The sequence below is a fragment of the Serpens gallinarum genome (assembly GCF_014836765.1).
Taxonomy (GTDB): domain Bacteria; phylum Pseudomonadota; class Gammaproteobacteria; order Pseudomonadales; family Pseudomonadaceae; genus Serpens; species Serpens gallinarum.
This window is the reverse complement of sequence record NZ_JACSQG010000002.1, coordinates 113,994-226,602: the sequence shown is the minus strand read 5'-3', so window position 1 is coordinate 226,602 and position 112,609 is coordinate 113,994. Positions and strand designations below refer to the sequence as shown.

102 protein-coding genes, 1 tRNA gene and 2 pseudogenes (2 of these 105 only partly in view) are annotated in these 112,609 nt (G+C 62.6%); 53 read left to right on the top strand and 52 right to left on the bottom strand.

The window, feature by feature from the left end; translation table 11 throughout:
* Positions 1–972 carry the 5' portion of an Arm DNA-binding domain-containing protein gene (locus H9642_RS06315; protein ID WP_251835575.1) on the bottom strand. 189 nt of this gene lie to the left of the window's left edge, so only the first 972 of its 1,161 coding nucleotides appear in the window; the start codon lies at positions 970–972; its stop codon lies off the left edge, out of view.
* Positions 965–1,201, bottom strand: coding sequence for a hypothetical protein (locus H9642_RS06310; protein ID WP_251835574.1), 237 nt, complete (start codon positions 1,199–1,201; stop codon positions 965–967). The genes H9642_RS06315 and H9642_RS06310 overlap by 8 nt, the downstream gene beginning before the upstream one ends.
* Before the next feature lie 145 nt (positions 1,202–1,346).
* Between H9642_RS06310 and H9642_RS06305 the strand changes: the two genes are divergently transcribed.
* Positions 1,347–1,577 (top strand): helix-turn-helix domain-containing protein, encoded by a 231-nt coding sequence (locus H9642_RS06305; RefSeq protein ID WP_251835573.1) that lies wholly within the window; start codon positions 1,347–1,349, stop codon positions 1,575–1,577.
* A gap of 181 nt (positions 1,578–1,758) precedes the next feature.
* On the opposite strand, the gene H9642_RS06300 is transcribed toward H9642_RS06305, so the two are convergent.
* A tRNA-Arg gene (locus tag H9642_RS06300) sits at positions 1,759–1,835 on the bottom strand.
* Between the two features lie 118 nt (positions 1,836–1,953).
* Between H9642_RS06300 and H9642_RS06295 the strand changes: the two genes are divergently transcribed.
* Positions 1,954–2,649: a cytochrome b/b6 domain-containing protein gene (locus tag H9642_RS06295; protein ID WP_251835572.1), complete on the top strand. Its 696-nt coding sequence runs from the start codon at positions 1,954–1,956 to the stop codon at positions 2,647–2,649.
* 34 nt (positions 2,650–2,683) lie between these two features.
* On the opposite strand, the gene H9642_RS06290 is transcribed toward H9642_RS06295, so the two are convergent.
* The 4 genes from H9642_RS06290 to pcaD all read right to left on the bottom strand — a co-directional run bounded on the left by H9642_RS06290 (position 2,684) and on the right by pcaD (position 5,449).
* Complete coding sequence (locus H9642_RS06290; protein ID WP_251835820.1) at positions 2,684–3,136, bottom strand: c-type cytochrome; 453 nt, start codon at positions 3,134–3,136, stop codon at positions 2,684–2,686.
* A gap of 130 nt (positions 3,137–3,266) precedes the next feature.
* On the bottom strand, positions 3,267–3,920 hold the full coding sequence (locus H9642_RS06285; protein WP_251835571.1) for a 3-oxoacid CoA-transferase subunit B: 654 nt from the start codon (positions 3,918–3,920) through the stop codon (positions 3,267–3,269).
* Positions 3,921–3,936: 16 nt separating this feature from the next.
* Positions 3,937–4,596: a 3-oxoacid CoA-transferase subunit A gene (locus H9642_RS06280; RefSeq protein ID WP_251835570.1), complete on the bottom strand. Its 660-nt coding sequence runs from the start codon at positions 4,594–4,596 to the stop codon at positions 3,937–3,939.
* 103 nt (positions 4,597–4,699) lie between these two features.
* On the bottom strand, positions 4,700–5,449 hold the full coding sequence (gene pcaD, locus H9642_RS06275; RefSeq protein ID WP_251835569.1) for a 3-oxoadipate enol-lactonase: 750 nt from the start codon (positions 5,447–5,449) through the stop codon (positions 4,700–4,702).
* Between the two features lie 119 nt (positions 5,450–5,568).
* Between pcaD and H9642_RS06270 the strand changes: the two genes are divergently transcribed.
* Positions 5,569–6,444 (top strand): LysR family transcriptional regulator, encoded by an 876-nt coding sequence (locus H9642_RS06270; RefSeq protein ID WP_251835568.1) that lies wholly within the window; start codon positions 5,569–5,571, stop codon positions 6,442–6,444.
* A gap of 38 nt (positions 6,445–6,482) precedes the next feature.
* On the opposite strand, the gene catC is transcribed toward H9642_RS06270, so the two are convergent.
* Genes catC through H9642_RS06255 form a run of 3 tightly spaced genes read right to left on the bottom strand, consistent with a single transcriptional unit; the run spans position 6,483 to position 9,308 of the window.
* On the bottom strand, positions 6,483–6,761 hold the full coding sequence (gene catC, locus H9642_RS06265; protein ID WP_251835567.1) for a muconolactone Delta-isomerase: 279 nt from the start codon (positions 6,759–6,761) through the stop codon (positions 6,483–6,485).
* Positions 6,762–6,779: 18 nt separating this feature from the next.
* Positions 6,780–7,988 carry an acetyl-CoA C-acetyltransferase gene (locus tag H9642_RS06260; RefSeq protein WP_251835566.1) on the bottom strand — a complete coding sequence of 403 codons (1,209 nt, stop codon included), beginning with the start codon at positions 7,986–7,988 and terminating at the stop codon, positions 6,780–6,782.
* A 15-nt stretch (positions 7,989–8,003) separates the two neighbouring features.
* A complete protein-coding gene (locus tag H9642_RS06255; protein ID WP_251835565.1) occupies positions 8,004–9,308 on the bottom strand; it encodes an MFS transporter in 1,305 nt (434 codons plus the stop codon).
* Between the two features lie 442 nt (positions 9,309–9,750).
* Here H9642_RS06255 and gabD point away from each other — a divergent pair, with 442 nt between their 5' ends.
* Positions 9,751–11,199 (top strand): NADP-dependent succinate-semialdehyde dehydrogenase, encoded by a 1,449-nt coding sequence (gene gabD / locus H9642_RS06250; protein ID WP_251835564.1) that lies wholly within the window; start codon positions 9,751–9,753, stop codon positions 11,197–11,199.
* A gap of 100 nt (positions 11,200–11,299) precedes the next feature.
* Positions 11,300–12,580, top strand: coding sequence for a 4-aminobutyrate--2-oxoglutarate transaminase (gene gabT, locus H9642_RS06245; protein ID WP_251835563.1), 1,281 nt, complete (start codon positions 11,300–11,302; stop codon positions 12,578–12,580).
* 227 nt (positions 12,581–12,807) lie between these two features.
* Here gabT and H9642_RS06240 read toward each other — a convergent pair whose 3' ends face one another.
* Together H9642_RS06240 and H9642_RS06235 are read right to left on the bottom strand one after the other, a co-directional pair.
* A complete protein-coding gene (locus H9642_RS06240; RefSeq protein ID WP_251835562.1) occupies positions 12,808–13,122 on the bottom strand; it encodes an I78 family peptidase inhibitor in 315 nt (104 codons plus the stop codon).
* Between the two features lie 50 nt (positions 13,123–13,172).
* The gene (locus tag H9642_RS06235) at positions 13,173–13,394 is read right to left on the bottom strand and encodes a hypothetical protein (RefSeq protein WP_251835561.1); all 222 of its coding nucleotides are present in this window, start codon (positions 13,392–13,394) and stop codon (positions 13,173–13,175) included.
* Positions 13,395–13,440: 46 nt separating this feature from the next.
* Between H9642_RS06235 and H9642_RS06230 the strand changes: the two genes are divergently transcribed.
* Complete coding sequence (locus tag H9642_RS06230) at positions 13,441–13,665, top strand: DUF2798 domain-containing protein (RefSeq protein ID WP_251835560.1); 225 nt, start codon at positions 13,441–13,443, stop codon at positions 13,663–13,665.
* 16 nt (positions 13,666–13,681) lie between these two features.
* Here H9642_RS06230 and H9642_RS06225 read toward each other — a convergent pair whose 3' ends face one another.
* On the bottom strand, positions 13,682–14,329 hold the full coding sequence (locus H9642_RS06225) for an HAD family hydrolase (protein ID WP_251835559.1): 648 nt from the start codon (positions 14,327–14,329) through the stop codon (positions 13,682–13,684).
* Positions 14,329–14,871, bottom strand: coding sequence for a gamma carbonic anhydrase family protein (locus H9642_RS06220; RefSeq protein WP_251835558.1), 543 nt, complete (start codon positions 14,869–14,871; stop codon positions 14,329–14,331). Before H9642_RS06220 ends, H9642_RS06225 begins: the two co-directional genes overlap by 1 nt.
* 106 nt (positions 14,872–14,977) lie before the next feature.
* Here H9642_RS06220 and prlC point away from each other — a divergent pair, with 106 nt between their 5' ends.
* From prlC to H9642_RS06205, 3 genes are read left to right on the top strand one after another with little or no spacing between them, the layout of a single operon-like run.
* The gene (gene prlC, locus H9642_RS06215) at positions 14,978–17,026 is read left to right on the top strand and encodes an oligopeptidase A (RefSeq protein WP_251835557.1); all 2,049 of its coding nucleotides are present in this window, start codon (positions 14,978–14,980) and stop codon (positions 17,024–17,026) included.
* On the top strand, positions 17,023–17,286 hold the full coding sequence (locus H9642_RS06210) for a YheV family putative zinc ribbon protein (protein ID WP_251835556.1): 264 nt from the start codon (positions 17,023–17,025) through the stop codon (positions 17,284–17,286). Before prlC ends, H9642_RS06210 begins: the two co-directional genes overlap by 4 nt.
* A gap of 22 nt (positions 17,287–17,308) precedes the next feature.
* A complete protein-coding gene (locus H9642_RS06205; protein ID WP_251835555.1) occupies positions 17,309–18,082 on the top strand; it encodes a DUF3658 domain-containing protein in 774 nt (257 codons plus the stop codon).
* Positions 18,083–18,090: 8 nt separating this feature from the next.
* On the opposite strand, the gene H9642_RS06200 is transcribed toward H9642_RS06205, so the two are convergent.
* Positions 18,091–18,885, bottom strand: a complete 795-nt coding sequence (locus H9642_RS06200) for an AraC family transcriptional regulator (protein WP_251835554.1) — start codon at positions 18,883–18,885, stop codon at positions 18,091–18,093.
* 81 nt (positions 18,886–18,966) lie between these two features.
* On the opposite strand from H9642_RS06200, the gene H9642_RS06195 reads away from it, so the two are divergent.
* The 3 genes from H9642_RS06195 (at position 18,967) to H9642_RS06185 (ending at position 23,245) form a co-directional block, all read left to right on the top strand.
* Positions 18,967–19,959, top strand: a complete 993-nt coding sequence (locus H9642_RS06195; RefSeq protein ID WP_251835553.1) for a bile acid:sodium symporter family protein — start codon at positions 18,967–18,969, stop codon at positions 19,957–19,959.
* A 438-nt stretch (positions 19,960–20,397) separates the two neighbouring features.
* Positions 20,398–22,134 carry a cation:proton antiporter gene (locus tag H9642_RS06190; protein WP_251835552.1) on the top strand — a complete coding sequence of 579 codons (1,737 nt, stop codon included), beginning with the start codon at positions 20,398–20,400 and terminating at the stop codon, positions 22,132–22,134.
* A 217-nt stretch (positions 22,135–22,351) separates the two neighbouring features.
* Positions 22,352–23,245 carry an autotransporter outer membrane beta-barrel domain-containing protein gene (locus tag H9642_RS06185; protein ID WP_251835551.1) on the top strand — a complete coding sequence of 298 codons (894 nt, stop codon included), beginning with the start codon at positions 22,352–22,354 and terminating at the stop codon, positions 23,243–23,245.
* Positions 23,246–23,342: 97 nt separating this feature from the next.
* Here H9642_RS06185 and H9642_RS06180 read toward each other — a convergent pair whose 3' ends face one another.
* Positions 23,343–24,239, bottom strand: a complete 897-nt coding sequence (locus tag H9642_RS06180; protein WP_251835550.1) for a LysR family transcriptional regulator — start codon at positions 24,237–24,239, stop codon at positions 23,343–23,345.
* Between the two features lie 101 nt (positions 24,240–24,340).
* On the opposite strand from H9642_RS06180, the pseudogene H9642_RS06175 reads away from it, so the two are divergent.
* Positions 24,341–24,491, top strand: a pseudogene (locus H9642_RS06175) (MFS transporter); the annotation flags it as partial.
* Positions 24,492–24,703: 212 nt separating this feature from the next.
* On the opposite strand, the gene trpA reads toward H9642_RS06175, so the two are convergent.
* Both trpA and trpB read right to left on the bottom strand, forming a co-directional pair.
* On the bottom strand, positions 24,704–25,513 hold the full coding sequence (trpA, locus tag H9642_RS06170; protein WP_251835549.1) for a tryptophan synthase subunit alpha: 810 nt from the start codon (positions 25,511–25,513) through the stop codon (positions 24,704–24,706).
* On the bottom strand, positions 25,510–26,736 hold the full coding sequence (gene trpB, locus H9642_RS06165; RefSeq protein ID WP_251835548.1) for a tryptophan synthase subunit beta: 1,227 nt from the start codon (positions 26,734–26,736) through the stop codon (positions 25,510–25,512). The genes trpA and trpB overlap by 4 nt, the downstream gene beginning before the upstream one ends.
* A gap of 107 nt (positions 26,737–26,843) precedes the next feature.
* On the opposite strand from trpB, the gene H9642_RS06160 reads away from it, so the two are divergent.
* Positions 26,844–27,728 (top strand): LysR family transcriptional regulator, encoded by an 885-nt coding sequence (locus tag H9642_RS06160; RefSeq protein WP_251835547.1) that lies wholly within the window; start codon positions 26,844–26,846, stop codon positions 27,726–27,728.
* 6 nt (positions 27,729–27,734) lie between these two features.
* Here H9642_RS06160 and galE read toward each other — a convergent pair whose 3' ends face one another.
* Positions 27,735–28,880 carry a UDP-glucose 4-epimerase GalE gene (galE, locus tag H9642_RS06155; RefSeq protein WP_251835546.1) on the bottom strand — a complete coding sequence of 382 codons (1,146 nt, stop codon included), beginning with the start codon at positions 28,878–28,880 and terminating at the stop codon, positions 27,735–27,737.
* A 329-nt stretch (positions 28,881–29,209) separates the two neighbouring features.
* Between galE and H9642_RS06150 the strand changes: the two genes are divergently transcribed.
* The 7 genes and pseudogenes from H9642_RS06150 (at position 29,210) to H9642_RS06120 (ending at position 36,821) form a co-directional block, all read left to right on the top strand.
* A complete protein-coding gene (locus tag H9642_RS06150; protein WP_251835545.1) occupies positions 29,210–30,391 on the top strand; it encodes a glycosyltransferase family 1 protein in 1,182 nt (393 codons plus the stop codon).
* Positions 30,379–31,599 (top strand): UDP-galactopyranose mutase, encoded by a 1,221-nt coding sequence (glf, locus tag H9642_RS06145; protein ID WP_251835544.1) that lies wholly within the window; start codon positions 30,379–30,381, stop codon positions 31,597–31,599. The genes H9642_RS06150 and glf overlap by 13 nt, the downstream gene beginning before the upstream one ends.
* An 11-nt stretch (positions 31,600–31,610) precedes the next feature.
* On the top strand, positions 31,611–32,759 hold the full coding sequence (locus H9642_RS06140) for a family 1 glycosylhydrolase (RefSeq protein WP_251835543.1): 1,149 nt from the start codon (positions 31,611–31,613) through the stop codon (positions 32,757–32,759).
* Entirely contained in the window at positions 32,756–34,549 is a 1,794-nt protein-coding gene (locus H9642_RS06135) for an ABC transporter ATP-binding protein (protein WP_251835542.1), read from the top strand. The genes H9642_RS06140 and H9642_RS06135 overlap by 4 nt, the downstream gene beginning before the upstream one ends.
* 160 nt (positions 34,550–34,709) lie before the next feature.
* Positions 34,710–34,925, top strand: a complete 216-nt coding sequence (locus tag H9642_RS06130; protein ID WP_251835541.1) for a dodecin — start codon at positions 34,710–34,712, stop codon at positions 34,923–34,925.
* Positions 34,926–34,955: 30 nt separating this feature from the next.
* Positions 34,956–35,180, top strand: a pseudogene (locus H9642_RS06125) (DUF1161 domain-containing protein); the annotation flags it as partial.
* Positions 35,181–35,528: 348 nt separating this feature from the next.
* Entirely contained in the window at positions 35,529–36,821 is a 1,293-nt protein-coding gene (locus H9642_RS06120) for an acyltransferase family protein (RefSeq protein WP_251835540.1), read from the top strand.
* Positions 36,822–36,861: 40 nt separating this feature from the next.
* On the opposite strand, the gene H9642_RS06115 is transcribed toward H9642_RS06120, so the two are convergent.
* The 3 genes from H9642_RS06115 to H9642_RS06105 all read right to left on the bottom strand — a co-directional run bounded on the left by H9642_RS06115 (position 36,862) and on the right by H9642_RS06105 (position 38,848).
* Complete coding sequence (locus tag H9642_RS06115; RefSeq protein ID WP_251835539.1) at positions 36,862–37,857, bottom strand: LLM class flavin-dependent oxidoreductase; 996 nt, start codon at positions 37,855–37,857, stop codon at positions 36,862–36,864.
* A gap of 127 nt (positions 37,858–37,984) precedes the next feature.
* The gene (locus H9642_RS06110; protein ID WP_251835538.1) at positions 37,985–38,395 is read right to left on the bottom strand and encodes a PA0061/PA0062 family lipoprotein; all 411 of its coding nucleotides are present in this window, start codon (positions 38,393–38,395) and stop codon (positions 37,985–37,987) included.
* Between the two features lie 33 nt (positions 38,396–38,428).
* Positions 38,429–38,848: a PA0061/PA0062 family lipoprotein gene (locus H9642_RS06105; RefSeq protein WP_251835537.1), complete on the bottom strand. Its 420-nt coding sequence runs from the start codon at positions 38,846–38,848 to the stop codon at positions 38,429–38,431.
* Between the two features lie 67 nt (positions 38,849–38,915).
* Here H9642_RS06105 and H9642_RS06100 point away from each other — a divergent pair, with 67 nt between their 5' ends.
* Positions 38,916–39,992, top strand: coding sequence for an aminopeptidase (locus H9642_RS06100; RefSeq protein ID WP_251835536.1), 1,077 nt, complete (start codon positions 38,916–38,918; stop codon positions 39,990–39,992).
* 285 nt (positions 39,993–40,277) lie between these two features.
* Here the strand turns inward: H9642_RS06100 and recD are convergent, their stop codons facing one another.
* The 7 genes from recD to purE all read right to left on the bottom strand — a co-directional run bounded on the left by recD (position 40,278) and on the right by purE (position 52,225).
* Positions 40,278–42,353 (bottom strand): exodeoxyribonuclease V subunit alpha, encoded by a 2,076-nt coding sequence (gene recD / locus H9642_RS06095; RefSeq protein ID WP_251835535.1) that lies wholly within the window; start codon positions 42,351–42,353, stop codon positions 40,278–40,280.
* On the bottom strand, positions 42,350–45,982 hold the full coding sequence (gene recB / locus H9642_RS06090; RefSeq protein WP_251835534.1) for an exodeoxyribonuclease V subunit beta: 3,633 nt from the start codon (positions 45,980–45,982) through the stop codon (positions 42,350–42,352). The genes recD and recB overlap by 4 nt, the downstream gene beginning before the upstream one ends.
* Positions 45,979–49,440 (bottom strand): exodeoxyribonuclease V subunit gamma, encoded by a 3,462-nt coding sequence (gene recC / locus H9642_RS06085; protein ID WP_251835533.1) that lies wholly within the window; start codon positions 49,438–49,440, stop codon positions 45,979–45,981. The genes recB and recC overlap by 4 nt, the downstream gene beginning before the upstream one ends.
* Positions 49,441–49,580: 140 nt before the next feature.
* Complete coding sequence (locus tag H9642_RS06080; RefSeq protein WP_251835532.1) at positions 49,581–50,111, bottom strand: DUF3299 domain-containing protein; 531 nt, start codon at positions 50,109–50,111, stop codon at positions 49,581–49,583.
* A gap of 90 nt (positions 50,112–50,201) precedes the next feature.
* Positions 50,202–50,450: a GlsB/YeaQ/YmgE family stress response membrane protein gene (locus H9642_RS06075; protein ID WP_251835531.1), complete on the bottom strand. Its 249-nt coding sequence runs from the start codon at positions 50,448–50,450 to the stop codon at positions 50,202–50,204.
* A gap of 165 nt (positions 50,451–50,615) precedes the next feature.
* Positions 50,616–51,701 carry a 5-(carboxyamino)imidazole ribonucleotide synthase gene (locus H9642_RS06070; RefSeq protein ID WP_251835530.1) on the bottom strand — a complete coding sequence of 362 codons (1,086 nt, stop codon included), beginning with the start codon at positions 51,699–51,701 and terminating at the stop codon, positions 50,616–50,618.
* A 32-nt stretch (positions 51,702–51,733) separates the two neighbouring features.
* The gene (purE, locus tag H9642_RS06065; RefSeq protein ID WP_251835529.1) at positions 51,734–52,225 is read right to left on the bottom strand and encodes a 5-(carboxyamino)imidazole ribonucleotide mutase; all 492 of its coding nucleotides are present in this window, start codon (positions 52,223–52,225) and stop codon (positions 51,734–51,736) included.
* Between the two features lie 545 nt (positions 52,226–52,770).
* Between purE and H9642_RS06060 the strand changes: the two genes are divergently transcribed.
* The 6 genes from H9642_RS06060 (at position 52,771) to aauR (ending at position 59,189) form a co-directional block, all read left to right on the top strand.
* On the top strand, positions 52,771–53,679 hold the full coding sequence (locus H9642_RS06060) for a glutamate/aspartate ABC transporter substrate-binding protein (protein WP_251835528.1): 909 nt from the start codon (positions 52,771–52,773) through the stop codon (positions 53,677–53,679).
* Between the two features lie 103 nt (positions 53,680–53,782).
* A complete protein-coding gene (locus H9642_RS06055; protein ID WP_251835527.1) occupies positions 53,783–54,529 on the top strand; it encodes an amino acid ABC transporter permease in 747 nt (248 codons plus the stop codon).
* The gene (locus H9642_RS06050) at positions 54,529–55,194 is read left to right on the top strand and encodes an amino acid ABC transporter permease (protein WP_251835526.1); all 666 of its coding nucleotides are present in this window, start codon (positions 54,529–54,531) and stop codon (positions 55,192–55,194) included. Before H9642_RS06055 ends, H9642_RS06050 begins: the two co-directional genes overlap by 1 nt.
* The gene (locus H9642_RS06045; protein WP_251835525.1) at positions 55,191–55,925 is read left to right on the top strand and encodes an amino acid ABC transporter ATP-binding protein; all 735 of its coding nucleotides are present in this window, start codon (positions 55,191–55,193) and stop codon (positions 55,923–55,925) included. Before H9642_RS06050 ends, H9642_RS06045 begins: the two co-directional genes overlap by 4 nt.
* Entirely contained in the window at positions 55,925–57,874 is a 1,950-nt protein-coding gene (locus tag H9642_RS06040; protein WP_251835524.1) for a sensor histidine kinase, read from the top strand. Before H9642_RS06045 ends, H9642_RS06040 begins: the two co-directional genes overlap by 1 nt.
* Positions 57,867–59,189, top strand: a complete 1,323-nt coding sequence (gene aauR, locus H9642_RS06035) for a two-component response regulator AauR (protein WP_286010237.1) — start codon at positions 57,867–57,869, stop codon at positions 59,187–59,189. The genes H9642_RS06040 and aauR overlap by 8 nt, the downstream gene beginning before the upstream one ends.
* Positions 59,190–59,279: 90 nt before the next feature.
* Here the strand turns inward: aauR and H9642_RS06030 are convergent, their stop codons facing one another.
* A complete protein-coding gene (locus H9642_RS06030; protein ID WP_251835523.1) occupies positions 59,280–60,182 on the bottom strand; it encodes a LysR substrate-binding domain-containing protein in 903 nt (300 codons plus the stop codon).
* Between the two features lie 194 nt (positions 60,183–60,376).
* On the opposite strand from H9642_RS06030, the gene H9642_RS06025 reads away from it, so the two are divergent.
* The 4 genes from H9642_RS06025 to H9642_RS06010 all read left to right on the top strand — a co-directional run bounded on the left by H9642_RS06025 (position 60,377) and on the right by H9642_RS06010 (position 63,624).
* Positions 60,377–61,798 carry an aspartate ammonia-lyase gene (locus tag H9642_RS06025; RefSeq protein ID WP_251835522.1) on the top strand — a complete coding sequence of 474 codons (1,422 nt, stop codon included), beginning with the start codon at positions 60,377–60,379 and terminating at the stop codon, positions 61,796–61,798.
* Positions 61,799–61,815: 17 nt separating this feature from the next.
* The gene (locus H9642_RS06020; protein WP_251835521.1) at positions 61,816–61,956 is read left to right on the top strand and encodes a hypothetical protein; all 141 of its coding nucleotides are present in this window, start codon (positions 61,816–61,818) and stop codon (positions 61,954–61,956) included.
* A 115-nt stretch (positions 61,957–62,071) separates the two neighbouring features.
* Positions 62,072–63,067 (top strand): asparaginase, encoded by a 996-nt coding sequence (locus tag H9642_RS06015; RefSeq protein ID WP_251835520.1) that lies wholly within the window; start codon positions 62,072–62,074, stop codon positions 63,065–63,067.
* 101 nt (positions 63,068–63,168) lie between these two features.
* The gene (locus H9642_RS06010; RefSeq protein WP_251835519.1) at positions 63,169–63,624 is read left to right on the top strand and encodes a GNAT family N-acetyltransferase; all 456 of its coding nucleotides are present in this window, start codon (positions 63,169–63,171) and stop codon (positions 63,622–63,624) included.
* Positions 63,625–63,738: 114 nt separating this feature from the next.
* Here H9642_RS06010 and oadA read toward each other — a convergent pair whose 3' ends face one another.
* Together oadA and H9642_RS06000 are read right to left on the bottom strand one after the other, a co-directional pair.
* Positions 63,739–65,547, bottom strand: a complete 1,809-nt coding sequence (gene oadA, locus H9642_RS06005; protein ID WP_251835518.1) for a sodium-extruding oxaloacetate decarboxylase subunit alpha — start codon at positions 65,545–65,547, stop codon at positions 63,739–63,741.
* A 10-nt stretch (positions 65,548–65,557) separates the two neighbouring features.
* On the bottom strand, positions 65,558–66,973 hold the full coding sequence (locus H9642_RS06000; RefSeq protein WP_251835517.1) for an acetyl-CoA carboxylase biotin carboxylase subunit: 1,416 nt from the start codon (positions 66,971–66,973) through the stop codon (positions 65,558–65,560).
* Between the two features lie 216 nt (positions 66,974–67,189).
* On the opposite strand from H9642_RS06000, the gene H9642_RS05995 reads away from it, so the two are divergent.
* Positions 67,190–68,146 (top strand): LysR family transcriptional regulator, encoded by a 957-nt coding sequence (locus tag H9642_RS05995; protein WP_286010235.1) that lies wholly within the window; start codon positions 67,190–67,192, stop codon positions 68,144–68,146.
* On the opposite strand, the gene H9642_RS05990 is transcribed toward H9642_RS05995, so the two are convergent.
* Both H9642_RS05990 and hexR read right to left on the bottom strand, forming a co-directional pair.
* On the bottom strand, positions 68,143–68,304 hold the full coding sequence (locus H9642_RS05990) for a PA3496 family putative envelope integrity protein (protein WP_251835832.1): 162 nt from the start codon (positions 68,302–68,304) through the stop codon (positions 68,143–68,145). The two genes, H9642_RS05995 and H9642_RS05990, sit on opposite strands and share 4 nt — an antisense overlap.
* A 91-nt stretch (positions 68,305–68,395) precedes the next feature.
* On the bottom strand, positions 68,396–69,262 hold the full coding sequence (hexR, locus tag H9642_RS05985; RefSeq protein WP_251835516.1) for a transcriptional regulator HexR: 867 nt from the start codon (positions 69,260–69,262) through the stop codon (positions 68,396–68,398).
* A gap of 122 nt (positions 69,263–69,384) precedes the next feature.
* On the opposite strand from hexR, the gene zwf reads away from it, so the two are divergent.
* From zwf to trhP, 3 genes are all read left to right on the top strand, one after another.
* A complete protein-coding gene (gene zwf / locus H9642_RS05980) occupies positions 69,385–70,806 on the top strand; it encodes a glucose-6-phosphate dehydrogenase (RefSeq protein WP_251835817.1) in 1,422 nt (473 codons plus the stop codon).
* Between the two features lie 310 nt (positions 70,807–71,116).
* Complete coding sequence (locus H9642_RS05975) at positions 71,117–72,595, top strand: carbon starvation CstA family protein (protein ID WP_251835515.1); 1,479 nt, start codon at positions 71,117–71,119, stop codon at positions 72,593–72,595.
* Positions 72,596–73,025: 430 nt separating this feature from the next.
* Positions 73,026–74,384, top strand: a complete 1,359-nt coding sequence (trhP, locus tag H9642_RS05970; protein ID WP_251835514.1) for a prephenate-dependent tRNA uridine(34) hydroxylase TrhP — start codon at positions 73,026–73,028, stop codon at positions 74,382–74,384.
* Between the two features lie 16 nt (positions 74,385–74,400).
* On the opposite strand, the gene H9642_RS05965 is transcribed toward trhP, so the two are convergent.
* Both H9642_RS05965 and H9642_RS05960 read right to left on the bottom strand, forming a co-directional pair.
* Positions 74,401–75,102, bottom strand: coding sequence for a hypothetical protein (locus tag H9642_RS05965; RefSeq protein ID WP_251835513.1), 702 nt, complete (start codon positions 75,100–75,102; stop codon positions 74,401–74,403).
* 93 nt (positions 75,103–75,195) lie between these two features.
* Positions 75,196–78,081 (bottom strand): putative bifunctional diguanylate cyclase/phosphodiesterase, encoded by a 2,886-nt coding sequence (locus H9642_RS05960; RefSeq protein ID WP_251835512.1) that lies wholly within the window; start codon positions 78,079–78,081, stop codon positions 75,196–75,198.
* Between the two features lie 201 nt (positions 78,082–78,282).
* Between H9642_RS05960 and uvrD the strand changes: the two genes are divergently transcribed.
* From uvrD to H9642_RS05935, 5 genes are all read left to right on the top strand, one after another.
* The gene (gene uvrD / locus H9642_RS05955) at positions 78,283–80,478 is read left to right on the top strand and encodes a DNA helicase II (protein WP_251835511.1); all 2,196 of its coding nucleotides are present in this window, start codon (positions 78,283–78,285) and stop codon (positions 80,476–80,478) included.
* A gap of 109 nt (positions 80,479–80,587) precedes the next feature.
* Complete coding sequence (locus tag H9642_RS05950) at positions 80,588–81,685, top strand: TRAP transporter substrate-binding protein (protein WP_251835510.1); 1,098 nt, start codon at positions 80,588–80,590, stop codon at positions 81,683–81,685.
* 130 nt (positions 81,686–81,815) lie between these two features.
* A complete protein-coding gene (locus tag H9642_RS05945) occupies positions 81,816–82,385 on the top strand; it encodes a TetR/AcrR family transcriptional regulator (RefSeq protein ID WP_251835509.1) in 570 nt (189 codons plus the stop codon).
* 111 nt (positions 82,386–82,496) lie between these two features.
* A complete protein-coding gene (locus tag H9642_RS05940; RefSeq protein WP_251835508.1) occupies positions 82,497–83,375 on the top strand; it encodes a Tim44 domain-containing protein in 879 nt (292 codons plus the stop codon).
* 108 nt (positions 83,376–83,483) lie between these two features.
* Positions 83,484–83,891: an SMI1/KNR4 family protein gene (locus tag H9642_RS05935; RefSeq protein WP_251835507.1), complete on the top strand. Its 408-nt coding sequence runs from the start codon at positions 83,484–83,486 to the stop codon at positions 83,889–83,891.
* A gap of 21 nt (positions 83,892–83,912) precedes the next feature.
* Here the strand turns inward: H9642_RS05935 and H9642_RS05930 are convergent, their stop codons facing one another.
* Positions 83,913–84,611, bottom strand: coding sequence for an RES family NAD+ phosphorylase (locus tag H9642_RS05930; protein WP_251835506.1), 699 nt, complete (start codon positions 84,609–84,611; stop codon positions 83,913–83,915).
* Complete coding sequence (locus tag H9642_RS05925; protein WP_251835505.1) at positions 84,611–85,027, bottom strand: antitoxin Xre/MbcA/ParS toxin-binding domain-containing protein; 417 nt, start codon at positions 85,025–85,027, stop codon at positions 84,611–84,613. Before H9642_RS05925 ends, H9642_RS05930 begins: the two co-directional genes overlap by 1 nt.
* 170 nt (positions 85,028–85,197) lie before the next feature.
* Here H9642_RS05925 and H9642_RS05920 point away from each other — a divergent pair, with 170 nt between their 5' ends.
* A complete protein-coding gene (locus tag H9642_RS05920; protein ID WP_251835504.1) occupies positions 85,198–85,683 on the top strand; it encodes an acyl-CoA thioesterase in 486 nt (161 codons plus the stop codon).
* A gap of 31 nt (positions 85,684–85,714) precedes the next feature.
* On the opposite strand, the gene H9642_RS05915 is transcribed toward H9642_RS05920, so the two are convergent.
* The 4 genes from H9642_RS05915 to H9642_RS05900 all read right to left on the bottom strand — a co-directional run bounded on the left by H9642_RS05915 (position 85,715) and on the right by H9642_RS05900 (position 89,708).
* A complete protein-coding gene (locus H9642_RS05915) occupies positions 85,715–87,385 on the bottom strand; it encodes a GGDEF domain-containing protein (protein ID WP_251835503.1) in 1,671 nt (556 codons plus the stop codon).
* A complete protein-coding gene (locus tag H9642_RS05910; protein WP_251835502.1) occupies positions 87,382–88,251 on the bottom strand; it encodes an endonuclease/exonuclease/phosphatase family protein in 870 nt (289 codons plus the stop codon). Before H9642_RS05910 ends, H9642_RS05915 begins: the two co-directional genes overlap by 4 nt.
* Before the next feature lie 52 nt (positions 88,252–88,303).
* Positions 88,304–88,933, bottom strand: a complete 630-nt coding sequence (locus tag H9642_RS05905) for a thiol:disulfide interchange protein DsbA/DsbL (protein ID WP_251835501.1) — start codon at positions 88,931–88,933, stop codon at positions 88,304–88,306.
* Between the two features lie 142 nt (positions 88,934–89,075).
* Complete coding sequence (locus H9642_RS05900) at positions 89,076–89,708, bottom strand: c-type cytochrome (protein WP_251835500.1); 633 nt, start codon at positions 89,706–89,708, stop codon at positions 89,076–89,078.
* Positions 89,709–90,124: 416 nt separating this feature from the next.
* On the opposite strand from H9642_RS05900, the gene yihA reads away from it, so the two are divergent.
* Positions 90,125–90,781, top strand: a complete 657-nt coding sequence (yihA, locus tag H9642_RS05890) for a ribosome biogenesis GTP-binding protein YihA/YsxC (protein ID WP_251835499.1) — start codon at positions 90,125–90,127, stop codon at positions 90,779–90,781.
* A 304-nt stretch (positions 90,782–91,085) separates the two neighbouring features.
* Here yihA and polA read toward each other — a convergent pair whose 3' ends face one another.
* The gene (polA, locus tag H9642_RS05885; RefSeq protein WP_251835498.1) at positions 91,086–93,869 is read right to left on the bottom strand and encodes a DNA polymerase I; all 2,784 of its coding nucleotides are present in this window, start codon (positions 93,867–93,869) and stop codon (positions 91,086–91,088) included.
* Between the two features lie 78 nt (positions 93,870–93,947).
* On the opposite strand from polA, the gene H9642_RS05880 reads away from it, so the two are divergent.
* The 3 genes from H9642_RS05880 (at position 93,948) to H9642_RS05870 (ending at position 96,244) form a co-directional block, all read left to right on the top strand.
* Entirely contained in the window at positions 93,948–94,229 is a 282-nt protein-coding gene (locus H9642_RS05880; protein WP_251835497.1) for a DUF2782 domain-containing protein, read from the top strand.
* Positions 94,230–94,236: 7 nt separating this feature from the next.
* The gene (locus H9642_RS05875; protein ID WP_251835496.1) at positions 94,237–95,187 is read left to right on the top strand and encodes a homoserine kinase; all 951 of its coding nucleotides are present in this window, start codon (positions 94,237–94,239) and stop codon (positions 95,185–95,187) included.
* A 127-nt stretch (positions 95,188–95,314) separates the two neighbouring features.
* On the top strand, positions 95,315–96,244 hold the full coding sequence (locus H9642_RS05870) for a ZIP family metal transporter (protein ID WP_251835495.1): 930 nt from the start codon (positions 95,315–95,317) through the stop codon (positions 96,242–96,244).
* Between the two features lie 9 nt (positions 96,245–96,253).
* Here H9642_RS05870 and H9642_RS05865 read toward each other — a convergent pair whose 3' ends face one another.
* Both H9642_RS05865 and rep read right to left on the bottom strand, forming a co-directional pair.
* Positions 96,254–96,877, bottom strand: a complete 624-nt coding sequence (locus tag H9642_RS05865) for a class I SAM-dependent methyltransferase (RefSeq protein ID WP_251835494.1) — start codon at positions 96,875–96,877, stop codon at positions 96,254–96,256.
* Positions 96,874–98,883: a DNA helicase Rep gene (rep, locus tag H9642_RS05860; RefSeq protein ID WP_251835493.1), complete on the bottom strand. Its 2,010-nt coding sequence runs from the start codon at positions 98,881–98,883 to the stop codon at positions 96,874–96,876. The genes H9642_RS05865 and rep overlap by 4 nt, the downstream gene beginning before the upstream one ends.
* 169 nt (positions 98,884–99,052) lie before the next feature.
* Between rep and H9642_RS05855 the strand changes: the two genes are divergently transcribed.
* Positions 99,053–99,415: a PilZ domain-containing protein gene (locus tag H9642_RS05855; RefSeq protein WP_251835492.1), complete on the top strand. Its 363-nt coding sequence runs from the start codon at positions 99,053–99,055 to the stop codon at positions 99,413–99,415.
* 51 nt (positions 99,416–99,466) lie between these two features.
* On the opposite strand, the gene H9642_RS05850 is transcribed toward H9642_RS05855, so the two are convergent.
* Genes H9642_RS05850 through H9642_RS05820 form a run of 7 tightly spaced genes read right to left on the bottom strand, consistent with a single transcriptional unit; the run spans position 99,467 to position 105,748 of the window.
* The gene (locus H9642_RS05850) at positions 99,467–101,563 is read right to left on the bottom strand and encodes a flagellar biosynthesis protein FlhA (RefSeq protein WP_251835491.1); all 2,097 of its coding nucleotides are present in this window, start codon (positions 101,561–101,563) and stop codon (positions 99,467–99,469) included.
* Positions 101,560–102,699: a flagellar biosynthesis protein FlhB gene (gene flhB / locus H9642_RS05845; protein ID WP_251835490.1), complete on the bottom strand. Its 1,140-nt coding sequence runs from the start codon at positions 102,697–102,699 to the stop codon at positions 101,560–101,562. The genes H9642_RS05850 and flhB overlap by 4 nt, the downstream gene beginning before the upstream one ends.
* A complete protein-coding gene (fliR, locus tag H9642_RS05840; RefSeq protein WP_251835489.1) occupies positions 102,692–103,492 on the bottom strand; it encodes a flagellar biosynthetic protein FliR in 801 nt (266 codons plus the stop codon). Before fliR ends, flhB begins: the two co-directional genes overlap by 8 nt.
* A gap of 4 nt (positions 103,493–103,496) precedes the next feature.
* A complete protein-coding gene (locus tag H9642_RS05835) occupies positions 103,497–103,769 on the bottom strand; it encodes a flagellar biosynthetic protein FliQ (protein WP_433962674.1) in 273 nt (90 codons plus the stop codon).
* A gap of 10 nt (positions 103,770–103,779) precedes the next feature.
* Positions 103,780–104,535, bottom strand: coding sequence for a flagellar type III secretion system pore protein FliP (gene fliP, locus H9642_RS05830; RefSeq protein ID WP_251835488.1), 756 nt, complete (start codon positions 104,533–104,535; stop codon positions 103,780–103,782).
* Complete coding sequence (locus tag H9642_RS05825) at positions 104,532–104,912, bottom strand: flagellar motor switch protein FliN (RefSeq protein ID WP_251835487.1); 381 nt, start codon at positions 104,910–104,912, stop codon at positions 104,532–104,534. The genes fliP and H9642_RS05825 overlap by 4 nt, the downstream gene beginning before the upstream one ends.
* A complete protein-coding gene (locus H9642_RS05820; protein ID WP_251835486.1) occupies positions 104,909–105,748 on the bottom strand; it encodes a FliM/FliN family flagellar motor switch protein in 840 nt (279 codons plus the stop codon). Before H9642_RS05820 ends, H9642_RS05825 begins: the two co-directional genes overlap by 4 nt.
* Positions 105,749–106,215: 467 nt before the next feature.
* On the opposite strand from H9642_RS05820, the gene H9642_RS05815 reads away from it, so the two are divergent.
* The 6 genes in view from H9642_RS05815 to fliI are tightly spaced (at most 19 nt apart) and all read left to right on the top strand, a layout consistent with a single transcriptional unit that may run on beyond the window.
* Complete coding sequence (locus H9642_RS05815; protein WP_251835485.1) at positions 106,216–107,598, top strand: sigma-54 interaction domain-containing protein; 1,383 nt, start codon at positions 106,216–106,218, stop codon at positions 107,596–107,598.
* 17 nt (positions 107,599–107,615) lie between these two features.
* Positions 107,616–107,948, top strand: coding sequence for a flagellar hook-basal body complex protein FliE (gene fliE / locus H9642_RS05810; RefSeq protein WP_251835484.1), 333 nt, complete (start codon positions 107,616–107,618; stop codon positions 107,946–107,948).
* A gap of 19 nt (positions 107,949–107,967) precedes the next feature.
* Positions 107,968–109,620, top strand: coding sequence for a flagellar basal-body MS-ring/collar protein FliF (fliF, locus tag H9642_RS05805; RefSeq protein WP_251835483.1), 1,653 nt, complete (start codon positions 107,968–107,970; stop codon positions 109,618–109,620).
* The gene (locus H9642_RS05800; protein WP_251835482.1) at positions 109,617–110,660 is read left to right on the top strand and encodes a FliG C-terminal domain-containing protein; all 1,044 of its coding nucleotides are present in this window, start codon (positions 109,617–109,619) and stop codon (positions 110,658–110,660) included. The genes fliF and H9642_RS05800 overlap by 4 nt, the downstream gene beginning before the upstream one ends.
* An 8-nt stretch (positions 110,661–110,668) precedes the next feature.
* Positions 110,669–111,373 (top strand): flagellar assembly protein FliH, encoded by a 705-nt coding sequence (fliH, locus tag H9642_RS05795; RefSeq protein WP_251835481.1) that lies wholly within the window; start codon positions 110,669–110,671, stop codon positions 111,371–111,373.
* A 7-nt stretch (positions 111,374–111,380) separates the two neighbouring features.
* Positions 111,381–112,609, top strand: the 5' portion of a protein-coding gene (gene fliI, locus H9642_RS05790; RefSeq protein WP_251835480.1) for a flagellar protein export ATPase FliI. Its footprint extends 103 nt past the window's final position; the window shows 1,229 of its 1,332 coding nt (coding positions 1–1,229); it begins with the start codon at positions 111,381–111,383; the stop codon falls past the right edge of the window.

The window sequence follows — 112,609 nt, the reverse complement described above, 5'->3', positions numbered from 1 at the left end:
GGGGCGACGCTTGCGCAGGCCAAGATTTCTGAGCAGTGGGTACCACACGCGATTGTTGATGTTTCGATACTCGTGGGGAGTGCCTTCACGGGTACAGAACACGAACTGCTCATTGCCAGTCCGTTTCTGTTGCTCTCGAAGAGCCTCATAAACGGGGCCGGACATATCGATCTCACGCTGAGAACCGTCGGTTTTGGTGTAGTCGAGCTTGCCACCCACCCAGGTTTCTCGGATGAGAATCTGGCGGCGCTCAAAATCGACATACTTCCACTGCAGGCCGTCAATTTCGGCTGTTCGCATCCCACTGAAGAAGCGGACTGTGAAGTAAGGACGAAAGTCTTCCCTGACAGCGTTCACGATCTGCAACACCTCTTGCAGGGTGAAGGGTTCAACATCCGTCTTGGGGACCTTCAGGGATTTGATACCGAGAAAGGGTGACGTAAACTCGAAGCGGTCAGCCGCCTCATTAAGGATCATGCGCAATGGCGTCATGATGTGGTTGATTCGCGTCGCTGACAGACTCTGATTTTTCTGCCCGGGGACTTTGCCGAGTGCCGAGCGAAAAGCCAGGATGTCTGCCTTAGTGATGGCGCTGACCCCCTGCTTACCGAAATTTGGCAGCAGGTATTTTTCAAGCGTTAGCCGTACCGTCTTGGTATGGCTCTGTCGCCACTCCATCTTTTTCTCGTCAAACCAGAGTTCTGCGAAGTCTCTGAAGATCGGTACTTTCGAATCCGCGCGCCCAGCCTGGAGCCTACTGATTTCCTGGACACGAGCGCTGGACGGGAAGTACTCGCTGTAATCAAAAGTGCCGAGGGTGATCTCCGCTTCGATTCGCTCGAGGTACTTTTCCAATTTTCTTCGATTAGCTGGGGTATCAGAAAGCGTGGTTTGCTCGCGGCAACGCTTGCCCAGGTAGCGAAAATCAAAGAATAAATTGCCGGTCTCTTTTCGGGCGACGATCTTACCCATGGCAAACACCACCATTGGCCATTGGGATGCCGAAGCCATTTCCGCGTGAAAACTTCAGCATGTCGCGTTCAACAGCTTCCCAGATGAAGAGAATTTTCCGGCCTCCGAAAGGCCGGAAGTAGTGAATACCCTCCAGCAGGACGGAATCCTTCAATCGGTTACGGATAGTCCGGGCGTCGTATTTGATGCGCTGAGACAGCTCATCGGTCGTCAAATAGATTTCACTCACTTCTCTCTCCAGCGTCAAATGAATCATTTATGAGGCATTTAGCTCTCAACTGATAATAACGAGTCATTTGAGACTTTCAAGCTGTTTTTGACTCAAATTTGAGTCGGATGCAAAATGAATGACCTACTTAATAAGGCCGAGCACCATGATTCGCGTGATGTTCAAACAGCAGCTGGACGAAAAGTCCTTCAGAGAAAAGCGGCGAATCACCCTGCAAGACGTGAGTGATGCAACTGGCATTTCAAGGGCCACTCTGTCACGCATAGCCAATACGCCTGGCTACAACACCTCTACCGATCACATTGATATGCTCTGTGATTACCTGGGATGTGAGCTGGAGGATCTGCTCAAGCGTGTGGCTGATAAGCCAGAGTGATCGGGCGGAATGCCCATTGAACCGGGCCACTGAATGAGCCCAAAGCCGGAGCTTCAAGGCTAGTGGTCACGTTTGGAGTGGTGCCATTCGCATACTGCACAAGCTGGGCACAGAATGGACACATTTTGGACACAGGGGAAATAAAAAGGCCCCAGGATTTCTCCTGAGGCCTTGTCGCATCTGGCGCACCAGGCGGGATTCGAACCCACGACCCCTGCCTTCGGAGGGCAGTACTCTATCCAGCTGAGCTACTGGTGCGTTGCGGGGCGCCATGATACGCATCTCGCCCATGGGCGTCCACGGGGGAATGCTTTTCAGGCGGCGCTCCTATTGTGGCGTCAGGATCACTTTTAAGTTGTTTGAGGGAAACTAATTGATGTCGAGCAGTATCAAGGTCTGGGATGCACCGTTGCGCGTGTTTCACTGGTTGTTCGCATTGAGTGTCAGCGGGGCGATTGCCACCGGCTGGCTGGGTGGCAACCTGATGATCTGGCACGGTCGCCTGGGATTGCTGGTGTTCGGCCTGCTGGTGTTTCGCCTGCTGTGGGGGGTATGCGGTTCCACCTATGCGCGCTGGTCGCGGATTGTCAGTGCGCCGCTACGGCTGCCCGCCTACCTGCGCGGGCAATGGCGCCACGCGGGGCACAGCCCGCTGGGTTCGCTGTCGGTACTTGCCCTGCTTGGGCTGGTGGGCTTTCAGGTGGTCAGCGGGCTGGTCGCCAACGATGACATCGCCTTCCAGGGACCGCTCTATCGCTTGGCGGACAGTGACACCAGCGCCTGGCTGACCGGGCTGCACCGCGAGGCCAAGTGGTGGCTGCTCGGCCTGATCGGCCTGCACGTGCTGGCCATCGCCTACTACAGCCTGATTCGCAAACGGCCGCTGGTGCGCGCGATGATTTCTGGTCGCAGCCAACGAACCTCTGCCGAGCAGCAGGAAGCACAAGGCGGCGCGCCCTGGCTGGCAGCCGTTACGCTGGTCTGCGCTGTGATGGTGGTCTGGGCCGTTGATTCGGCCGCCGGCTGGCTGGCCCCGCCGCCAAAAACCGCACCGGTGATGCTCGACTGGTAACGACACGGCCGGCGTAAGCCGGCCGCCGCTGCGCTTACTTGGCGCGGAACTGGTCGTGGCAAGCCTTGCAGCTCTGCCCGACTTTGCCGAACGCGGCCTTGATGCTCGCCTGGTTGTCGCCTTGCGCAACGCTGGCCAGTTGATTAGCGGCTTCAGCGAAGTTTTTGCCCACCTTGCCCGCTTCTTCCAAGTTCTCGAAGAAGGCAGCTTTCAAGCGCGTCTGCTCGCCGAATTGCTCACGGGTGGTCTGCGGGCTGTACAGGGCACCCATGCCGGAGTTGGCAATGGCGGCGATGGTCTGCGCGGCAGCCGAAACTTGAGCCTGGTTGTACGGCACGCTGCCATCGATGACCTGCGCCTTGATCTTCCCCATGTTCCAGGACATGAACTGGTAACCGGCCTGGCGGATTTCCACCTGTTCCTCAGGCTTGAGCTGCGCCTGGCTGGCCAGACTGGTCAACAGCAGCGCGGCGCTCAGGCCACCCATCAACAATGCTTTCACGGTATCTCCTTTCAGATGTTATCCACAGCCCGGGGCGCAGCAGGCGCCGCCGGAAGCGAGGGATAATAAGGTTTGCCGGTCGAAAGCGTCTATTCGCTACTGTCTAGCCAACGGCTCAGCCCGCAAGGCCGCTGGTAAAACGCAACGGTACGGCCGTGATGTTCTGCAGGTCCGAGGCCGTCATGCCATCGACCAGTTCGATGACCTCGACACCCTGGCTGTCGATCTCGAACGTCGCGTATTCGGTGTAGACGCGGCTCACGCAGCCCAGGCCGGTCAGTGGATAACTGCAGGTCGGCAGCAGCTTGCTCTGGCCGTTTCGATCCAGATGCTCCATGACCACGAAGACCCGCTTGGCGCCGATGGCCAGGTCCATCGCGCCGCCAACGCCGGGAATCGCATCGGGCTTGCCGGTGTGCCAGTTGGCCAGATCGCCGCGCTCAGACACCTGAAAGGCACCCAGCACGCAGATGTCGATGTGCCCGCCGCGCATCATGCCGAAGGAGTCGGCGTGATGGAAAAACACCGTGCCGGGCTGGATCTGAATAGCTTCTTTGCCGGCGTTGATCATGTCCCAATCCTCTTCGCCGGCCGGCGCGGCCTGCCAGCGGCCCAGCACACCGTTTTCGCTGTGCAGAAAAATGTCCTTGTCACGCGGCAAATGGTTGGCGATCAGCGTCGGCAGGCCGATGCCGAGGTTTACATAGGCGCCTTCGGGAATGTCGCGTGCGACCCGTGCGGCGATCTGGTTGCGAATGTCGATGCTCACGATAAAGACTCCAGGGTTAGCGGCAGACCAGGCTCTTGACGAAGATACCGGGGGTGACCACGGCTTCCGGGTCCAGCTCGCCCAGCTCGCACACCCGGCCCACCGAAGCGATGGTGTGACGGGCAGCCATGGCCATCACAGGACCAAAGTTGCGGGCGGTCTTGCGATACACCAGGTTGCCCCAGCGGTCGCCGACTTCAGCCTTGATCACGGCGTAGTCCACATGGATCGGGTATTCGAGCACGTACTGGCGGCCGTTGATCTCCCGGGTTTCCTTGCCCTCGGCGAGCAAGGTGCCGTAGCCGGTGGGCGTATAGAAGGCGCCGATGCCGGTGCCGGCGGCACGCAGGCGCTCGGCAAGGTTGCCCTGGGGCACCAGCTCAAGCTCGATCTTGCCGGCGCGATAGAGTTCTTCGAATACGTAGGAATGGCTCATGCGCGGAAACGAGCAGAGGATCTTCCTCACCCGGCCAGCCTTGAGCAGCGCGGCAATGCCGACATCGCCGTTGCCCGCGTTGTTGCTGACCAGCGTCAGTTCGCGGGCACCGTGCTCGATCAGCGCATCAATCAAAACTTCGGGCTGTCCGGCCCCACCAAAACCGCCAATGGCGATGGTTGCACCGTCCTCGATGCAGGCCACCGCATCGGCGGCACTGCCCAGCAGTTTGTCGATCATGGATAAAAACCGTCACCAAGTTAGAAATGACTCACAAAGGCGCAAACCCAGGCCACAGGCTTCTGGAGTCCACGTCTTCGCAAGATGACCGCGTTTCAGGACTTCAGACAAAGGCCTGGATGGCAGCAAGGAACTCGCCCGGCTTCTCGACGTTGCCGATATGCGCAGCGCCCTGAACCGCGATGAGGCGAGCATTGGGAATGCCATTGGCGAGTTCTTGCATGACCGCCACCGGGGTGGACAGGTCTTCCGTGCCTGCGATGGCCAGCGTCGGGCAGTTGATGCGGCCCAGGTCGGCGCGGGCATCGAAACGGGAAACCGTCTCGCAGACAGCGGCATAGCCTTCGGCATCAAGGGTGAGCATTTCATCCAGCAGCGTGCGGGCGAACGGGCTGGTTTCCATGAAGCCCGGCGTGTACCAGCGCCCCTTGGTCGGCTCGAGCAGCCAGGCCATGCCTTCGTTGCGTACCTTGGCGGCGCGGTCCAGCCAGACCTGGGCATCACCGAATTTGGCCGCGGTACAGCACAGCACCAGCTTTTCCACCCGTTGCGGGTAATCAATGGCCAATTGCTGCCCGATGGCGCCGCCCAGGGAAAGCCCAACGTAGCTGAACGTCTGGATATCAAGATGATCGAGGATTTCGATCACGTCGGCGGCCAGCTGCTTGACCTCCAGACCCGCACTGGACAGGTGTTGCGACTGGCCATGACCACGGGTATCGAAAGTAATGACCTGATACTGTTCAGCCAGGGCGCCGACGATGTTGTCCCACATCGCCGACGAGGTTCCCAGTGAACTGCCCATGACCAAGGTCTTTTGCTTATTTTTGCCGTGAACGGTGTAGTGCAGCATGATTAACCCCTTTTTATTCTGTGAATGGGCTGAATGAGCGTGGCATTGATTGTTGAGGCACACTTCTTTTCGTTCAAATACTTTTTCGATATGCAATTCATAGCGGGAGAATGTCAGTAATGGAATTCCGACTGCTTAGATCATTTCTTGTCGTCGCCGAAGAATTGAATATCGGCAAGGCGGCCAAACGCCTGCATATCGCCCAACCGCCCTTATCCAAACAAATCCAGCAATTGGAAGCCGAACTGGATGTCCAGTTATTCGATCGATTACCCAAAGGGGTAAAATTGACACCCGCCGGTGAACAATTGGTTCGCGAGGGAAAGAAAATTCGCCTGGCTGTCGAACAGGCTGTCGCTGTGGTTAACAAGGCGGCCAATGGCAGCCACGGTTTATTGTTTTGCGGCTTCTCCGGCGCACTGCCCACCAGCGTACTGCCGGGCATGATTCGTTCGATTCACCGTTTCTATCCGGGTATCGACATGCGCATCACCCGGCGCGCCAACTCGTCGCAGGTGCTGGAAAGCGTGCTCAGCGGCGAGATCGATGCGGGTCTGGTGCTGTTACCCATCAACTGCGTGGGGCTCAGCACGCAAATCATCAGCAGTCACCGGCTGGTCGCAGTATTGCCGGCCGAGCATGCTCTGGCTGGACAACAAAGCATCGCCCTCAAGGATTTGCAGAACGAGGCGTTCATCAGCAACAAGCCTTATGAGGGTTCGGTCATCCGCGAAGTGTTCATGGCGGCCTGCGTCGAAGCCGGCTTCAACCCGAAGATCGTGCAGGAGGCAGAAGACACCTATTCCATTCTGATGATGGTGGCGGCAGGCCTCGGCGTGGCGGTGTCGCTGGAAGGGGTCGACGTCATCAACAGCCGGGAGGTTGTCTACGTTCCCCTCAACGACGTGCCTCGCTCGGTGGAGATGGCGGTGGTCTGGCGCGAAGAAAACCCCTCGCAATTACTGCACAACGCCGTTAACTCGTTGAATTTCTGATAAGCAGAGGGGGAATATAAATTCCCCCTCTTTAATTATCAGTTCAATGCAGATGGATGTTTCGCCAGCGCAGTAACTTCCATTTCCATATAAGGGAAGAGCGGGAAGTTGGAAAGAATCTGATGCAGCTCATCCGTCGATTCAACGTCGAAGATGCTGACATTGGAGAATTTGCCTACTACTCGCCAGATATGCGGGAACTTGCCGTTCTTCATGAATTTCTGGCCGTATTCACGTTCGCGCGCAATGATGTCCGCCCATACAGCCGGATCAATATCGTGGGGTTTCTTGACCGTCATCTGAACCATGAACAGCATACTAATTACCTCTTTTTGTTAGTTGTTTACGTTTTTAATGATGGCGGCCAGGCCTTGCCCGCCGCCGATGCATAGAGTGGCCAAACCGTAGCGGGCCCCGCTGCGCACCAGCTCAGCCGTCAAACTGCTGACCAGGCGCGCGCCGGTGGCGCCGATCGGGTGGCCGAGGGAAATCCCCGAACCGTTGACATTGAGTCGAGCGGCGTCGTCCGGGCCCAGCTCCAGCAGGCGTGTGCACGCCAAGACCTGGGCGGCGAAGGCCTCATTGAGCTCGATCAGGTCCATGTCATGCAGACGCAAGCCCGTGCGCGCCAGCACCTTGCGGGTCGCCGGTACCGGGCCGATACCCATGGTGTCGCTGGGTACGCCTGCCACCGCCCAGTCGAGCAGCTCCGCCCGTGGCTTGAGATTGAGCCGCTCGACCATGCGGGCGCTGGCGAGTACACAAAAGCAGGCGGCATCGTTCTGCCCCGACGAGTTGCCGGCGGTAACCGTGGCCTGCGGATCTTCGGCTGAGAGGATCGGCCTGAGGCTGGCCAGTTTCTCCAGCGTGCTGTCGGCACGCGGATGTTCGTCTTCGGTGATCAGCCTGTCCTTGACGCGGATCGGCACGATCTCGTCGGCGAACTTGCCGGCCGCTGCGGCCTGGGTGGCACGCAAATGGCTTTGCAGGGCCAGTTCATCCTGCTCCTGGCGGCTGATGGCGAATTCCCGGCGCAGGTTTTCCGCCGTCTGAATCATGCCACCGGGCAGTGGACGACGCTGGCCACCGGCATACATGCGTCCGTACTTGAGCGAGTCGCGCAGGGTAATTTCGCCGTGGCTGCCCCAGCGCGCGCTGGTGGTATAGAACGGTGCCTGACTCATCGATTCAGTGCCGCCGGCAATGACCAGGTCGGCCTGGCCGCTCTGGATCAACATGTAGCCTTCGATGATCGCCTGCAAGCCAGAGCCGCAGCGGCGGTCGACCTGGTAGCCACAGACGCTGTCCGGCAGGCCGGCATCGAGGATCAGAGCGCGGGCGATGTTGGGTGCTTCGGAGGTTCCGTAGCCCTGACCGACGATCACTTCGTCGATCAGCTCACCGGGAATGCCCGACTTGTCCACTAGATGAGTCAGCGTGCGGATACCCAGCTCCAGGGCACTGAGGTTCTTGAACACCCCGCCGAAGCGCCCGATGGGCGTCCTGGCGGAGTCGCAGATGAAGACGGGTTGAGCGGTTCTCATGGCTGCAGATCTCGCTTAAACGCTGGGCTGAACGGCCGGCTTGGCGGCACGGTCGCTGTAAAAACCCGCCAGGACTACGCACAGGCCGACAAGGGTGATAGCGGCAACGTAGTAGCCGGGAGATACATTGCTGCCGGTCTGGGCGACCAGGGTGGTGGCGATGTAGGGCGCAGTGCCGCCAAGCAGGGCGTAGGCCAGGTTGTAGGACAGCGCGCTGGCGGTGTAGCGGATGCGCACCGGGAACAACTCCACCATCAACAGCGGTGTGAGCGTGGAAATAATTCCGATGGAGAAACCGTACAGGCTCAGCCCGATGATCGCGGTGCTCAACTCGCCGGTGCTCAGCATGTTGAAGGCCGGCATCACCAGCGCCGCCATCAACAGTGCGGAGCCAATGGCAATCTTCTGAATGCCGAAGCGGTCGATGGCCCATCCGGCGACCAGGCAGGCGACACAGAACACGCTCAAAGCGACGATGAACGCGGTCAGTGCCTCGGCGCGGGCCATGCCAGCGTTATTGATCATGAAGGTGATCATGTAGCCGGTCAGCAGGTAGAAGCCGATGGCGTTCACCGCCGCCCAACCGAACATGATCATCATCTTCTTCTTGGCGTGCTTCACCGCCTCGACCAGCGGGGCATGCTGAACGGGTTTGCTCTGCTTCTGCATCTGCTGGAATTCAGGCGACTCTTCCACCCGGTTGCGCAGGTACAAGCCGACCAGACCCAGCGGTCCGGCAATGATGAACGGCACGCGCCAGCCCCAGTCATGCACCTGCTCGGGCGACAGCGCATAGGTCATCAGCAGACCGACACTGGCACCGCCAATGATGCCCAGCGCCGTGGCGATCGGGTTTACGCTGCCGAACAGCGCGCGCTTGCCCTTGGGCGCGTATTCGATAACGAAGGTGCTGGAACCAGAGTACTCGCCCCCCGCGGACAGCCCCTGGAACAGGCGCCAGATGATCAACAGGATCGGCGCCGCCAGCCCAATCGTGGAATACGCCGGGGTCAGCCCGATGGCCAGGGTCGCCAGGCTCATCATCAATACCGCAGCGCCCAAGGCCTTCTTGCGACCGCGTTTGTCGCCGTAGTGACCAAAGAGCACGCCGCCGATCGGGCGAGCAAAGAAGCCCAGTGCGAACACCGCGAAGGTGGCCAGCAGGCCTGTGGTGGGATTGTCCGAAGGGAAGAAATGCAGGGCAATGATTGAAGCGAATTGAGCGTAAAGAACGAAGTCGAACCATTCGACGAAGTTGCCGATTCCGGCGGCGGTGACCGCTTTACGACGGGCGACAGCCAGTTCGTTGTTAGTCTTCATGTGCTTCTCCGCGACGAAAAACAGTGGTGTTCTTCGTCATCCCAGTTTTTTTGGATTTATGTGGGTTTTCAGTCGTGTCCTGCTCGCGTTGCGAACACGCTTGGATTTACATTCTGGGAAAATGACCGGCGAGTCTAATACTGATTCGGTATCCATCCGATACTGGCGGGGTATCGCCTGCAGCCAGGCGTGGGCCTTCACGCCGACATGGGTTTGAGCCGAAGGGCATTCACTGAGGAAAAGTCTGGACAGTGATGTTTATTTTCTCGAACAGACCATTGCCCTTCACCCCACAAGCTCCTAGGATTTGTTCAGTATTTCAAACAGACCGTTTTGAGCGAACGAGCGATAGCGAATGTGGGCGGCAGCCCCACAGACCGACCAGAAAGCGCGTTCCCTCATTCAATCCTGCCGGCGCCGGGCTTTGGCACAGGAGGTTTCAATGCAGCTCAACGATCCCACTTTGTTTCGTCAGCAGGCCTATATCGATGGCGCCTGGCAGGATGCCGACAGCGGCCAGGCGCTTCAGGTGACCAACCCCGCCACCAACGAGGTATTGGGTTCGGTGCCAAAAATGGGCGCGGCCGAGACGCGCCGCGCCATCGACGCCGCCAATCGGGCATTGCCTGCCTGGCGCGCCCTGACCGCCAAGGAGCGCGCGCAGAAGCTGCGCCGCTGGCATGAACTGTTACTGGAAAACCAGGACGATCTGGGCCGGCTGATGACCCTGGAGCAGGGCAAGCCGCTGGCCGAGGCCAAGGGCGAGATCGCCTATGCCGCGTCGTTCCTGGAATGGTTTGCCGAGGAAGCCAAGCGCATCTATGGCGATACCATTCCCGGTCACCAAGCAGACAAGCGCATCATCGTCATCAAGCAGCCGATCGGCGTCACCGCGGCGATCACCCCCTGGAACTTCCCGGCGGCGATGATCACCCGCAAGGTTGGTCCGGCGCTGGCCGCCGGCTGCACCATGGTGCTCAAACCCGCCTCGCAAACGCCTTTCTCGGCACTGGCCCTGGCCGAACTGGCCGAGCGTGCCGGGATTCCCAAGGGCGTGTTCAGCGTGGTCACCGGCTCAGCGGGCGAGATCGGCGGTGAGCTGACCAGCAACCCCATCGTGCGCAAGCTGAGCTTCACCGGCTCGACCGAGATCGGCCGCCAGTTGATGGCCGAGTGCGCCCAGGACATCAAGAAGCTGTCCCTAGAGCTGGGCGGCAACGCGCCCTTCATCGTCTTCGACGATGCCGACCTGGACAAGGCAGTGGAAGGCGCCATGGCTTCGAAATACCGCAACGCCGGACAGACCTGCGTGTGCGCCAACCGCCTGTACATCCAGGACGGGGTGTATGACGCCTTTGTGGAAAAGCTCAAGGCCGCCGTGGCCACGCTGAAGATCGGCAACGGCCTCGACGAAGGCGTGACCACCGGCCCGCTGATCGATGACAAGGCGGTGGCCAAGGTCGAGGAACACATCGCCGATGCGCTGGGCCAGGGCGCCGAGATTGTCACCGGCGGCAAACCCCATGCGTTGGGCGGCAGCTTCTTCGAGCCGACCATCCTGGTGAACGTCCCGAAAAGCGCGAAGATTTCCCGCGAGGAAACCTTTGGGCCGCTGGCGCCGCTGTTCCGCTTCAAGGACGAGGACGAGGTGATCGCCATGGCCAACGACACTGAATTCGGCCTGGCCTCGTATTTCTATGCGCGCGACCTGTCGCGGGTGTTCCGCGTCGCCGAGGCGCTGGAGTACGGCATGGTCGGCATCAACACCGGGCTGATCTCCAACGAAGTGGCGCCGTTCGGCGGCATCAAGGCCTCGGGCCTGGGCCGCGAAGGCTCCAAGTACGGCATCGAGGATTACCTGGAAATCAAGTACCTGTGCCTAGGGCTGTAAAACCTTCCGGGGTGGGTGCCCGCAACGACATCCACCCTGCAACCGAACCGCGTTAACGTCTCTTGCCACCGAACCGCACTGAGCGCCGATAGAGGACACCATGAGCAAAACCAACCAATCGCTGATGCAACGCCGCATGGCCGCCGTCCCGCGCGGTGTGGGCCAGATTCACCCGATCTTCGCCGAGCGCGCGGAAAACGCCACGGTGTGGGACGTCGAAGGCCGCGAATACATCGATTTCGCCGGCGGCATCGCGGTGCTCAACACCGGTCATCTGCACCCCAAAGTGGTCGCTGCCGTACAGGAACAACTGACCAAGCTGAGCCACACCTGCTTCCAGGTGCTGGCCTACGAACCCTATGTCGAACTCTGCGAGAAGATCGCCGCGCGCGTACCGGGCGAGTTCGCCAAGAAGACCCTGCTGGTTACCAGCGGCTCGGAAGCCGTGGAGAACGCCGTAAAAATCGCCCGCGCCGCCACCGGCCGCGCCGGGGTGATTGCCTTCACCAGCGCCTACCATGGGCGCACGATGATGACCCTGTCGCTGACCGGCAAGCAGGTGCCCTATGCCGCCGGCATGGGCCTGATGCCCGGTGGCGTGTTTCGCGCCCAGTACCCCAACGCGCTGCACGGCGTCAGCGTGGATGACGCCATGGCCAGCATCGAGCGCATCTTCAAGAACGACGCCGAACCCCGCGATATCGCGGCGATCATCATCGAACCGGTGCAGGGCGAGGGCGGTTTCTACGCCGCACCCAAGGATTTCATGCAGCGCCTGCGCGCGCTGTGCGATCAGCACGGCATTTTGCTGATTGCCGATGAAGTGCAGACCGGCGCCGGGCGCACCGGTTCTTTCTTCGCCATGGAGCAGATGGGCGTGGTGGCCGACCTGACCACCTTCGCCAAGTCCATCGCCGGCGGTTTCCCGCTGTCCGGGGTGTGCGGCAAGGCCGAGTACATGGACGCCATCGCCCCCGGCGGCCTGGGCGGCACCTACGCGGGCAGCCCGATCGCCTGCGCCGCGGCCCTCGCCGTGATGGAGGTATTCGAGGAGGAAAACCTGCTGGCCCGCAGCCAGGCGGTGGGCGAAACCATCAAGGCCGCTCTGCGCGAGGTGCAGAACAAGCATCCGGTGATCGGTGAAGTGCGCGGCCTGGGTGCCATGGTCGCCATCGAGCTGTTCAAGGACGGCGATCCGCATCAGCCCAATGCCGAGCTGGTTAGCCAGGTTGTCGTCCGCGCTCGCGAGAAGGGGTTGATCCTGTTGTCCTGCGGCTCCTACTACAACGTAATCCGCGTGCTGGTGCCGCTGACCGTACCGGACGCGCAACTCAAGCGCGGCCTGGAGATTATCGCCGAGTGCTTTGACGAGTTGGCCTGATAACTCACGCCAAACAGCCGCGTGCAGCGAGCGTTAGCCGCACCACGTAGGGCGGCCTCGCCCGTGACGCGGTGTTGGGATAAAAATGCGGTTCACCCGGGCAGCCCGCCGTATGCACGGTATACCCGCCGGCGGGGTGCTCGCTCACCTTCCAGCCTCCAGCCAACCTGCCTGCAGCGAGCGACGCCGCCCTACAAAGGCCCAAGCCACCGCAAAGTGGCGCGTCGTTAGCCGCAATTAACCTGCTGAACCACCGCCTGGTCGTCCACGTGCAGATTCAGCCGTTGATGATTGAATTCCAGGGTCACGATGCTGCCCGGCCGCAGGAGGCGCATCCGCTCGGCACCGGAGCGACGGCGGGCGTCTTCCTGCAGTTCAGGGCTGGCTGTCTTGCCGATTACATCCTGTACATTTTCGGCAGCGCAGCTGGTGTCGGTGCTGTCCGCCAGTCCAGGCTCAGCCACGGGACGGGCGCTGGAAGCACAACCCGCCAGCAAGGCGACGCTTAACAAAGCCGGTACGCTGGGAAACCACGTAGACATAACCCTCTCCACTTAATGAGCCAGCCGCGGTAGGCGACAAGCGATTCGATTCACGACTCTGCCGCATCAACCAAACGGCTTAACTCGCGGCGCACCATATTGGCATAGGCCGGTGGGCTCAGGCGGTACAGTTCGCTGGCCACCCAGGCCAGCCAGCGACCCTGCCACTGTTCGCGCGCCGCCAGCAGGCGTTGTGCTTCGGCTTCGGCGCGGGCCTGGTGCTCGCGATGGAAGTCGGCGCGGCCACTGCCGCCCTGATCCTGTTTCGCCATCAGTGATTTACCCCTCTACAATGGCCGGTCCCTTCAGGAGGCCATTATGCTTTTGCCCGCTCGTTTCGCCCCCGTGCTGTTCGGCGCTCTGCTGTCGGCGATCATGACCTGCATAGTCTCTGCTGTTGTGCTGGTACTCAATCAAGGCTGGAGCATCGATGTCCTGCGCGCCTGGCCCAAATCGGCACTCACCACTTGGCTGGTTGCGTTCCCCACCGTTCTGCTGGTCGCTCCACTGGTGCGCCGCCTGGTGATGAAAGTCACTAAATAAGCGCCGTTTGCTGGTTTTAACGCTCGAACGCCCGGTGCAGCTCAGACAGGGTCGGGTAATGCCAGTTCGGCGTTTCGGCCGCCAGCTCTTGCCCACTACCAAAGCCATAGCCCACCGCCACGCAATCCAGGCCGTTGCGCTTGGCGCCGATCAGGTCGTGCTTGCGGTCGCCGATCATCAGCGCCTGGCTCGGATCGAGTTGTTCGCGGTCGATCAGGTGGGCGATCAGCTCGACCTTGTCGGTGCGCGTGCCGTCCAGTTCGCTGCCATAGATCACCTTGAAATGGCGGGCGAAGCCGAAGTGCCGGGCAATCTCGGTGGCAAACACCGTCGGCTTGCTGGTGGCGATGTACAGCGTGCGGCCTTGATCGCGGAGCATGCCGAGCAAGGCCTCGATGCCGTCGAACGGGCGGTTTTCATACAGCCCGGTGACCTTGAAACGCTCGCGGTAATGGTTGACCGCCTGCCAGGCGGTGGCCTCGTCCAGGCCATAACTGCTCATGAAGCATTGCAGCAGCGGCGGGCCGATGAAGTGCTCCAGCGCGGTTAGATCCGGCTCGTGGATATTCAGCTGGGCGAGGGCGTATTGCACCGAACGGGTGATCCCTTCACGCGGGTCGGTGAGGGTGCCGTCGAGGTCAAAAAGAATCGTTTCGTGATGCATCAGCGGTCGTAGCCTTCGCCCAGGTGTTGATCCTTGAGCTTCACGTAGTTGCCCGCGGTGTAGCTGAAATAGGCCTTTTCCTGCTCGGTCAGTGCCCGCACCTGCTTCACCGGGCTGCCGACATACAGATGGCCACGCTCCAGGCGCTTGCCCGGCGGCACCAGGCTGCCGGCGCCGATCATCACCTCGTCTTCCACCACGGCGCCGTCCATGATGATGCTGCCCATGCCAACCAGGATGCGGTTACCCAGCGTGCAGCCATGCAGGCAGACCTTGTGGCCGACGGTCACTTCGTCGCCGACGATCAGCGGAAAGCCCTCGGGGTTGTACGGGCCTGGGTGGGTGATGTGCAGCACGCAGCCGTCCTGAATGCTGGTGCGCGCGCCAATGCGGATACGGTGCATGTCGGCGCGGATTACCGCCTGGGCCCACACCGAGCTGTCGGCACCCAACTGGATATCGCCGATCAGCACGGCGGTGTTATCCACAAACACGCGCTCGCCGAGCTGCGGGGTGATGTTCTGGTAGGTACGAATCGCCACGATAGAGTCCTCTTGGGCTGCGGTCGGCGCGGATTGTAATTAAGATGGAGGGCATATGGACAATGCCTACCAAGGTCCCACGTCCTTTTTGCATAGGTGATGCCCCGTGACCGCAAACAATCCCCTTCTTCAAGAATTCGACCTGCCGCCCTATTCGCTGATTCGCCCCGAACACGTCGAACCGGCCATCGACCAGATTCTCGCCGACAGCCGTGCGGCGGTGGCCGAGCTGCTCAAGACCCAGCAGCAGGCACCGAGCTGGGACGGCCTGGTGCTGGCCCTTGACGAACTGGGCGCGCGCCTGGGCCGGGCCTGGAGCCCGGTCAGCCACCTCAACGCCGTGTGCAACAGTCCCGAACTGCGCGCCGCCTATGAGGCCTGCCTGCCCAAGCTGTCCGAGTATTCCACCGAGCTGGGACAGAACCCGGAGCTGTTTGCCGCTTATCAGGCACTGGCCGCAAGTCCCGCGGCGGCAGGGTTCGATGTGGCGCAAAAGACCATCCTCGAGCACAGCCTGCGGGACTTCCGCCTGTCCGGCATCGACCTGCCGCCGGCCGAGCAGCAGCGCTACGGCGAAATCCAGATGCGCCTATCCGAGCTGACCAGCCGCTTTTCCAATCAGCTGCTGGATGCCACCCAGGCCTGGACCAAGCACTTGGTCGACGACGCGCAACTGGCCGGCCTGCCCGACTCGGCCAAAGCGCAAATGGCCCAGGCCGCCCAGGCGAAGAACCTCGACGGCTGGCTGATCAGCCTGGAATTCCCCAGCTACTACGCCGTAATGACCTACGCCGACGACCGTAAACTGCGCGAAGAGGTCTACACCGCCTACGCAACCCGCGCCTCCGACCAGGGCCCGAATGCCGGCCAGCACGACAACGGCCCGCTGATGGCCGAGATTCTCGACCTGCGTCAGGAGCTGGCGAAACTGCTCGGTTTCGCCAACTTCGCCGACCTGTCGCTGGCCACCAAGATGGCCGACACCAGCGAACAGGTGCTGAGCTTCCTGCGTGACCTGGCGGTGCGCAGCAAGCCGTTTGCTCAACGTGACCTTGAGCAACTCAAGGCCTTCGCCGCCGAACAGGGCGTAAGCGACCTACAGAGCTGGGACGCCGGCTACTTCGCCGAAAAACTGCGCCAGGCACGCTACGACCTGTCCCAAGAAGCGGTACGCGCCTGGTTCCCGATCGACAAGGTGCTGTCCGGGCTGTTCGCCATCGTGCAACAGCTGTACGGCATCGAGATTCGGGAATTGACCGAATTCGACCGCTGGCACCCCGATGTGCGCCTGTTCGAGATTCGCGAGAACGGCGAGCACGTCGGGCGCTTCTTCTTCGACCTCTATGCCCGCGCCAACAAGCGCGGCGGTGCCTGGATGGATGGCGCCCGTGACAAGCGCCGCAGCGCCGACGGCACGCTGATCAGCCCGGTGGCCAACCTGGTGTGCAACTTTACGCCGGCCGAAGCCGGCAAGCCGGCGCTGCTCACCCACGACGAAGTGACCACGCTGTTCCACGAATTCGGCCATGGCCTGCACCACCTGCTGACCCGTGTCGAGCATGCCGGCGCCTCCGGCATCAACGGCGTGGCCTGGGACGCCGTCGAGCTGCCCAGCCAGTTCATGGAGAACTGGTGCTGGGAGCCGGACGGCCTGGCGCTGATTTCCGGCCACTACCAGACCGGCGAGCCGCTGCCTCAGGAGCTGCTCGACAAGATGCTGGCGGCGAAGAATTTCCAGTCCGGCATGATGATGGTGCGTCAGCTGGAGTTCTCGATCTTCGACTTCGAACTGCACGCCACCCACGGCGACGGCCGCAGCGTGCTCGACGTGCTTAACGCCGTGCGCGACGAGGTCTCGGTGATGCGCCCGCCGGTGTGGAACCGCTTCGCCAACAGCTTCGCGCATATCTTCGCCGGCGGTTACGCGGCCGGTTACTACAGCTACAAGTGGGCCGAAGTGCTGTCCGCCGATGCCTTCTCGCTGTTCGAGGAGCGGGGCGTGCTCAACCCCGAGACCGGCCGCGCGTTCCGCGAGGCGATTCTGGCCCAGGGCGGCGCCCAGGAACCGATGGACCTGTTCGTTGCTTTCCGCGGCCGCGAGCCGAGCATTGACGCGCTGTTGCGTCACAGCGGTCTGACCGAGGAAATCGCATGAACGATGTGAAGAAACGCTTCATTGCTGGCGCGGTATGCCCGGCCTGCGAAGCCCAGGACACCATCAAGATGTGGGACGTCGAGGGCGTCCCGCACCGCGAATGCGTGGCCTGCGGTTTTGCCGATACGCTCAACGCCCAGGGCATTTCCGTGCCCAAAGAGCTCGGCACGAGGGTGACCCCGCATGCTCCTAAACCGGCGGCGGCCAAGAGCCACACGGTGCAGTTCTTCCCCAACCCGAAGCTGAAGAAGCCTGACTGACCCGGGTTTAGACAGGCCTGTCATGTGGCATCTGGTATGCGAAGATCTGGCGGTCGAGGGCGTGACCCACGCGCTCGGCGCGGACATCGCGGCGCAGTCGCTACGGGTGCTGCACGATGATCTCGCCGTCGGGCCGCTGAGCGATATCGACCAACCGCCCTGTGCCCAGCGGATTGCCTACTGGCAGGCGCTCTGGCCGGTATCGCTCCAACCGATGCCGGATTTTGCCGGTGAGCTGGTCTGCGAAGCGCACTGGCTAAGCGGGTTGGCGCACGGCAGCCGAGCCGTGACGGTCTGGCACGGTGACAGCTGCTCCGAGCAGTTGCTGCTGGCGCGGCTGGCCCAGGCCCTGGCGGGTTCGCCGGTCGAATTGTGGGAGGTGGCCTGTGGCAATCCACAGTTGCCGCCGCGTCGGACGGTCTCCCTGCGCCGCCCGGACCAACTGGTCGACCTCTATCAACACCACCACCGGCTCGACGCGTCCCGCCGCCAGCAATTGGCCGCGCAGTGGCAAGTCCTCGTGAACGACAACGCACCGATCCGCCTGTGGCGCGCCGGGCGTTTTCAATCGGTTGCCCCTGCCTATATCGACGAGCCGCTGCTGGCCGCCTGTTCCGCTGAGTGGCAGCCGTTGGCGCGCGCCATGGCCGAGGTCATGGCCCGCTGCGACGGCTTTTTTCCTACTGATGTGTTTCTTTACTGGCGTGCCCGGGCACTGGCAGCCCAGGGTCGGCTGATGCTGGACGGCAGCGATCAGGACGGTTATGCCGAGCGGCTGGTGCGTTTGCCTCACTGACGGTAGGCTCAGGTTTCGCGAAAAAACTCCCCTGGCGTGCAGTCGAACAGCTGGCGAAACGCGGCGATGAATGCCGAGGTTGAGTCGTAACCGCAGGCCAGTGCCACGTCGGTGACCCGTTCACCGCGTTCCAGCGGCGCCAACGCACCGAGCAAGCGCAGACGCTGGCGCCAGGCGCGAAAACTCAGCCCGGTCTCGCGCAAGAACAGACGGCTCAGGGTCTTTTCCGACACCCCTAGCTGCAGGCCCCAGTCGCCCAGGGTGGTCTGCTGCTCCGGGTGGGCCTGCAGGTTGCGACAGATCTGTCGCAAACGTTTGTCCTGGGGCAGCGGCAGAGCCAGATCGACTTCTGCGGCGCTAGCCAATTGGTCGAGCAGCACCTGCGCCAGCCGTCCCGCTGCACCCTCTTCGTCATAATCCTCCGGCAGCAGACTGAAGGTACGAATCAGTTCCCGCAGTAGCGGGCTGACCTCTAGCACCCGGCAGCTCGGCGGTGCCCATGTGGTCACATTGCATTCCAGATACAGGCTGCGCATTTCCGTTTGCGGCGTGCTGAACACCCGGTGCGGCATGCCCGCGGGTACCCATACCGCCCGCTGCGGCGGCGCGATGAAGCGCCCGGCGCGGGTCTGCACTTCCAGCACCCCCTGGGTGGCATAGGAGAGTTGCACCCACGGATGGCTGTGCTGGTAGGTAAGCGCCCGATTGGGCAGCGATTCGACCTGTCCGTACAGTGGGCGCGGCAAACGTTTCAGCTCGAAAAGACTGCTGCGCACGGCGTAGTCTTGTCCTTTAGTCGACATTAGTGGGCTCATTGGCGTTAGTCGGCAAGAGGCGAACAGGGTAGTGTGCGCCGTCACTCGCCCGCAACTACGAGAACAATCATGGCGCTGTCCCGTTTCATTCCCGATGCCTACACCCAGATTCTGATTGGCGTGGTGCTACTCGCTACCTTCCTGCCCGCCAGCGGCCAGGGCGCCGTGGCCTTCGAGTGGATCACCAACCTGGCCATTGCCCTGCTGTTTTTCCTGCACGGTGCGAAGCTATCGCGAGAGGCGATCATTTCCGGCGCCACCCACTGGCGCCTGCACCTGCTGATCTTTGGGTGCACCTTCATACTGTTCCCCATGCTGGGCCTGGCGCTCAAACCGCTGCTGTTCCCGCTGCTGGGCAACGAGCTGTATCTGGGCATGCTGTATCTGTGCGCACTGCCGGCTACCGTGCAGTCGGCCATTGCCTTCACGTCGCTGGCACGGGGCAATATTCCCGCAGCAATCTGCAGCGCCGCAGCATCCAGCCTGCTGGGCATCTTCCTCACGCCCTTGCTGGTCATGCTGCTGATGGACGTGGAAGGTCAGGGCGGCTCAACGCTGGATGCCATTGGCAAGATCGTCTTGCAACTGCTGGTGCCGTTCATCGCCGGGCAGCTGATGCGTCCGTTGATTGGCAACTGGGTGGCGCGCAACATCAGATGGCTGCGCTGGGTCGACCAGGGCTCAATCCTGCTGGTGGTCTACACGGCGTTCAGCGCGGCGGTGATCGGCGGCATCTGGGACTTGATCCCGATGCCCCGCCTGCTGATTCTCTGTGTGGTCTGCACGCTGTTCCTGGCGCTGGTGCTGGTGATCGTCGAATTCATCGGCCGGCGCATGGGCCTGAATCAGGAGGACCGCATCACCTTGTTGTTCGGCGCCTCGAAAAAGAGCATGGCCACCGGCGTACCCATGGCCCAGGTGCTGTTTGCCGGCGGCGCCATTGGTACGCTGATCCTGCCGCTGATGATCTTTCACCAGATTCAGCTGATGGTGTGCGCAGTACTTGCCCAGCGCTATGCCAAACGCCCGGATACCGAGGCCGAAACGGCCGAGGCGATCTGAAAGAAACCCTGGTTTCCTTGGCGGCGCTGCCCTCAACGGGGCGCCGCCGCTGACGATACATTCGATCCACTCAGCGCAACGATCCCCGCCGACAAACATGCCTTGCGCTCCATAGTTGGGCGCCACATGGCGCTCGCAGATTGTCTAAAAGCGCCACAAAATTTCGCCTTTACGACACTTATCCCCCGAAATATCCTAGGCAGCCGTTACTGGAAGGCTCTATTTCCAGTGACCCGTCCCTGCATTTTTTTGTCCAATGAGCTGACCCTGTCGTAGGTCCTTTCCTTCGCGCCTGGGCTACTGCCTGGGACATCGGGTGTGCGGCCTGGCTGTTGCGCCTCGAATGCTCCGGCCTATTCGGCGTCTTTTAATTTTTTTAGTTAGTCACGCCATGTTGACCGGCTTTCGGCCGCCCGTGGCCCTCACACAGGAACCTTGATGGAACATAACATCTCGCTTATCACCACCCTGGCCGGGGGCTTCGGCCTGGCCCTGATCTTCGGCTTCATCGCCGAGAAGCTGAAGCTCCCGGCACTGATTGGTTACCTGTTCGCCGGTATTTTGCTCGGTCCGTCCACGCCGGGTTTTGTCGCTGACATCGAGCTGGCCTCACAGCTTTCCGAAATAGGCGTCATGCTGCTGATGTTCGGCGTCGGCCTGCATTTCTCCCTCGATGACTTGCTGGCGGTGAAGAAAATCGCCTTGCCTGGCGCGGTGGTGCAGATGAGTCTGGCCACGCTGCTTGGCATGGCTGTCGCCCACTGGTGGGGCTGGAGTATCGGTGCCGGACTGATCTTCGGCCTGTCGCTGTCGTGCGCCAGTACCGTGGTGCTGCTCAAGGCACTGGAGTCACGCGGCATTCTCGACTCGATGAACGGGCGAATTGCCGTGGGCTGGCTAGTGGTCGAGGATCTGGCTACCGTTCTGGTGTTGGTCATGCTGCCTCCCCTGGCCGGCGTGCTGGGCGGTACCGTGGTGGACAATGGCGGTGAATCGATCTGGTACAGCCTGGGCAAAACCCTGCTGCTGGTGTCCGGCTTTGTCGCCGTGATGCTGATTGCCGGTCGGCGCATCCTGCCGTGGATGCTGCTGCAAGTCGCCAAGACCGGCTCGCGCGAACTGTTCACCCTGGCGGTGATTGCCGCTGCTATCGGCATCGCCTATGGCGCCGCCGCGCTGTTTTCGGTGTCCTTCGCCCTTGGCGCCTTCTTTGCCGGCATGGTGATGCGCGAGTCTGACCTCAGCCACCGTGCTGCCAGCGAATCCCTGCCGCTGCGCGATGCCTTCGCCGTACTGTTCTTCGTCTCGGTCGGCATGCTCTTCGATCCTCAGGTGCTGCTCGACGAACCGCTGCATGTACTGGCCGTGGTCGCCATTATTGTCTTCGGCAAGACCCTGGCAGCCGCCGCGCTGGTGCTGGCTTTCCGTTATCCGCTCAATACGGCGCTGACCGTCGCCGCCAGCCTGGCGCAAATTGGCGAGTTCTCCTTCATTCTGGCCGGTCTCGGCCTGTCGCTGGGCCTGATGCCAGCAGAAGGCGTGAGCCTGGTACTGGCCGGAGCACTGATTTCCATTGCCCTGAACCCGGTGATGTTCGGCCTGGTCAAGCCGCTCAAGGCCTGGGCGCTGCGTCGTTCGTCCTTCGCCCGCAAGCTGGAACACCGCGAAGACCCACTGGCAGTGTTGCCGATGAGTACCGAGCGCAAATACCTGGAAGGTCAGGTGGTCGTCGTCGGCCACGGCCGCGTCGGCCGGCGCATCTGTGGCTCTTTGGCGCGCCGGCATATCCCCTTCGTGGTGGTCGAGCAGAACCGCGAATACGTGGAGAAAATCCGCAGCGAAGGCGTGCCTGCGGTGAGCGGCGACTCCACGGACCCGGCCACCCTGATCCAGGCCCATATCAGCACAGCGGCGATGCTGGTGATCGCCACTCCGGACCCGATGAATGTGCAACGCATGGTGGAAATCGCCCGCACGCTCAACCCAGACATCGAGGTGGTGATCCGCACCCACAGCCCGGACGCGGCGGAGATCTTCCGCAAGGACAACCTGGGCACGGTGTTCTTCGACGAGGAGGAGCTGGCGCGCAGCATGAAGGCGCACATCCTGTCCAAATTCGCGCCAGAGGAAGAAACAGCACCGGTCACCCATGGGCATGGGTCGACTGCGGCCTGACGGACTACTGCGCAATTAAACCCCGGCCCTCCGGGGGTTTTGTGTTTCAGTGTCCGGTCTGAACATCAGATTGGCGTATCCATTTGTCCCTTGCCGTGATTTTCATTAGGCTTCCCAGACTGCAAATATGGCGCATAGCCATTATTGAGCCTGACTTGGTCGCCAGGGCACTCAACGTTGGCCACAAGAAGGTTTATTCGCCCAAGGGAATCAAGGGATGTCTGCTTTCAACTGTTTTCGCACGAACTTGCTGGTCCTCACCGCAATCGGCGCAACCTTTTCGGCCCAGGCGTTTGGCGCTACGGCCACGTCTGGCAATGCACCCGTTTGGGTTCAGATGCTGTACAGCGATGCCAGTCAGAAGCAGCGCACCGGCCTGCAAGGTTATGACGCCAGCACACGGGGTGTGGGCGTGGGATTCGACACTGCTCTGAGCAACCAATGGAAACTGGGACTCACCTATCGCCGCCTGACAACCGACGTGAATCTCGCTGACAACGAAACTGACATCGAAAGCCAGTTCGTTACGTTGCAAAGCAGCTTCGAGCAAGAGAGTTTCTTTGTCGTGGGCGGCATCTCCTACGGCCGAAGCGACCATGAATCGAAGCGGCGGATTGCCTATAACCTAAGCAAAGCCGCATACGACAGCGCTCAGTTGGGCCTGAACGCAACTGCAGGATATCGCTATGCTTTGCAAGGCTCCGTGATAATCGAGCCGCGGCTGGCGGCGCGCTATGCGCGTATCGATACGGACGAGATTCGGGGCACCGGCTATGCAGCGGGCGAACGGCGTCATGAAGTGGGTGAGCTGGGCGCCGGGCTGCGTTGGGTCGGCAGCTTCGATCTTGGCCCGGGCAGTATGGTGCAGCAGATCAGGCTGATGGGGTACCGTGATTTGGTTGCCGATCAGTCTGGGACAACGGCCTTGCTGCTGCTTGGCAACACGCCATTGGTCACCACGGGTAATAAACCGAAGCGCAATAGCTATGAAGTGGGTCTGGGCGCGGATTACCGCCTGGGTGCATTGAGCCTGGGGCTGAGCTGGGACTACGTCGGCAAGTCTGCTTACAGCTCCGACACGTTCATCGCGAAAGCTCGTTATGACTTCTGATGGCGGTGCAGAACGTCGGCGGGCGCCTTCAGCCTAAAGACCTCCGTCAGTTCTTTTCTAACCGAAACGGCAGTCACGCCTGCAATAAAACCCTCCCCTACGCCATTTCACGCGGCAGGTGCTCGCTGAGGTAATCCAGGAAGCAGGTGATGCGCGAGGCCAGCGCGGTGTTGCGGTAATACACCGCATGCACGGGCTGGCTGGCCGGTACCGTTTGCTCGGTCAGCACCTGGACCAGCCGACCTTCTGCACGGTCGATGCTGCTCATGAAATCCGACAGACACACCAGGCCTTCGCCCGCTAGTGCCAATTGGCGCAGCGTCTCGCCGCTGGAGGCGCGCACGCTGGGGGTAACCGGCCAGTCCTCGCCGAGGGTATGGCGCAAAGGCCAGCGGTTCAACGCCTCAGGCTGGGTGAAGCCGAGCAGGCTGTGGTCGGCCAGGTCGGCCACCGTGTGCGGCGTGCCGCGCCTGTTCAGATAGTCCGGGCTGGTCAGCACGCGTAGACGGCTGCTGCACAGGGGGCGGGCATGCAAGGTGGAATCGGTCAGCGCACCAATCCGAATGGCCACATCGGTACGCTCCTCAAGAAGGTCGATGAATTGCTCGCTGCTGTGCAACTCCAGCGTTATTTCTGGGTAGCGCTGGCGAAAACCGGCCACCAGCGGCACCACCATATGCAGCATGAAGGGCGAAGCAGTGTTGACGCGCAGGCGTCCGGACGGTTTCTGCCGCCGCAACGCCATCTGCTCCTCGGCCTCTTCGACACTGGCGAGAATGCGTCGGGCCTGGGCCAAAAAGGCTTCGCCTTCCTCGGTGAGTTCCAGGCGCCGGGTGGTCCGGCGCAGAAGCGTCACGGCAAGTTTTTCTTCCAGCCGGGTCAGGGCGCGGCTGACACCCGACGGGGTTTGTCCCAATCGCTCGGCCGCTGCGCTGATGGAGCCGCTGTCAACCACTTGGGTCAGCGCCAGCATTTCATCCAAGGTGATCTTCATTGTTGACTCGAAGGCAAATATCAAAGGCCCTATGGTAGCTTTTCCGCATGAGTTCAGCCCGGATAATGCGCGCCATGCAATCCTATCCCGGAGCATTTTGAATGCCTCTTGCGCTTCTCGCGCTGACCCTCAGCGCATTCGCCATCGGCACGACCGAGTTCGTCATCGTCGGCCTGCTACCCACTGCCAGTGATCTGGCCGTCGACCTGCCCTCGGCGGGCCTGCTGATCAGTCTCTACGCATTTGAGGTGCTCGCCGCTGTGCTGCTGATGCTGAGCGTCACGGCCAGCAATCCCTGGCTGACGCTGCTCACCGTTTTGCTGTGGGGCGCGGTGGCGTTAAGCAACGTGTCCGGCCTGCAGCTCTATGTTGCCGATCCCTCGTGAAGGCAGTCGTATGACGCGGCATAAAAAAGCCGCTGCCTCATAACGGCAGCGGCTTTCTTCATGGCGGTGGGCTAACCGTCAGCCGCGCGCGTTATGCACGCCGTCGGCGATTTCGCGGCACAGCGCCAGCACGTCGTTGACGGCCTGTTCCTTCGACTCCGCCTTGGCAATGCGATCGACCAGTGCCGAGCCCACCACCGCGCCGTCGGCGCGCTTGGCCACTTCGGCGGCGTGCTCGGGGGTGCGGATGCCGAAGCCGATGCACACCGGCAGGTCGGTGTGGCGGCGCAGGCGGGTGACAGCTTCTTCCACCTGATCCATGCTCGCCGAACCGGCGCCGGTGACGCCGGCCACCGAGACGTAGTAGACAAAGCCCGAACTGTTCTCGAGCACCACCGGCAGGCGCGCATCGTCGGTGGTCGGGGTGGTCAGGCGGATGAAGTCGATGCCGGCGGCCTGGGCCGGGTCGCACAGGTCGGCGTTGTGCTCCGGTGGCAGGTCGACCACGATCAGGCCGTCCACGCCGGCCTCTTTGGCATCAGCCACGAAGCGCGCTACGCCATAGTGGTGGATCGGGTTGAAATAACCCATCAGCACGACCGGCGTGGTCTGGTTGCCTTCGCGAAATTCCCGAACCATTTGCAGGGTCCTGGCCAGGTTCTGGCCGTTGCCCAGGGCGCGGATGTTGGCCAGCTGAATCGCCGGGCCGTCGGCCATCGGGTCGGTGAACGGCATGCCCAGTTCGATCACGTCCACACCGGCCTCGGGCAGGCCCTTGAGGATCTGCAGGGCGGTGGCGTAGTCCGGGTCGCCGGCGGTGAGGAAGGTCACCAGCGCGGCGCGGTTCTGTTGCTTGAGTTCGGCGAAGCGGGTCTGCAGGCGGCTCATGGGCGAGTCTCCTCGGCGGCTTGTTCATCCAGATTGAGATAGTGCATGACGGTCTGCATGTCCTTGTCGCCGCGTCCGGAGAGGTTGACCACCATCAGGTGGTCCTTGGGCAGCTGCGGCGCGCGCTTGAACATTTCCGCCAGGGCGTGGGACGACTCCAGGGCGGGGATGATGCCTTCCAGGCGGCAGCACTGGTGGAATGCGCTCAGGGCTTCGTCGTCGCTGATCGGCACGTACTCGACGCGGCCGATGTCATGCAACCAGGCGTGCTCGGGGCCGACGCCGGGATAGTCGAGGCCGGCGGAGATCGAGTGGGCGTCGACGATCTGGCCATCGGCATCCTGCAGCAGGAAGGTGCGGTTGCCGTGCAGCACGCCGGGAGTGCCGCCGTTCATGCTGGCGGCGTGCTTGCCGGTGTCGATGCCGTGGCCGGAGGCCTCGACGCCAATGATCTGCACGCTTTCATCATCGAGGAACGGGTGGAACAGGCCAATGGCGTTGGAGCCACCGCCGATGCAGGCGATCAGGCTGTCGGGCAGGCGGCCTTCCTTCTCCTGCAGCTGTTCGCGGGTTTCCTTGCCGATCACGGCCTGGAAGTCGCGCACCATGGCCGGGTAGGGGTGCGGGCCGGCGGCAGTGCCGATCAGGTAGAACGTGTCATGGACGTTGGTCACCCAGTCGCGCAGGGCTTCGTTCATGGCGTCCTTGAGGGTGCCGGTGCCGGCGGTGACCGGAATCACCTCGGCGCCCAGCAGGCGCATGCGAAACACGTTGGCCTGCTGGCGGTCGATGTCGGTGGTACCCATGTACACCACGCACTTCAGGCCGAAGCGCGCCGCCACGGTGGCGGTGGCCACGCCGTGCATGCCGGCGCCGGTCTCGGCGATGATGCGCTGCTTGCCCATGCGCTTGGCCAGCAGGATCTGGCCGATGCAGTTGTTGATCTTGTGCGCGCCGGTGTGGTTCAGCTCTTCACGCTTGAGGAAGATCTTTGCGCCGCCGCAGAACTCGGTCAGCCGCTCGGCGAAGTACAGCGGGCTCGGACGGCCGATGTAGTCGCGCTGAAAATAGGCCAGCTCTTCGATGAAAGCCGGATCGTTCTTGGCCTTTTCATATTCGGCGGCCAGGTCGTGAATCAACGGCATCAGGGTTTCGGCGACGTACTGGCCGCCGAACTGGCCAAACAGCCCCTTAGCGTCGGGACCGCTGCGGTATGAAGTCATGGTGGGCTCCTGCTGGGCAGAGTGATTTCTGAATGGCCAAACCTTAACCAATCCGCGGTGGTTAAAAAAGCGATAAGATCGCTGCAACCTGTTAGGAAAACTCACCAATGAACACCGAACTTCCACCACTCAATGCGCTGCGAGCATTTGAGGTTGCCGCGCGCCACGGCAGTATTCGCCAAGCTGCTGAGGAGCTTAATGTCACCCATGGCGCGGTCAGTCGGCAGATCCGGGTTTTGGAAGAGCATCTGGGCGTGGCGGTGTTCCACAAGGATGGGCGCGGCGTAAAACTCACGGATGCCGGCAGTCGCCTGAGCGAGGTGGCCAGTGACGCCTTCGCACGCGTAGGGGCTGTGTGCGCGGAACTGCAACGGCAGAACGCCGAGGCGCCGTTTGTGCTGGGGTGTCCCGGCAGCCTGCTGGCGCGTTGGTTCATTCCGCGTCTGGATCGCTTGCAACGCGAGCTGCCCGACCTGCATTTGCAAGTGTCCGCCAGCGAAGGCGAGCTTGACCCGAACAAGCCGGGCCTGGACGCCACCCTGTGGTACCACGAACCACCGTGGCCGGCGGATATGCAGGTGTACGAGCTGAGTGCCGAACGCATCGGGCCGGTGTTCAGTCCGCACTTGCCCCACGCCGAGCGCCTACTCCGTGCCCCGGCCAGCGCGCTGCTCGACGAGACGCTACTGCACACCGTCTCGCGTCCTCAGGCGTGGCCCAGCTGGGCGGGAAACATGGCGCTGCCGGTCCAGGCGCTCCGTCTGGGGCAGGGTTTTGAGCACCTGTACTTCCTGCTGGAAGCGGCCTTGGCCGGTCTGGGCGTGGCCATTGCCCCGCAGCAACTGGTGGCTGACGATCTCGCCGCCGGGCGTTTACTGGCCCCCTGGGGCTTTGTGAAAACCACGGCCAAGCTGGCACTGTGGGTGCCTCGGCGGCGCCTGGATCGGCGCGCCGAACGACTGGCGGAGTGGTTGCAGCACGAGCTGGCTTAGGCGGCACTAGGGCCTAGAGTGCGTGGCTGCGCTGGAAAAGCTTCGACCCGAGGGCGAGCCTCCCACAGAAGGCATGCCGGGCACGGTTTTCACCGGCAACTGCGCACCCATGGCTGCGACCAGGGCCGGCTTTATTGGAGCCACCCCATAGCCCTGCGGGTTGCAGCGCTGCCAGCGCCAGGCATCGGTGAGCATGCAGCGCAAGTCACGGGTGGCCTGCCAGCCCAGCTCTTGCGCGGCCTTGCCTGGATCGGCCCAGCATTGCGCAATATCACCCGCCCGGCGCGGCAAGATCGCGTAGGGCAGCGCGATTTCACTGACTTGCTCGAAGGCCTCGAGCATTTCCAGCACTGAATACCCCCGACCGGTGCCCAGGTTCCAGATATGCGTGCCTTTGCGTTCGGTCAGAGCCTGCAAGGCCTTGAGGTGACCGTCCACCAGATCCAGTACATGGATGTAATCACGCACGCCCGTGCCATCCGGGGTCGGATAGTCGTTGCCATAGATATTCAGGCGCTCGAGCCGGCCAACCGCCACCTGCAGCATGTAAGGCAGCAGGTTGTTGGGTACGCCATGGGGATCTTCGCCAATCAGCGCCGACTCATGGGCGCCGATGGGATTGAAATAGCGTAGCAAGCCGATCGACCAGCGTGGGTCTGACTGGGCCAGCCCCTTCAGCACGTTTTCCGTCATCAGCTTGGATTGGCCGTAGGGATTAGTGGGCGTGCCGGTGGGGCATTGCTCGCTGATTGGCAAGCGGTCCGGCTCACCGTACACCGTGGCGGAGGAGCTGAAGATCAGACGAAAGACCTCCGCCTTGGCCATCGCCTGGCACAAGGCAATGCTGCCGCCAACGTTGGTCTCGAAGTAGCGCAACGGTTCGCGCACGCTTTCGCCGACCGCCTTGAGCCCGGCGAAATGCATCACGGCCTGGATCGGGTAGGACTTGAACAGCTTGTCGAGCAGGTTGCGGTTGCGAACATCGCCGCGAACGAAGCGTGGCGCGCGCCCGGCCAGTCGCGCGACGCGCTGCAGGGCCACGGGTGAGCTGTTGCACAGATTGTCCAGTACCAATACGTCGTGCCCGGCCTGCAGCAACTGCAGCACCGCATGGGACCCGATGTAACCCACTCCACCCGTTACCAGAATCATCGCCAGCCTCCTTTTTGTGATCACACGAATGGCTCGCCAGGCATGCCGAAGCACGCCAGCGTTACAAACAGGTCAACCGAAAAAGGGCTACATGACTGCTGCCGACGTCCCTGAAGGGATGCTCGGCCAACGAGCCGCTTCAACAATTCCGACGGTAGGGCAAGCGTTCAAGTTCCGTTACCGGGATAAACGCTCCGGCTCGACATCGGATCGGTGGCGGGGAACCCCGAAGTGCAAAGCTCATTCATAACTTTACTGGGCATTTTGCAAGGCCTTCACAAGCCACCTTCCACTGCTCTCGCTCGCACACTCCTAGGAGGCTTTCCATTATGAGTTGGGCCGGACCTTCGCAACCCCACATTCAGCCATCCACGGCGATTTCTCAGTACAGCGTTGAAGCCTGTGAGACACGAAAACCGACCCTGTTATGCCTCTCTCATTTGCGCTGGGGATTTGTCTATCAACGCCCCCAGCACCTTATGTCGCGTTTCGCCCAGGACTATCGCCTGCTGTTCTGGGAGGAGCCGGTTCCCTGCGAAGAAGCCGAGCCCTGGCTCGAAGAACACCCCGGCAACGTGACGGTGCTGGTGCCTCGCCTGCCTCACCGCTTTCAAGGCAATACGCCCATGACGGTTGAAGCGCAGCGGGGCTTGCTGGATGACTACTTGGCCCGGCACGAAGCGAGAGACCTGCTGCTCTGGTACTACACCCCCATGAGCCTGGCGTTCTCCGCTCACCTTCCGGCACGACTGGTGGTCTACGACTGCATGGACGAGCTGTCCGCCTTTCGCGGTGCGCCACCCGAGCTGCTGATATGCGAGCGGGCGCTGCTCAAGCGTGCCGATGTGGTGTTCACCGGCGGCTACAGCATCTGGGAGGCCAAGCGGCGCCTGCATGACAACGCGCACCCGATGCCCAGCAGCGTGGACATCGCTCACTTCGCCGCCGCCCGACAGCCGCTGCAGCAGCCTGCCGATCAAGCGCAGCTACCCAGCCCACGGCTAGGTTTTTTTGGCGTGATTGACGAGCGTTTCGACCTCGAGCTGATCGATCAGGTCGCGGTAATGCGCCCCCATTGGCAGATCGTGCTGATTGGGCCCGTGGTAAAAATCGACCCGGCCAGCCTGCCCCGGCGGGACAACCTCCATTATTTGGGTGGCAAGCGCTACGACGAGCTGCCCGCCTATCTGGCCGGCTGGGACGTTGCCCTGATGCCTTTCGCGTTGAACGAGGCGACGCGCTTCATCAGTCCGACCAAGACCCCTGAATACCTGGCCGGCGGCTGCCCTGTGGTGTCGACGTCGATCACCGATGTGGTGCGCCATTACGGCAACAGTGAGCTGGTGCTGATCGCCGATGGCGCCGCCGCCTTTGTTGAAGCCATCGAAGAAGCCCTGCTGCTGAGTGCCGACCGGCCCGCCCTGCAGGCCGCCGCCGATCGCATTCTGGGCGATATGTCGTGGGACAAGACCTGGTCTGCCATGCGGGAGAAAATCCAATGCGCGATGTGAAGGTGGACAGCTCGCCGGACACAGGTCGCAACGCAGGCGGAGGTAGTACCAGAAAACAACGGGACGGCTTCGACTACCTGATCGTCGGTGCCGGTTTTGCCGGCAGCGTACTCGCCGAACGCTTGGCAGCGGGGCTGAACAAGCGCGTGCTGGTCGTCGACCGGCGCGCGCATATCGGTGGCAATGCCTACGATGAATACAACGAGGCCGGTGTGTTGATCCACCGTTATGGGCCGCACATTTTCCACACCAATGCGCAACGCATCGTCGATTACCTGTCGCGCTTCACGCAATGGCGCCCCTACGAGCACCGGGTGCTTGGCCAGGTCGATGGCGCACTGGTGCCGATCCCGATCAACCGCACCACGTTAAACATGCTGTATCACCTGAATCTGGCCACCGATGACGAGGCCGCCGAATTGCTGGCCCGGCGCGCCGAACCCGTGGCGGATATCCGCACCAGCGAGGATGTGGTGATCAATCAGATCGGCCGCGAACTCTATGAAAAGTTCTTTCGCGGCTACACCCGCAAGCAATGGGGGCTCGATCCCTCGCAGCTGGACCGCTCGGTGACCGCGCGGGTGCCGACGCGCACCAATACCGATGACCGGTATTTCACCGACACCTTCCAGATGATGCCCCTGCACGGCTACACACGCATGTTCGAGAAAATGCTCGCGCACCCGAACATCCACCTTCTGCTCAATACCCCGTACCGGGAAATCCATGACGAGGTGCGCTACGACCACCTGATCTTCTGCGGCCCCATCGATGAGTATTTCGACTATCGCTACGGCAAGCTGCCCTACCGCTCGTTGAAGTTCGTCCACGAAACCCTGGACCGTGAATGGTTGCAGCCGGTGGCAGTGGTCAATTACCCGGACGAGAAGGTCCCCTACACGCGAATCACCGAATACAAGCACCTCACCGGGCAGCAACACGCCAAAACCAGCATCACGTATGAATACCCCAGCGCCGAGGGCGATCCGTACTACCCGATTCCCCGTGCGGAAAACGCCGAGTTGTACAAGCGCTATCAGGCATTGGCTGACGCCACGCCGGGGGTGACCTTTCTCGGTCGGCTGGGCACCTACAAGTACTACAACATGGATCAGGTCATCGGCCAGGCCTTGGCGCTGTACAAACGCATCGAAGAGGCCACCCCCACGCCACTCTCAACCGAACAGCGCCTGGCGAGGGCGCCTTGAGCGGAGTTTCGATGTACGTACCGTGTCTGTTCAAAAGTTTTTTCATGGGCGGTTTCGAATGCTCGACCCATCGGCGCGACGACGGCCGGCGCCTTGATCTGCTGCAGTCCACCGGCCATGACCGCTGGGCCGCGGAGGACTACGCCACGTTGCGCCGTCTGGGCCTGCAAACGGTACGCGACGGCGTGCGCTGGCACCTGGTCGAACAGCAGGCCGGCCACTATGACTGGAGCAGCTTTCTGCCCATGCTGCGCGCCGCCCAGCAACAAGACGTGCAGGTCATCTGGGACCTGGGGCATTACGGTTGGCCGGACGATATCGATATTTGGCAACCCGCCTTCGTCGAGCGTTTCGCCCGCTTTGCCGCCGCAGTGGCCCAACAGGTGCGCGACGAGAGTGATCAGGTGCCTTTTTATGTGCCGATCAACGAGATTTCCTTCTGGTCGTGGGCCGGTGGCGAGGTGGGGTATTTCAATCCCTGCGCGCTGGATCGCAGCCTCGAACTCAAGCATCAACTGGTGCGGGCCAGCATCGCTGCCATCGAGGCGATCCGCGCGATCGATGCGCGGGCGCGCTTTGTGCTGGTGGACCCGCTCATTCATGTCGTTCCCCGGGATAAACGCGCGGCCAGTCAGGCGGATGCCGAGGCGTATCGACTTTCCCAGTTCCAGGCCTGGGACATGCTGGCAGGCCGGCAATGGCCCGGACTGGGCGGCAAGCCCGAGTACCTGGACATCATCGGCGTGAACTTTTATTCCAATAACCAGTGGTACATGGGCGGCGGCACGCTCTGGCGCGGCGAGCCAGGCTATCGACCCTTGGTCGGCATGCTCAGCGAGATTTACCAGCGCTATCAGCGACCTCTTTGTATCGCCGAAACAGGCGACGAAATCGGGCGCCGGGCCGCCTGGTTCCGCTACGTCTGCGAACAGGTCGAGTTGGCCCTGCAGCGCACCATTCCCATCGAAGGCATCTGTTACTACCCCATCCTGGATTACCCCGGCTGGGTGGATGACCGCCATTGCTCGGCGGGCTTGCTGGGCTTTGCCGACGCCCAGGGCCAGCGACCGCTTTATGCGCCGCTGGGCGAGGAACTCAAGGCCCAGCAGGCGTACTTCGCCGAGCACCTGCTCGCGAGCCGCCAGGCGTTGACCTCATGAACGCCAACGCCCCAGCGGCCAGGCGGGACTCACCGCTGCCCTCCACACCGCTGGCCTTTCTGTGGCGCTATGTGCAGCAGCGCCCCTGGCATTTCGGCGGCATGTTCGCCCTGATCCTCGGCGCCGCCGGCTGCGCGGTGGCGGTGCAGTACGGCATGAAGCTTTTGGTCGATGCGATGACCGTCAACGACCGCAGCCAGGCACACGTCTGGTTTCCACTGACGCTTTTCATCAGCCTGATTGTCGTGGAAAACCTGCTATGGCGCGTCGGCGGTTGGCTGGGCTGCCGCACGGTGATCGCCAGTTGCGTGGATTTGCGCGTGGACCTGTTTCGCCATCTGACCGGCCACCCCATGCGCTATTTCACCAAACATTTCGCCGGCGCACTGGGCAATCGCATCTCCGCAACCGGCGGTGCGGCCGGCTCCATCTATGCGGGGCTGGCCTGGAAAATCATGCCGCCGTGTGTGGATTTTATTGGCGCGGTCATCGTGCTGCTCACCGTGGATACGGGCATGGCCCTGGCCCTGGTGGTTTTTGTGGCCCTTGTGGCAGCGCTGATCACCGGCTTCGGTATTCGCGGGCGCGCCAAGCATCAGCGTTACGCCGCACAATCGGCGCGGGTCGGCGGTGAGCTGGTGGATGTGGTGTCCAACGTTTGGACCATCAAGGCCTTCTCGGCGCGCGATCGGGAAGCGCGACGCATGGCCGAGGAAATCGGCGTGGAAGCCGTTGCCCAGCGGCGCAGCTGGATGTACCTGGAAAAAGCCCGGGTGATTCATGATATCTGCCTGGCCGTGATGGCCGGCGGTATGCTGATTTGGGCGGTCGAGCTGTGGCTGCTCGGCAGCGTCACAGCCGGCGACGTGGTACTGGTCAGCGCACTGACGTTCCGCATCCTGCACGGCTCGCGAGACCTGGCACTGGCCTTGGTGGATGCCACGCAACAAATGGCAGCCATCGCCGATACCTTAGCGATCATTGTCCAGCCCCATGGCCAAGACGACCCCAAGCCAGCCCTGAGCCTGGCACAGGGGGACATCGAGTTTCGCAATGTGCGCTTCGCCTACCCAGGCGGACGCATCGTCTTCGAAGATTTCAATCTGCACATACCCGCCGGACAGAAAGTCGGCGTCGTCGGCCGCTCCGGTGCCGGCAAGTCCACCCTGCTCGCGTTGATCCAGCGCCTGGATGATGTACAGGGCGGCGCCGTGCTGATCGATGGCCAGGATATCAGCGAAGTCAGCCAGGACAGCGTGCGCGACCGCCTGGCCGTCGTACCGCAGGAGGCGGCACTGTTCAACCGCAGCATTCGTGAAAACATCCGCTACGGCCGGCCCTCGGCCACCGATGCAGAAGTGGTCGAAGCGGCGCGCAACGCCTTTTGCGATGCCTTTATCCGCGAATTGCCCAAGGGCTACGACACCCTGGTCGGCGAGCGCGGCGTGATGCTCTCCGGCGGGCAACGCCAGCGTCTGGGCATCGCCCGTGCGTTTCTCAAGGACGCACCGATCCTGATTCTGGATGAGGCTACCTCGGCGCTGGATACGCGTTCCGAGGGTGAAATTCAGACCGCATTGGCCAAACTAATGATGGGTCGTACGGTGGTCTCCGTGGCGCATCGGCTGTCCACCCTGTCCAGTTTCGATCGCATTGTGGTGCTCAAGAACGGCCAGATCGTCGAAGACGGCTCGCCCAGCGAGCTGCGCAGCCTGGGCGGGCTGTTCGCTGCCGTGTGGAACATGCAGGTGGGAGGGTTCATCAACGAGGATGCCAAGAACAGCGAGTGAAGGTTTCGAACCGGCGAACCAGGCGCGCTCGGCTAGCCTTCAGATAGCAAAGTCGGACGAGTGACCGTGGCAGTTCGCCGCCTGTTTCCTATGCTCTTCTGGCTCTAAACCTCTGAAGCTGCGCTTGCGCGGCGACGAACCACAGCAAGGAGCCTCGCTCATGTCGGACCATCACACCTACAAACAGATCGAGCTGGTCGGGTCATCCTCAACCAGCATTGAAGACGCAATCAACAACGCGCTGGGCGAAGCGAGCAAAAGCCTGCAATTGATGGAATGGTTTGAGGTGGTCGGCACACGGGGTCACATCGTCAACGGGGCGGTGGGTCATTTTCAGGTCACCCTCAAGGTGGGCTTTCGAATCGCCAACAGTTGATCACTCCACCACCAGACAAGGAATCACATCATGTATCGACTGTTACTAACCGCGGGGTTGTCCCTGCTGGCGTCAGCGGCACTCGGGGCTGTTGGCACACCCTGTGAAGAGGTCAAGGCGCAAATCGCAGCGAAGCTGGAAGCCAAGGGGGTGCGCGAATATCAGCTGGAAATAGCCAACCCAGGCGGTGCGGCAGGCTGGCAGGCGGTTGGCCGTTGCGAAGGCGGTACCAAGGAAATTCTGTATCGCCGGGGCTTGCCGGATGAGCCGCAACCGCTGCCTGAGGAGGACGCCCTGCCCGAGGACGGCCTCATGCCCGAAAACACACCGCCCGACATCCCGGCGTCCCAGCAGTCGCCCCAGCCTATCGTGCCGCTGCCCGAGGGCGATCCGAAAACGGATACCGTACCGCCGGCCGAGGAAACTATGGATTAACGATACCGCAGCGTTGAACACGCCCTGGACCCTCTCTGCGCGCAAGAGTCGTCTCCATCTTTCAGCGTGCCGGTACAGCGTGCCGTCGCCCGTTGCTCCGCGAGTTCCAACTGCGTGTGGCATTCCAACTCGCCTTCGATTTGTCGCTGCATTCAGGAGCTTTGAGGGATGAATGCTTTCCGGCCCTATGCCGAAAATCATTATCGCGAGGATCTACCCGGCCTGCGGGCCTGCGCTGTCATCCTGATTGTTTTCTATCAGATCTGGATCGATAAGGAACCAGGCGGCATCGATGCGATTTTCGTGCTGTCCGGCTTTCTGATGGGCAGCGTGCTGCTGCGTCAGTATGCCCAGGAAGAAAGCCTACGGCCGTTCCATTTCTGGGCGGGCATCATCAAGCGTGTCGCTCCTCCTACCTATCTGGTACTCATGACAACCTTCTTGCTGGGGCCTTTCATCCTGTCCCCGCCGGAGTGGCGAGCCGCTCTTGATGACCTGTTGCTGAGCGCCGTGTATCTGGAAAATGTGCAGCTTATACGCAACGGCATTGAGCCTTGGCACCGTTCTCTCCATAACCCCTTCGAGCACTTCTGGGCAGTTTCCATGCACATGCAGTTTTATCTGCTGCTGCCGCTGCTCATGGGGCCCGTCATGTTCCTGAGCAGAATATTCCATGTGCGCTGGCCGATGATGCTGTGGGTGATCCTAGTCATCCTGGGTTCCCTCGCCTACTCGGTTTCAGCCACTCATAGCCACCCGGCATCGGCCTATTTTCATACGGCGGCCCGCCTGTGGGAATTCTTCACGGGCGTGCTGCTCGCCTTGCTGGTTCCGCTACTTCATCTTGGCCAACTCGGCGTCAGAATAGCGACAGTCGCTGGACTATCGTTATTGGTGAGCACAGGCCTTGTCATATCGCCTCAGGCGCCGTTTCCTGGCATTGCGGCACTCCTACCTGTCGTGGCCACAGCCCTATTGATCATGGCAGGCGGGCAACGGTGCGCGACAGTGCCCCTCAGCCGGTGGCTGGCCAATCAGCATATGGCGTATCTGGGCAATGCTGCTCTGGCGATTTATCTATGGCATTGGCCACTGCTGATCTGTGCTCAGCGATTCTTCGGCACAGCCTCGCCGAGCCTGGCTCAAGGTTTGCTGGTCATTGTTGCAACACTGGCGCTGGGCATTCTGACTGTGGAAATCGTCGAATCCCCGTTTCGCCGTATTCCCAAGGCCAAGCCCTGGGTAGCCTTCATCGTCGGGATTCTGTGTTTTGCGCCGGTGTTTGCCGCCTGGGTGGGCGGCAAACACCATGTGCTGTCCAATGAACAGGCAGCAAGAGATGACGCCAAGTCATTCGCCGCACCGTACTATTCCGGCCCCTCGCTGCATCCGCAAAACAACGCTCAGTCCAGCCTGTCCGAGCATTCTTATCCAAAAGAAAGCCTGCGCCAGGACAAGTGATCACAGCCACAGTGATGGCGTGTGCGTTCGGCTGACACTGTTAGCGCAAACCAGCCAGGATGCTGAACGCACGCAGGCGGTCGGCGTTGTCGTACAGGTCGCAGGTAAAGATCAGCTCATCGGCCTGAGTCTGCTCCAGCAACACGTCCAGGTTGGCGCGAATCTTTTCGGGCCCACCAATCACCGCCATGCCAAAGAAATTGCCCACGGCTTCCTGCTCATGGGGCAGCCACAGACCCTGCATGCTTTTGACCGGCGGACGCAAGCGCATGCTATGCCCGCGAATCAGCGCCAGCACCCGCTGGTAAGCGCTGGTCGCCAGGTATTCGGCTTCTTCGTCGGTCGGTGCGGTAACCAGGGGCACGCCGAGCATGACATAGGGCTTGTCGAGCACCTTCGAGGGCTGGAAGTTGTCTCGATAGACGCGAATGGCGTCGTGCATGAAACGAGGCGCGAAGTGCGAGGCGAAGGCATAAGGAAGCCCCTTGGCCGCCGCCAGCTGGGCACTGAACAGGCTGGAGCCCAACAGCCAGATCGGTACCTGACTGTCGACCCCCGGCATGGCGATCACTCGCTGGCCGGGCTGGCGCGGACCGAGCAACAGCTCCAGCTCTTCCACGTCATCGGGGAAGTCATCGGCGCTGCCCATGCGGTCACGACGTAGGGCGTGGGCGGTGAATTGATCAGCGCCCGGTGCCCGCCCCAGGCCCAGATCGATGCGCCCGGGATACAGCGCCTCCAGGGTGCCGAACTGCTCGGCTATCACCAGCGGCGCATGGTTGGGGAGCATGACCCCGCCGGCGCCGAGGCGAATGCGCGTGGTCTGGCCGGCCAGGTGACCGATCAATACCGCCGTTGCGGAGCTGGCGATACCGTCCATGTTGTGGTGCTCGGCCACCCAGAAACGCTCGAAACCCAGCTCATCCGCATGCCGGGCCAGCGCCACGGCGTTGTGCAGCGCATCAGCCGCGGTGCCATCGTCACGGATCGGTGCCAGGTCGAGGATGGAAAAACGGGCGTCGGCTAATCGACTCATGGACGGACTCCAGACAAAAAAGCGGGAGGGTCACTATGCCGCGCTGAGTGACAAAGGCAAGGGGCGATGCGCAAGCGCCCGGCGGGCTAAAGCCGAAACCGCCGTTGCGCAGGCTGTGCGATGCGCTCTAGATCGGCCCGCAACGCAGCACTTCACCGCGCGCCAACACCTGATTGTGGCCATCGTACAACCAGGCCTGAGCCTTGAGCGCCAGAGGCCGTGCGTGCAGCCGATAACGCTGGCCGGCGGCAAACGCGTCGTAGCGCATGCGCAGCTCGCAGGTGACATAGCGTGGCTCGCCGAAGGCATCGGTGCCCAGCTGGCTTTCGTACTGATAGCGCATCCGCAGTTCATGGGCGCCCGGCGTGAGTTGGAAGTAACGACCGTCGCTGACACGCTGATCATCCAGGCGCTGCGCGCTGAGATGGTGGCCCGGCAAGGCATCCAGCTCGACCCACGCCTGCTGTGGATCAGGGGTGGGCAGGCTGCTGCTGGTGCAACCGGCGATGAGCACGGACAGTGCCAGTAACGCGCGCATGACCTTCTCCCGAGTGGGTTGTTTAAGAATAGGTCAGATGCTCAGACACCCCCGCTCAAGACCCCGGGCGAGCAACTGGTCATACGGGTCGTACAGCCTGATCCAGGGCCGAAAACCGTGCTTGCCGGCTTGCAACCGATAGCGCTGGCCGGGCGCAAAATCGTTGTAGGCGAGGGTCAGGCGGCAATCGCGACGATGGGGTTGTTCCACAGCGCCGATATTGGTCGGCTTGACCTCGAAGTGGTACCGCACCGCCAGCTCATGGGCGCCGGGTTCGATCTGGAAGTAGCGCCGATCACGCAACTGCTCGCCGTCGACCTCAACCGCCAGCAAGCGATTATTGGCTTGGGTCTGCAGGTCGATCCAGGCCCGATCCGGATGGGGGCTGGGCAGCCAGAGCGAGCAACCGCCTAGGCTGCTGCACAGGCACACACACCACAGGGCAATGCGCATAAGCGAACTCCGGTCGGAACGGGGGTGCCAAGGGGCATGATCGGGCGCAATACGCTAGGGTCGCTGCATGACACGCTCCTCACTTCCCTTACTCGACCGTTGGGCCTGGCGCTGGGTTCCGCTGCTGCTGGGCGGCTGGCTGAGCGGCTGCGCTCAGGTCGGCTATTACCTGCACCTGGCCGAAGGACAAATGCAGCTGATGCATCGGCGCGAGCCGGTCACCGCCATCCTGGCCGACTCGAGCCGCGATGCCCGCCTGCGTCAGCGACTGGCCCTCGCCCAACAGGCGCGGGCGTTCGCGACCACACAGCTGCACCTGCCCGATAACCGCAGCTATCTGGATTACGTTCAACTGGATCGACCCTATGTGGTGTGGAACGTCTTCGCCACCGAGGCGTTTTCCGTCGAGCCGCGCCTGCATTGCATGCCCCTGGTGGGCTGCGTGGCCTATCGCGGTTATTACCAGCAGGGCCGGGCACGGGGCGCCGCCGCGTTATTGCAGTTGCAGGGCCTGGACACGCAGATCGCTGGCATCGAAGCCTACTCCACCCTGGGCTGGTTCGCCGACCCGCTGCTCAGCAGCATGCTGCACTGGGATGACCCGCACCTGGTCGGGCTGATTTTTCATGAGCTGGCCCATCAGCAGTTTTACTTGTCGGGCGACACGGCGTTCAACGAATCCTTCGCCAGCTTCGTCGAGCGGGAAGGCCTGCGCCAATGGCGCGCCCGCCTCGGCTGGACGCCGCCCGACCCCGCACTCAAACGCCAGCGCGAGGCCTTCGTCGCTCTGGTGCTGCAGACCCGCGAACGCCTGCGCGCGCTGTATGCCCAGCCCTTGCCTGACGAGCAGATGCGCCCGCGCAAACAGGCCGAGTTCGACCGCCTGCGCCGTGAGTACCGGCGGCTGCAAGACACGCACTGGAACGGTGACGGCCGTTTCGACGCCTGGATCAACGGCCCGCTGAACAACGCCAGCCTGTTGCCCTTCGGCCTCTACGACCAGTGGCTGCCGGCGTTTGCTGCGTTGTTTCAGCAGGCCGGCGAGAATTGGCCGGTGTTTTATGCGCGGGTGCTGGAATTGGGGACATTGCCGGCGCATGAGCGACGGCAGTCATTGGAAGCGTTGCAGGCGTTGGCCAGATAAAGAGCGTAAAGCGGCTGCCGCGCCTGGGTAGGGGCGAATTCATTCGCCTGGCATCGCGTTCCCGACACCTGGGGGGATGCGACGAACTACGCGGCTGATGCCTTTATGCATGTCGCAGAGAATGCGTTGCCTGGAGGTCATGCGCCAGGCGAATGAATTCGCCCCTACAACACTCCGCCAGCATCCCAGCGCGGCGGGCTACCGAGGGTGGCTCTGTCTTTCCATCCCACACCCGTAACGGGCGAGACCGTCTTACGGGTAACAGTGAAAACGTGTGGTTGCGGGTTACCCCTGCCCCTGCAACTCCAGCATCAATCCACTGAGGCGTTTGACCTTGCGCTGCACGGCCGCTTCGAACACGCCGCCGCGCGGTTCCACCAAAGTGAAATAATCGCGGGCGCGGGTAATGGCGGTGTACAGCAGCTCCTTGGTCAGTACCGGGTTGAGGGTGTCGGGCAACACCAGCGCGGTGTGGGTGAACTCCGAGCCCTGGGATTTGTGCACGGTCATGGCGAACACGGTTTCCACCGCCGTCAGGCGGCTGGGCAGCACGAAGCGCACCTGACCCGAGCCGTCGTTACGGGGAAAGGCCACGCGCAGCAGCGGGCCGTTGTCGCCGGGCAGCAGCAGGGCGATACCGATGTCGCCGTTCATCAACCCCAGGCCGTAGTCGTTGCGGGTAATCAGCACCGGGCGGCCTTCGTACCATTCGTGGCTGGCATCGATCAGCCCCTGGCGCTGCAGCTCGGCCTCCACCCGCATGTTCAGGCCGGCCACGCCCCAGTCGCCCTTGCGCAACGCACAGAGCAGCCGGAAACCATCGAACGCGGCCAGCACATTCTTGGCCCAGTCCTGCCAGTCGGGCGCCTCCAGCGGCGTCATGTCCAGCGGCCGCCCCCCTTGCAGCACCATGAGGTAATGCCGATAACCCGGCGCTGTGTCACGCCCGTCGCTGAGCAGCCGCGCCAAGTGGCGGTCCTGTTCGCCACGCAGGCGCAGGTTGAACACATCGTTGGACGGCGCCGACAACAGGGCGCGCGCCTCGCCCGCCTGCTGCTGATTGACCAGGCGCGCCAGGCGACCGATGCCACTGTCGGCGCCAAAGCGCCGCGAGTGGCGCAGCATCACCGTCTGCTGAGCCAACGGCCGCGTGCCGGCGCTGCCCGGCAGTAGGCCCGGCTCGTCCAGCGGCTGGCCGCCGAGCTGCTCCAGCCAGGCGCGGGTGGCCGGGTCATAAAAGCCCGCTTCGGCATCCCGGCACAGGTCGCCAAGTACCGCGCCGGCTTCCACCGAGGCCAGTTGATCCTTGTCGCCGAGCAGGATCAACCGGGCATGGGCTGGCAGGGCTTCCAGCAGCCGGGCCATCATTTCCAGGTCGATCATCGACGCCTCGTCCACCACCAACACGTCGAGGGCCAGCGGATGGCCGGCGTGGTGACGGAAATGGCGGGTGTCCGGGCGGCTGCCGAGCAGGCGGTGCAGGGTGACCACCTCGGTAGGAATCGCCTCGCGTACGTCGCTGGAAACCGTCAGCCCCGCCACCTGGGCGCCGATGGATTCGGTCAGCCGCGCCGCCGCCTTGCCGGTGGGCGCGGCCAGTCGAATGCGCAGCGCCTGACCGGCAGCCACCGCCGGGGCCTGCAGCAGGGCCAGCAGACGCACCACGGTGGTGGTCTTGCCGGTTCCCGGGCCGCCGGTGATCAGGCTGAAGCTGCCCCGCGCCGCCAGTGCGCAGGCGAGTTTCTGCCAGTCGAGGCGCGCTGCGTCGTCACGGGGAAACAGCGCATCGAGCCGTGCCGGCAGGTCAGCGGGCACCGTCAGCGGCTGGGCCAGACGCTGGCGCAGGATGCGCGCCACGCTTTGTTCGTAATTCCAGTAACGGCGCAGGTACAGGCGCCCGCCAGCGAGCAGCAGGGGCCGCGCGGCTTGGGCGGGATCGTTTGCCGCGCCGGGGGCGCGATGCTCCACCAGGGCGCTACCGATCAGCGCCTGCTGCCAGCGCGCTACGTCGAGGTCGGCGAGCAGTTGCGAGGGCAAACGCGCCTCGCCGGCCAGCTCGCCTTCGGGCGGCAACGACAGGGCAAAGTCCGGTTCTTCCAACGTGGCGGCCAGGTCCAGGCACACGTGTCCCTGGCCGAGCTGGTGACTGGCCAGCGCGGCGGCCAGCAGCAGCAACGGTGAGGCGTCCGGCTCCTGTTCCAGCAAAAAGGCCGCGAAGGCACGGTCCAGCGCGCGGAGCCAGCCACGGCGCACCCACAAATCGAGCTGGACGAGCAGGGCCTCGCGCTCGAGCAGCGGGTTGGCCGGCGACGGCCCCGCTTCATCGCGCAGACGCTGGGCGAGGTGTTCGAGGGTGCTCATAGGGCAGTCTCCGCGTGGCCGGCAAACAGGCGATCCAGTGACTCGATCAGCGCCTGGGGCGGGCAATCGACATGCACGCCGCGCTGACCGCCGCGCAGGAACAGGTAAAGCGCGCCGCCCATGTGCTGTGCATAGTCGTAATCAGGCAGGCGCGCCTTGAGCTGGCGGTGCAAAGCCAGCAGGTAGAGCACGTATTGCAGGTCGTAACGCTTGTCCAGCACGGCCTGGGCCATGGCCTCGGCGCTGTAGGCCTCGTCGTCGCCGCCCAGCCAGTTGGACTTGTAGTCGGCCACGTAATAGCGGCCCTGGTACTCAAACACCAGGTCGATAAAGCCTTTGAACAAGCCGTTGAGCAGACTCGGTGCCAAGGCCGGGCGCGGCGCGCCGTTCAGCGTATGGCGGCGCACCAGGGCGTCCAGACGCTGCACGTTGACCTGCCGGCTGGAGAACCAGAACTCCATTTCCACCTGGTACTGCTGCAGATCCGCCAGGCGCACGCGGTGTTCGCCGAGGTTCAGCTCGGCCTGCAGGTAGCCCTCCAACCAAGCGTCCAGCGGCTCGATCCAACGCTGCCAGCCGCGCAGCTGGCAGCGCTTGGCGAGCATCTCGCGGCGCGCCTGGGGATGGTCCAGGCTCTGCGCGAAGCCTTCGCGCCCGGCCCATTCGAGAATGCCGTGCAGGAAGGTGCCCGGCTGAGGCCCGCGCGGAAAGCGGTGCAGGTCGAGGCTGCCGGGCAGCACGCTGAATTCCTGGCGCTCAGCGTCATCATCGTGAATCTTCTGCGCCGCCGGGCTGTCGGGCGCTTCGGCGTGCAGGGGCGCGGCCTCATCCATGCCAGCCAACGCGAGGGCGCTGTAGGAGGCGATCCACCAGTGTTCGGTGGCGCGGCGACGCGGGATGGCGGCGCGCAGGGTGACGGTTTCAGCCTGCACCGGCTGGAAACGCTGCTCGCTGGCCTCGGGCGCGTCGCACAAGGTCAGCGCCGGGCAGGCGTCCGCCAGCGTTTGCAACGCCGCGCCCAACACCAGCGGCTGGCCGCCGCCGAGCACATAGCCGAGGGCCGAGCGGTGCAGGCAGGAGGTCTTGGCGTTGCCTTTTTTCAGGTCGGCGATCCCCAGCCAGCAGGCATGCCGCGCACGGGTCAGCGCCACGTAGAGCAGGCGCAGGTCTTCGCCGAGGCGCTCGAAGTCGGCGCGCTCGACGGCGGCCTCATCCGGTTGCAGGTCCAGCTGCAGATGGCCCTGTGCATCGTGGTACCGCAGCGGCGGCTTCTTCGGGTCGACCGCGCGGTGCGAACAGATGAACGGCAGGAACACCAGCGGGTATTCCAGGCCCTTGGATTTGTGGATGGTCACCACCTTGACCAGGTCGGCATCGCTTTCTAGACGCAAAATCTGTTCGTCGGCGTCCTGGCCGTGGCCACTCAGGTGCTCGGCCAGGTGACGGATCAGCGCCTGCTCGCCATCCAGTTCGCCGGAGGCTTGCTGCAGCAACTCGGCCAGGTGCAGCAGGTCGGTCAGCACCCGTTCGCCGTCGTCGCGGGCGATCAGGGTTTGCGGCAGCTCGAAGTCCTGCAGCAGGCGGCGCAGCATCGGCAATACACCCTGCCAGCGCCATTGCTGGCGGTAGCCGCGAAACTGCAGCACGCGCTGTTCCCAGGCCAGCTCGTTGTCGCAGAGGTCTTCCAGCTCGGCCAGCGGCCGGTCCAGGGTCGCGCTGGCCAGGGCGGCGCGCAGCAGGCGCTCGTCGTCCGGCTCGGCGCAGGCCTTGAGCCAGGCCAGCAAATCGTGGGCGGCCTGGGTGTCGTAGACCGAGTTCTTGTCCGACAGGTACACGCTGCGCACGCCGCGCCGCGCCAGGTGCTGGCGGATCGCCCGCGCTTCGCGGCCGTCGCGCACCAGCACGGCGATATCCGCCGGGCACAGCGGTGTGAGCGGTTCATCAGGTTTGGCAAAGCCGGCACGACCCTGCTGGCCCAGGTTGAGCAGGCGGGTAATTTCGCTGGCGCTGCGCGCGGCCAGTTCGCGGCGGTAGGCATCGCCGCCCAGCGGTTCTTCGCTGCGTTGTTGCCAGAGGGTCAGTGGCGACTGCTCGGCGCCGTCCACCAGCAGGCGTTCGCGGCGGCCCTTGGCGTCGACCTTCACGAACGGCAGCGGATTGTCGTCGCCCCCACGAAACAGGAACGCACCCTTGGCGTGCGCCTCGGCAAAGCCGAACAGCTGGTTGACCGCCGTGACCAGCCCCTGGCTGGAACGGAAGTTGGTACCCAGGCTGTGATGGCAGCCGGCGGTGGCCTCACGGGCCTGCAGGTAGGTGTAGATGTCCGCGCCACGAAACGCGTAGATCGCCTGTTTGGGATCGCCGATCAGCAGGATGGCGTTGCCATCCTGGGCCTCGCCAATGCGGTAGATGCGCTGGAAGATGCGGTACTGCAGCGGGTCGGTGTCCTGGAATTCGTCGATCAGCGCCACCGGGAACTGGCTGCGGATCACCTCCGCCAGCCGTTCGCCGTTGATGCCGGCCAGGGCGGCGTCCAGACGCACCAGCATGTCGTCAAAACCCATCTGCGCGCGTTGCTGCTTTTCCCGCTCGAAGCGCTGCTCGACCCAGGCCAGCGCGTGGCGCAGCAGCGGCACATCGGGATCGGGCAGAGCGGCCAGCGCCGCCTGCAGCTGGACCATGGCCTGCAGGCAGGGATGTTCGAAGGGGCTTCCGGAGGTCCAGACCTCGGCCAGGCCGTCCGGAGTCAGCCGGGTAAAGCCGGTGCCCAGCACCAAATTTTCTAAGGAAACATCAGCCGCCCAGTCGCGCAACAGGTCGCACCAGGGGTTGTACCAGCGCGCCTGCAGGCGCCGGCCATTCACCTCTTTGCGAGCACAGGCACCGTCCAGCAGGGTGCGCAGCTCTTCGGCCCAGGCGCCCCACGGTGCCTTAAGTTCGGCCAGCTTCCGGGCGCGTTCCTGTAGCGTCTGCTCGATCAGCGTCTCGGGATCGGCGCCGGGTTCGCCCAGGCTCTGACCCAGCAGCGGGCGCAGGCGACCCAGCAGGTGCTGCGGGCTTTGCCAGCGCTCATGCACCCATTGCAAGGCGGCGCCGTCCAGCGGGTAGAAATGTTCGCGCCAGTAATCGCGCACCACCTCGGCGAGCAGGTCGCTCTGGTCGGTTTCCAGGGTCTGGGTGAACAGGCTGCCGCTGTCGAAGGCATGTTCGCGCAGCATGCGCTGGCACCAGCTGTGGATGGTCGACACCGCCGCCTCGTCCATCCATTGCGCGGCCACGTCCAGACGCCGCGCACAGACGGGCCAGTCGGCCTCGGCATACTCGCCGCGCAGCTCATCGAGCAAGGCGTCCGGCGTGGCCAGCTCGCCGCGAAAGTGCCGCGCCGCTTCCGCCAGGCGCGCGCGGATGCGCTCGCGCAGTTCCTGGGTGGCGGCGTCGGTAAAGGTCACCACGAGGATTTCCGGCGGCAGCAGCGGGCGGCCGAAACCGCGTTCGGCGCCGCCATGGCCGAGCACCAGGCGCACATAGAGCGCGGAGATGGTGAAGGTCTTACCTGTGCCAGCACTGGCCTCGATCAACTGGCTGCCGCGCAGCGGCAAGTTCAGGGCCAGGGATTGGGTTGCACTCATAGCGACTCCTCCAGAGCCTGCCAGGGAGCCTTCACCAGCGGGCCGTAGAGGCGCTGCCACAGCTGATGCTCCGGGTCCGTTGCCACCAGGCTGGCGTAGTCGGCAAAGTGCCGGCGCAGATCGAGGCTTTCGCCGCGCTCGCCGGGGCTGGCGTGGCCGCCTTCGTAGGCGCTGCGCGCCTGCTCCTCAGCCTTCTCGGGCTTGCTCGCGGCGAGGAATGCGCAGGCCGTCTTGGCCGCCAGCGGCAGCGGGTGTTGCAGGTTGGCCTGCCAGGCGTCGAGCAGCGCGCGCAGGTCGGCCTCTGCCTGCTCCTTGGGCAGCGGCGCCAGCAGCACGCCGCCGTCGCTGGCCAGTAGCGCGCTGTGCAAGGGCATGCCCATGGCGCTGGCGATCAGGTGAGCGACCCAAGGGCGCATGAGGTGATGCCACTTGTAGTCGCCACTCTTGGTGGTCAGGGCATTGGCTTGCAGGCGCAGGCTGAGCAGGCTGCCGTCGGCACGTTGGCGCAGCGGCGCCAGCCAGCCTTCCACTATCAATGATTCATGGCTGAAGCGCAGGGCCAGTGGCGATTCCTGCTCCAGCGGCCACAGTGCGTGCAGGGCACGATAGCGCTGCAGCAGGTCCGGCAGCGGCGCCAGCAGGGCCTCGCGTTGCAGGTCGCCGAAACCGGCCAGCGGCAGCACGCCGCTGCGCTGCAATTGCGCGGCGCGCTCCTCCAGCCGCGCTTGAGCTTGTGCGGGATTGGTCTCCGCCAGCGCGGCGCGCAGCAGGCTGTCGCTCAGGCCGAAGCGTTGCAGGCCGTCGAGGTCGAAGCTTTCGGCGTCGGCCAGCGGCGCCTGCAGTTCCTCGAAATACACCTTGAGGCGCAGGCGATGAAACTGGCGCAGCGGGTAGCGCAGGAAGTCCTGCAGGGTTTCCAGGCTCACCGTGCCGCCGTGTTCGTAGTCGGGCAACGCCGCCGGCTCCTGAGTGGTCGGCGCACGCTGCTGGTGCAGGGCCAGCCATTCGCCGGCGTAGCTGAACAGCCCGGAGTCCGCAGTGAAATAACCGGCATTGAAGGGCTGCAGCGGATGCTCGCAGGTCAGCGCCTCGAGCAGCGCCTGTTCATCCTGCTCCGCGCCGGCCAGTCGCCAGCCGCTGGCCAGGTGGTCGCGCAACTGGCCAACCAGCACGGACGGTGGCCGCTCGCTGTTGTCGCGCACGCTGCGCCCAACCCAGCTGATGTACAGCTGCTCGCGCGCCGAGAGCAGCGCTTCGAGTAGCAGGTAGCGATCATCCTCACGGCGCGAGCGGTCACCGGGGCGGTAGTCGTTGCCCATCAGGTCGAAATCCAGCGGCGGCTGGGCGCGCGGGTAGTCGCCGTCGTTCATGCCCAGCAGGCACACCAGGCGGAAGGGAATCGCGCGCATCGGCATCAGCGTGCAGAAGTTCACCGCGCCGCTCAAAAAACGCTGACCCAGGCTGGGCTGATCGAGGCTGCCCAGCCAGGCTTCGCGCACCACGCTGAGTGGCAGCGCCTCGGCAAGCGCCGCGTTACGGCACTGCTCCAGCCAGTCCTCCAGGCTCTGCAGCAACTGGCCGTGTAGCAGTTGGTCGTGGTCGCTGGCCGGCAGGAAGAACACCTCCAGCAAGGCGCGCAACCGTTCGCCCCACTGCGCTGGCGTCGCCGGGCGGGCCAGTTCGGCGTAGGCCAGGCGCAGGCGCTCGAGCAGTTCCACCAGCGGGCCGAGCAGCGCGGCGTCCAGGCCGCCGATTTCGTCGTAGGGTTCGATCTCGCCCAGCGGCGCGCCTTCGCCCACCGCGTAGCCGAGCAGCATGCGGCGCAGGCCGAACAGCCAGCTGTTGTGCTCCAGGCCCGGCGGCAGACCGAGCTGCTCGCGCTGCGCGGCGTCCAGCCCCCAGCGCACGCCGGCGCCCTCGATCCAGCGGTGCAGCAGCGGCAGGTCGGCCTCGGCAATGGCGAAGCGCTCGCGCAGCGCCGGTACGTCCAGCAGGTCGAGAATTTCGCTGACCGCAAAACGGCTGTCCGGCAATTCCAGCAGGTGTTCCAGCGCGATCAGAAGCGGCTCGCGACCGCGCCGGCCCTGGTCGGCGAGGGTGAAGGGGATAAAGCGCGCATCGTCACGCTCAAGTTGGCCGAACACCGCCTGAATGTGCGGGGTGTAGCTGTCGATGTCCGGCACCATGACGATCACGTCGCGCGGGCGCAGGCTCGGATCGGCGCTAAAACGCGCCAGCAGCTGATCATGCAGGATTTCCACCTCGCGCTGGGCGCTGTGGGCGATCTGAAAGCGCAGCGAGCGGTCCTGGGCCGGATCGACTGCCGGCCAGTGTTCGCGGGTTTCCGCCAGCGGGCGCAATTCGAGAATGTCGTCCTGCAGCTGGCCGAGCAGGCGGGTCGGCTGCTCCTCGCTGAACAGGTCGATGCGCTCGGCCGGGAACAGCGCGCGGTAATCGTCCGGGTTGTCGTAGCTGTCGAGCAGGTTGATGTAGTCGCGACCCTGCTTGCCCCAGGCGGCCAGCAGAGGCTGGGCGTGCTGGTGCAGCAGTTCCGGCGGCAACTCTGCGGGCATCCGCGCACGGCGTTGCTGGCGGCGGTACTGATGACGCAGCAGGTCCTTGTCGGCGACGATATCGGCCCAGTGATGGCGGCAGGGGTTATGCACGCACAGCAGCACCTGGCTGAAACGCGCCAGCGCGCCGAGGGCTTCCAGCGCCTGGGCGGGCAGCGAGGAAATGCCGAACACAATCACCCGGCGCGGCAGGCCGGACGGCGCCTGGTCCAGCGCCTGCAGGCGGGCGATGAACTGGCGGTGCACGCCGGCCCGGCTCTGCGCCAACCCCTCGGCGCCCACGTCGGTCAGCAGCGCGCGCCACAGTTCAGCCTGCCAACGCTGCTCCTCGCCCAGCGGCGCGACGCTGCCGTTGGCCAGACGCAATTGGTCACGGCCGGCGGCCCAATCCTCCAGCCAGTCGGCGCGGTACACCTGGTACTGGTCGAACAGGTCGGCCAGGCGCTCGGCCAACTGATACAGCTTGCGCAATTCGCGGTCCTGGGCCAGAAAGCGCGCCAGCGGGGCGAAGGCCTCGCCGCTCAGCAACTGCGGCAACAGACGCATCAATCGCCAGGTCAGCGGCCCCTTGTCGACCAGCGAAACGCGAGGAATCTGCTCGCGACCCAGCACACTGCGGTAGGCCTGCCAGAGAAAACTGGCCGGCAACTGCACATCAATGGCCGCGGCAATCCCGCAGCCACCGCCGCCACTCTCGTCAGGCTGCTCGGCCAACGCCTGCTTGAGCCACTGCGCCACGCCGTTGCTGTGTACCAGCACCACCTCGTTTTCCAGCGGACGAAGCGGATAACGGCGCATCCACACCACCGCCAGGTCGCGCAGTTCGTCCAGGCGATTGCCGTGGACGATCATGAAACCGGGGATCAGGGGCTGTTGTGCGGTCATGTGAGTTCCTTCATCCGAATGGCGCCCATGGTAGTGGCTTAGCCCAACGCGGCACACACTGGACGGACGGACAGGTAAAGTTTTCGCACAGAACGACCTGGGTGCAGCGGGTTAAGAGGCTTCGCCGCGAGGGGAAAAGGCTACAGTTCGTCTTCCACGATCACCTTGACCGCCGCGGCTTGCAAGGCATAAGCAGCATCGGCCAGGTCATTGCTGCCGTTTTCAATGCGCAGGCGGCCATCGACCCACAAGGGCGCGTAGATGTCGTCGATGGGCATGCCCTGGGGATAACGCACCAGCACGATCTGATTCGGCGGGGGCGGCGGCACGTGGATGCAGGCGCCCGGGTAGGGCACCAGAAAGAACTCAATGTATCGCCCCTGGGCATCAGTTTCCAGCGGCACCGGGTAGCCGCCCAGACGGATCTCGCGGTTGTCCAGTTCAGCCACGGTCTTGGCCGAGTACATCACCTCTGGCAATCCTGCGGCCTGCCTGAGGCCGCCCTCGTCGCTGAAACCACCGGCCTCGGGCGTGTTGTGCTCGATCTCGGGCATCGCCTCGAGAGCGGCCAGGTCTTCGGGCGGCAGTAATTCCAGCCAATCCAATTCAGCAGGGGCTGCCTGGGCGCACAAGGGAAGGATAAACAACAGCGAAAACAGCACAGGGCGCATGGACGGCTCAGCTCATGGGTAGCAAGGGTCGAATGAAGGATGTTACCCCGCAGGAGCCAGGCCGCTGGCTCCCGCGCGGAGGAAGCACCTTCAGCGATTACGCGTTACCAGTCCATAGATGACCAGCAGAATGATCGCGCCAATCACCGCGCCAATAAAGCCTGCTGCCTCTCCAGCCTCGTAGATACCCACCGCCTGGCCGCCGTAGGTCGCCAACAAGGCACCACCGATGCCGAGCAGAATGGTCATTATCCAACCCATGCTATCGCTGCCGGGTTTGAGAAAGCGTGCAATCAGGCCGACGATCAATCCGATGATGATGGTTCCGATGATGCCCATGGCATTCCTCCAGTCCGAGAGAGTCGTGGCACGCGCCACGCTGTATCCGACCGTCGCGTTATTAGGCAGTTCGGCAGGACCGCAAAGCGGAGCAGCGCAGGATGGGGCACGGAGGGGGTGGAAGGCAGCGATACCCATCAGGCGCTGATGGGTATCGGCAGGGCATCACGCGTTGGCGATCAGCGCCTCGACCTCGGCAATGCGAGCCTTGAGAGTGGTCGCGTCCTGGCAGCGCAGGGTGGCGTGGCCGACCTTGCGGCCCGGCTTGAAGGCCTTGCCGTAGTCATGCAGGTGGCAGTTTTCGATGGCAATCACCTGCTCGGTCGCCGGCACGCTACCGATGAAGTTGAGCATGGCGCTTTCGCCCACCTTGGCGGTCGAGCCCAGCGGCAGGCCGGCGACGGCGCGCAAATGGTTCTCGAACTGGCTGCACTCGGCGCCTTCGATGGTCCAGTGCCCGGAGTTGTGCACGCGCGGGGCAATTTCGTTAGCCTTCAGGCCGCCCTCGATTTCGAAGAACTCGAAGGCCAGTACGCCGACGTAATCAAGTTTTTCCAGCACGCGACCCAGGTAATCCTCGGCCAGTGCCTGCAGCGGGTGGGTGCTGCTGGCGACGGAGAGGTTGAGCACGCCACCGACGTGGGTGTTGTGGGAAAGCGGGTAGAAGCGCGTTTCGCCGTCGCGACCCCGCACGGCCACCAGCGAGACTTCACCGGTGAACGGCACGAAGCCTTCGAGGATGCACGGCACGCTGCCCAGTTCGGCAAAGGCGCCTTGCACGTCCTCGGGTTGGCGCAGCACCTTCTGGCCCTTGCCGTCGTACCCCATGGTGCGGGTCTTCATCACCGCCGGCAGGCCGATGGCGGCCACGGCGGCGTCCAGGTCGGCCTGGGACTGGATGTCGGCGAACGCGGGCGTGGGGATGCCCAGCTCCTTGAACAGCGACTTCTCGAACCAACGGTCGCGGGCGATGCGCAGCGAGTCGGCGGCGGGATACACCGGCACGAACTGGGAGAGGAAGGCGACGGTTTCCGCCGGCACGTTCTCGAATTCGAAGGTCACCAGATCGACGCTTTCGGCCATCTGGCGCAGCGCCTGCGAGTCGTCATAGCCCGCCAGCAGGTGGGTGCCCAGCGGGCTGGCACAGGCATCCGGCGCCGGGTCGAGGAAGGTGAAGTCCATCCCCAGCGGGGTGCCCGCCAGCGCCAACATGCGGCCCAGCTGACCGCCACCGATTACACCGATCTTCATGGTTTTGTCCTGTCGTTCAAGAGGCACGGCCATCAGGCGTCGCGCGGGTCCGGGTTGTCCAGCACGGTACGCGTCTGCTCGTCGCGAAACTGCTTGAGCGCCGCGTGATACTGCGGGTGTTGATGACCGAGAATGCTTGCCGCCAGCAGCGCCGCGTTGACCGCGCCGGCCTTGCCGATGGCCAGGGTGGCAACCGGTACGCCGGCCGGCATCTGCACGATGGACAGCAGCGAATCGACACCGGAGAGCATTGAGGATTGCACCGGCACGCCAAGCACCGGCAGATGGGTCTTGGCCGCGCACATGCCTGGCAGGTGGGCGGCGCCGCCTGCACCGGCGATGATCACCTGGAGGCCGCGCTCTTCCGCCTGTTCGGCGTACTGGAACAGCAGATCCGGCGTGCGGTGCGCCGACACCACCTTCACCTCGAAGGGGATGCCGAGCTTTTCCAGCATCTCCGTCGTGTGGCTGAGGGTGCTCCAATCGGATTTGGAACCCATGATCACGCCAACCAGTGCGCTCATCGTTGTGCCTCTTCGTTGTGCGCCGCGCGGCGCTACAAAAACCAACAAGCCACGCGCAAGGGGCGTGGCTTGTCATGTTGGGGCAAACCGGCGGGCAGGCCGGTTTGAAGGCGCGGCATTATACCGGAAAGCCACGCGTGTAGCGTATCTGGCGTGACAGACGTGACGCTGTCAACGCGGCTGAATTCGCAGACCCCCACGCTAGACGAAACGACCGGGTCTCGGCCGTTGTGCGCTCGCCACGCCGTCACGCCGACTGGAACGCTGGCCAGTCGCCGTCGAAACATCGTTCGGTTTGCCGAACGCACCGGCGGCGCATGTTCGTCAATGCGAACGCCGTTCGCTTTCCGAACATCCCTGAAATCAAAAAACCTAATGTTTTTCAATTAGTTAACTGGTAACTACGGCTTTCAGCTACCTGGCACGCATCCTGCCTCGTAGGTAAGGTGAGTTTGGGGAAGAGACCTGCCTCCCTTTGAGGGTGACCAGCAGCTCATCCGAACCGCTGCGTCACGACAAGCACAACAACAATAAGGAATCGAATCATGCGTTTCGTTACCCATGTACTGAGTGCAGCCGTTGCGACGGCCCTTCTCGCCACGCCGGCGCTGGCCACTGAGCTGACCGGCACGCTGAAGAAGATCAAGGATTCGGGCACCATCACCCTGGCCCACCGCGACTCCTCCATCCCGTTCTCCTATCTGGGACTCGATCCCAAGCAGCCGATCGGCTACTCCCATGACCTGCAGCTCAAGGTAGTCGACGCGCTCAAGCAGGAGCTGGGCATGCCGGACCTCAAGGTGCGCTACAACCTGGTCACCTCACAGACCCGTATCCCGCTGATGCAGAACGGCACCGTGGACCTGGAGTGCGGCTCCACCACCAATAACCTGGAGCGCCAGCGTCAGGTGGACTTCTCCGTGGGTATCTTTGAAGTGGGCACGCGTTTGCTGGCCAAGAAAACCTCCGGCATCAATGATTTCGCCGATCTCAAGGGCAAGAACGTGGTGACCACCGCGGGCACCACCTCCGAACGCTTGATCAAGTCAATGAATGCCGAGCAGCAGATGGGCATGAACGTCATTTCCGCCAAGGACCACGGCGAATCGTTCCTGATGCTGGAATCCGGGCGCGCCGTGGCGTTCATGATGGACGACGCGCTGCTCTACGGCGAAATGGCCAAGGCCAAGAAACCGGACGACTGGGCCGTTGTCGGCACGCCGCAATCCTACGAGGTCTATGCCTGCATGGTGCGCAAGGGCGACACAGACTTTAAGCAGGTCGTGGACAAGGCGATCAGCGCCACCTTCGCCTCTGGCGAAATCAATGACATCTACAACCAGTGGTTCATGCAGCCCGTGCCGCCTAAGGGCCTGAACCTCAACTTCCCCATGAGCGCTGCGGTCGAGAGCCTCATCGCCAACCCCACCGACAAGTCGGTCGAAGAGCGCTGATCCGCCGCGGCCGCCCGTGCTGCGGGCGGCCCGCTCATAGCCTGTCCACCGAGGGCGTGCCACGCGCCCCCGGTCCGCGTTCGCCAGACCACGAGAAATCCGCATGAATTACAACTGGGACTGGGGTGTCTTCTTCAAGTCCACCGGCATCGGCAGCGAAATCTACCTGGACTGGTTTGTCACCGGCCTGGGCTGGACCATCGCCATAGCACTGGTCGGCTGGATCATTGCCCTGCTGCTGGGCTCGCTGCTGGGCGTGCTGCGCACCCTGCCAAACCGCTGGCTGGCCGGCATCGCCGCCACCTATGTGGAAATCTTCCGCAATGTGCCGCTGCTGGTGCAGCTGTTCCTCTGGTATTTCCTAATGCCAGATCTGCTGCCCGAGCCGCTGGAGATCTGGTTCAAACAGGATCTGCATCCTGCCACGTCTGCCTATTTGAGCGTGGTGGTGTGCCTCGGTCTGTTTACCGCCGCGCGCGTGTGCGAGCAGGTGCGCACCGGCATCGAGGCGCTGCCCCAGGGCCAGTTGGCTGCCGGCTACGCGCTGGGTTTTCGCCTGCCGCAGATCTACACCAACGTGCTGCTGCCGCAGGCCTACCGCATCATCATTCCGCCACTGACCTCGGAATTCCTCAACATCTTCAAGAACTCCTCGGTCGCCTCCCTGATCGGCCTGATGGAGCTGCTGGCGCAGACCAAGCAAACCGCCGAGTTCAGCGCCAACCTGTTCGAGGCCTTTACCCTGGCGACGCTGATCTACTTCACCCTGAACATGAGTCTGATGCTGCTGATGCGCCTGATCGAGAAAAAGATCGCGGTGCCCGGACTGATTTCCATGGAGGGCAAGTAATGGATTTCAGCGAGATTCCGGCCGCCTGGCCGATCCTCTGGGCGGGCATGGCCACCACCTTGCAACTGCTGGTGCTGGGTGTGCTCGGCGGTGTCATTCTTGGCACCGTGCTGGCGCTGATGCGGCTGTCGTCCAACCGCATGCTGGCAGGCATCGCCACCACCTACGTCAACTACTTCCGGTCCATTCCGCTGCTGCTGGTGATCACCTGGTTCTACTTCGCGGTGCCCTTCGTGCTGCGCGCCATTACCGGTGAGGACACCCCTGTGGGGGCCTTCGGATCCTGCCTGGTGGCCTTCATCATGTTCGAGGCGGCATACTTCTGCGAGATCGTGCGCGCCGGCATCCAGGCCATTCCCAAGGGCCAGCTGGGCGCCGCCCAGGCGCTGGGCATGAGCTACGGCCAGTGCATGCGGTTGATCATCCTGCCGCAGGCTTTCCGCAAGATGGCGCCGCTGCTGCTGCAGCAAAGCATCATCCTGTTCCAGGACACCTCACTGGTCTACACCGTCGGCCTGATGGACTTCCTCAATGCTGCCCGCTCGCGAGGCGACATCATGGGCCTATCCCATGAGTTCCTGATCTTCGCCGGGCTGGTGTACTTCGTCATCAGTTTCGCCGCCACGCGCCTGGCGAAACGCCTGCAAACAAGGGTAGCCGTATGATTTCCATCCAGAACATCAACAAGTGGTACGGGGACTTCCAGGTGCTGGCCGACTGCAGCACCCGGGTGAGCAAAGGCGAGGTGGTGGTGGTGTGCGGCCCGTCTGGCTCCGGCAAGTCCACCCTGATCAAGTGCGTCAACGCCCTGGAGCCATTTCAGGAGGGCGATATCCGGGTCAACGGAATTTCCCTGGGCGATCCCAAGACCAATCTGCCCCAGCTGCGTGCGCGGGTCGGCATGGTGTTCCAGCACTTCGAACTGTTTCCGCACCTGTCGATCACCGAAAACCTGACCATTGCGCAAATCAAGGTGCTCGGCCGCAGCAAGGCCGATGCCATGGACAAGGGTCTCAAGTTGCTCGACCGCGTCGGCCTGCTGGCCCATGCCGACAAGCACCCCGGCCAGCTGTCCGGCGGCCAGCAGCAGCGCGTAGCCATTGCCCGCGCGCTGGCCATGGACCCGGTGGTGATGCTGTTCGACGAGCCGACGTCGGCCCTTGACCCGGAGATGGTCAACGAAGTGCTGGATGTCATGGTGCAGCTGGCCCACGAGGGCATGACCATGATGTGCGTCACCCACGAGATGGGCTTTGCCCGCAAGGTCGCCGACCGGGTAATTTTCATGGACGCCGGGCAGATCGTCGAAGACTGTGCCAAGGACGCCTTCTTCGGCGAGGTCGGGGCTCGCTCGGATCGCGCCCAGCACTTCCTCTCCAAGATCCTGCAGCACTGATGCAGCGCCACGCGGACGGGCGCTTGCTCGTCCCCGGCGCGGCGGAACGGGCCCGGATCGCGACGGGCTCGGCACACGCCGACCCTCAGCGTTCGCGTTTCGCACGGCGGGCGATACGGGCGGTGTTCCGTCACTTGGTGCTGCTCACGCTGCCGCTACTGGTGTTCGGCGGCGGTTACGGCGGCTACCTGCTCAGTAAACACACCGGCATCCGCGCCCTGGCCGAGAACGGTGAGCGCCAACTGGAGCTGAACGCTCGCGCGGTGGAAAGCGAGATCACCAAGTACACCTACCTGCCCAGCCTGCTAGAGCTGGAAAGCGACGTCGAGCGCTTGCTGCTCGATCCCAGCCCGCAGCGTCGCCAGCGGGTCAATGACTACCTGGAAGGGCTCAACCGACGCAGCGGCAGCCTGGCCACCTACATACTGGATACCAGCGGCCGGGTACTGGCCACCAGCAACTGGCGTTCGGCCGACAGTTACCAGGGGGAAGACCTGTCCTTCCGCGCCTATTTTCAGGATGCGGTGCAGGGGCGCCCGGGGCGTTTCTATGGCATCGGCAGCACCACGGGCGAGCCGGGCTATTACCTGGCCCACAGCCTCGAACACAACGGTCGGATCATTGGCGTGGGGGTGGTCAAAGTACGCCTCGACACCTTGGAGGAACGCTGGCAGCGCGCCCAGTTGGAAGCCTATGTCAGCGATGAGAACGGCATCATTATCCTGGCCAGCAACCCGGCCCGCCGCCTCAAAGCCGTGCACCCGCTGGACGCCGCCACCAGGGAGCGCCTGGCGCGCAGCCTGCAATACCACTGGTGGGCGCTGGAAGAGCTGCAGGTATTGGAGCGCCGGGCTTTGGCCGATGGACTGAAGCGAATCAGCCTGGCCGGCGACGACGCGTCGCCCCAGCATTATCTGGCCCAGGGGCGCCTGCTCAACGACACGCCCTGGAGGCTGACCTTGCTCAGCCCACTCAAGGAATTGCGCCGCACCGCCATCAGCCATGGCGTGATGGTGGCGGTGGCGGTGGCGCTGCTGGCCCTGCTGCTGATCGCCTGGAATGAGCGACGCAAGGTGATCGCCACACGTCTGGCAGCCCGCGAGGCGCTGCAACAGGCCAACAACGAATTGGAGCGCAAGATCGCCGAACGCACCGCCGACCTGCGCGCCAGCAACGACCGGCTGAAAGCTGAGATCCGCGAGCGCCGCCAGGCCGAACAGACCCTGCGCCAGGCCCAGGATGAACTGGTACAGGCCGGCAAGCTGGCGGTGATTGGCCAGATGTCCACCAGCATTGCCCACGAGCTCAACCAGCCGCTGGCGGCGCTGCGCACTCTGTCCGGCAACACCGTGCGTTTTCTGCAACGGGGCGCGCTGGATACCGCCAGCACCAACCTGCAGGCGATCAACGAGCTGGTCGACCGCATGGGCAAGATCACTGCCAGCTTGCGGGCCTTTGCGCGCCGCTCCGATGACCGTGGCCAGGCCCGGCTTGGCAAGGCGGTGGACGCCGCCTTGCTGCTGCTCCACCCGCGCCTGCAACGCAGCCGCCTGCACCTCGAGCGCGACTACGACGATCTGCGCCTGGCCATCGATCAGACGCGCCTGGAGCAAATCCTCGTCAACCTGATCGGCAATGCCCTGGATGCCTTGCGCGACCAGGATGACCGTCGCCTGTGGCTGAGCGGGCGTCTGGAAGACGACCTGTTTCAGTTTGAAGTACGCGACAACGGTCCCGGCATGTCGGCCGAAGCTCGCGCACATTTATTCGAGCCGTTCTTCACCACCAAACCGGGCGAGCAGGGTTTGGGCCTGGGCTTGACGTTGTCCGCCAGCCTGGCCGCGGCGGCCGGTGGTAGCCTCGGTGTGCGCCATCCGGACGAGGGCGGTATCGCCTTCGTGCTCAGCCTGCGTCCCTTGATTGTCCACGAGATTGCTTGCGATGAATGATCCGCTCAGCGTCCTGATCGTCGAAGACGATCCCCACGTCCTGCTCGGCTGCCAGCAGGCCCTAGCCCTGGAAGACATTGCCAGCATCGGCGTGAATAGCGCCGAAGAGGCGCTGCAGCGTATCGGCGCCGACTTCCCCGGCATCGTCATCAGCGACATCCGCCTGCCCGGTATGGACGGCCTGCAGCTACTGGCCCAACTCAAGCAGCGCGACCCCAGCCTGCCGGTGGTACTGATCACAGGTCACGGCGACATCAGCATGGCCGTGGGCGCCATGCGCGATGGCGCCTACGACTTCATGGAAAAACCCTTTTCCCCGGAACGACTGGTGGACGTGGCCCGACGCGCCCTGGAACAACGCAGCCTGGCCCGCGAAGTGTCCGTCCTGCGCCGCCAGTTGGCCGGCCGCCAGGCGCTGGAGCAGCGCATCATCGGCCGCTCGCCGGCCATGCAGCACCTACGCGAGCTGATCGCCAATGTCGCCGACACCGCCGCCAACGTGCTGATCGAGGGGGAAACCGGCACGGGCAAGGAGCTGGTTGCTCGCTGCCTGCATGATTTCAGTCGCCGCCAGACGCACCCGTTTGTCGCCCTCAACTGCGGCGGCCTGCCGGAAAGCTTGTTCGAGAGTGAAATATTCGGGCACGAAGCCCATGCTTTCACGGGCGCCGGCAAGCGGCGCATCGGCAAGATTGAGCACGCCAACGGCGGCAGCCTGTTCCTTGATGAGATCGAGAGCATGCCGGCGAACCTGCAGATCAAGCTGCTGCGCGTGCTACAGGAGCACTCGCTGGAACGGCTGGGCTCGAACCAGCCGGTCGAGGTGGACTGCCGGGTGATCGCCGCCACCAAAGCCGACCTCAATGAATGGGGCAGGCGTGGCCAGTTTCGCAGCGACCTGTATTACCGGCTCAACGTCGTCACGTTGGAAATACCGCCGCTGCGCGAGCGCCGCGAAGACATCCTGGTGCTGTTCGAGCATTTCCTACAGCTGTCGGCGCTGCGCTTTGATCGCATCAGCCCGGCGCTGGATCAGGCCACCATCGCCGCGTTGATGGCCCACGATTGGCCGGGCAACGTGCGCGAGTTGCGCAACGTCGCCGAGCGTTTCGCCCTCGGCCTGCCCGTCTTCAAGAAAAGCGGCCTGGCCACCGAGGACAACGGCCCCTGCTTCGCCGAAGCGGTAGAAGCCTTCGAGCGCAGCCTGCTGGGCGACGCCCTCGAGCGTCACGCCGGCAACCTCAGCCAGGCCGCGCTCGCGCTGGGCATGGCCAAGACCACGCTGTTCGACAAAGTCAGAAAGTACGGTCTCTAAGCGAGCCCGTCATCGGCTTGCCACTTTGTAGGAGGGCATTGAGCGCAGCGATACCCAGCGCGCGATTCTGACGCTGATGGGTATCGGCCTCTAATCGCTGGCGCCCCCGTCCAGCTTGCGCCACAACAACCGGACTCCGGCTTTGCGCACCAGTGAGCAGCGGTACAAGCGAATTTCCAGCGGCAGTCGCCAGGTCTCGTCACCGCATTCCACCAGCTCGCCGCGTTGCAGCTCGGCGTCAATACTCAGGCGCGGCACCCAGGCCACGCCCAGGCCCTGCAGGGCCATGCTCTTCAGGCTGTCGGCCATCGCCGTTTCGTACACCGTGGTGTAGCGCAACTGGCGCTGGCGCAGCAGTGCGTTGACAGAGCGGCCCAAGAAGGCACCGGCGCTGTAGGCCAGTAGCGGCACGCTCTGCCCGCTGTTCAGGTCATACAGCGGCGCCCCCTGGGCATCCGCTGCGCAGACCGGCAGCATTTCGTTGTTGGCCAGATGCAGCGAGGGGAAGATCTCCGCGTCCATTTGCAATGCGGCGTCCGGGTCGTGGAAGGCCAGCATCAGGTCACAGGTTCCTTCACGCAGAGCATGCACCGCTTCGCCCACGTTGGTCGCCACCAGGCGGGTGCTGGGGCTCAGCCCCAGCTCGCGCAGGCTGGCGATCCACTGTGGAAAAAAGCCCAGGGCCAGGGAGTGAGCGGCGGCGAATTGCAGCACCTCGCCTTTCGGGCCTTCCAGATGGTGCAAATGGCGCAGCACCTCACCGAGCTGCTCGACCAGGCTGCGCGCAGTGATCAGGAACAATTGCCCGGCCTCGGTCAGTTCCACCGGCGTTCGGGCGCGGTTGACCAGGGTCAGCCCCAGCGTTGTCTCCAGACTGCGTATGCGCCGGCTGAAGGCCGGCTGGGTCACAAAACGCTTCGCCGCCGCCTGAGAAAAACTGCGCGTAGTCGCCAGGGTGACGAAGTCTTCCAGCCATTTGGTTTCCAGATTCATGGGTTTTTGCGCTCCTTGTCCCACGTGCGACACCTTGACGCATCCACGTGCTGCGAATGCCAGAGAAAGTCACATGAACATTATGCCGTTTCGGCATGGGCCAGCGGTTAATGGCATTGGCCGCCGCAAGGCTACGACCCTTATTCTATGGGCACTGAGGCAAGTCAAGCCGTTTTCCGAGAATGTGTACCGTCATGTCCTACTCTGCATCATTTCGCGTAGAAAAAGACCTGTTGGGAACGCTGGAAGTCCCTGCCGATGCCTACTACGGCATCCAGACCCTGCGTGCGGTACATAATTTTCGCCTGTCCGGCGTGCCACTCGCTCATTACCCGAAGCTGGTCGTCGCCCTGGCTATGGTCAAGCAGGCCGCGGCCGACGCCAACCATGCGCTGGGCCATCTGCCGACCGTCAAGCATTCGGCAATCAGCGCCGCCTGCGCGCAGATCATCAATGGCCGGTTTCATGAGCAGTTCGTCGTGGATATGATCCAGGGCGGTGCCGGCACGTCGACCAACATGAACGCCAACGAAGTGATTGCCAACCTGGCACTGGAAGCCATGGGCAAACACAAGGGCGAGTACCAGTACCTGCACCCGAACAACGACGTGAACATGGCGCAGTCGACCAACGACGCCTACCCGACCGCCATTCGCCTGGGACTGCTGCTTGGCCACGATGCCCAACTGGCCAGCCTGGACAATCTGATCCAGACGTTCGCCGCCAAGAGCGAGGAATTCGCCGACGTGCTGAAGATGGGCCGCACCCAGCTGCAGGACGCCGTGCCGATGACCCTCGGTCAGGAGTTTCGCGCCTTCGCCACCACCCTGGGTGAAGACCTGCAGCACTACAAGTTGCTGGTCCCCACCCTGCTGACCGAGGTCAACCTGGGTGGCACGGCGATCGGCACCGGCATCAATGCCGATCCGCGATATCAACAGATGGCCGTCGCCCGCCTGGCCCAGATCAGCGGCCAGCCGCTCACCCCGGCCGCCGACCTGATCGAAGCCACCTCGGACATGGGCGCCTTCGTGCTGTTCTCCGGGATGCTCAAGCGCACCGCGGTGAAACTGTCGAAGATCTGCAACGACCTACGCCTGCTGTCCAGCGGGCCGCGCACCGGGATCAACGAGATCAACCTGCCGCCGCGTCAGCCGGGCAGCTCGATCATGCCCGGCAAGGTCAACCCGGTCATTCCCGAGGCCGTCAACCAGGTGGCATTCGAGATCATCGGCAACGACCTGGCGCTGACCATGGCCGCCGAGGGCGGACAATTGCAGCTCAATGTCATGGAACCGCTGATCGCCTACAAGATCTTTGATTCGATCCGCTTGCTGACCCGGGCCATGGACATGCTGCGCGAACACTGCGTGGTGGGCATCACCGCCAATGTCGAGCGCTGCCAGATGTTGGTGGAACAGAGCATCGGCCTGATCACTGCGCTGAACCCCTACATCGGTTACGAAAACGCCACACGCATCGCCAAGCTGGCCTTGGACAGCGGTCGTGGTGTGCTGGAACTGGTTCGCGAGGAAGGCTTGCTCGATGAAGCCTTGCTCGCCGAAATCCTCAAACCTGTAAACATGATCGCGCCACGCCTGGCGCCGCTGAATTAATCAAAATGGAGATTCCCATGCTTCCCCCCTCGCGCGCGCGCAACGTCGTACCCATGACCAGCGCAGTCCAGCCGCCAGCACGCTTCATGCCCATGCGGGGCGCCTTCACCACCCACAAGGCCTACCGCCCGGCCCCGGTCGGCACGCCGCAGGCCTGATTCCAGACTGCGCGAGGAGCACACCTTTTAGCGAGCAGTCATTTGCCTGCTCGCCCCTTGTAGATCGCTCATTGACGGGCCAGCATGCGTGCATTCACCTTGCCTGGATGCCGCCATGAACCCTGCCCGCGATTCCCTGCTGATCCTTTATACCGGCGGCACCATTGGCATGCAGATGAGCGCTGCGGGCCTTGCTCCGGCGTCCGGTTTCGAAGAGCGCCTGCGCGCCGAGCAGGCCGTGCATTCCGAATGCCGACTCCCAGACTGGCGGTTTCAAGAGCTGAGCCCGCCAATCGACAGCGCCAACATCACCCAGGCCCACTGGCTGGCCATGCGTGACGCCATCGTCAGCGCAGTCGAGCGCGACGGCTGTACGGGCGTGCTGGTCCTGCACGGCACCGACACCCTGGCCTATACCGCGGCTGCCTTGAGTTTTCTGCTCCTCGGCTTACCGGTGCCGGTGTTGCTGACCGGCTCGATGCTGCCGGCGGGCGTTGAGGGCAGTGACGCCTGGGGCAACCTGTTCGGCGCTCTTACACTGCTGGAACAGGGCATGACTCCGGGCGTGCAGGTGTTTTTTCATGGCCGCGTGCTGCATGGCGCGCGGGTCAACAAGCGCAACAGCCAAGCCTTCGACGCCTTTGCCGAGGCCCTGCGCGGAGTACCCGCGGCGCCCTGCATCAGCGTGCCGGCTGCGCTGGATTACCGGGTTGTGCGCCGCAACGTGAACCTCGCCGTGCTGCCGCTGTTCCCCGGTCTGCGCGCCGAACACCTGCACGCGCTGCTGGGCAGTGGCGTGCAGGGTCTACTGCTGGAATGTTTTGGCAGCGGCACCGGGCCGTCTGACAATCAACCCCTGCTGGACGCACTGCGCAATGCCCACCAACGGGGCGTGGTGCTGGCGGCCATCAGCCAATGCACCGAGGGCCGCGTGACCTTCGACACCTATGCCGCGGGCAGCCAACTGGCGGCTTGTGGCGTGATCAGTGGCGGGGCCATGACCCGCGAAGCGGCGCTGGGCAAGCTGTTCGCCCTGCTCGGCGCAGGACTTGAGCAGGCCGAAGCGGAGCGCTGGTTTACCCGGGATCTGTGTGGCGAACGTGCCGGCTAACCCGCCCGCCGCCCGGCCTTCTTGTCAGTTTGGCCGAACGGCAATTGCGCGGCAGGCGCGGCGCATTGCAGGATAAGCCCCTCTGTTGGAGGTGACTGCTCATGCCCACCCGTCTTGCCGTCGAAATCCGTCTGGTTGGCGACGCCGACCATGATGCCTGGCTACCGCTGTGGCAGGGTTATCAGCGCTTTTACATGACCGAGATTCCAGCCGAGGTCAGCGCCACCAACTGGCGGCGCTTTCTCGATCCGGCCGATCCGTTGCACGCCGCGCTGGCCTGGGCCGATGGCCAAGCCGTGGGGCTGGTGCACTGGCTGTATCACCGCTCCAGCTGGACCATCGGTGACTATTGCTACCTGGAAGACCTGTACATTGCCCGCGACCTGCGAGGACAGGGCGTTGGTCGCCAACTGATCGACTATGTCGAGGCCGCTGCTCGCGATAGCGGCTGCAGCAAGCTGTACTGGCTGACCCATGAAACCAACACCATGGCCATGCGTTTGTATGCGCGAGTAGCCGAGCGTAGCGGCTTTGTGCAGTACGCCAAGGCGTTGTAGCAAGAGCCCAGAAACAACGGGTGATCTCGCCGCAGGTACTCGCAGAGCTTCGGCCAGCCAAAAAAAAGGGGAGCATCATGCTCCCCAAGAGGTAATCGTTTAAAAAAGGATGAGTCAGCCCTCGATCTCGATCAGCGTCTCGCCCGGGTTGACGCGGTCGCCCTTGGCCACGTGCACGGCCTTGACGGTGCCGGCGATCGGCGCCTGCACTTCGGTTTCCATCTTCATGGCCTCGGCGATCAGCAGCGGCTGGCCCGCCTTGACTGTGTCGCCTTCCTTGACCAGTACCTCGACGATGTTGCCCGGCATGTTGGTGCTGACGTCACCCGGCGCGCTGGCCGGTTTGCGCTGGCCGGGGGCGCCGGCCACGAAGGTGTTGAGGGGCTCGAACACCACTTCCTCGGGCATGCCGTCGATGGAGAGGAAGAAGTGGCGCTTGCCCTCACCCTTGACGCCCACACCGGTAATATCCACGCGGTAGCTTTCACCGTGCACATCGATAACGAATTCGGTCGGTACGCCTTCGTCGCTGGCAACTGCGCCATTGCCGTTGGGGATGGGCAGCAGGGCTTCCGGCGTCAGGGTGCCAGCGGCGCGCTCTTCGAGGAATTTCCGCCCGATGTCCGGGAACATTGCGAAGGTCAGCACATCCTCCTCGCTTTGGGCCAGGCTGCCGATTTCCTCGCGCAGACGCGCCAGCTCGGGTTTGAGCAGGTCGGCTGGGCGCACGTCGATGAGCTCTTCACTGCCGATCGCCTGCTGGCGCAACTGTTCGTTGATCTGCCCGGCCGCCTTGCCGTAACCGCCTTGCAGGTACAGCTTCACCTCGTTGGTGATGGTCTTGTAGCGTTCGCCGGCGAGCACGTTAAAGAACGCCTGGGTGCCGACGATCTGCGACGTCGGGGTGACCAGCGGTGGGTAGCCCAGGTCTTTGCGCACCTTGGGAATTTCTGCCATCACTTCATCCATGCGGTGAAGCGCGCCTTGTTCCTTGAGCTGGTTGGCCAGGTTGGAAATCATCCCTCCCGGTACCTGGTTGACTTGCACACGGGTGTCGACCCCGGTGAATTCACTTTCGAATTGGTGGTACTTCTTGCGCACGGCATAGAAGTACAGGCCGATCTCCTGCAGCAGCTCTAGATCCAGACCCGTGTCGTATTCGCTGCCCTTGAGCGCGGCAACCATCGACTCGGTGCCCGGGTGACTGGTGCCCCAGGCCAGGCTGGAGATCGCCGTATCGATGCGATCGGCGCCATTTTCGATGGCCTTCATCTGGCACATGCTGGCGACACCGGCGGTGTCGTGGGAGTGCACCACCACCTCCAGGTGTGGCAGAGCTTCCTTGAGGGCCTTGACCAGCGTACCGGTGGCGTACGGGGTGAGCAGACCGGCCATGTCCTTGATGGCAATGGAATCGACGCCCATCGCCGCCATCTGCCGCGCCTGTTGGACGAAGGCTTCGTTGGTGTGTACCGGGCTGGTGGTGTAGCAGATGGTGCCCTGGGCATGCTTGCCGGCGGCCTTTACCGCTTCGATGGCCACGCGCAGATTACGCACATCGTTCATGGCATCGAAGATGCGGAACACGTCGATGCCGTTATCCGCCGCCTTGGCAACGAAGGCCCGTACCACGTCATCGCTGTAGTGCCGGTAGCCGACCAGGTTCTGTCCGCGCAGGAGCATTTGCAAACGGGTATTGGGCAGGGCAGCGCGCAGCTGACGCAGACGCTCCCAGGGGTCTTCCTTGAGGAAGCGCACACAGGCATCGAAGGTGGCGCCGCCCCACACTTCCAGCGACCAGTAACCGACCTGATCGAGCTTCGGGCAGATCGGCAGCATGTCTTCGGTGCGCATGCGCGTTGCCAGCAGGGACTGGTGGGCATCACGCAGGACGGTATCGGTAACGGAGATTCGTTTGCTCATGGTGTGTTCCTCACAGGCCTGCGTGGGCGGCAATGGCGGCGGCAATGGCCAGGGCCAGTTCGCCCGGCTTGCGTTTGATCGAGTAGTTCAGCAGTTCAGGGTGTTCGTCGACGAAACTGGTATTGAAATGTCCGCTGCGAAAATCCGCGTTGGCGAGAATCTGCTGATAATAGGTGGCGGTGGTTTTCACCCCCTGCACGCGCATGTCGTCCAGCGCCCGCGAGCCACGCGCCACCGCTTCTTCCCAGGTCAATGCCCAAACCACCAGCTTCAGGCACATCGAATCGTAAAACGGCGGAATGGTGTAACCGGTGTAGATCGCCGTGTCAGTACGCACGCCGGGGCCACCGGGGGCGTAGTAGCGGGTGATCTTGCCGAAGCTGGGCAGGAAGTTGTTGCGCGGGTCCTCGGCGTTGATGCGGAACTGTAAGGCGAAACCGCGGTACTGGATGTCTTCCTGCTGCACGGACAGCGGCAGCCCCGACGCGATACGAATTTGCTCGCGCACGATGTCGATGCCGGTGATTTCTTCGGTGATGGTGTGTTCCACCTGGACGCGGGTGTTCATTTCCATGAAATACACCTCACCGTCGGCGAGCAGGAATTCCACAGTGCCGGCGTTTTCATAGCCCACCGCCTTGGCGGCGCGCACCGCCAGGTCGCCGATATAGGCCCGCTGCTCTGGCGTCAGCTGGGGGCTGGGGGCGATTTCGATGAGTTTCTGGTTGCGCCGCTGGATCGAGCAGTCGCGCTCGAACAGGTGCACGGTATGGCCGAAGCTGTCGGCGAGGATCTGCGACTCGATATGCTTGGGATTGACGATGCACTTCTCGAGGAACACCTCGGCATTGCCAAAGGCCTTGGTTGCTTCGGAGATTACCCGCGGGTACGCGTGCTCCAGCTCCTCACGGCTGTTGCAGCGACGAATGCCCCGGCCACCGCCACCGGAGGTGGCCTTGAGCATGACCGGGTAACCCAGACGCTCGGCTTCCTGCAGCGCCTGGGCCAAGTCGACGACGTTGCCTTCGGTGCCGGGCGTGACCGGCACACCCGCCTTGATCATGCTGCGCCGCGCTTCGGTCTTGTCGCCCATGCGGCGAATCACCTCGGCGCTGGGACCGATGAATTTTATCCCACGCTCGGCGCAGATCTCTGCAAGTTCGGGGTTCTCAGACAGAAAGCCGTAGCCCGGATGCAGCGCGTCACAACCCGTGTCCACCGCCAGGTTGACCAGCTTGCGCGGGCTCAGGTAGCCACTCAGCGGATCCTCGCCAATGTTGTAGGACTCATCGGCACGCTTGACGTGCAGCGCATGGCGGTCGGCCTCAGAATAGACCGCCACGGAGCGGATGCCCATCTCGGCACAGGCCCGCACGATGCGGACAGCGATTTCGCCGCGGTTGGCTATCAGGATTTTCTTGATCACGTGTGTTGTCCTCGACCCGTGAACTGGCGACCCCTGGCGGGGCAATAATGGGTTTCACCCTACGCCTGTACACCTGATTAATGAAAATCAATATTTGTTTGAATCGCGATAAGTAAAAGCTTATACGTTAGGCGGCAATGCACCGACAGCTCCCTGTCCATGGGCACTCGAGACTCGACAACCTGCTTCAAGGCGACCGAAGGTCAGGAGAAATATATGCGCAAATCGCTGTTGCGTATGACGCTGCGGCAAATGACGGTATTTCGCGCAGTCTGCGACAACCGATCGTACAGCCGCGCCGCCGAGGAAATGGCCCTGACCCAACCGGCGGTGAGCCTGCAGATTCGCCAGCTTGAAGAGCTGATCGGCCAGCCCTTGTTCGAATATGTCGGCAAGAAGCTGTACATGACCGACGCCGCCGAGGCGTTGCAGCATGCCTGCCTGGATATCTTCGGTCGCCTGGAAAACCTCGACATGCAGCTTTCGGAGCTACAAGGTTCGCTCCAGGGACAACTGCGCCTCGCGGTGGAGTCCAGCGCCAAATACTTCATCCCCCACCTGTTCGCCGCCTTTCGCCAGAGCTACCCAGAGGTGAGCCTGCAACTGGCCGTGGTCAATCATGCCCAGGCGATCAAGCGCCTGAGCATCAACCGTGACGACCTGCTGATCATGGCCATGGTGCCGACCGGCATGGAGCTGGAGTTCTTCCCGTTTCTGGACAACGCGATCATCGCTGTGGCGCGCCCCGACCATCCCTTGCTGCGCCGGGGTCCCCTGCAGCTTCAGGACCTGACCGCCTACCCGCTGTTGCTGCGCGAGGCTGGCTCCGGCACCCGGCAGGCCACCCAGGAGTATTGCCATCAGAAACGCGCGCACTTCCCGCAGACACTGGAAATCGGTTCCCTGGAAGGCCAGCGCGAAGGGGTGATCGCCGGCCTTGGCCTGGCCCTGCTGCCGCGCCACGCGGTGCGCCGTGAACTGGACGGCGGCGCATTGGTGGAACTGCCAGTCGCCGAACTGCCGCTGATGCGCAGCTGGTGCGTGGTGCATCCACGCGGCAAGCACCTGTCGCCGGTCGCGCAAACCTTCTTCGAGTTCGTCCGCCAGCAGCGCAGCCAGATCGGCGAGCTGGTGGGTCGCTTTCAGGCGCTGCAGCCTGGGCCGGTGGATTAACGAGAGGAATACAGGAAATCGGCCAAGCCCACGCTGAGCCGGCGCTGCTCCCAGTACTCTTCAATGGCCCGCCGGTAACGCATGCGGCGCTGGTCTTCGAGCCGGCGGCGGGCCTTGGTATCCAGCGGGTGCGGATAGTGGAGAGATTGACAGGACATGGCGGCACTCCCAGCACAATGCGGAAGTTGCACTCTGACAAGCCTGCATGACGCTTTGAGGGCAGGACGATAACGATGCGGTGACGCCCGCTCAGTCCTCCTGAGCTTTCACCGCTTTAGGCGACAGACGCAGGGTACGCAGGCTGCGTTTGACGCTCTTCAGGTGATTGACCAGGTCCGGGCCCCGAGCCATGGCAACGCCCATGGCCAGCACGTCGATCACCACCAGGTGAGCGATGCGCGAGGTCAGCGGCGTATAGATCTCGGTGTCTTCCTGCACGTCGATGGCCAGGTTGACGTCGGCCAGTTCGGCCAGCGGCGTCTGTCCAGGGCACAGCGTGATCAGCGTGGCGCCGCTTTCGCGCACCAGATTCGCGGTGGTCAGCAGGTCCTTGGAGCGCCCGGACTGGGAAATGCAGATCGCCACATCACCAGGCTTCAGGGTCACCGCAGACATCGCCTGCATATGCGGATCGGAATACGCCGCGGCGGTGAGCAGCAGGCGGAAGAATTTGTGCTGAGCATCGGCGGCTACCGCGCCGGAGGCGCCAAAGCCGTAGAACTCCACACGCCGCGCCTGGGCACAGGCCGCAATGGCGCGCTCCAGCGCCTGCGTATCGAGCCGTTCGCGCACTTCCATCAGGGTATGCAGGGTGGTGTCGAAGATCTTCAGGCTGAAGTCGGCGATCGAGTCGTTCTCGGTGATGGCGAACTGACCGAAACTGGCGCCAGCGGCCAGACTCTGCGCCAGTTTCAGCTTGAGATCCTGGAAGCCGTTGCAGCCAATGGCCCGGCAGAAGCGCACTATGGTCGGCTCACTGACGCCCACGGCGTGGGCCAGATCGGCCATCGAGCTGTGCATCACCACTGCGGGATCGACTAGAACATGTTCAGCGACCTTGAGTTCGGATTTACGCAGCAGGTGACGGGATTGAGCGATGTGTTGCAACAGATTCACGGGCAAGACTCGGTTATGATCGGCACCAGCCGGGTTGTAGTGGTTTTGTAGTTATACTACAAGACACATCGCCCGCCCAGTAAACCGACTTTGGGAGCCGTGTGGTGATCCCTCCTTGCGATATGCTGGTTTTTGGCGGCACAGGTGATCTCGCCCTGCACAAGTTGCTGCCGGCGCTCTATCACTTGCACCGCGATGGCCGTCTACCTAAAGACATGCGCATCCTGGCATTGGCACGCAAATCCTTGAGCCGCGCGGCCTACCAGGCGTTGGCCGAGCGCCATTGCCGCGCCCAGGTGGCGCGTGCCGATTTTGATGCCGACACCTGGCAGCGCTTTGCCGAGCGACTCGACTACCTGGCCATGGATGCAGGTCAGAGTGCTGACTACGGCCGCCTGGCACGTCATTTAGGGCAGTCCTGCCAACGTGGGCGCATCTACTACATGGCTACTGCCCCGGACCTGTTCGAGGATATTGCCGCCTCGCTGGGCACCGCAGGGCTGGTCACCGAGGACAGCCGGATCGTGCTGGAAAAACCCATCGGCCATTCGCTGGCATCGGCCCAGGCGATTAACGCGGCCATTGGCGCCGCCTTTGCCGAACCGCAGATTTTTCGTATCGACCATTACCTGGGCAAGGAAACCGTCCAGAACCTCATGGCGCTGCGCTTTGCCAATGCCCTGTTCGAGCCGGTGTGGCGTGCCGGGCACATCGACCATGTGCAGATCAGTGTCTGTGAAACCCTCGGCGTGGAAAATCGCGGCGCTTATTACGACCGCGCCGGCGCAATGCGTGACATGGTGCAGAACCATCTGCTTCAACTTCTGTGCCTGGTGGCCATGGAAGCCCCGGTGCGGTTCGATGCCGAAGCGGTGCGCAACGAGAAGGTGAAGATTCTCGAAGCGCTCAAGCCCATCCAGGGGCTCGACGTCCGAGACAAGACGGTGCGCGGTCAATACGGCGCCGGGCGGATTGGCGGGCATGACGTGCCCGCCTATTACTTCGAGAAAAATGTAGATAACGACAGCGACACCGAAACCTTTGTTGCGCTGCAGGCGGAAATCGACAACTGGCGCTGGGCCGGCGTGCCTTTCTATCTGCGCACCGGCAAGCGCTTGGCGAAAAAAACCTCGGAAATCGTCATTCAGTTCAAACCGGTGCCCCATCACCTGTTCAAGGGCGATGAAGCCAACCGGCTGCTGATTCGCCTGCAGCCGGAGGAGCGCATCAGCCTACAACTGATGGCCAAGACGCCGGGCAAGGGCATGCACCTGGAGCCGGTTGAGCTGGATCTCAACCTGGCCCAGGCCTTCCAGCAGCGCCGCTGGGATGCCTATGAGCGCTTGCTGCTCGATGTGATCGAAGGCGACTCGACCTTGTTCATGCGCCGCGATGAAGTAGAAGCCGCTTGGCAGTGGATCGACCCGATCCTGCAGGGTTGGCAGCAGCATTACCAGAGCCCGCGCAGCTACCCGGCCGGCAGCAGCGGTCCGGAACAGGCCCACAGCCTGCTGGAGCTGGGCGGGCGCGAATGGTTGGGCTAGCACATCCATTTAATAATCACGCGCGTGCCGCAAACCGTAACGAGAGCTCAGTTAGCCCTATACCCGCCTGTTTTTTGTCCGGATCCGCTCTCTACCCGCCACCGTTCACCGCGCCTTGTTGTGAACTGGAGCGCAACAATCTCACCCTGATACCAAGGCGCAGCCCCTTGCTGGTACGGTTCGTTTGGCCCGCGCTAGGCTTCAGGGGTGCGGGCGACCATAGGCTAATATCCAGAGCAAAAAAAATCCTATTAGCATATGAGGTTCTAAAAAGAGCAGCCGGGCTTAACTCCCATAACGAGGTGCATAAATGCTCATTTTCTTTGCCAGCCTTGCCATACTTTTACTCGGCTACAAGTTCTACAGCCCATTTGTTGAAAAACAAGCGGGTATAGACCCAACAGCCATAACACCTCAACAACGCTTGCATGATGGTGTTGACTACGTTCCCATCAGCCCCGCGCGGGCTTTTTTGATTCAGTTTTTGAACATCGCCGGGATTGGTCCCATTTTCGGCCCTATTCTTGGGGCCCTGTACGGTCCGATCGCGCTGGTCTGGATTGTCATAGGCAACGTGATCGGCGGTGCGGTGCACGACTATTTTTCTGGCGTCATGAGCCTCAAGGAAAACGGCAAAAGTCTGCCGGAGATTGCAGGCAACTATTACAACGTGATTTTCAAAGGCTTCATGCTGGTCTTCACCTGCATGTTGTTGTTTTTTGTGGGTGTGGTTTTCATCATGAGTCCGGCGGGACTGCTGAGTAACCTGTCGTATTTCGAGGGCACATTACTGGCGGGCAATACGTTCTGGGTATTGGTCATTCTGGCCTACTATTTCTTCGCGACCTTGCTGCCCATCAATAAGATCATCACCAAACTGTATCCGCTGTTTGGTTTGCTGATGATCGTGATGACCAGCCTGGTTGCTCTGGCGGTGCTGTGGGAAGCTCCCCACTTGCCCCAGATCACTGGTATTTTTTCCTATTTCAGCGGCGATCATGCGCATGATTTCCTGGTTCCCAACCCTGATGGCTTGCCTGTATGGCCGTTGCTGTTCCTGACGATCACCTGCGGCGCTATTAGCGGTTTCCACTCCACGCAGTCCCCGATGATCGCCCGCTGTCTCACCAATGAGAAATATGCTCGTCCGGTGTTTTATGGCGCGATGATGTGCGAAGGCATCGTCGCTTGCGTCTGGGCAACTGCCGGGATCGCCACGTTCCCCGGCGGTTATGTAGAACTAAAAGCCATGCTGGCCCAGGGCGGACCGGGTTTGGTGGTTAATCATATCGCCACCAGTTACCTGGGCGTCTTCGGTGGTGTTATGGCGATCCTGGCGGTGGCCATCTTCCCGATCACCTCCGGCGATACCGCATTCCGCTCGCTGCGCCTGACGATTACCGATGCATTCAATATCAGCCAGTCCGCCATGCACAGACTGGCTCTGGCGGCGCCGCTGCTGGGCGTGGCGTATCTGATGACGTTCCTGGACTTCTCGCTGATCTGGCGCTACTTCGCCTTCTCCAACATGCTGCTGTCCACCAGCGTGCTGTGGCTGGCAACCAAGTATTTGTTGGACAGGGGCAGCTTCCACTGGATCGTCAGTATTCCCGCCGTTATCGGTACTTCTATAACCATTTCTTATATCGCGACGGCCGGTATTGGCTTCAGCTTGCCGATGACCTACGCCAAACCGATAGGTATCCTGATCGCCATAGCGTGCCTCATCGGCGTTGTCATTCAGCATAACCGGAACAATGCCAACGCTTATGCGGGGCCGGAAGTGTAATCCGCCGAGAACACTCGGCAGCACTCGCCGAGCACACGGGGCGAACTCGAAAGAGTTCAGGCCCCGCTGTGCTTAACAGGGCATGACTCAAGACGAGCGGCGTTTCTGGGTTCACGTATTTGTAGTCAAATCAAGTCCGGTGTCCTCGACTCAGCGGCCGCTTGTTGCGACCCACCTTCGGAATGCAACAGGCCATTGAAAAGCGTAGGCGAGGCAGCCCAGACGAGACGCAACGCAGTAACAACCGCGCGATTCGATCAGAGCATCATGCTGGCGATGCCCAAGGCCTGCAGGCAACAGTAGCAAAGCGACAGACGCGCGCCGCCCGACAAGCGCGTATGCCGGCGCCGTGACGGTCCGCGCACCCTGCGCCAGAACGTGCTTTACCGTAGAATCCCCCACGTTTTGTCCGCCATCTGGGTTTCTTGCCATGTCCAGCGTCTTTCGCCCCGAACTGCTTTCTCCCGCAGGGACCCTCAGGTCCATGCGCTACGCCTTCGCCTATGGCGCCGACGCGGTTTATGCCGGCCAGCCGCGCTACAGCCTGCGGGTGCGCAACAACGAGTTCGATCACGCCAACCTGGCGCTGGGCATCAATGAAGCACATGCGCAGGGCAAGCAATTTTACGTGGTGGTCAACATCGCGCCGCACAACGCCAAGTTGAAGACCTTCATCAAAGACCTGGAGCCGGTGGTCGCCATGGGCCCGGATGCACTGATCATGTCCGACCCGGGCCTGATCATGCTGGTGCGCGAGCATTTCCCGCAGATGAACGTGCACCTCTCGGTGCAAGCCAATGCGGTGAACTGGGCCAGCGTCGAGTTCTGGCGTCAGCAGGGCTTGACCCGGGCGATCCTGTCCCGTGAGTTGTCGCTGGAGGAAATCGGCGAGATCCGCGAAAGAGTGCCCGGCATGGAGCTGGAAGTCTTCGTCCATGGCGCGCTGTGCATGGCCTATTCCGGCCGCTGCCTGCTGTCGGGCTACATCAACAAGCGCGACCCCAACCAGGGCAGCTGCACCAATGCCTGCCGCTGGGAATACAAGGCCCACGAGGCCAAGGAAAACGAGCTGGGCGAGGTGGTCCACCAATACGAACCGATCGCCGTGCAGGCCGTGGAACCAACCTTGGGTGCGGGTGCGCCCACCGACGAGTTGTTCCTGCTGGAAGATGTCAGCCGCCCCGGCGAGTTCATGGAAGTCAGCGAGGACGAGCACGGCACCTACATCATGAACTCCAAGGATCTGCGCGCCGTGCAGCACGTCGAGCGCCTGGTAACGATGGGTGTGCATTCGCTGAAGCTGGAAGGGCGCACCAAGAGCCATTACTACGTGGCGCGCACCGCCCAGGTGTACCGCAAGGCCATCGATGACGCGGTGGCCGGTCGGCCGTTCGACAGGTCGCTGATGGATACCCTGGAGTCCCTGGCCCACCGCGGCTACACCGAGGGCTTCCTCCGCCGCCACGTACACGATGAATACCAGAACTACGAGCGCGGCTTCTCGCTCTCCGAGCGTCAGCAGTTCGTCGGCGAACTGACCGGCGAGCGCAAAAACGGCCTGGCCGAGGTCAAGGTAAAGAACCGCTTTGCAATTGGCGACCGTCTGGAATTGATGACGCCGCAGGGCAATTTGAATTTTCAGCTCGAAGCCCTGGCCAACCAGCACGGCGAACAGCGCGACGTGGCGCCGGGCGACGGCCACACCCTGTACATTCCGGTGCCGGAGGAAATCGATCTGCAGTACGCCCTGCTGATGCGCGAACTGCAGGCCAGCCCGGCTCGCCGCTGAGACTGCGCGCAGCCGGTCAGCTCGGTACGGCAGGCTGCGCGCGGAGCGAATCGAGAACCAGCAGCTTTGCCCGCAGCCGCTCCGGCAAATGCTCGCGCAACGCACCGCCGCTTTTTTCCATCAGCAAGGGCAGCAGCGCGACCAACGTCTCCAGCGTCAATCCACTGCAGACATTGCCCTGTCGTGCCAACGGCAGGCCGCTGAGCACCTCGGCGGCCAGGACGAAACTGTCGGTACTGGCTGCGGCTTCGGTGAGGGTGCGCAAATAGCCGGCCGACAAACCGCGCAAACTCTGCATGATCAGCTGCATATTGCCCATATGTCGGGCGATATACAGGATGGCCGTGGGGTCATTGAGCCCTAGAATCATCAACTTGAGCTGGTGCGCAGTGAGGCATTCGGCATAGCGCGCGGCCGTGGCGAACTGTTTATCGGCGCACAGTTGGCGGGCAACCCGCAGGTGCAACTCGTCAGGCAGGCTGCGATAGGTGTTGAGAATCGCGCGAGGATCGAGATGCTGGGTCACCTGTGCGGCGAAGTCGCTGGGCAGGGCGATGATCAGTGGGCGTAACTGACTGTCCGGCAGATGCGGAGCCAACCAGGCGGTGCGTTGCGCGCCAAGCCGACGCAACAACATGACCTTGAGTTCCAGCGGAGCCAGGCCTTGCCAGGCCAACAAAGTCCGCCATCCGAAACCAAGCGTGGCACGCGTATCCATGCGTGAGTCCTTTGTCGGGGAGTCCAGGCTTTAGAATGGCACGGCACCAGCATTGTGCCGCCTAACTTTGCGCCGGCGCCCCTGAGCTCACGACTACGCCATGCTCGGCGAGGCTGCGTGCGCGCGCAGAACTCGTACGAAATCCAGCGCCTCGATCGGTCGGCTGATCAGGTAGCCCTGGATTTCATCGCAGCCCTGCAGCCTGAGGAAGTCCAGTTGATCCTGGGTTTCGACTCCCTCGGCCACCACCTTGAGTTCCAGGTTGTGGGCCAGGGCAATGATCGCCCGCGTAATCGCGGCGTCCTCGCCGCCCTGGGACAAGTCGCGGATGAACGTCTGGTCGATTTTCACGTAATCGACTGGAAAGCGTTTGAGGTAGCTGAGTGACGAATAGCCCGTGCCGAAATCATCGATGGCCAGCTTGATGCCCAGAGCATGCAATTGATGCAAGGTGGCGATGACGCTTTCGACGTTGTCGAGCAGCTGGCTTTCCGTCAGCTCCAGTTCCAGTAGCCGAGCCGGCAGGTGGGTTTCTTCCAGCACCTGGCGGACGATGCTGGTCAGATTGCCCTGACGCACCTGATGAACAGAAACATTCACCGACACGCGCACATCCAGCCCCTGCTGATGCCAGGCATAGGCTTGGTTGACCGCCTGACGCAGCACGAACTCGCCAATGGCGCCGATCAAGCCGGTTTCCTCCGCCAGGGAAATGAACTCGCCGGGGCCCACCAGGCCACGTTGCGGGTGCCGCCAGCGCACCAGCGCTTCGGCTCCCCCAATACTGTCATCGGCCAGATTCAGCTTGGGCTGATAAAACACTTCCAGCTCGCCATTCTCGATGCCTTTGCGCAACTGCGTTTCCAGTTGCAGGCGCTCAAGAGTCGTGACCTGCAAATTGTCGGTGTAGAACTGGAAGCAGTTCCCGCCCAGGTGCTTGGCATGCTGCATGGCCATATTCGCCTGGCTGATCAGCGGCGACAATTCACGGCCGTTATCAGGAAACAGGCTGATGCCGATGGAAGCGCTGACCACCAGTTCGTGGCCATCGATGGTCAGCGGTTTGCGCACTGTGGCAAGCAGGTTGCTGGCCAGCCGGGCCAGAGTCGCCAGGCTCGGATAACCATCGACAATGAGCGCGTATTCATCACTGCTCAAGCGCGACACCGTATCCGCTTCCGGTACCGCCTGGGTCAGGCGCTGGGCCATCCGGCGCAGCAGCTGGTCGGCGATGTCATGACCCAGGCTGTCGTTGAGGACCTTGAAACGATCCAGGTCGACATGCAGCAGGGCCAGACGGCTCGCCGCAGAGCGCGAACGCTGAATCGCGTCGTGCAGACGTTCGCGGAATAGGGTGCGATTGGCCAATCCGGTCAGGTTGTCGTAGTGAGCGAGGTAACGCAGGCGCTCTTCCGTCTGGTGGCGCGTGGTGAGGTCGGCGAAGAAACCCACCACTTGGGCGATACGCCCTTGCCGGTCGCGTACCGTGTTGAGCTGCAGCCATTGCGGATACAACTCGCCGTTCTTGCGGGTTTCCATCAGTTCGCCCTGCCAGCGGCCATGCTGCATCAGATGCTCATGGATCTGCTGGTATTGGAGACGCGCCTCATGGGTGCTGATCAGGCGAATCACGCTCTGGCCGAGGACTTCCTCGCGGCGATATCCGGTCATCTCGCTGAAGGCCTGATTGACCGCCAGCACATGGTACTGGGCATCCAGAATCACGATGCCCTCGCTGGCCGCTTCGAATACCGTGCCGGCCAGGCGCTGTTCTTCCTCGCGATGCTTGCGTGCGCTGATGTTGCGCCGGGTGCCGAGCATGCGCTGCACCCGACCGCGGGCATCGCGCTCCATGGCCCGGCCACGGTCCTCGACCCACACCCAATGACCATCGGCATGGCGCACGCGGTATTCGACCGCGTAGCCGTCGGTGCGCCCGCGCAAGTGCGCGGTCAAGGCACGCAGCAATAAGGGTCGATCCTTGGGATGCAGCAGCGGACGCAAATCTTTGCGCATGTTCAGCGTGCCGCTCTGCGGCAGGCCGAACAGCTCCTGCAGTTTCGAGTGATGCACCGCGTCGGTGCGCAGGTCCCAGTCCCATAGCCCCAGCTCGCTGGCTTCCAGGGCCATGGCCAGGCGCGCCTGGCTCTTGCCTAACGCATAGGTGGCCTCGTCCAGCTCGCGGGTACGCTCGCTGACGTGCGCTTCCAGCTGGTCATGGGCACTGCGCAGGCTCCGCTCGGCCAGTCGGCGCTGTTCGACTTCGCGTGACAGTTTGCGATTAAGGGCTTCGGCCTGCCGTTTGGCCTCTTCCTGCCGCTCCAGCAAGGCCTGGTTGTGGAAACGCTGGATCAGGCTGCGCTGCACCAGTCGGTTAACCTGCCAAGCCACCACCAGCATCGCGACCAGCAGAATCAGACACAGCTTGCCCCAGCCTTGCTGCATCTCGTGTTCGCTGAACATCAGATAGACCATTGACGGCAGCAGGCAGGGCAGAACAAAACTGAGCAGTGCCGCGAAGCTGACGGCATACGCAGCGGAAGCGCAAGCCACCGACGCGGCAATCAGACCGTACACCGGCACTTGCTGGTAGAAGCTGTCGGCGGGAACGAGAAAAATGACGGCAAAACTCAGGGTCAAACCGGAGGCGCCGGCCCCGAGCAGGAACATGCGGTGCCAGTAGTTTTCTGCCTGACGTATCGCCGGAGCCCGATCGAAGGCGCGCATCTGCAGCAGACGCAATGCCGCCAAGGCGCTGAGCCAGACCAGCCAGCCAATCAGGAGCAGCTTGTGTTCCTGGTTCCACAGCAAGAATGCGCACGCAATGCCACACAGCAGCATGAACAGCGTCGGCAGGCGAGATCCCGCATACAACAGACGCGTTTTCTCGATACCGATGGGAGTAGCGTAATGCTGCTCGATGGCCTGGCCCGAAAGCGATGCCGAGAGCGGTAGAACAGTGGTGATAGGAGCGGTCATAGGCGCTTTTCGAATAATTGGTTGCCTAGGCTTCGCCGAGCATACCCGAGCCCATGACGATGCCCAACACTACAAACAGTCTATTAGTACTGAATCCTGCTAATGAGGGTTTACTGACACTGGGCAGCTATTTTGCACGAATAGCCTCTCCGGTCAGCGCGACGGTTTGCCCCGTCACGCGCGCGCCCCTAGAATGCCGCGATGCACGATGACCTCTCCTTATTACTGAATTCCCTCAACGATGCTCAACGCCAGGCCGTAGCAGCCCCGCGCGGGCGTCAACTGGTGCTGGCCGGTGCCGGCTCGGGCAAGACTCGCGTGCTGGTGCACCGGATTGCCTGGCTGATCCAGGTCGAGCACGCCTCTGCGCACTCCATTCTGTCGGTGACCTTTACCAACAAGGCCGCCGCCGAGATGCGCCAGCGCATCGAACAGCTGCTCGGCCTGAATCCGGCGGGCATGTGGGTCGGCACCTTCCACGGCCTGGCGCACCGCCTGCTACGCGCCCATTGGCAGGAAGCTGGTCTGGCGCAGAATTTCCAGATCCTCGATTCCGATGATCAGCAGCGCCTGGTCAAGCGGGTGATCCGCGAACTGGGTCTGGACGACAACAAGTGGCCGGCCCGTCAGGCGCAGTGGTTCATTAACGGCCAGAAGGACGAGGGCCTGCGCCCCCAGCACATTCAAGCCAGTGGCGACCTGTTCCTGGCCACCATGCGCACCATCTACGAAGCCTACGAAGCGGCCTGCGCGCGCGCCGGGGTCATCGATTTCTCCGAGCTGCTGCTACGCGCGCTGGACCTGTGGCGCGATCAGCCCGGTCTGCTGGCCCATTACCAGAAGCGTTTCCGGCACGTCCTGGTCGACGAATTCCAGGACACCAACGCCGTCCAATACGCCTGGCTGCGCCTGCTCGCCCAAGGCGGCGACAGCCTGATGGTGGTCGGCGATGACGACCAGTCGATCTACGGCTGGCGTGGCGCGAAAATCGAGAACCTGCACCAGTACAGCCAGGATTTCCCAGACGTCGACACCGTGCGCCTGGAACAGAACTACCGCTCCACCGCCACCATTCTCAAGGCGGCCAACGCGTTGATTGCCAACAACCAGGGGCGCCTGGGCAAGGAGCTATGGACCGACGGTGAGGAGGGCGAACCGCTGGCGCTGTACGCCGCCTACAACGAGCACGACGAAGCGCGTTACGTGGTTGAAGGTATCGAGCGAGCCATCAAGGACGGCATGGCGCGCAGCGACATCGCCATTCTCTACCGCTCCAATGCCCAGTCGCGGGTGCTTGAAGAGGCCCTGCTGCGCGAGCGCATTCCTTACCGCATCTACGGTGGCCAACGCTTCTTCGAGCGTGCCGAGATCAAGAACGCCATGGCGTACCTGCGTCTGCTGCAGACCCGCCACAACGACGCAGCGCTGGAGCGGGTGATCAACCTGCCGGCGCGCGGCATCGGTGAAAAGACTGTGGAGGCCTTGCGCGACTTCGCCCGTCAGCAGGATTTGTCGCTGTGGGCGGCGATTCACGAAGCGACTGGCCTCAAGGCCATCACTGGGCGGGCCGCCAGCGCACTGAATGCCTTCGTCGAATTGATCGACGAACTGGCCTTGAAGGTCGAAGGCCTGCCCTTGCACAGCATGGCGCAGCGGGTCATTGAAGAGTCCGGACTGCTCGCTTACCACCGCGACGAAAAAGGCGAGAAAGGCCAGACGCGCGTGGAGAACCTCGAGGAACTGGTTTCCGCCGCGCGGGCTTTCGATCACTACGAAGGCGAAGAGGGTGACGAGGCGCAGACGCCGCTGGCCGCCTTCCTCGACCACGCCTCACTGGAGGCCGGCGAGCAGCAGGCCGCCGAACATGAGGACAGCGTGCAACTGATGACCTTGCACAGCGCCAAGGGCCTGGAGTTTCCGCTGGTCTTCCTGGTCGGCCTGGAAGAAGGCCTGTTCCCGCACAAGATGAGCCTGGAAGAACCCGGCCGCCTGGAAGAGGAACGCCGCCTGGCCTATGTCGGCATCACCCGCGCCATGCAGCGGCTGATCATGTCCTACGCGGAAACGCGCCGCCTGTACGGCAGCGAAACCTACAACAAGGTGTCGCGCTTCGTGCGTGAAATTCCCGCCGGGCTGGTTCAGGAAGTGCGTCTGTCTAATAGCATCAGCCGCCCCTACGGGCAGAACACGCAACATGCTGCGGGGTCGATGTTCGCCGGCGCCGCCGTGCCGGACACCGGTTTCAACCTCGGCCAGCGCGTGCGCCATGCGCTGTTTGGCGAAGGCGTGATTCTCAACTTCGAAGGCTCCGGCGCCCAGGCGCGGGTCCAGGTGAATTTCGCCCAGGAAGGCAGCAAGTGGCTGATGCTTGGCTACGCCAAACTGGAGGCGCTGTAAAAAAAGCCGCACCGGCGCCGATATGGTAAAAACCAGCACGCGCCTGACGTAAGGCGCGCAGCATATTAAAAAAACACCCGACAACGGGTTTGACCACTAGGGAGACACCATGAACCGTCGCCATCTGTTCGGCGCCGCCGCTGCCTTGCTCGCCACTTTGGGCTTGGCTGGCTGCAAAGACGACAGCAGCCCGGCCGCCCAGCAAGCCGCTGCTCAACCTGCCCAGACCTTCCACTGGAAAATGGTCACCTCCTGGCCGAAGAACTACCCCGGTCTGGGTACCGCTGCCGACCGCCTGGCCGAGCGCATCAACACCATGAGCAACGGTCGCCTGACCATCAAGGTGTACGCCGCAGGCGAACTGGTACCGGCACTGGAAGTATTCGACGCCGTTTCCCGCGGCACCTCGGAAATGGGCCACGGCACTCCCTACTACTGGAAGGGCAAGGTACCGGCCGCACAGTTCTTCAGCTCGATCCCGTTCGGTTTCTCGACGGGCGAGATGAATGCCTGGATTCACAAGGGCGACGGCCAGGCCCTGTGGGACGAAGCCTATAGCGCACACGGCGTAAAACCGTTCGCGGCCGGCAACACCACCATGCAGATGGGCGGCTGGTTCAACAAGGAAATCAACTCGGTTGACGACCTCAAGGGCCTGAAGATCCGTATGCCGGGCCTGGGCGGCGAAGTGCTGGCCAAGCTGGGCGCTACCACCATCAACCTGCCGGGCGGTGAAATCTTCACCTCGCTGCAGACCGGTGCCATTGATGCCACCGACTGGGTCAGTCCGTACAACGACCTGGCCTTCGGCCTGAACAAAGCCGCCAAGTACTACTACTTCCCGGCCTGGCAGGAGCCGCAGGCGCTGGTCGAGCTGCTGGTCAACAAAGCCGCCTACGAAAGCTTGCCAGCCGATCTGAAAGCCATCGTTGCCGAGGCCTCGCGCGCCGCGACCCTGGACATGATGGACGATTACACCTTCAACAATGCCAAGGCACTGCCGGCACTGATCGAGCAGGGCACCGTCCTCAAGCGCTTCCCTGATGACGTCCTGACGGCGCTGCGCGAAACCTCCACCCAAGTGATCACGGATGTCGCCGCGCAGTCCGAACTGGCCACGCGTATCCACGCCTCGCAGCAAGACTTCCTCAAGAAAGCCACGCAGATGCACCAGATGACCGACAAGGAAATCTATCAGTGGCGCTAAGCGCCACTGACGTCACGTAGCGTAACGCCTGCAACGGAGCCCCTCGGGGCTCCGTTTTCATTTGCGCCATCCGTCGCGGTGCACTACTGCATGGCTCCTGCCGGCCATACTTTCCGGCGAGGTGATTGCCATGCCCCAGCCTAGCGCACAGCAGATTCTCGACACTGCCCTGATTTTGGCCGAAGACTGTGGCTGGGAGCGCTTGCGCCTGTTTGCTATCGCCGATCAGCTGGGCGTCGGCCTCGATGCCATCGCCCACCATTTCACCGACAAGGACCAACTGGTGGAAGCCTGGTTCGACCGTGCCGACCAAGCCATGCTGATACGCAGCCGTGACGAAGCACTGAGCCTGCTGGCGCCTGCCCAGCGGCTGGAGGAGCTGTTGATGGCCTGGTTTGCGCCGCTTGATGCTCACCGCCGGCTGACCCGGCAGATGCTGCTCTACAAATTCGAACCGGCTCATGTGCACCTGCAGGTGCAAGGCCTGTTGCGCATCAGTCATACCGTGCAATGGTGGCGGGAAGCGGCGCAGCGCGGCACCAGCCATGGGCAGCGGGTGGCTGAGGAATGTGCGCTGAGCGCGGTGTACCTGAGCACCGTCTGTCACTGGTTGCGCGCGTACTCCGCGGACCTTGGCGAAACCCGTGCGCATTTGCGTGCCCGCTTGCGCTGCGGCCCTCTGCGCCTGCTGCTGCGGTGATCGGCTCGCACAAATACATTGCCAGGCAAAAGCCGGAAACATTCTGCGCTGGCATTCAGTGCAGGGGCTGTGCAAGATGACGCGCGTGGATCAACCAACGGGACTACCTTAATGCAGCGTTTTCTCAGCATCGCCCTGGCCTTGTGCCTGGGCCTGACTCTCAGCCTCGACGCCAATGCCAAGCGCATGGGCGGTGGCAAAAGCTTCGGCAAGGCACCCAGTCACCAGACTCGCCAAGCCGCTCCGGCGCAGCAAGCACCCACCGCCGGCGCAGCAGCCGCGGCACGCCCGGCCAGTGGCGCCTCCAAATGGCTCGGCCCGTTGGCCGGCCTGGCTGCCGGTGGCTTGCTGGCCTCGATGTTCATGGGTGATGGCTTCGAAGGCCTGCAGTTCATGGACATCCTCTTGTTCGGCCTGATTGCCTTCGTGATCTTCAAGCTGATCGCCTCCCGTCGTCGCAAGGCCCTGGCCACTATGCCGCAGGCGCAGCAATACGCCGCCGCGGGCGCAGGGGGTCCGGCGCCCATGACGCGTGATGTCCAGCAGCCGGCAGCCGGCAGTAACATCTTCGGCCAGAGCCTCGGTGGCGCTGCCAGCGCCGCCCCGGTCATCAATGCTCCGGCCTGGTTCAACGAACAACGCTTCGTTGAGCAGGCTCGCGAACACTTCCAGTCCCTGCAGCAGCATTGGGACGCCAATGAAATGGACCAGATCGGCGAGTTCGTGACCCCGGAACTGCTGGATTTCCTCAAGCGCGAGCGCGCCGAGTTGGGCGATGGCTTCCAGTCCACCTACATCGACAACCTGCACGTGCAGCTCGATGGCGTGGATGACGATGCCGAGAAGACGGTCGCCACGCTGACGTTCAGCGCCGTGAGCAAGACGTCGCGCTTCGACCAGGGTGAAGCATTCAGCGAAAGCTGGCGCATGGAGCGCGAGCAGGGCGAAAACCAGCCGTGGCTGGTCGCCGGTATTCGCCAGAACGGCTGATCCGCACACGCGAAAACCCCAAAACCCGGAGCTTGCTCCGGGTTTTCTTTTGTCTGCCTGCCGCTTGCGCTATAAAGCGAGCATTCCCTGCACAGAGAGCCCCCCACCGTGGAAGACGTCATCGACCAACTGCGTGAAGTCAACGAAACCGTTCCGGTGCCGCTGGAGTTGCCCGAAGAGGAAACCCTGGTGGAGATCCAGGAGCAAATCCTGATCCATCTGCCCTATGAACTGCGTGAATTTCTCCTCAAGGTCAGCGACGTGGTGTACGGCCGCCTGGAGCCGGTGACGGCCAGCGATCCGCATTCCCACACCTACCTGCCGGAAGTCGCCGCCACGGCTTGGGATATCGGCGTACCACGCGAGCTGGTGCCGCTGTGCCAGGACGGCCGTGACTATTACGTGGTGGATGCCGAAGGCGAGGTCTTTCTGTGGCTCGAAGAAACCGGCGAGCTCGATGACGAGAGCTGGGAGTCAGTCTGGCATTGGGTACGCGACGTCTGGCTGGAAAGCTGATCCGCCGCGCCCATTCGCCGCTCAGGGGCGGCGCAGCTCCGCCAGACTGAGGCGACGCAGCAGCCGGCCCGGCTCCCGCTCCACGTCAACGACCCCAGCCTTGGCATCGATACGATAGGTCAGCTCATGCAGCTGCACCGGTTGTGACAAGGGCGAGGCGCGAAACGCCGCCAGGCATTCGCCACCCGGCCAGCGCGCCGAAGGGTACAGCAAGCCAGGCAGGCCCTCATGGGCCACGCGCTTGCCCACCGCTTGCGGCCAGGCGTAATCGTCGCCAACCAGCGCCGGAAAAGCGACAGCCTTGCGGCGCAGATCAATGAACAATCCCCCCGCCTGCACGCGCCAGACCTGGCGATAGCGAGTCACAACCCGATCGATGCCCTCGATTTCGCGCAGCATCATGATTTGGTGATAACAGGTCTCGGCCAGCGCGGTATCGCTGTCCAGCGCCCCGTACCAGACGCGGATGCTGCCATCACCGAAGCGGCTCGCCACGCAGATGTCGGATTCGAAGGGGTAATTAATGGCTTCGCTGTAGGCCAGGCCGCGGTCGATGACACCCTGTGGCACCTGGCGCACACGCATTACGGCGACAACCGCCACGTCCTGCGCGCGAGCGTCTGGCAGCAGGTCATCGAACAGGTTGACCGACTGGCGCAGTGAGGCAATGTTGCGAAATACCGGTGCGGAGAAATCGCAACAGGTATCCAACAGCGCCATCAGCGACCCCGCTGAAAATCGACCAACCGCGCAATGCGCGCGATACCGATCAAGCCGTCGCGCACCATGACTTCCAGCGGCGTGGCGCCATCCAGGGCCTGGTTGCGCCGCCGCACCCAGTTGAAGCGCAGCTCTTCATCCTCGGGAAACAGCACGCGCAGCCCCTTGTGGATAACCAACAGGTAACCGGCGCGATCCAGGGTGTCGCGGCTGTTGGGCAGCGCGCTTTCACCGGCACGGTATTTGGGCAGTTGCTTGCGGCTGTTGGGGCTCATGCCCAGCAGCTGCATCTGCACCTCGGTGTCGAGCGCCCAGCGTTCAAACAAGGCCGCCAAAATGCGCGCCAGTTCGCGCCGCTCTTCTTCTGTACCCAACGCCTGGGCGGGGTGCGCTGAACGCAAGCTGGTGACAGTCATGGGATGGATGTACACCGGTAGTTAGTAGAAATATCGCCAACTTTAGTAGATAAAACCTTGCCCCAGCCAGAAAACCGATAAAACAATTAACCTAATAGCCACTAGCCACGGGACAAAATGCCGCACCTCGGCTATCGTGGCGCCTCGTTTTTCTGTTGGTGAAAAGTGTGATGGAAGTCGGAAACCACCAATTGTCGATGTCAGTACTGATGACCCCCGACAAGGCCAATTTTTCCGGCAACGTGCACGGCGGCACGTTGCTCAAGTACCTGGACGAGGTGGCTTATGCCTGCGCCAGCCGCTACGCCGGCCGTTATGTGGTGACCCTGTCGGTGGACCAGGTGATGTTCCGCCAACCGGTGCATGTGGGTGAGTTGGTCACCTTCCTCGCCTCGGTCAACTACACCGGGCGCACCTCGATGGAAATCGGCATCAAGGTGATCACCGAGGATATTCGTGAGCGTTCGGTGCGCCACACCAACAGTTGCTTTTTCACCATGGTGGCCCTGGACGAGGAAGGCAAACCTGCCGAAGTACCGCCCTTGCAGCCGGAAACCGCTGAAGAGCGGCGGCGCTTCTTTCAGGCCGAGCAGCGACGCAAGATCCGCGCTGAGCTTGAACAGCGCTATCAGGAATTGCGCGCACCGCAAGGCTGAACGCTCTGCGTATGACAGGCCTGCCTGGTCCTCAGGGTGCCAGGCAGACCGTCATTTCGCCGTCTACCACGAGCCGGTTGCGGCCCTCATGCTTGGCCCGGTACAGCGCCTGGTCAGCCCGCTGGAAGGCCTCCTCACCGGTCTCTGCGCTGCGAAAGCTCGCCAGGCCGGCAGACAGGGTAATCGGCAAGCGCTCGCCCTTGAAATGAAACGGACAGGCCTCGATGCTGGCCAGCAGACGGCGCAGCAAGTCCTGTCCTGACGCCAGACTGCGATCGGGCAGCAACAGAACGAACTCCTCGCCGCCAAAGCGCGCAATGAATTCCTTTTCGCCCAGCTCGCGAACCAGCGCGTCGGCGATCAGCTTGAGCACTTTATCCCCAGCCAGGTGGCCGTAGCTGTCATTGACCTGCTTGAAATGATCGACATCCAGAATTGCCAGCAGCAAATCGCCACCGCGCGCCTGCCACTGCTCCATTGCCGTTCGCAAACGGGCATTCCAGGCGGCGCGATTGGGCAGACCGGTCAAGGGGTCGAGCAGCGTCTGTCGTTGTTGTGTGTCGATGTGCGCACGGTAGTGTTGGGCTTCGCTTTCCAGCTCGGCCACCCGCTCCGCTAGAACCTTCAGGCGTCCAAGCAGCGCCTGATCGCGACGCTCACGTTGCTCCCGTTGCAGGGTAAGGCTCGCCAGCAGGCTGTCCAGGCGCTCGGTAAGGCTGGTTTTGAGTTGCTCCAGATCCTGGGCTTCGCGCACGCTGTGCTGCAGGTGGTCCACATGCGCACGTAATTGCTGGTCGAGATCGCGGGCCAACGCCACTTCGTCGGCCTGAGCGGCATCCATGTCCATCAGGCTCGCCTGGAACTCGGCCAGACGCTCAATCAATTGCTGAAGATAATCGCCCAGGCTGCGCTGGTCGGAGGCAGCGTCACGCACCAGGCGGGCCAGGCTTTCCACTACGGTCACCAGCTCGTAGCCGTGCAGGCCTCGATTGATCTTTCGCTTGAGCCGTCGTGCCTGGAGCTGATAGTTCGCCGGCAGATCGTCGTCTTCGAACAGCTCGTAAAGGACGCTTTCGACCCGCCCGACGATATAGGCGTAGCCCAGCATGGATGGCTGATCGTCCGCCGCTGCGGTGTTCTCGCTGGACGGACTGACGCCCCTGTCGAGTTCATTCGACACGGCAGATTTATCCGCTGGCAGGGCAGACGCAGGCGTACCCAAACCCTCCAGCAAACCGGCCGCCAACGACTTGTGGGCGACGAACTGCGCCAGCACTTGCCACTGATATTGATTGAATTCGCTCAGGGCCGCGGACAAATCCAGCTGCAGCGGATCGATTTCATCCAGCGCCTGGGAAAACTGCGTAATTGCGCGATGCAGCTCCTGAGACAGGTTCAAGGTTTGCAGTTTGGTCGCCTGCCCGATCAGGGCATGGCGCTGCTCATGCAGGCTGGCGCTGCGCCTGCTTGCCACATCCACCAGGACGATGTCCAGTTGCGCCAACACCGCTTCCAGCTGCGCGCCATCCTCGCCCCGCAATACCTGGCGCAACTCGCGCAGGCAGTGATCAACCGCACTGTCATGGCCCACCACAGCGAAACTGCTGCGCACCATGGCCTGGCGCAGCAGCTGATTTTCCGCCTGCAGTCGCTGCAATGCCGGGCAGGGGTCGCCATTTTCAAAGCTGTCGGGACAACTCATGACGCGGATTCACTCATTTTCTGAGGCAGGGCATCGCCCCCCAGCTGATGGGGCAAGCGAATCTCGACCGCCACAGGCAGATGGTCGGAGATCGCCTGATCCAGCACCTGTACCCGCTCCAGGCTCAAGCTCGGGCTAAGCAGGATGTGGTCCAGGCAGCGCTGCGGCTTCCAACTGGGGAACGTGGCTGCAATCTGGGGCGCCACCAGGCTAAGGTCACGCAACGGGGAGTGCTCAAGCAGCTCAACGGCCTGGGTATTCATATCCCCCATCAGCACCATGTGCCGGTAATCGCCGAGCAGCTCGCGAATATAGGCCAACTGCCGGGTGCGTACCCGAGCGCCCAGCGCCAGGTGCATCATCACCACCGCCAGGGCATTCTTGCCCTCGCCGAAACGCAGCAGGATGGCGCCACGGCCGGCCGGACCCGGCAGCGGATGATCCTCGAGCCCCTGTGGCTGCAGACGGCTGAGCAAGCCGTTGCTGTGTTGGGCAAAATGCCCAAGGTTGCGATTGAGCTGCTGATACCAATAGGGAAAGTCGCCCAACTGGGCGAGGCGCTCGACCTGATTGACATAACCGGAGCGCAGACTGCCGCCGTCGACTTCCTGCAACGCCACCAGATCGTAATCGCCCAGCAGTTCGCCAATACGCTGCAAGTTATTGGCGCGCCCCGCATGGGGCAACAGATGCTGCCAACTACGGGTCAGGTAATGGTGATAACGCTGCGTGCTGATCCCGACCTGGATATTGAAACTCAACAGGCGTAACAACCCATCGGCAGGCAAGCCGCGGCAATCCTGACCCTGCGAGTTGACCTGAGGTTTGCAGGCTGCAGGCGTGCGAGACAGGCGACGGCGCAGCATCAACAGCTCCGATAGCCGGGCCGGGCTGAGCGAATCGGCAGCGACGCGGGCTTCACTGGGCTGCGCGCTCCTTTGCGATCAGGAAATCAGCCACCGCCACCGCTTGCTGCGGGCCGCCGGCGGAGCCGAGGTCCAGGCGGTACTTGCCATTGACCACCAGCACCGGGACGCCGGTGATCTGATAGGCCATGGCCAGCTTCTTGGCCTTTTCCATCTGCCCTTTTACGGCAAATGATTTGTATGACTTGAGGAAAGCTTCGCTGTCCACACCCTGCTCGGCCAGCAGTTCGGCCATGGCTTCGGGCGTGGCGAGCTTCTTGCCATCGCGGTGGATGGCGGCAAATACCGCCTCATGAACCTGCTGATCGACCTTCATGGCTTCCAAGGTGAGAAACAGCTGGCCGTGGGTATTCCACACACCGCCGAACATGGCCGGTACGCGGACGAAGTTCACGTCATCGGGCAGGGTATCCACCCAGGCATTCAGGGTCGGTTCGAACTGATAGCAGTGCGGGCAGCCGTACCAGAACAGTTCAACCACTTCGATCTTGCCCGGCTGGGACACCGGGACCGGGCTGCTCAGCTCGACATACTGCTTGCCCGCCTGATAATCGGCGGCCAGCGCAGCCATGCCGAAAAGACTGGTGGCCGCCAGAACGGCGCTGAGTAACAGGTTACGCATGGTTGACTCCTAGACTGAGATTTCGGACCGCTGTCGGCCGCATTTCGACCGAAACCGCACTGCGGCGGTTCCTTGATTGTAACGAGGCCGGAAATAAAAAAGGGCGGCCATCGCCACCCTTTTTTTAATGCAGACCCTGCGCTCAGTGCAGGCCCTGGATATAGCTGGACAGCGCGGCGATGTCCTTGTTGCTCAGTTTGGCAGCAATGGAACGCATGATCATCGTGTCGCCATCGTTGGTGCGCACACCTTCACGGAAATCGGTCAGCTGCTTGGCGACATAGGTCGCGTGCTGCCCGCCCAGTGCCGGGTAGGCTGCCGGAGCGTTGCCCTTGCCGTCCGGAGCGTGGCAGCCGATGCACGAAGGCATGCCTTCGGCCAGCTTGCCACCGCGATACAGCGCGGCACCACGCTCAACCAGAGCCGGGTCGGCGGCGCCGACGCTGATTTTCTGGCTGGAGTAGTACGCGGCAATATCAGCCAGATCCTGGTCGCTGAAGGGGTCCAGCATGCCGGTCATTTCCAGCACCTTGCGGCCTACGCCCTCGGGGGCACCGGGAGTGGAACCGGCCTTGATGTCATTCATCTGCTTGAGCAGGTAACGCTCACCCTGGCCCGCCAGCTTCGGAAAGTTCGGCGCAGCGCTGTTGCCGTCCGCGTTGTGGCAGGCGCCACAGAGTGCAACTTTGGTCTGGCCGGCTGCAGCATCGCCAGCAGCTTGTGCCATACCAGTGATTCCCAGGGTCAACAGCAGACTCACGAGTACTTTGTTCATCAGCTAATCCAATAACGGCTAAGGGTGAGAGGGGCTTTTGGAGTTACGTGCTCATCCGCTTCGATGACGGCCTTGTAGTCCTCGACAGAGCAATCCATCCACATGCCGCTCGGCGGCATGGCGTTGAATCCATTGACGACATGGGGTACCGGAGTGCCCATGCCTTATCCAGCAGCAGTTTCAGGCAGTATCGCCCTGTGTGTAGCGCCATGGGCAACTGTCTTTTAAGGCAGACGCCGCAGCTACGCTCAAAAGACCGTTTGCGGATAGTGTGCGGCCTGAGCGTGAATTACCAGCCCATTGCCACACAACCACGGAACAAAGCGCACACAAAATCTGCGGCATTATATACTTGCGCCGCTGAAACGGAAACGAAACCGCCGCCTGCGACGCCGAGTCGCACCCCTGGAAAGCCCATGTCAACCAAGAATCCGATCCTCGGCCTGTGCCAACAGGCCGCCTTTCTCATCAGTGCCGCCAAGGTTGATCAATGCCCGCCGGACGAAGGTCTGGAGGTGGCGTTCGCCGGACGTTCCAATGCCGGCAAGTCCAGCGCGCTGAATACCCTGACCCATGCCAGCCTGGCGCGCACCTCGAAAACCCCAGGCCGTACGCAGTTGCTCAACTTCTTCGCACTGGATGGACAGCGTCGCCTGGTCGACTTGCCTGGTTATGGCTACGCCAAAGTGCCGATTCCACTCAAGCTGCACTGGCAAAAGCACCTGGAAGCCTACTTGGGCAGCCGCAATAGCCTGGCCGGCCTGATCCTGCTGATGGATATCCGCCATCCGCTCACCGAGTTCGATCGCCTGATGCTCGACTGGTCGCAGGCCAGCGGGATGCCGCTGCACATTTTGCTGACCAAGGCCGATAAGCTGGCTTTCGGCGCGGCCAAGAATGCGCTGCTCAAGGTGCAGAAAGACGTGCGCGACGGCTGGGGCGAGGAGGTCAGCGTCCAGCTGTTCTCGGCCCCCAAGCGCCAAGGCATTGATGAAGCGCTGGCGGTGCTGGCCAACTGGCTGGAGCTCGGCCAGGACGAGAATGCAGCCGAACAGGACCAGCAGCAGGGCTGAACCACAGCTGCGTTGCGCCCGGTTTACGCACGTGTTACAGGCAAAAAAAACCTCGAACTTCGTATGGGGAGGGGAAGTTCGAGGTTCAAATCCGAACCGCTATGGCGAGGCCCGGATATCTGCCAACACTAAACACAACAAGGAGCAATGAACGGCTTCACCCATTCAAGGCGTCTGACCGAGGATGCTCCGCAATAGTTCAATCGCCTTATAAAAAAATCGCCGAAGCAGCATGGCTGTCCGGCGTTTTTTGTTTAAAGGGGCCCGAAAAAGGCCGATGCCCAGCTTGGCGAACCCGGTCTAATCAGTGTGCTTCGTCCCAGTTGTTACCCATGCCTGCCTCAACTAGGAGCGGCACGGCCAGCTCAGCGGCATGGCTCATCAGGGAGATAACCTGCTCACGCACCTGATCGAGCAGCTCTTCACGCACCTCCAGCACCAGTTCGTCGTGCACCTGCAAAATCACGCGCGCATCCAGGCCGCTGTTCTGCAGCCAGGTATCCACCGCCACCATGGCGCGTTTCATGATGTCCGCCGCAGTACCCTGCATGGGTGCGTTGATGGCGGTACGCTCCGCCGCCTTGCGCATCGCGCCGTTCTTCGCGTTGATCTCCGGAAGGTACAGACGACGGCCGAACAGCGTCTCGACGTACCCTTGGGCGGCGGCTTGCTCGCGGGTGCGTTCCATGTAAGCGAGCACACCGGGATAGCGAGCGAAGTAGCGGTCGATATAGGCCTGGGCCTCCTTGCGGTCGACACCGATCTGCTTGGCCAGGCCAAAGGCGCTCATGCCGTAGATCAAGCCGAAATTGATCGCCTTGGAGCTGCGCCGCTGATCATGACTGACCTGATCCAGCGGGACGCCGAACACCTCAGCGGCGGTCGCACGGTGCACGTCCAGATTGTTCTGGAACGCATGCAGCAGGCCGGCATCCTGGGCCAGGTGGGCCATGATGCGTAGCTCGATCTGCGAGTAGTCAGCGGCCAGCAGCTTGTAACCCTCGGGCGCGATGAACGCCTGACGAATGCGCCGCCCTTCGGCGGTGCGGATCGGGATGTTCTGCAGGTTCGGGTCTTGGGAAGACAAACGCCCGGTCGCCGTGACGGCCTGTTGGTAACTGGTGTGGATGCGTCCCGTCTGCGGGTTGATCTGTTCGGGCAGGCGGTCGGTGTAAGTGCTCTTCAACTTGCTCAGGCTGCGGTACTGCATCAGTACCTTAGGCAGCTCATACTCCTGCTCGGCCAGTTCGGCGAGCACGCTTTCAGCGGTAGAAGGTTGCCCCTTGGCGGTTTTGCTCAGGACAGGCAAGCCGAGCTTTTCGTAGAGAATCACCCCCAACTGCTTAGGCGAGCCAAGATTGAATTCCTCGCCGGCAATGGCAAAGGCTTCGCGCTCCAGCTGCACCAGACGTTCGCCCAGTTCGCGGCTGTGTTCACCGAGCAGCTTGGCATCCACCAGCGCACCTTGGCGCTCGATACGCGCCAGCACCGGCATCAGCGGCATTTCGATGTCGGTCAGCACACTGGCCAGGCTCGGCACCGCCTGCAGCTTGGGCCACAGACTCTGATGCAGGCGCAGAGTGAGATCGGCATCCTCGGCCGCAAAGGGACCGGCCTGCTCCAAGGCAATCTGGTCGAACGTCAGCTGCTTGGCACCCTTGCCGGCAATATCCTCGAAGCGGATGGTGCCGTGGTTGAGGTACTTCAGCGCCAGGGCGTCCATGTTGTGGCGCGTGGCGACGGAGTCCAGCACATAGGATTCGAGCAGGGTGTCGAACGCCAGGCCGCGCACCTCGATGCCATAGCGCGCCAGCACATTCATGTCGAATTTACCGTGCTGGGTGACCTTGGCCCTGGCCGGATCTTCCAGCAACGGCTTGAGGGCCGTAAGTACTCTGTCACGGTCCAGCTGCTGCGGCACACCCATGTAGGTATGGGCCAGCGGCACATAAGCTGCCTCATGGCAGTCGACCGCGAAGGACAAGCCGACCAGCAACGCCTGCTGGGCGTCCTCGCCCGCGGTTTTGGTGTCGAAGGCGAACAGCGGGGCAGCGCGCAACTTGTCCAGCCAGGCGTCGAAACGGGCCGGATCGAGCAAGGTTTCGTAGCGGCTCTCGGTGTCGACGAGCGCTGTTTCGGCTTCGAGTGCCGCCGGCTCGGCGAACAGGTCGCCGCTGGCGCCCGGCTGGCTCGGCGCGGGGGCTGGCGGCGCCTTGCGCAGCAGTTCATTGAGCCAGGTCTTGAATTCCAGCTCACGGTACAACTCGATCAGCGCCGCGTCATCCGTTGCCCCGGGGTGCAGCTGTTCGATCTCGATATCCAGCGGCACGTCCAGCTTGATGGTGGCCAGCTGGTAAGAGAGGTACGCCATCTCCCGATGTTCGGCGAGCTTGGCGCCGAGGGTCTTGGCGCCGCGAATCGGCAGCTCGGCGACCTTGTCGAGATTGGCATACAGCCCGTCCAGACCACCGGGAATCCCGGTCAGGAGGCCCAGCGCGGTTTTCTCGCCGACCCCCGGCACGCCGGGAATGTTATCGACCTTGTCGCCCATCAGCGCGAGGAAGTCGATGATCAGTTCGGGACCGACGCCGAATTTGGTCTTAACACCCTCGACGTCATAGACGCTGCCGGTCATGGTGTTGACCAAGCTGACATGGGGGCAGACCAATTGCGCCATGTCCTTGTCGCCGGTGGAAATCACCACGTCGCGGCTCTGCGCGGCACATTGGCGGGCGAGGGTGCCGATCACGTCGTCGGCCTCGACTCCTTCGACGCACAGCAGCGGCAGGCCGAGGGCTTGCACACTGGCGTGCAGCGGTTCGATCTGCAGGCGCAGCTCATCGGGCATCGACGGCCGGTTGGCCTTGTAGTCGGCGAACAACTCATCGCGGAAGGTGCCGCCCTTGGCGTCAAACACCACGGCAAAGGGGCTGTCCGGGTACTGCTTGCGCAGGCTGAGCAGCATGTTCAGCACGCCCTTGACCGCACCGGTCGGCAGGCCTTTGGAGGTGGTCAGCGGCGGTAGGGCGTGGAAGGCGCGATACAGATAGGAGGAACCGTCCACCAGGACGAGGGGCACTTGACTCATGTGCAGGGCAACCTTTTGCACGGGCCCGGCGCTAGAATGACCGAACCAACGAATTGATAACTGAGGGACAAGGTTACCATGCGCGTTCTCAAACCTTTGCTGCTGGCAAGTCTGCTGGCGTTGCCACTGAGCGGCTTCGCCCAGGACCCGGTGGATGCCGATCCCGACGTGACCATTCGCCAGCAGGGCGACAGGACCGTCGAGGAGTACCGTGTGAACGGCTTCCTCTATGCGATCAAGATCACCCCGAAAAACGGCAAGCCGTATTTCCTGGTACGCGCCGATGGCGATGACGGCAACTTCGTGCGTGCCGACCAGCCGGACCTGCTGATCCCGTCCTGGAAAATCTTCAGCTGGTAGGTGTGCCATGTCAGTCTTTACGCCACTCGAACAACACGAACTGGAAACCTTCCTGGCCCCCTACGGGTTGGGGCGGTTGCATGAATTCCAGGGCATCGCCGCCGGCACCGAAAACAGTAACTTCTTTGTCAGCCTGGAAGGTGGCGAATTCGTGCTGACCCTGGTCGAGCGTGGCCCGGTAGACGATCTGCCGTTTTTCATCGAGCTGCTCGATGTGCTGCACCAGGCCGATCTCGCGGTGCCTTACGCGCTGCGCGATCGCGACGGCATGGCGCTGCGCTCTCTGGCGGAAAAACCCGCGCTGCTGCAACCGCGCCTGCCAGGCAGCCATGTCAGCGAACCCAATCCGCACCATTGCGCGGAGGTCGGCGACTGGCTGGCGCAACTGCACCTGGCCACCCGCGAGCGGGTTCTGGAACGTCCCAGCGATCGCGGCCTGGCGTGGATGCTGGAGCAAGGGCCCAGCCTGGCCCTGAGCCTGCCCGATGAACAATTGCCGCTGTTGCGCGATGCCCTGGCGGAAATCCAGGCACTGTTGCCGCGCCTGCAGACCCTGCCTCGCGCCAACTTGCACGCCGATTTATTCCGCGACAACGTGCTGTTCGAAGGCACGCACCTGACCGGCGTGATCGACTTTTACAACGCCTGCTCAGGTCCGATGCTCTACGACTTGGCGATCACCGTGAACGACTGGTGTTCGACGCCGGACGGTCCGCTCGACCCGGCGCGCACCCAGGCCCTGTTGGGCGCCTACTCGACGCAGCGCCATTTCACCCCGGCTGAAGCCGAACTCTGGCCGGCCATGTTGCGTATCGCCTGCGTGCGCTTCTGGCTGTCGCGGCTGATCGCTGCGGAAGAAAATGCCGGCCGCACCGTACTGATCAAGAATCCCGACGAATTCCGCTGCTTGCTGGAGGCACGCCAACAGGCCGACAGCGCGCTGCCCTTCGCGCTGTAGCGAGGGCATTTTGGCGGGATGGGGCGTTGACGATAAGCTAGGCCTATCGCCCCGTTCAGAGCTCCTCATCTTCCTCGCTGGATGCCTCGGGTTACACTGGCGCCTCGTTTTCAGTCCGGGTCAGATCATGGCTAATATTCCCACCCTTGCTGCCGAACTGCGCAGCGCCTGGGCCGCCCAGGCGCGTGCCAATCCAGTGATTGCCCTCGGGCTGGCCGGGACCAGTCTGGCACTACTGTGCCTGGTGATCGCCAGTGTTTACAGCGCGGTCAGCAACGGTAACCAGACCAACCTCGGCTACGCCTTCATTGGCGGCACGGCCGGGTTTGTCACCACGTCCCTGGGTGCGCTACTGGCCGTCGCCCTGACCAGCATTTCAACCCGCACCCAGGACAGCATGCTCGGCTTCGCCGCCGGCATGATGCTCGCCGCCAGTGCCTTTTCCCTGATTCTGCCCGGACTGGCTGCCGCCGAAACCATTTTTGGCAATGCGCCCGCCGCCGCGCTGACCGTGGTGATCGGCCTGGGCCTAGGCGTGCTTCTGATGCTCGGCCTCGACTACTTCACGCCCCACGAACATGAAAGCACCGGCCCCTGCGGCCCGGATTGCGTGCGTTTGAACCGGGTCTGGCTTTTCGTGCTGGCCATCGCCCTGCATAACATCCCGGAAGGCATGGCCATCGGCGTAAGTTTTGCCCACGGCGATATGACCGTCGGTCTGCCGCTGACCAGCGCCATCGCCATTCAGGACATTCCCGAAGGCCTTGCCGTGGCCTTGGCCCTGCGCGCCATCGGCCAGTCGATGCTGCGCTCGGTGCTGATTGCCGCAGCCTCCGGGCTCATGGAGCCCATCGGCGCATTGCTCGGCATCGGCATTTCCAGCGGGTTTGCCATTGCCTACCCGGTCAGTCTGGGCCTGGCTGCCGGCGCGATGATCTTCGTGGTCTCCCACGAGGTAATCCCGGAAACCCACCGCAACGGTCATCAGACCCCGGCTACTGTCGGCCTGATGGTGGGGTTTGCGGTAATGATGTTTCTGGATACGGCGTTGGGCTAATGCCTGGCGTTAGGATTGCGAACCAACCGCTGGCTTGCGCCACACGCTGGCCAACCAGGGCTGTTGTTCACGCGGCAGACCGGCGGGGCGGTAATAGTGTTCCAGCTCCTTGAATCCGGCGGCGAGCACTAACGCGCGCCAGCGTGGCCAGTCGTACCACACGCCGTAGCGCTCGCCCTGCCAGCCTTCATCGTTATGGCCGCGCGGGTTGGAGCTGAACAGCGCGCCGCCGGGTTTCAGGCAGGCATACAACTGACCGAGCACGCGCGGCAGGTCGGCGGCAGGGATATGGAACAACGAGGCATTGGCGAACACGCCGTCAAAGCGCTCGCCGGGCAGGTCGAGTTGTAGAAAATCCTGCTGCCACACCTCGCAACCGCTGTCGTCTCGCGCCATGGCGACAAAGTCGGCGCAGCCGTCCAGGCCCACCGGCGCGTGGCCCAGCGCCTTGAAGGCGGCCAGGTCCCGGCCTGGGCCGCAGCCGAAATCCAAAATGGCCAGCGGTGCAAATGCCGGTAAATGGCGCAGCAGCGCCTCGATGTTCTGTCGTACATCATGATCGCGCGTGCCTTCGCGGAAGGCGGCGGCATTGCGCTGGTAATGGGCGAGGGTGATACGGCTGGTGTCTTTCATCGTTTCAGCATGGCACGCATGTTGGCGAGCGCATCATTGCCGCGCGCGGCCTTGATCTCCTGTGGGGCTTCTTCCTGGCCTTCCCAGACCAGGTCTTCGCTGGGCAGCTCATCGAGAAAACGACTTGGCAGGCAGTCGATGATCTCGCCGTATTGCTTGCGCTTGGCGGCGAAGGTCATGGTCAGGTTACGCTTGGCGCGGGTGATGCCGACATAGGCCAGGCGGCGTTCTTCCTCGATGGTGTCGGCTTCGATGCTGGAACGGTGCGGAAGGATTTCCTCCTCCACACCAAGGATATACACCGAAGGGAATTCCAGGCCCTTGGAGGCATGCAGGGTCATCATCTGCACGCCCTCGGCGCCGTCTTCCTCTTCCTGCTGGCGCTCGAGCATGTCGCGCAGCACCAGCTTGCCGATGGCGTCCTCGATGGTCATGTCACCCTCTTCGTCCTTCTCCAGGGTGTTCTTCAGCGCCTCGATCAGGAACCAGACGTTGCCCATGCGGTACTCGGCGACCTTGTCGCTGGAGGCGTTCTGCCGCAGCCAGGTCTCGTAGTCGATATCCATGACCATGCTGCGCAGCGCGCCGATGGGGTCATCTTCGGCGCACTGCTGGCGCAGCTTGTCCATGTAGCGCTTGAAACGGCCCAGACGCTCGGTGTAACGGCTGTCCAGATGCTCGGCAAGGCCGAGTTCATCACTGGCGGCGTACATGGAGATCTTGCGCTCGGTGGCGTAGTTGCCGAGCTTTTCCAGGGTGGTCGAGCCGATTTCCCGGCGCGGCACGTTGATCACCCGCAGGAAGGCGTTGTCGTCGTCCGGATTGACCAGCAGACGGAAGTAGCTCATCAGGTCCTTCACCTCCTGGCGGGCGAAAAAACTGGTGCCGCCGGACAGGCGATAGGGAATCTGGTGGTGCTGCAACTTCAGCTCCATCAGCTTGGCCTGGTAGTTGCCGCGATAGAGGATGGCGAAGTCGCTGTACGGGCGCTGGGTGCGCAGGTGCTCGGTGAGGATTTCCAGGGCCACGCGCTCGGCTTCGGCATCCTCGTTGCGGCAACGGATCACGCGGATCTCGTCGCCGTGGCCCATCTCGCTCCACAGCTGCTTTTCGAACACGTGCGGGTTGTTGGCAATGAGGATGTTGGCGCACTTGAGGATGCGGCTGGTGGAGCGGTAATTCTGCTCGAGCATCACCACCTTGAGCGACGGATAGTCCTCCTTCAACTGCATGAGGTTTTCCGGCCGCGCGCCGCGCCAGGCATAGATCGACTGGTCGTCGTCACCCACCACGGTGAACTGGCGGCGCTGTCCCACCAGCAGTTTTACCAGCAGGTACTGACTGGCGTTGGTGTCCTGGTATTCGTCCACCAGCAGGTAGCGGATGCGGTTCTGCCATTTTTCCAGGATGTCGGCGTGCTCCTGGAACAGCTTCACTGGCAGCAGAATCAGGTCGTCGAAGTCCACCGCGTTGTACGCCTTGAGCGTGCGCTGGTAATGCAGGTAGACAATGGCGGCGGTCTGCTCCTTGGGATTGCGCGCTCTCTCCAGGGCTTCTTCAGGCATGATCAGGTCGTTCTTCCAGGCGCCAATCAGATTCTTCACCTCGTCGGCGCCATCGTCACCGGCATACTCCTTCTGCATGATGTCGCTGAGCAGCGCCTTGATATCGCCCTCGTCGAAGATCGAAAAGCCGGGCTTGTAACCCAGGCGTGCGTATTCCTTGCGGATGATGTTCATGCCCAGGTTGTGGAAGGTCGACACCGTCAGACCCTTGCCCTCGCTGCCACGCAGCAGGCTGCCGACGCGCTCTTTCATTTCGCGCGCAGCCTTGTTGGTGAAGGTCATGGCCACGATGTGCCGGGCCTGGATGCCGCACTGCTGGATCAGATAAGCGATCTTGCGGGTGATCACGCTGGTCTTGCCGGAGCCGGCACCCGCCAGCACCAGCATCGGACCGCTGACGTAGTGCACCGCTTCCTGTTGGCGGGGATTGAGTCGGGACATGAATACCGTGCCTGAAAAACGCGAGCCGGCGATTCTAGCAGGCGAGCGGCAGGCACTGCTGAGCTCGGTGATCCATGTCATGGTTTGGCCCAGAAGGCGGAACGGCATAGACTAGCAGCGCAGGCCCTATGCCATTATTCGTATTCTCTGTGCCGAGACGACCCGAAATATGCGTAAGTTCAGCCGTTTTCCGTTTATCAAAGGTCTGCGGATCGATGTCATCGATACCGTCCGAGGACAATCCCTGGGCTATGCGGCCGATGTGTCGTTGGGAGGCCTGCGCCTGATCGGTGCGGAGCCACTGGTGGCAGGCGAGGAATATCAGCTGCAGCTCAACATCCCGGCCAACAAGGTGCTGCCGCAGCAGGAAATCCCCATACAGGTGGTCGTGCAGTGGTCGCGCAAGAACTTTCGCCGCGGCTATGAGCAGGGGCTGAAGCTGACCGAGTCCTCGCGGGCTTTCGAAAACCTGGTCAAGTCCCTGAGCCATACCCTGGGGTTATCGGACACCAGTCTGCCCAGACGCCGCTGACGTTGCGTGAGTGAAGGCGGGGTGGATGGTCAGCGCATCCACCCCAACCCACTAGCCCAGCGTACCGACAATCTTCACACCGACTTTTTCAGGAATCTCGTTCTGCGAAAGCACGTGCAGGCCGGGGCTGAACACCCGTGCGTAACGGGCCAGCAGCGGGCGCAGCTGCGGCATCACGGTGAGGACCGGCGGGTGGCCATCCTTGCGCAGGCGCTCCTTGACCACCGGCATGCTGGTCTGCAGCTGGTTGAGCAGCGCCGGGTCGACGGGAATGTTGTCCAGGCTCACCGGCCCCTGTTGCTGGGCGATGCCCAGGGCGCCAAGCAGGGTGTTTTCCAGCGCGCTTTCCAACACGAACACGCCCAGTTCGCTGCGCTCGCCGGCGATCATCGACACGATGGTGCGACGCAGCGCATAGCGCACGTCGGAGGCCAGCAGAATCGGGTCCTTTGTGGTTTCGCTGGACTCCAGCAGCGTGGTGGCAATGGTGACGATGTCGCGCAGCGGCACTTCTTCCTGCAGCAACTGGCGGTAGACACGGTGCTGCTGCGTATAGCTCAGCGCCCCCTTGAGGTGCTCGGCGAGCTTGGGCGCCTGCAGGGTGAGACGCTGCATCAGCTGGTCGACATCGTCATGCTTGAAGATCTCGCCCAGGTTTTCGCGAATGATCTTGTTCATGTGCGTGGCCACTACGCTGGCACAGTCGATCACCTGATAACCCAGGTTCAGCGCCTTGCTCTTCTGGCCCGGCTCGATCCACACCACTTGCATGCGGTAGGCCGGGTCGTTGCCGAGGATGCCGTCGATCTCGCCATAGGTTTGCGGCGAAGGAATGGCCATCAGCCGGTCGGCGTGCAGCTCGGTGCCGTCGATGCGCTCGCCGTTGATGTAAATCGCATACTGCGACGCCTTCAGGCGCAGGCTGTCGCGAATGTGCACTTCCGGCAGCAGGAAGCCGAGCTGCTCGGACAACGTCTGGCGCACGCCGCGAATCCGTTGTGGCAGCGGCGCGCCGCTGGCCTCGTTGACCAGGCCAACCAGTTTGTAGCCCAGGGAAATGGACAGCCGCTCGACCAGCGGGATGTCTTCCCAGGCCAGGCTCTGCGGCTTGTCCTGCCGCAGGTCCTGGCTCAGTGCGGTGATCTTCTCGAGGCTTTGCGCCTCGTCCACCGGCAGGGTTTTCGAGACTTTCCACGCGACAAAGCCGATCAGTGCCGCGAAGCTGAAAAACGCGAGGTGCGGCATGCCGGGAATCATCGCCAGCACGGCGATAACGCCGGCCACCGTGTAGAGCACCGGCGGCTGGGCGAGCATCTGCCGACGGACCAGGCTGGTGATGTCGGCCGACTCGTTGGTGCGGGTGATGATGATCGCCGCCGCGGTGGACAGCAAAATGGCCGGGATCTGCGAGGCCAGGCCGTCACCGATGCTCAGCAGGGCATACAGGCGGAACGCGTCGCCGGCGGACAGGTCATGCACCAGCATGCCGATGGCGAAACCGCCGAACAGGTTGATCAGCAGAATCAGGATGCCGGCGATGGCGTCGCCGCGCACGAATTTCGCCGCCCCGTCCATGGCGCCGTAGAACTCGGACTCCTTGGCCACGTCGCGGCGACGCTTGCGTGCGTCGTCCTGGCCGATCAGCCCGGCGTTGAGGTCGGCGTCGATGGCCATCTGCTTGCCAGGCAATGCGTCCAGGGTGAAGCGCGCGGTCACCTCGGCGATGCGCTCGCCACCCTTGGTAATCACCATGAAGTTAACGATGGTGAGGATCACGAAGACGATCATGCCGACGATGAAGTTGCCGCCGATCACCACTTCGCCGAAGGCCTCGATCACCTTGCCCGCGGCATCGGTGCCGTTGTGCCCTTCAAGCAACACGATGCGCGTCGAGGCCACGTTCAGGCACAGACGCAGCAGCGTGGTGATCAGAATCACCGTAGGCAACAGCGAGAAGTCCAGCGGCGTGCGGGTCGATACACACACCAGCAACACCAGCACCGCCATGCCGATGTTAAAGGTGAACAGGATGTCGAGCATCAGCGGCGGCAGCGGCAGGATGATCATCGACAGGATGGACAGGACGACCAGCGGGATGCCGATACGGCCGCTGCGCAAGGTGGGCATGAACTGCTGCAAAAGACTCATGATGGCACTCGGTTGGCAAGGGCTTCGGGAATGGGCAGGTCTTGCGGCAACACCGGCTGTTTACGCCGGCCTTGTCGATAGGCCTTGAGTTGCAACACGTACGTCAGTACGTGGGCGACCGCCTGATACAGCGGTGCGGGAATCTGTTGATTGACCTGGGTGGTGAAGTACACCGCACGGGCCAGCGGTGGCATTTCCACCACTTCGATGGCCAGCTTGGCGGCCAGCTCGCGAATGAACAGCGCGGTTTCGTCGTGCCCTTTGGCAATCACAAAGGGCGCCTGGGCTTTGCGGGTGTCGTACTTGAGGGCCACTGCGTAGTGCAACGGGTTGGTGATCACCACATCGGCGTCTTTCAACACCTTACTGATTTGCCGCTGCGCCAGTTGGCGCTGCAACTGCTTGATCTTGGCCTTGACCTCAGGCTTGCCCTCCATGTTCTTGTGCTCTTCCTTGCGTTCCTGCTTGGTCATGCGCATTTTTTTCATGAACAGGAAGCGCTGCAGCGGCACGTCGATCATCGCGAACAGGACGAACACCGCCATCAGCGTCAGCAGCAAATCGAAGGTTAGCGAGAACGCGCTGCCGATCGCGGTGTACAGGTCGGTTTTTTGCAGGGCGATCAGCCGCGGCAGGGTGTAGACCATCTGCAGCCAGGCGATGGCGATCAGCACGATGATCTTCAGCAGCGACTTGAGAAAGTCGGTGAGGTTCTGCAGCGAGACGATGCGTTTCAGGCCGGTCAGCGGGTTGATCTTGTCGAGTTTGAAGTGAAAATTCTTCGAGGCAAACATCCAGCCGCTGGGAATCATGCCGAAGATCACCACAATGAAGGGCGCCAGAGCCAGCGGCAGTAGCACTTTGACGAACAGCAGCAGGTTCAGAGTGAGCAGCGTGGTCAGGTCGTCCAGGCCGATTTCGCTGTGATGGAAATTGATGTAGGAGGCGGCGAAGATCTGCTGCAGACCGTCGAACATGAATTCGAAGAAAAAGCGCAGCAACAGCAAGGTGGCGAGCAGCGACACCATGGTGGCCAAGTCGCGGGAACGGGTCACCTGTCCATCGTCGCGGCTCTTTTTGAGTTTCTGCGCGGTAGCTTCTTCAGTTTTTTCCTGAGAGGAATTCTGCTCAGCCATCACCGCCTCGCTGCAGCAGGATGGCCAGGTTGTCGAGCACCTGGCGGCTGAGGTTCAGGTAGCTCTCCGGCAGGTAAGGCACGATCAGCGACAGGCACAGCATGCCGACCAGGATGGTGACCGGAAAACCCAGGGAAAACAGATTCATCGCCGGGGAAATTCGGTTCAGCAAGCCGAAGCAGAACTGCACCAGAAACATGCTGAACACCACCGGAATCGAGATCAGCAGGGCGGCGGCAAATACCCAGGCCAGGGCGTGCACCAGCGCATTCAAGCCGAAATAATGCAGCCCACTGCCCACCGGCCAGTACAGAAAGCTCTGATAAACAATGCTTAGCAATAAAAGGTGGCCATCAATGGCAAAGAACACCAAGCCCAGCAGAATGTAAAAGACCTGATAGAGAATCGGTGAGGACGACACGCCGTTGACCGGGTCGTTCATCTGCGCCATGGCCATGCCCATCTGCGTCGACATCACCGCGCCGACGATGCTGAACACCGCAAACACCAGCTGCAGCATCAGGCCCAGCAGCATGCCGAACAGAATCTGCTCCACCGTGGCCAGGGCACCGGCGAGCGACAGTACGTCGATCTGCGGCGGCGCGGGCAGTGAGCCGGCCACCGCCGCGCTGATCACCAGGGCCAGCAGCAGGCGGATTTTCGGCGACACCGCCTTGTGGCGAAACATCGGCGCGACGCTCATGGCCGCCGCGATGCGGCAGAACGGCCACCAGAACACCTGCAGAGCCAGCAGCCATTGGCTGACATGGAACAGCGCCTGACTCGAATTCATCGGTTCAACCGACCAGGCCGCCCGCCTGGCGAAAGCTCTCGATGAACAGCTCACTGAGGGTGCGCAGAATCCAGTGGCCAGCGACGATGAGCATGGTCAGCGTAATCAGCAAGCGCGGCAGGAAGCTCAGCATCTGTTCGTTGATCTGCGTGGCCGCCTGGAAAATAGCCACCAGCAGACCACCCAACAGGCTCGGCACCACCAGTACGCAGACGATCAGCCCGGTAATCTGTACGGCATGGGTGATGATGTTGACGGCGATATCGGGGGTCAGCATGACGAGACCTCTAGAACGGCTGAATGCTACTGGTCAGCGTGCCGACCAACAGGGTCCAGCCATCGACCAGCACAAACACCATCAGCTTGAATGGCAGGGAAATCATCATCGGCGAGAGCATCATCATGCCCATGGCCATGAGTACGCTGGCCACCACCAGGTCGATGACCAGGAACGGCACAAAGATCATGAAGCCGAGCTGGAAGGCGGTTTTCAGTTCGCTGAGCACGAAGGCGGGCAACAGCAGGCTGAAGTCCAGGTCCTTCAAGTCGGCAGGCTGTTCTTCCTTGGCCAGGTCGAGGATGGTCTGCAAGGCGGTCTGGTTGGTCTGCGCCAGCATGAAACCGGACATGCTTTGCTTGGCCACCTCCAGGCCCTGCTCCAGGCTGATCGCGTCGTTCTGGAACGGCTCGTAGGCATTGGCGTAGATGTCTTGCCACACGGGCCGCATGACCAGCAGCGTGATCGCCAGGGCGATGCCGATCATCACGTTGTTGGGCGGGCTCTGCTGCAGGCCCATGGCCTGACGCAGGATAGCCAGAACGATGATGAAACGCGTGAAGCAGGTCATCAGCATCAGCATCGCCGGCAGCAGGCCGAGCAAGGTCATCAGCACCAGGATCTGCAGCTTGACGCTGAGGGTCTGGCCGTCTTCGGTGTCGTTGAAGTTGAACAGGGTAATCTCGCCGTTGGCCGCCTGGGCCGCCATGGGCAGCAGGGCGGTGCCGACCAGGGCCAGGACCGCCAGCAGACGAGCCGGGATCATGACTTCAGACCGGCCAGACCGTTGCCGATGAGCTCAAGAATGCGCAGGCCGTAATTGCCATTGAGCACCACCACTTCGGCCTTGGCAAAGGGCGCACCGTTGACCTTGACGTCCAGCGGCTCGCCGGCCAGCTTGTCGAGGGCGATCACGCTCTGCACGTCCACCGCCAGTAGATCCTGCAGCGGAACTTCCACCGAGGCCACTTCCAGGGTGACATGCACGGGAATCTTGCCGAAGAAGCTCAGGTCCTGCTGCGGCAGGCTGGGCGTCGAGACCACCGGTTCGCTGTTGGTCGCCGCTTCGGGCTGTTCAGCGAGGCTCAGCTCGCCGTCATTGATCAGGGATTCAAATTCGCTGTTCGACAGTTGGCCGGTCATGGGGTTTTCACACTTTCCAAAGAGGTTAGAAACAGGCTGCCGTTGTCTTCGAAGATGCTGCCACGGAACAGACGTTGCTGATTGACGCGCACTTCGACGGGGTCTTGCAGGCGGGCCGCAATAATGTCACCAGGACGCAGGGCCAGCACTTCAGACAGGTTCATCTGCAAGGAAGCGACCACGCAATCCAGGTGCAACGGCAGGCGCTTGATCTGCTCCAGCGGATCGAAATTGCAGACCGACGCAGGGCGCTCGCTGAGTCGGCTGGTCAGTTCATCGACCATGTCGTGGTCCAGGTACAGGAACAACGATGACTCTTGCTGGCTGTGGTGGCTCAGGTAACGGAACTCGGCGATGTATTCCCACTGCACCTGTTCATAGGCGTTTTCGTAGCGCTCCAGCTGGCCGAGCGACTGGCCGCCCAGCACCATGCGCGCGAACATGTCTGCCACATCCTTGCCCAGCCGCTCACTTAAGCGCTGCTCGGAGGTATTGGGCGGTGGCAGGTTTCCGGTGGCGGGTGAACTGCCGCCGTAATAGCACTCGAGTATTTCCGCGAGGAGCACACGGTCGATGGAGAAACCGATACGTCCGAACGCACTTGCATAGGTCAGCGCCGGTTCTGCGGCCAGGCTTTCATGCACCTCGACCTGGCCCAGCTCGATATTGATGCGAAAACTGCGTAAAAAATAATCGCTGATAATACGCGGATGCTTACTGGCGCTTTCCTTTATATAAATCGGCACCTTGTGATAGTGTCGACCCAGTTTATGCGGCTTCAACCGGATCAAACTGTCTGCCGGCACATCATGTTGGACTTTTGAGTGGCCAGTCATGTTGTGGATCTATCCTGAAGTTGGTTCGCGGCCTGTGGCGGATCGGTCAAACTCGCAAGGTTTATATGCGGTCGAGTCTGACTGCATCGAGCACACAACCTTTATGTAGGCTCGCGTCGTTGGAACAATGCCTTGTGAGCGCGTCCATTTGTGATTCATAACACTATCGGCGAGAGGCGCCGAAACTTAAATCAAAAAAGATCAAAACCGCGTTTGAGTTGATTTTGATCTTTCTGATGCAATTTAATCTGCTTGAACCTGTTCAGGGCTGGCAAATTGCTGCTAGTTTGCGCGGGTTGCTGCAAGGGCTACGCTACGTGCCCTGAAGCGAGGAGAGGCGGGTCTGTGTCGAAACCATTCGGCCAGCTGTAATAAACCAACCAGTGGCCAAACAGCCGTGGGTCGGATAATACAGCGTAATAGACCGTTCGTCACACGTTATTGCATCGACAAGTCCTTGAGTTTATATGCATTACTTAAACGATCAGTCATGTGAAGTTCTGGACGCCGCCACACGTATTGGCATTGTCGGCGATCGAGATAACCACAGTTATGCACTGCTGTTACAGCATGCGCAGCGCGAAGGCTGTCAATTAACCAAGTATGCCGAACTCGCCGATGTTGGCGATAAACAGCGCGCGCAACTCGATATCCTCTTTGTCTATGCCCGCAACATTGCTGCGGACAATTTGTATCGCCAATTATTACCCCTGGTAGCCTGCCAGCAATTGAGTGTGGTGCCGATCGTTGAATATGCCGATCAGGCCATTGCAGCCCGCCTGCTGGAGCTAGGCTGCGTGGACTATCTGCTGGCGCCGTTCAGTGGCGCACAGATCACTGCCCTGCTGCGCCGCCACGAGCAGGCGCGCCTCGCCCAGGAAGGCTTCGTCACCCAATCGGCTGCCGGCCGCCGGCTGCTGGCCATGGCGCAGCGCGTGGCGCTGACGCACATGCCCATCCTGATCAGCGGCGAAACCGGTACCGGCAAGGAATTGATGGCGCGCTACATCCACCGCTTCGCCGGCGATGCGCAAGCGCCGTTCGTGGCGGTCAATTGCGCGGCGATCCCCGAGGCAATGCTCGAATCCATTCTGTTCGGCCATGAGCGCGGCGCCTTTACCGGCGCGGTGAGCGCCCAGCCAGGCAAGTTCGAACAGGCCAACGGCGGCACCTTGCTGCTCGACGAGATCGGCGAACTGCCACTGGGCCTGCAGGCCAAACTGCTGCGCGTGCTGCAAGAGCAGCGCGTCGAACGCCTCGGCGCCAGCAAAGATATTCCGCTGAATGTGCGCGTTATCGCGGCCACCAACCGCGACTTGCCCCACGAAGTCGAACAAGGCCGCTTTCGCGCCGACCTGATGTACCGCCTCGACGTGCTGCCGCTGCACATCCCGCCGCTGCGTGAGCGTCGCGAAGACGTGCTGCCGCTGGCGCGCACCTTCATCAAGCGCTATGCGCCCCATGAAGATGCCGAACAACTGCTCACCGCCGCAGCCTGCCAGGCCCTGCTGCAGCACGACTGGCCTGGCAACGTCCGCGAGCTGGAAAACACCCTGCAGCGCGCCCTGGTATTACGCAACGGGCTGTTCATTCAACCCAGCGATTTGGGCCTGGCCAAACCGGCTGAAAACACCGTGCCCACGGCGTTTGCCCCCCCTCTGATGGTCGACGGCGGACGCGCCGCGCTTAAAGCCAGCGGGAAATTGGCCGAATACCAACATGTACTGGAAACCATTCGCCGCTTCGGCGGGCACAAGACCAAGGCAGCGGAAAGTCTCGGCATGACCACCCGCGCCCTGCGCTATCGCCTCAATGCGATGCGCGAACAGGGCATACCGATCGACCTTTAACGGCTGGAGAACAGGCCATGGATTCAATCAGCAACATCCAGCGCGACATGCTCGCCCGCCTGGAACAGCTCAGCGCCGCCGCTCAAGGCGGCGTAGTGCGTCCGGCCATGGCCTTCGACTCGTCTGAAGTGGGCGGTGTCAGCCAGGCATTCGCACACCTGATCAAAGCGGTGGACGCCGACCAGCATCGCGCCAGCGACGCAGTGCGCGCCGTGGAACTGGGCGAAAGCGAAGACCTGGTCGGTGCCATGGTGGACAGCCAGAAGGCCAGCGTGTCCTTCTCGGCGTTGTTGCAAGTGCGCAACAAGCTGACCACCGCCTTTGACGAGATCATGAGAACGCCGCTTTAAGCGGTACGAGAGCTGACCTGTGCTGCAGACCCTACTGAACAAATTCAACGAGCGTGGCATCAAGCTCGACCCACGCTGGTTCCTTGCCAGCCTCGCCGCCGTGGCCGCCCTGATCGCCATTCTGGTGGTGTTCTACCTGTGGCGCGATCAGGAATCCCTGCGCCCGCTGTACGGCAGCGGCGAAAGCTTCCAGGCCGCCGAGGTGATGGCCGTGCTGGACGCCGAAGCACTGCGCTATCGGGTGCACCCGACCAGTGGCCAGATTCTGGTACGCGACGCCGACCTGGCCCGCGCCCGCATGCTGCTGGCGTCCAAGGGCGTCAAGGTGAGCTTGCCGGCCGGTTACGAGCTGTTCGACAAGGAAGAGCCGCTGGGCACCAGCCAGTTCGTGCAGAACGTGCGCTTGAAGCGCAGCCTGGAAGGCGAGCTGGCGCAAACCATCATGACCCTCAAGGGCGTGGACAGCGTGCGCGTGCACCTGGCCCAGGAAGAGAATCACTCCTTCGTCGTCGGCAAGCGCGCGCCCGCCAAGGCCTCGGTGATGCTGCAACTCAGTCCCGGCTACAAGATGGGCCAGGAACAGGTGCATGCCATCGTCAACCTGGTGGCCGGCAGCCTGCCGCAACTCAAGCCCGAAGACGTACATGTGGTCGACCAGTACGGCGTGCTGCTCTCCCGCGGGCTGAACGCCTGGGGCGGGCCGACGCAGAACTGGCAGGCGCAGGACGACTACCAGCAGAAAATGACCCGCAATATCGAACAGGTGCTGGCGCCGGTGCTAGGTCTGGGTAACTACCGGGTCAGCGTCGCCGCCGACATAGACTTCAGCCAGCGCGAAGAAACCCAGCAGGTTTTCGGTGAAACGCCCTATCTGCGCAGCGAAGTGCTGCGCGACGAACGCACCCTGGACCAGCTGGCGCTCGGGGTTCCCGGCTCGCTGAGCAACCGCCCCGTGGTGGAACCGGCCGAGGGTGATGACGAAAACCAGGCCGCCACCTCGACCCGCCAGGAAAGCACCCGCCGGCTCGATTACGACCAGACCGTCACGCACATCAAGTATCCGGCGTTCCGCCTGCGTCAGCAGAGCGTGGCCGTGGTGCTCAACGCATCCAGTGCGCCGGAAGAAGGCTGGACCCCGGAAGCGCGTGCCGAACTGGGAACCATGATTCGCAGTGCGGCCGGCTTCCAGGCCGAGCGCGGCGATCTGGTGACCCTCAGCGTGCTGCCGTTCGCCGGCCCGGCCGCGGTGGAGGAACCTGTGTCCTGGTGGCAGGACGACAAGGTGCTGGAGTGGGGCCGCCTGGGTCTGATCGCCTTCATCAGCCTGCTGCTGTTGCTGTTCGTGGTGCGCCCGGTCATCCGCGCACTCAGCCCGCGTCAGGATCCTGACCTGGAAACCCAGGCACTGGCTGCACCGAGCACACCGCTGGGCATGCCGCCAAGCGCCAACCTGCCCGGCGACGACCTGCAACTGCTGGCTCGCGAGACGCAGAGCAGCGGTCTGCCGAAGGTCTTCAGCGAGCTCAACCCGCTCTCGGAAATCCGCCTGCCGGCGCCGGGTTCGGGACTTGAGCATCAGATTGAACACTTGCAAATGCTGTCCCTCAACGAGCCTGAGCGGGTCTCCGAGGTGATCAAGCATTGGATTGGGCGCAACGAGAAGAAAGCATGAGCACGCCAACCAGCGACAGCACCGAAGTCAAAAGCCGGGTGATTTCCGGCGACACGCCCAGTTCCATCGAGCAGGCGGCGATCCTCATGCTGAGCATGGGTGACGAGGCGGCGGCCGGGGTGCTCAAGCACTTCACCCGCGAGGAAATCATTGCCATCAGTCAGGCCATGGCGCGCCTGTCCAACGTCAAGCTGCCCACGGTCAACGAAGTGATCGAACGCTTCTTCGGCGATTACAAGGAGCAGAGCAGCATCAAGGGCGCCAGCCGCACCTATCTGGCCGGCATGCTCAGCAAGGCGCTGGGCGGCGACATCACTCGCACCCTGCTGGATAGCATCTACGGCGAGGAGATCCGCGCCAAGATGTCCCGGCTGGAATGGCTGGACCCGCGCCAGTTCGCCGCCTTGATCGCTAAGGAACACGCGCAGATGCAGGCGGTGTTCATCGCCTTCCTGCCGCCGAACATGGCCACCGACGTGCTTGAGGCGCTGCCCGTCGAGCAGCAGGACGACCTGCTGTACCGCATCGCCAACCTCAGCGAGATCAACGGCGATGTGATCGCCGAACTGGAGCAACTGATCGAGCGCAGTCTCAGCGTGCTGTCCACCCAGGGCTCGCAGGTGCGCGGCATCAAGCAGGCGGCGGACATCATGAACCGCTTCAAGGGCGACCGCATGCAGATGTTCGAAATGCTGCGCGCTCACGACGAGACGCTGGTGGAGAAGATCGAAGACGAGATGTACGACTTCTTCATCCTCGCCCGGCAAAGCCAGGAAGTGCTTCTGGTACTGCTCGAAGCGGTACCGCTGGACGAGTGGGTGGTGGCCCTCAAAGGCGCCGAGCCCGAGCTGGTCAAGGCCATCCAGAACGCCATGCCACGTCGCCAGGCGCAGCAGATGGAATCCATCAAGCGCCGCCAGGGCCCGGTACCGCTGAGCCGCGTCGAGCAAGTGCGCAAGGACATCATGAGCGTGGTCCGCGAAATGGCCGCCGATGGCGAGCTGCAGATCCAGTTGTTCCGTGAACAGACGGTCGAATAGGTGAGCGCATGACGGTACGAGTGATCAAGGACGGCGGACGCGCCTGGCGCGTCTACCGCTTTCCGCCGCGTAGCCGCGCCGCGGTGAGCGCCGACGTGCAGGAGCAACTGCACAGCGATCCGGCTGCGTTGCAACGCGCGCTGGCCGACGGTTATCAACAAGGCCAGGAACGCGGCTATCAGGAAGGCCTGGCCCAAGGCACCGAAGCCGGCCACGCCGACGGTTACGAACGCGGCCTGCAAGAAGGCCTGACCAAAGGTCTGGAAGAAGGCCGCATTCAGGGCCGCACTCACTTTGAAGCCGCCAGCGCCCCGTTGGAGCGGATGATTGCCGAGTTCGACAGCGCCGTGGCCACGTTCGAACAGGGCCGCCGCGAGCAGCTGCTGGAACTGGTCGCCAAGGTCGCCAAGCAGGTCATCCGTTGCGAGTTGACCCTCAACCCCGCGCAGATGCTCACCCTGGCCGAAGAAGTGCTGAGCAGCCTGCCGGATGAAGCCGATGAGGTGCAGATCCTGCTCAACCCGGAAGAGTGCGCGCGCATCAAGAGCATCAGCCCGGAGCGCGCCAGCGCCTGGCGTCTGGTCCCCGACGAGCGCCTGGCCCTGGGCGAATGCCGCGTGGTCACCGCGCAAAGCGAAGTCGACGTGGGTTGCCAGCAACGGCTCGACGCCTGCCTGGACACGTTGGCCGACCACCTCCAGGTCGAGGCCTAAGGCCGCCATGCTGCTGGATACCGCAGCCCTCGACGAAGCCCTGCGTTCGCTCGACAGCGTGCAACTGGCCAAGGTCAGCGGCCGCCTCGTGCGTGTCTCCGGGTTGATATTGGAAAGTCTCGGCTGCCAGCAACAGACCGGCCAGCGCTGCTATATCGAACAGGCCGACGGCAGCCTGTTGGAAGCACAGGTGGTGGGCTTCAACCGCGACATCACCTACCTGATGCCGTTCAAGAAACCGCTGGGCCTGGCCACCGGTGCGCGGGTATTCCCGATTCGCGACGAAGCACGTCTGCGCATCGATGATTCCTGGCTCGGCCGCGTGCTCAACGCCTTGGGCGAGCCGCTGGACACCCTTGGCAAGCTCACCGGCGAAGTTCCACTACCGCCGTCACCGGCACCGATTCACCCGCTGCGCCGCCGCCCGGTGGAAGAACCGCTGGACGTCGGCGTGCGCGCCATCAACGCCATGCTGACCCTGGGCAAGGGCCAGCGCGTCGGGCTGTTCGCCGGCAGCGGGGTAGGCAAGAGCGTGCTGCTGGGCATGATCACCCGGCAGACCAAGGCCGATGTGGTGGTGGTTGGGCTGATCGGCGAACGCGGTCGTGAAGTGCAGGAATTCCTCCTGCATTCGTTGGGCGAGGAAGGCTTGCGCAAGGCCGTCGTGGTGGTGGCGCCGGCCAACGAGTCGCCACTGATGCGCCTGAAGGCCGCCGATTTGTGCCACAGCATCGCCGCGTATTTTCGCGACCAGGGCAAGGACGTGCTGCTGCTGGTTGATTCGCTGACCCGCTACGCCATGGCCCAGCGCGAAATCGCCCTGGCTCTCGGTGAGCCGCCGGCCACCAAGGGCTACCCGCCGTCGGTGTTCGGCATGCTGCCCGAGCTGGTGGAAAGCGCCGGCAACGGTGAAGCCGCCACCGGCAGTCTGAGCGCCATCTACACCGTGCTGGCCGAAGGCGATGACCAGCAGGACCCGATCGTCGACTGCGCGCGGGCGATTCTCGACGGACACATCGTGCTGTCGCGCAAACTGGCCGAGAACGGCCACTACCCGGCAATCGACATCGGCGCCTCGGTCAGCCGCTGCATGCCCCAGGTCAGCGAGCCGGCCCATCGCGGCGCGGCGCGCCAGCTCAAGGAGCTGTACAGCACCTACGAGAAAATTCGCGAACTGATTCCACTGGGTGGTTACGTGCCAGGCATGGACGCCAAGACCGACCGCGCCGTGCAACT

Bases quoted from the DNA above. Each gene is read 5' to 3' on its own strand.
- H9642_RS06305 (WP_251835573.1), top strand. From the start codon at position 1,347: ATGATTCGCGTGATGTTCAAACAGCAGCTGGACGAAAAGTCCTTCAGA.
- H9642_RS06295 (WP_251835572.1), top strand. From the start codon at position 1,954: ATGTCGAGCAGTATCAAGGTCTGGGATGCACCGTTGCGCGTGTTTCAC.
- H9642_RS06290 (WP_251835820.1), bottom strand. From the start codon at position 3,136: ATGGGTGGCCTGAGCGCCGCGCTGCTGTTGACCAGTCTGGCCAGCCAG.
- H9642_RS06280 (WP_251835570.1), bottom strand. From the start codon at position 4,596: ATGATCGACAAACTGCTGGGCAGTGCCGCCGATGCGGTGGCCTGCATC.
- pcaD (WP_251835569.1), bottom strand. From the start codon at position 5,449: ATGCTGCACTACACCGTTCACGGCAAAAATAAGCAAAAGACCTTGGTC.
- H9642_RS06270 (WP_251835568.1), top strand. From the start codon at position 5,569: ATGGAATTCCGACTGCTTAGATCATTTCTTGTCGTCGCCGAAGAATTG.
- catC (WP_251835567.1), bottom strand. From the start codon at position 6,761: ATGCTGTTCATGGTTCAGATGACGGTCAAGAAACCCCACGATATTGAT.
- H9642_RS06260 (WP_251835566.1), bottom strand. From the start codon at position 7,988: ATGAGAACCGCTCAACCCGTCTTCATCTGCGACTCCGCCAGGACGCCC.
- H9642_RS06255 (WP_251835565.1), bottom strand. From the start codon at position 9,308: ATGAAGACTAACAACGAACTGGCTGTCGCCCGTCGTAAAGCGGTCACC.
- gabD (WP_251835564.1), top strand. From the start codon at position 9,751: ATGCAGCTCAACGATCCCACTTTGTTTCGTCAGCAGGCCTATATCGAT.
- gabT (WP_251835563.1), top strand. From the start codon at position 11,300: ATGAGCAAAACCAACCAATCGCTGATGCAACGCCGCATGGCCGCCGTC.
- H9642_RS06240 (WP_251835562.1), bottom strand. From the start codon at position 13,122: ATGTCTACGTGGTTTCCCAGCGTACCGGCTTTGTTAAGCGTCGCCTTG.
- H9642_RS06235 (WP_251835561.1), bottom strand. From the start codon at position 13,394: ATGGCGAAACAGGATCAGGGCGGCAGTGGCCGCGCCGACTTCCATCGC.
- H9642_RS06230 (WP_251835560.1), top strand. From the start codon at position 13,441: ATGCTTTTGCCCGCTCGTTTCGCCCCCGTGCTGTTCGGCGCTCTGCTG.
- H9642_RS06225 (WP_251835559.1), bottom strand. From the start codon at position 14,329: ATGCATCACGAAACGATTCTTTTTGACCTCGACGGCACCCTCACCGAC.
- H9642_RS06210 (WP_251835556.1), top strand. From the start codon at position 17,023: ATGAACGATGTGAAGAAACGCTTCATTGCTGGCGCGGTATGCCCGGCC.
- H9642_RS06205 (WP_251835555.1), top strand. From the start codon at position 17,309: ATGTGGCATCTGGTATGCGAAGATCTGGCGGTCGAGGGCGTGACCCAC.
- H9642_RS06200 (WP_251835554.1), bottom strand. From the start codon at position 18,885: ATGTCGACTAAAGGACAAGACTACGCCGTGCGCAGCAGTCTTTTCGAG.
- H9642_RS06195 (WP_251835553.1), top strand. From the start codon at position 18,967: ATGGCGCTGTCCCGTTTCATTCCCGATGCCTACACCCAGATTCTGATT.
- H9642_RS06190 (WP_251835552.1), top strand. From the start codon at position 20,398: ATGGAACATAACATCTCGCTTATCACCACCCTGGCCGGGGGCTTCGGC.
- H9642_RS06185 (WP_251835551.1), top strand. From the start codon at position 22,352: ATGTCTGCTTTCAACTGTTTTCGCACGAACTTGCTGGTCCTCACCGCA.
- H9642_RS06180 (WP_251835550.1), bottom strand. From the start codon at position 24,239: ATGAAGATCACCTTGGATGAAATGCTGGCGCTGACCCAAGTGGTTGAC.
- trpA (WP_251835549.1), bottom strand. From the start codon at position 25,513: ATGAGCCGCCTGCAGACCCGCTTCGCCGAACTCAAGCAACAGAACCGC.
- trpB (WP_251835548.1), bottom strand. From the start codon at position 26,736: ATGACTTCATACCGCAGCGGTCCCGACGCTAAGGGGCTGTTTGGCCAG.
- H9642_RS06160 (WP_251835547.1), top strand. From the start codon at position 26,844: ATGAACACCGAACTTCCACCACTCAATGCGCTGCGAGCATTTGAGGTT.
- galE (WP_251835546.1), bottom strand. From the start codon at position 28,880: ATGATTCTGGTAACGGGTGGAGTGGGTTACATCGGGTCCCATGCGGTG.
- H9642_RS06150 (WP_251835545.1), top strand. From the start codon at position 29,210: ATGAGTTGGGCCGGACCTTCGCAACCCCACATTCAGCCATCCACGGCG.
- glf (WP_251835544.1), top strand. From the start codon at position 30,379: ATGCGCGATGTGAAGGTGGACAGCTCGCCGGACACAGGTCGCAACGCA.
- H9642_RS06140 (WP_251835543.1), top strand. From the start codon at position 31,611: ATGTACGTACCGTGTCTGTTCAAAAGTTTTTTCATGGGCGGTTTCGAA.
- H9642_RS06135 (WP_251835542.1), top strand. From the start codon at position 32,756: ATGAACGCCAACGCCCCAGCGGCCAGGCGGGACTCACCGCTGCCCTCC.
- H9642_RS06130 (WP_251835541.1), top strand. From the start codon at position 34,710: ATGTCGGACCATCACACCTACAAACAGATCGAGCTGGTCGGGTCATCC.
- H9642_RS06120 (WP_251835540.1), top strand. From the start codon at position 35,529: ATGAATGCTTTCCGGCCCTATGCCGAAAATCATTATCGCGAGGATCTA.
- H9642_RS06115 (WP_251835539.1), bottom strand. From the start codon at position 37,857: ATGAGTCGATTAGCCGACGCCCGTTTTTCCATCCTCGACCTGGCACCG.
- H9642_RS06110 (WP_251835538.1), bottom strand. From the start codon at position 38,395: ATGCGCGCGTTACTGGCACTGTCCGTGCTCATCGCCGGTTGCACCAGC.
- H9642_RS06105 (WP_251835537.1), bottom strand. From the start codon at position 38,848: ATGCGCATTGCCCTGTGGTGTGTGTGCCTGTGCAGCAGCCTAGGCGGT.
- H9642_RS06100 (WP_251835536.1), top strand. From the start codon at position 38,916: ATGACACGCTCCTCACTTCCCTTACTCGACCGTTGGGCCTGGCGCTGG.
- recD (WP_251835535.1), bottom strand. From the start codon at position 42,353: ATGAGCACCCTCGAACACCTCGCCCAGCGTCTGCGCGATGAAGCGGGG.
- recB (WP_251835534.1), bottom strand. From the start codon at position 45,982: ATGAGTGCAACCCAATCCCTGGCCCTGAACTTGCCGCTGCGCGGCAGC.
- recC (WP_251835533.1), bottom strand. From the start codon at position 49,440: ATGACCGCACAACAGCCCCTGATCCCCGGTTTCATGATCGTCCACGGC.
- H9642_RS06080 (WP_251835532.1), bottom strand. From the start codon at position 50,111: ATGCGCCCTGTGCTGTTTTCGCTGTTGTTTATCCTTCCCTTGTGCGCC.
- H9642_RS06075 (WP_251835531.1), bottom strand. From the start codon at position 50,450: ATGGGCATCATCGGAACCATCATCATCGGATTGATCGTCGGCCTGATT.
- H9642_RS06070 (WP_251835530.1), bottom strand. From the start codon at position 51,701: ATGAAGATCGGTGTAATCGGTGGCGGTCAGCTGGGCCGCATGTTGGCG.
- purE (WP_251835529.1), bottom strand. From the start codon at position 52,225: ATGAGCGCACTGGTTGGCGTGATCATGGGTTCCAAATCCGATTGGAGC.
- H9642_RS06060 (WP_251835528.1), top strand. From the start codon at position 52,771: ATGCGTTTCGTTACCCATGTACTGAGTGCAGCCGTTGCGACGGCCCTT.
- H9642_RS06055 (WP_251835527.1), top strand. From the start codon at position 53,783: ATGAATTACAACTGGGACTGGGGTGTCTTCTTCAAGTCCACCGGCATC.
- H9642_RS06050 (WP_251835526.1), top strand. From the start codon at position 54,529: ATGGATTTCAGCGAGATTCCGGCCGCCTGGCCGATCCTCTGGGCGGGC.
- H9642_RS06045 (WP_251835525.1), top strand. From the start codon at position 55,191: ATGATTTCCATCCAGAACATCAACAAGTGGTACGGGGACTTCCAGGTG.
- H9642_RS06040 (WP_251835524.1), top strand. From the start codon at position 55,925: ATGCAGCGCCACGCGGACGGGCGCTTGCTCGTCCCCGGCGCGGCGGAA.
- aauR (WP_286010237.1), top strand. From the start codon at position 57,867: ATGAATGATCCGCTCAGCGTCCTGATCGTCGAAGACGATCCCCACGTC.
- H9642_RS06030 (WP_251835523.1), bottom strand. From the start codon at position 60,182: ATGAATCTGGAAACCAAATGGCTGGAAGACTTCGTCACCCTGGCGACT.
- H9642_RS06025 (WP_251835522.1), top strand. From the start codon at position 60,377: ATGTCCTACTCTGCATCATTTCGCGTAGAAAAAGACCTGTTGGGAACG.
- H9642_RS06020 (WP_251835521.1), top strand. From the start codon at position 61,816: ATGCTTCCCCCCTCGCGCGCGCGCAACGTCGTACCCATGACCAGCGCA.
- H9642_RS06015 (WP_251835520.1), top strand. From the start codon at position 62,072: ATGAACCCTGCCCGCGATTCCCTGCTGATCCTTTATACCGGCGGCACC.
- H9642_RS06010 (WP_251835519.1), top strand. From the start codon at position 63,169: ATGCCCACCCGTCTTGCCGTCGAAATCCGTCTGGTTGGCGACGCCGAC.
- oadA (WP_251835518.1), bottom strand. From the start codon at position 65,547: ATGAGCAAACGAATCTCCGTTACCGATACCGTCCTGCGTGATGCCCAC.
- H9642_RS05995 (WP_286010235.1), top strand. From the start codon at position 67,190: ATGCGCAAATCGCTGTTGCGTATGACGCTGCGGCAAATGACGGTATTT.
- H9642_RS05990 (WP_251835832.1), bottom strand. From the start codon at position 68,304: ATGTCCTGTCAATCTCTCCACTATCCGCACCCGCTGGATACCAAGGCC.
- zwf (WP_251835817.1), top strand. From the start codon at position 69,385: ATGCTGGTTTTTGGCGGCACAGGTGATCTCGCCCTGCACAAGTTGCTG.
- H9642_RS05975 (WP_251835515.1), top strand. From the start codon at position 71,117: ATGCTCATTTTCTTTGCCAGCCTTGCCATACTTTTACTCGGCTACAAG.
- trhP (WP_251835514.1), top strand. From the start codon at position 73,026: ATGTCCAGCGTCTTTCGCCCCGAACTGCTTTCTCCCGCAGGGACCCTC.
- H9642_RS05965 (WP_251835513.1), bottom strand. From the start codon at position 75,102: ATGGATACGCGTGCCACGCTTGGTTTCGGATGGCGGACTTTGTTGGCC.
- H9642_RS05960 (WP_251835512.1), bottom strand. From the start codon at position 78,081: ATGACCGCTCCTATCACCACTGTTCTACCGCTCTCGGCATCGCTTTCG.
- uvrD (WP_251835511.1), top strand. From the start codon at position 78,283: ATGCACGATGACCTCTCCTTATTACTGAATTCCCTCAACGATGCTCAA.
- H9642_RS05950 (WP_251835510.1), top strand. From the start codon at position 80,588: ATGAACCGTCGCCATCTGTTCGGCGCCGCCGCTGCCTTGCTCGCCACT.
- H9642_RS05945 (WP_251835509.1), top strand. From the start codon at position 81,816: ATGCCCCAGCCTAGCGCACAGCAGATTCTCGACACTGCCCTGATTTTG.
- H9642_RS05940 (WP_251835508.1), top strand. From the start codon at position 82,497: ATGCAGCGTTTTCTCAGCATCGCCCTGGCCTTGTGCCTGGGCCTGACT.
- H9642_RS05930 (WP_251835506.1), bottom strand. From the start codon at position 84,611: ATGGCGCTGTTGGATACCTGTTGCGATTTCTCCGCACCGGTATTTCGC.
- H9642_RS05925 (WP_251835505.1), bottom strand. From the start codon at position 85,027: ATGACTGTCACCAGCTTGCGTTCAGCGCACCCCGCCCAGGCGTTGGGT.
- H9642_RS05920 (WP_251835504.1), top strand. From the start codon at position 85,198: ATGGAAGTCGGAAACCACCAATTGTCGATGTCAGTACTGATGACCCCC.
- H9642_RS05915 (WP_251835503.1), bottom strand. From the start codon at position 87,385: ATGAGTTGTCCCGACAGCTTTGAAAATGGCGACCCCTGCCCGGCATTG.
- H9642_RS05910 (WP_251835502.1), bottom strand. From the start codon at position 88,251: ATGCTGCGCCGTCGCCTGTCTCGCACGCCTGCAGCCTGCAAACCTCAG.
- H9642_RS05905 (WP_251835501.1), bottom strand. From the start codon at position 88,933: ATGCGTAACCTGTTACTCAGCGCCGTTCTGGCGGCCACCAGTCTTTTC.
- H9642_RS05900 (WP_251835500.1), bottom strand. From the start codon at position 89,708: ATGAACAAAGTACTCGTGAGTCTGCTGTTGACCCTGGGAATCACTGGT.
- yihA (WP_251835499.1), top strand. From the start codon at position 90,125: ATGTCAACCAAGAATCCGATCCTCGGCCTGTGCCAACAGGCCGCCTTT.
- polA (WP_251835498.1), bottom strand. From the start codon at position 93,869: ATGAGTCAAGTGCCCCTCGTCCTGGTGGACGGTTCCTCCTATCTGTAT.
- H9642_RS05880 (WP_251835497.1), top strand. From the start codon at position 93,948: ATGCGCGTTCTCAAACCTTTGCTGCTGGCAAGTCTGCTGGCGTTGCCA.
- H9642_RS05875 (WP_251835496.1), top strand. From the start codon at position 94,237: ATGTCAGTCTTTACGCCACTCGAACAACACGAACTGGAAACCTTCCTG.
- H9642_RS05870 (WP_251835495.1), top strand. From the start codon at position 95,315: ATGGCTAATATTCCCACCCTTGCTGCCGAACTGCGCAGCGCCTGGGCC.
- H9642_RS05865 (WP_251835494.1), bottom strand. From the start codon at position 96,877: ATGAAAGACACCAGCCGTATCACCCTCGCCCATTACCAGCGCAATGCC.
- rep (WP_251835493.1), bottom strand. From the start codon at position 98,883: ATGTCCCGACTCAATCCCCGCCAACAGGAAGCGGTGCACTACGTCAGC.
- H9642_RS05855 (WP_251835492.1), top strand. From the start codon at position 99,053: ATGCGTAAGTTCAGCCGTTTTCCGTTTATCAAAGGTCTGCGGATCGAT.
- H9642_RS05850 (WP_251835491.1), bottom strand. From the start codon at position 101,563: ATGAGTCTTTTGCAGCAGTTCATGCCCACCTTGCGCAGCGGCCGTATC.
- flhB (WP_251835490.1), bottom strand. From the start codon at position 102,699: ATGGCTGAGCAGAATTCCTCTCAGGAAAAAACTGAAGAAGCTACCGCG.
- fliR (WP_251835489.1), bottom strand. From the start codon at position 103,492: ATGAATTCGAGTCAGGCGCTGTTCCATGTCAGCCAATGGCTGCTGGCT.
- H9642_RS05835 (WP_433962674.1), bottom strand. From the start codon at position 103,769: ATGCTGACCCCCGATATCGCCGTCAACATCATCACCCATGCCGTACAG.
- fliP (WP_251835488.1), bottom strand. From the start codon at position 104,535: ATGATCCCGGCTCGTCTGCTGGCGGTCCTGGCCCTGGTCGGCACCGCC.
- H9642_RS05825 (WP_251835487.1), bottom strand. From the start codon at position 104,912: ATGACCGGCCAACTGTCGAACAGCGAATTTGAATCCCTGATCAATGAC.
- H9642_RS05820 (WP_251835486.1), bottom strand. From the start codon at position 105,748: ATGACTGGCCACTCAAAAGTCCAACATGATGTGCCGGCAGACAGTTTG.
- H9642_RS05815 (WP_251835485.1), top strand. From the start codon at position 106,216: ATGCATTACTTAAACGATCAGTCATGTGAAGTTCTGGACGCCGCCACA.
- fliE (WP_251835484.1), top strand. From the start codon at position 107,616: ATGGATTCAATCAGCAACATCCAGCGCGACATGCTCGCCCGCCTGGAA.
- H9642_RS05800 (WP_251835482.1), top strand. From the start codon at position 109,617: ATGAGCACGCCAACCAGCGACAGCACCGAAGTCAAAAGCCGGGTGATT.
- fliH (WP_251835481.1), top strand. From the start codon at position 110,669: ATGACGGTACGAGTGATCAAGGACGGCGGACGCGCCTGGCGCGTCTAC.